Annotated in this window: 91 protein-coding genes, 1 tRNA gene and 2 pseudogenes; 46 read left to right on the top strand and 48 right to left on the bottom strand. The window is 66.7% G+C overall.

Annotated features, from left to right (window positions below; all coding sequences use genetic code 11):
* Both AC5Y46_RS20340 and AC5Y46_RS20335 read left to right on the top strand, forming a co-directional pair.
* Nucleotides 1-1,153, top strand: a pseudogene (locus tag AC5Y46_RS20340) (hypothetical protein); the annotation flags it as partial.
* Complete coding sequence (locus AC5Y46_RS20335) at nt 1,144-2,511, top strand: CHAT domain-containing protein (protein ID WP_499946192.1); 1,368 nt, start codon at nt 1,144-1,146, stop codon at nt 2,509-2,511. The pseudogene AC5Y46_RS20340 and the gene AC5Y46_RS20335, both read left to right, overlap by 10 nt.
* A gap of 3 nt (nt 2,512-2,514) precedes the next feature.
* Here AC5Y46_RS20335 and AC5Y46_RS20330 read toward each other — a convergent pair whose 3' ends face one another.
* The gene (locus AC5Y46_RS20330) at nt 2,515-2,856 is read right to left on the bottom strand and encodes a hypothetical protein (protein ID WP_499946193.1); all 342 of its coding nucleotides are present in this window, start codon (nt 2,854-2,856) and stop codon (nt 2,515-2,517) included.
* 84 nt (nt 2,857-2,940) lie between these two features.
* Here AC5Y46_RS20330 and AC5Y46_RS20325 point away from each other — a divergent pair, with 84 nt between their 5' ends.
* The 7 genes from AC5Y46_RS20325 (at nt 2,941) to AC5Y46_RS20295 (ending at nt 8,741) form a co-directional block, all read left to right on the top strand.
* Nucleotides 2,941-4,257, top strand: coding sequence for a hypothetical protein (locus AC5Y46_RS20325; protein WP_499992725.1), 1,317 nt, complete (start codon nt 2,941-2,943; stop codon nt 4,255-4,257).
* A complete protein-coding gene (locus AC5Y46_RS20320; protein WP_499992724.1) occupies nt 4,254-5,342 on the top strand; it encodes a hypothetical protein in 1,089 nt (362 codons plus the stop codon). The genes AC5Y46_RS20325 and AC5Y46_RS20320 overlap by 4 nt, the downstream gene beginning before the upstream one ends.
* Nucleotides 5,343-5,370: 28 nt before the next feature.
* Nucleotides 5,371-6,429: an NAD(P)H-dependent amine dehydrogenase family protein gene (locus AC5Y46_RS20315; RefSeq protein WP_499992723.1), complete on the top strand. Its 1,059-nt coding sequence runs from the start codon at nt 5,371-5,373 to the stop codon at nt 6,427-6,429.
* Nucleotides 6,430-6,467: 38 nt separating this feature from the next.
* The gene (locus AC5Y46_RS20310) at nt 6,468-6,683 is read left to right on the top strand and encodes a CsbD family protein (RefSeq protein WP_499946197.1); all 216 of its coding nucleotides are present in this window, start codon (nt 6,468-6,470) and stop codon (nt 6,681-6,683) included.
* 36 nt (nt 6,684-6,719) lie between these two features.
* Nucleotides 6,720-6,893 carry a CsbD family protein gene (locus tag AC5Y46_RS20305; protein WP_499946198.1) on the top strand — a complete coding sequence of 58 codons (174 nt, stop codon included), beginning with the start codon at nt 6,720-6,722 and terminating at the stop codon, nt 6,891-6,893.
* Between the two features lie 150 nt (nt 6,894-7,043).
* On the top strand, nt 7,044-7,751 hold the full coding sequence (locus AC5Y46_RS20300; protein ID WP_499992722.1) for a cutinase family protein: 708 nt from the start codon (nt 7,044-7,046) through the stop codon (nt 7,749-7,751).
* A gap of 12 nt (nt 7,752-7,763) precedes the next feature.
* Nucleotides 7,764-8,741, top strand: coding sequence for an NAD-dependent epimerase/dehydratase family protein (locus tag AC5Y46_RS20295; protein WP_499992721.1), 978 nt, complete (start codon nt 7,764-7,766; stop codon nt 8,739-8,741).
* 3 nt (nt 8,742-8,744) lie between these two features.
* Here AC5Y46_RS20295 and AC5Y46_RS20290 read toward each other — a convergent pair whose 3' ends face one another.
* The 11 genes and pseudogenes from AC5Y46_RS20290 to AC5Y46_RS20240 form a co-directional block, all read right to left on the bottom strand.
* Nucleotides 8,745-8,885, bottom strand: a complete 141-nt coding sequence (locus AC5Y46_RS20290; RefSeq protein WP_499946201.1) for a hypothetical protein — start codon at nt 8,883-8,885, stop codon at nt 8,745-8,747.
* Nucleotides 8,886-8,902: 17 nt separating this feature from the next.
* Nucleotides 8,903-9,289, bottom strand: coding sequence for a PPOX class F420-dependent oxidoreductase (locus tag AC5Y46_RS20285; RefSeq protein WP_499946202.1), 387 nt, complete (start codon nt 9,287-9,289; stop codon nt 8,903-8,905).
* Nucleotides 9,290-9,345: 56 nt separating this feature from the next.
* On the bottom strand, nt 9,346-10,185 hold the full coding sequence (locus AC5Y46_RS20280) for a TauD/TfdA dioxygenase family protein (protein WP_499992720.1): 840 nt from the start codon (nt 10,183-10,185) through the stop codon (nt 9,346-9,348).
* Between the two features lie 12 nt (nt 10,186-10,197).
* Complete coding sequence (locus AC5Y46_RS20275) at nt 10,198-10,533, bottom strand: hypothetical protein (RefSeq protein WP_499992719.1); 336 nt, start codon at nt 10,531-10,533, stop codon at nt 10,198-10,200.
* A 2-nt stretch (nt 10,534-10,535) separates the two neighbouring features.
* Nucleotides 10,536-11,804, bottom strand: a complete 1,269-nt coding sequence (locus tag AC5Y46_RS20270) for an aromatic ring-hydroxylating oxygenase subunit alpha (protein ID WP_499992718.1) — start codon at nt 11,802-11,804, stop codon at nt 10,536-10,538.
* Between the two features lie 16 nt (nt 11,805-11,820).
* On the bottom strand, nt 11,821-12,564 hold the full coding sequence (locus AC5Y46_RS20265; RefSeq protein WP_499946206.1) for an SDR family NAD(P)-dependent oxidoreductase: 744 nt from the start codon (nt 12,562-12,564) through the stop codon (nt 11,821-11,823).
* A pseudogene (locus tag AC5Y46_RS20260) lies at nt 12,561-12,851 on the bottom strand (2Fe-2S iron-sulfur cluster-binding protein); the annotation flags it as partial. The gene AC5Y46_RS20265 and the pseudogene AC5Y46_RS20260, both read right to left, overlap by 4 nt.
* Nucleotides 12,852-12,914: 63 nt before the next feature.
* Nucleotides 12,915-13,361 carry a MarR family winged helix-turn-helix transcriptional regulator gene (locus AC5Y46_RS20255; protein ID WP_499946246.1) on the bottom strand — a complete coding sequence of 149 codons (447 nt, stop codon included), beginning with the start codon at nt 13,359-13,361 and terminating at the stop codon, nt 12,915-12,917.
* A gap of 11 nt (nt 13,362-13,372) precedes the next feature.
* Nucleotides 13,373-14,617, bottom strand: coding sequence for a metal-dependent hydrolase family protein (locus AC5Y46_RS20250; protein ID WP_499992717.1), 1,245 nt, complete (start codon nt 14,615-14,617; stop codon nt 13,373-13,375).
* Nucleotides 14,614-14,949, bottom strand: a complete 336-nt coding sequence (locus tag AC5Y46_RS20245; protein WP_499992715.1) for a hypothetical protein — start codon at nt 14,947-14,949, stop codon at nt 14,614-14,616. The genes AC5Y46_RS20250 and AC5Y46_RS20245 overlap by 4 nt, the downstream gene beginning before the upstream one ends.
* Nucleotides 14,949-16,217: an aromatic ring-hydroxylating oxygenase subunit alpha gene (locus AC5Y46_RS20240; protein WP_499992711.1), complete on the bottom strand. Its 1,269-nt coding sequence runs from the start codon at nt 16,215-16,217 to the stop codon at nt 14,949-14,951. The genes AC5Y46_RS20245 and AC5Y46_RS20240 overlap by 1 nt, the downstream gene beginning before the upstream one ends.
* An 88-nt stretch (nt 16,218-16,305) precedes the next feature.
* Here AC5Y46_RS20240 and AC5Y46_RS20235 point away from each other — a divergent pair, with 88 nt between their 5' ends.
* Both AC5Y46_RS20235 and AC5Y46_RS20230 read left to right on the top strand, forming a co-directional pair.
* Nucleotides 16,306-17,691 (top strand): aldehyde dehydrogenase, encoded by a 1,386-nt coding sequence (locus AC5Y46_RS20235; protein WP_499992709.1) that lies wholly within the window; start codon nt 16,306-16,308, stop codon nt 17,689-17,691.
* 303 nt (nt 17,692-17,994) lie between these two features.
* A complete protein-coding gene (locus AC5Y46_RS20230) occupies nt 17,995-18,603 on the top strand; it encodes a cutinase family protein (protein WP_499992706.1) in 609 nt (202 codons plus the stop codon).
* Nucleotides 18,604-18,613: 10 nt separating this feature from the next.
* Here AC5Y46_RS20230 and ligD read toward each other — a convergent pair whose 3' ends face one another.
* Nucleotides 18,614-19,645 carry a non-homologous end-joining DNA ligase gene (gene ligD, locus AC5Y46_RS20225; RefSeq protein WP_499992701.1) on the bottom strand — a complete coding sequence of 344 codons (1,032 nt, stop codon included), beginning with the start codon at nt 19,643-19,645 and terminating at the stop codon, nt 18,614-18,616.
* 38 nt (nt 19,646-19,683) lie between these two features.
* Between ligD and AC5Y46_RS20220 the strand changes: the two genes are divergently transcribed.
* From AC5Y46_RS20220 to AC5Y46_RS20205, 4 genes are all read left to right on the top strand, one after another.
* Entirely contained in the window at nt 19,684-20,763 is a 1,080-nt protein-coding gene (locus AC5Y46_RS20220; RefSeq protein WP_499992699.1) for an ATP-dependent DNA ligase, read from the top strand.
* A 61-nt stretch (nt 20,764-20,824) separates the two neighbouring features.
* Nucleotides 20,825-21,415, top strand: coding sequence for a TetR-like C-terminal domain-containing protein (locus AC5Y46_RS20215; protein ID WP_499946214.1), 591 nt, complete (start codon nt 20,825-20,827; stop codon nt 21,413-21,415).
* Nucleotides 21,415-21,846 carry a hypothetical protein gene (locus AC5Y46_RS20210; RefSeq protein WP_499992697.1) on the top strand — a complete coding sequence of 144 codons (432 nt, stop codon included), beginning with the start codon at nt 21,415-21,417 and terminating at the stop codon, nt 21,844-21,846. Before AC5Y46_RS20215 ends, AC5Y46_RS20210 begins: the two co-directional genes overlap by 1 nt.
* 9 nt (nt 21,847-21,855) lie before the next feature.
* Nucleotides 21,856-22,281, top strand: a complete 426-nt coding sequence (locus tag AC5Y46_RS20205) for a hypothetical protein (RefSeq protein WP_499992695.1) — start codon at nt 21,856-21,858, stop codon at nt 22,279-22,281.
* On the opposite strand, the gene AC5Y46_RS20200 is transcribed toward AC5Y46_RS20205, so the two are convergent.
* The gene (locus AC5Y46_RS20200; protein ID WP_499992694.1) at nt 22,278-23,513 is read right to left on the bottom strand and encodes a cytochrome P450; all 1,236 of its coding nucleotides are present in this window, start codon (nt 23,511-23,513) and stop codon (nt 22,278-22,280) included. The two genes, AC5Y46_RS20205 and AC5Y46_RS20200, sit on opposite strands and share 4 nt — an antisense overlap.
* A 25-nt stretch (nt 23,514-23,538) precedes the next feature.
* Here AC5Y46_RS20200 and AC5Y46_RS20195 point away from each other — a divergent pair, with 25 nt between their 5' ends.
* A complete protein-coding gene (locus AC5Y46_RS20195) occupies nt 23,539-24,591 on the top strand; it encodes a DUF2330 domain-containing protein (RefSeq protein ID WP_499992692.1) in 1,053 nt (350 codons plus the stop codon).
* A gap of 145 nt (nt 24,592-24,736) precedes the next feature.
* Here AC5Y46_RS20195 and AC5Y46_RS20190 read toward each other — a convergent pair whose 3' ends face one another.
* Nucleotides 24,737-25,213 (bottom strand): NUDIX hydrolase, encoded by a 477-nt coding sequence (locus tag AC5Y46_RS20190; protein ID WP_499992690.1) that lies wholly within the window; start codon nt 25,211-25,213, stop codon nt 24,737-24,739.
* Nucleotides 25,214-25,301: 88 nt separating this feature from the next.
* Between AC5Y46_RS20190 and AC5Y46_RS20185 the strand changes: the two genes are divergently transcribed.
* From AC5Y46_RS20185 to AC5Y46_RS20170, 4 genes are read left to right on the top strand one after another with little or no spacing between them, the layout of a single operon-like run.
* Nucleotides 25,302-25,793: an anthrone oxygenase family protein gene (locus AC5Y46_RS20185; protein WP_499992689.1), complete on the top strand. Its 492-nt coding sequence runs from the start codon at nt 25,302-25,304 to the stop codon at nt 25,791-25,793.
* Nucleotides 25,794-25,825: 32 nt separating this feature from the next.
* Complete coding sequence (locus AC5Y46_RS20180; RefSeq protein WP_499992687.1) at nt 25,826-26,524, top strand: VC0807 family protein; 699 nt, start codon at nt 25,826-25,828, stop codon at nt 26,522-26,524.
* A gap of 33 nt (nt 26,525-26,557) precedes the next feature.
* Nucleotides 26,558-27,634: an NAD(P)H-dependent amine dehydrogenase family protein gene (locus AC5Y46_RS20175; protein WP_499992686.1), complete on the top strand. Its 1,077-nt coding sequence runs from the start codon at nt 26,558-26,560 to the stop codon at nt 27,632-27,634.
* Between the two features lie 28 nt (nt 27,635-27,662).
* Nucleotides 27,663-28,253 carry a TetR/AcrR family transcriptional regulator gene (locus AC5Y46_RS20170; RefSeq protein WP_499992684.1) on the top strand — a complete coding sequence of 197 codons (591 nt, stop codon included), beginning with the start codon at nt 27,663-27,665 and terminating at the stop codon, nt 28,251-28,253.
* On the opposite strand, the gene AC5Y46_RS20165 is transcribed toward AC5Y46_RS20170, so the two are convergent.
* Complete coding sequence (locus AC5Y46_RS20165; protein WP_499992683.1) at nt 28,231-29,226, bottom strand: D-2-hydroxyacid dehydrogenase family protein; 996 nt, start codon at nt 29,224-29,226, stop codon at nt 28,231-28,233. The two genes, AC5Y46_RS20170 and AC5Y46_RS20165, sit on opposite strands and share 23 nt — an antisense overlap.
* Complete coding sequence (locus AC5Y46_RS20160; RefSeq protein ID WP_499992682.1) at nt 29,226-30,728, bottom strand: carboxylesterase/lipase family protein; 1,503 nt, start codon at nt 30,726-30,728, stop codon at nt 29,226-29,228. Before AC5Y46_RS20160 ends, AC5Y46_RS20165 begins: the two co-directional genes overlap by 1 nt.
* A gap of 141 nt (nt 30,729-30,869) precedes the next feature.
* On the opposite strand from AC5Y46_RS20160, the gene AC5Y46_RS20155 reads away from it, so the two are divergent.
* Together AC5Y46_RS20155 and AC5Y46_RS20150 are read left to right on the top strand one after the other, a co-directional pair.
* Complete coding sequence (locus tag AC5Y46_RS20155; RefSeq protein WP_499992680.1) at nt 30,870-31,127, top strand: type II toxin-antitoxin system Phd/YefM family antitoxin; 258 nt, start codon at nt 30,870-30,872, stop codon at nt 31,125-31,127.
* The gene (locus tag AC5Y46_RS20150) at nt 31,124-31,516 is read left to right on the top strand and encodes a type II toxin-antitoxin system VapC family toxin (protein WP_499992677.1); all 393 of its coding nucleotides are present in this window, start codon (nt 31,124-31,126) and stop codon (nt 31,514-31,516) included. Before AC5Y46_RS20155 ends, AC5Y46_RS20150 begins: the two co-directional genes overlap by 4 nt.
* Here the strand turns inward: AC5Y46_RS20150 and AC5Y46_RS20145 are convergent.
* The 3 genes from AC5Y46_RS20145 to AC5Y46_RS20135 are packed head-to-tail and all read right to left on the bottom strand — an operon-like array spanning nt 31,503 to nt 34,948.
* Nucleotides 31,503-32,411 carry an HpcH/HpaI aldolase/citrate lyase family protein gene (locus tag AC5Y46_RS20145; protein WP_499992675.1) on the bottom strand — a complete coding sequence of 303 codons (909 nt, stop codon included), beginning with the start codon at nt 32,409-32,411 and terminating at the stop codon, nt 31,503-31,505. The two genes, AC5Y46_RS20150 and AC5Y46_RS20145, sit on opposite strands and share 14 nt — an antisense overlap.
* Nucleotides 32,412-32,424: 13 nt before the next feature.
* Nucleotides 32,425-33,609, bottom strand: a complete 1,185-nt coding sequence (locus AC5Y46_RS20140) for a CaiB/BaiF CoA transferase family protein (RefSeq protein ID WP_499992673.1) — start codon at nt 33,607-33,609, stop codon at nt 32,425-32,427.
* Complete coding sequence (locus AC5Y46_RS20135) at nt 33,602-34,948, bottom strand: LLM class flavin-dependent oxidoreductase (protein ID WP_499992670.1); 1,347 nt, start codon at nt 34,946-34,948, stop codon at nt 33,602-33,604. The genes AC5Y46_RS20140 and AC5Y46_RS20135 overlap by 8 nt, the downstream gene beginning before the upstream one ends.
* A gap of 62 nt (nt 34,949-35,010) precedes the next feature.
* On the opposite strand from AC5Y46_RS20135, the gene AC5Y46_RS20130 reads away from it, so the two are divergent.
* The 3 genes from AC5Y46_RS20130 to AC5Y46_RS20120 are packed head-to-tail and all read left to right on the top strand — an operon-like array spanning nt 35,011 to nt 40,877.
* Nucleotides 35,011-35,652: a GntR family transcriptional regulator gene (locus tag AC5Y46_RS20130; RefSeq protein WP_499992666.1), complete on the top strand. Its 642-nt coding sequence runs from the start codon at nt 35,011-35,013 to the stop codon at nt 35,650-35,652.
* 9 nt (nt 35,653-35,661) lie between these two features.
* Nucleotides 35,662-39,558 carry a Pls/PosA family non-ribosomal peptide synthetase gene (locus AC5Y46_RS20125; RefSeq protein WP_499992664.1) on the top strand — a complete coding sequence of 1,299 codons (3,897 nt, stop codon included), beginning with the start codon at nt 35,662-35,664 and terminating at the stop codon, nt 39,556-39,558.
* On the top strand, nt 39,558-40,877 hold the full coding sequence (locus AC5Y46_RS20120) for a M1 family metallopeptidase (protein WP_499992662.1): 1,320 nt from the start codon (nt 39,558-39,560) through the stop codon (nt 40,875-40,877). Before AC5Y46_RS20125 ends, AC5Y46_RS20120 begins: the two co-directional genes overlap by 1 nt.
* On the opposite strand, the gene AC5Y46_RS20115 is transcribed toward AC5Y46_RS20120, so the two are convergent.
* Nucleotides 40,878-41,264 carry a DUF2237 family protein gene (locus AC5Y46_RS20115; RefSeq protein WP_499946247.1) on the bottom strand — a complete coding sequence of 129 codons (387 nt, stop codon included), beginning with the start codon at nt 41,262-41,264 and terminating at the stop codon, nt 40,878-40,880.
* Nucleotides 41,265-41,344: 80 nt separating this feature from the next.
* Between AC5Y46_RS20115 and AC5Y46_RS20110 the strand changes: the two genes are divergently transcribed.
* Nucleotides 41,345-41,737: a hypothetical protein gene (locus tag AC5Y46_RS20110; RefSeq protein ID WP_499946234.1), complete on the top strand. Its 393-nt coding sequence runs from the start codon at nt 41,345-41,347 to the stop codon at nt 41,735-41,737.
* Between the two features lie 33 nt (nt 41,738-41,770).
* On the opposite strand, the gene AC5Y46_RS20105 is transcribed toward AC5Y46_RS20110, so the two are convergent.
* From AC5Y46_RS20105 to AC5Y46_RS20090, 4 genes are read right to left on the bottom strand one after another with little or no spacing between them, the layout of a single operon-like run.
* A complete protein-coding gene (locus AC5Y46_RS20105; RefSeq protein WP_499992659.1) occupies nt 41,771-42,736 on the bottom strand; it encodes an LLM class flavin-dependent oxidoreductase in 966 nt (321 codons plus the stop codon).
* Between the two features lie 2 nt (nt 42,737-42,738).
* Entirely contained in the window at nt 42,739-43,206 is a 468-nt protein-coding gene (locus AC5Y46_RS20100; RefSeq protein WP_499992658.1) for a VOC family protein, read from the bottom strand.
* Nucleotides 43,203-44,399, bottom strand: a complete 1,197-nt coding sequence (locus AC5Y46_RS20095; RefSeq protein WP_499992728.1) for an MBL fold metallo-hydrolase — start codon at nt 44,397-44,399, stop codon at nt 43,203-43,205. Before AC5Y46_RS20095 ends, AC5Y46_RS20100 begins: the two co-directional genes overlap by 4 nt.
* A 55-nt stretch (nt 44,400-44,454) precedes the next feature.
* On the bottom strand, nt 44,455-45,714 hold the full coding sequence (locus AC5Y46_RS20090) for a sulfotransferase family protein (protein ID WP_499992656.1): 1,260 nt from the start codon (nt 45,712-45,714) through the stop codon (nt 44,455-44,457).
* 63 nt (nt 45,715-45,777) lie between these two features.
* Between AC5Y46_RS20090 and AC5Y46_RS20085 the strand changes: the two genes are divergently transcribed.
* From AC5Y46_RS20085 to AC5Y46_RS20075, 3 genes are all read left to right on the top strand, one after another.
* On the top strand, nt 45,778-46,137 hold the full coding sequence (locus AC5Y46_RS20085) for a hypothetical protein (protein WP_499946238.1): 360 nt from the start codon (nt 45,778-45,780) through the stop codon (nt 46,135-46,137).
* A gap of 8 nt (nt 46,138-46,145) precedes the next feature.
* Nucleotides 46,146-46,619, top strand: coding sequence for a TM2 domain-containing protein (locus AC5Y46_RS20080; RefSeq protein WP_499992653.1), 474 nt, complete (start codon nt 46,146-46,148; stop codon nt 46,617-46,619).
* A 236-nt stretch (nt 46,620-46,855) separates the two neighbouring features.
* Entirely contained in the window at nt 46,856-47,992 is a 1,137-nt protein-coding gene (locus tag AC5Y46_RS20075; protein WP_499946240.1) for a cellulase family glycosylhydrolase, read from the top strand.
* Nucleotides 47,993-48,048: 56 nt separating this feature from the next.
* Here AC5Y46_RS20075 and AC5Y46_RS20070 read toward each other — a convergent pair whose 3' ends face one another.
* Nucleotides 48,049-49,185 (bottom strand): GGDEF domain-containing protein, encoded by a 1,137-nt coding sequence (locus AC5Y46_RS20070; protein ID WP_499992652.1) that lies wholly within the window; start codon nt 49,183-49,185, stop codon nt 48,049-48,051.
* 369 nt (nt 49,186-49,554) lie between these two features.
* Between AC5Y46_RS20070 and AC5Y46_RS20065 the strand changes: the two genes are divergently transcribed.
* From AC5Y46_RS20065 to AC5Y46_RS20045, 5 genes are all read left to right on the top strand, one after another.
* Nucleotides 49,555-49,755, top strand: a complete 201-nt coding sequence (locus AC5Y46_RS20065; RefSeq protein ID WP_499992651.1) for a hypothetical protein — start codon at nt 49,555-49,557, stop codon at nt 49,753-49,755.
* A gap of 10 nt (nt 49,756-49,765) precedes the next feature.
* Complete coding sequence (locus tag AC5Y46_RS20060; protein WP_499992649.1) at nt 49,766-50,968, top strand: cupin domain-containing protein; 1,203 nt, start codon at nt 49,766-49,768, stop codon at nt 50,966-50,968.
* Nucleotides 50,965-51,852, top strand: a complete 888-nt coding sequence (locus AC5Y46_RS20055) for a ferredoxin family protein (RefSeq protein ID WP_499992647.1) — start codon at nt 50,965-50,967, stop codon at nt 51,850-51,852. Before AC5Y46_RS20060 ends, AC5Y46_RS20055 begins: the two co-directional genes overlap by 4 nt.
* Before the next feature lie 9 nt (nt 51,853-51,861).
* Nucleotides 51,862-52,386, top strand: a complete 525-nt coding sequence (locus AC5Y46_RS20050) for a hemerythrin domain-containing protein (RefSeq protein WP_499992646.1) — start codon at nt 51,862-51,864, stop codon at nt 52,384-52,386.
* A 166-nt stretch (nt 52,387-52,552) separates the two neighbouring features.
* A complete protein-coding gene (locus AC5Y46_RS20045; protein ID WP_499992645.1) occupies nt 52,553-52,825 on the top strand; it encodes a hypothetical protein in 273 nt (90 codons plus the stop codon).
* A gap of 54 nt (nt 52,826-52,879) precedes the next feature.
* On the opposite strand, the gene AC5Y46_RS20040 is transcribed toward AC5Y46_RS20045, so the two are convergent.
* The 3 genes from AC5Y46_RS20040 to AC5Y46_RS20030 form a co-directional block, all read right to left on the bottom strand.
* A tRNA-Ser gene (locus tag AC5Y46_RS20040) sits at nt 52,880-52,969 on the bottom strand.
* 29 nt (nt 52,970-52,998) lie between these two features.
* A complete protein-coding gene (locus tag AC5Y46_RS20035) occupies nt 52,999-53,457 on the bottom strand; it encodes a nucleoside deaminase (RefSeq protein ID WP_499992643.1) in 459 nt (152 codons plus the stop codon).
* Nucleotides 53,454-53,975, bottom strand: coding sequence for a tRNA adenosine deaminase-associated protein (locus tag AC5Y46_RS20030; RefSeq protein ID WP_499943163.1), 522 nt, complete (start codon nt 53,973-53,975; stop codon nt 53,454-53,456). Before AC5Y46_RS20030 ends, AC5Y46_RS20035 begins: the two co-directional genes overlap by 4 nt.
* Nucleotides 53,976-54,068: 93 nt before the next feature.
* Here AC5Y46_RS20030 and AC5Y46_RS20025 point away from each other — a divergent pair, with 93 nt between their 5' ends.
* Complete coding sequence (locus AC5Y46_RS20025; protein ID WP_499992641.1) at nt 54,069-55,028, top strand: prephenate dehydrogenase; 960 nt, start codon at nt 54,069-54,071, stop codon at nt 55,026-55,028.
* On the opposite strand, the gene AC5Y46_RS20020 is transcribed toward AC5Y46_RS20025, so the two are convergent.
* Genes AC5Y46_RS20020 through AC5Y46_RS20000 form a run of 5 tightly spaced genes read right to left on the bottom strand, consistent with a single transcriptional unit; the run spans nt 54,991 to nt 59,013 of the window.
* Nucleotides 54,991-55,590: a putative glycolipid-binding domain-containing protein gene (locus AC5Y46_RS20020; protein ID WP_499992640.1), complete on the bottom strand. Its 600-nt coding sequence runs from the start codon at nt 55,588-55,590 to the stop codon at nt 54,991-54,993. The genes AC5Y46_RS20025 and AC5Y46_RS20020 overlap by 38 nt on opposite strands.
* 4 nt (nt 55,591-55,594) lie before the next feature.
* The gene (locus AC5Y46_RS20015) at nt 55,595-56,329 is read right to left on the bottom strand and encodes an ABC transporter permease (RefSeq protein WP_499992639.1); all 735 of its coding nucleotides are present in this window, start codon (nt 56,327-56,329) and stop codon (nt 55,595-55,597) included.
* Complete coding sequence (locus AC5Y46_RS20010) at nt 56,326-56,994, bottom strand: ABC transporter permease (RefSeq protein ID WP_499992636.1); 669 nt, start codon at nt 56,992-56,994, stop codon at nt 56,326-56,328. The genes AC5Y46_RS20015 and AC5Y46_RS20010 overlap by 4 nt, the downstream gene beginning before the upstream one ends.
* Complete coding sequence (locus AC5Y46_RS20005) at nt 56,994-58,085, bottom strand: ABC transporter ATP-binding protein (RefSeq protein ID WP_499992632.1); 1,092 nt, start codon at nt 58,083-58,085, stop codon at nt 56,994-56,996. Before AC5Y46_RS20005 ends, AC5Y46_RS20010 begins: the two co-directional genes overlap by 1 nt.
* 1 nt (nt 58,086) lies before the next feature.
* Nucleotides 58,087-59,013, bottom strand: a complete 927-nt coding sequence (locus AC5Y46_RS20000; RefSeq protein ID WP_499992631.1) for an ABC transporter substrate-binding protein — start codon at nt 59,011-59,013, stop codon at nt 58,087-58,089.
* Nucleotides 59,014-59,086: 73 nt separating this feature from the next.
* Between AC5Y46_RS20000 and AC5Y46_RS19995 the strand changes: the two genes are divergently transcribed.
* Nucleotides 59,087-59,455: a LapA family protein gene (locus tag AC5Y46_RS19995; RefSeq protein WP_499992630.1), complete on the top strand. Its 369-nt coding sequence runs from the start codon at nt 59,087-59,089 to the stop codon at nt 59,453-59,455.
* Here the strand turns inward: AC5Y46_RS19995 and AC5Y46_RS19990 are convergent.
* Nucleotides 59,452-60,498: a phosphotransferase family protein gene (locus AC5Y46_RS19990; RefSeq protein ID WP_499992628.1), complete on the bottom strand. Its 1,047-nt coding sequence runs from the start codon at nt 60,496-60,498 to the stop codon at nt 59,452-59,454. The two genes, AC5Y46_RS19995 and AC5Y46_RS19990, sit on opposite strands and share 4 nt — an antisense overlap.
* Nucleotides 60,499-60,519: 21 nt before the next feature.
* On the bottom strand, nt 60,520-61,128 hold the full coding sequence (locus AC5Y46_RS19985; protein WP_499992626.1) for a histidine phosphatase family protein: 609 nt from the start codon (nt 61,126-61,128) through the stop codon (nt 60,520-60,522).
* A gap of 66 nt (nt 61,129-61,194) precedes the next feature.
* On the opposite strand from AC5Y46_RS19985, the gene AC5Y46_RS19980 reads away from it, so the two are divergent.
* From AC5Y46_RS19980 to AC5Y46_RS19960, 5 genes are read left to right on the top strand one after another with little or no spacing between them, the layout of a single operon-like run.
* On the top strand, nt 61,195-62,226 hold the full coding sequence (locus tag AC5Y46_RS19980) for a phosphotransferase family protein (protein ID WP_499992623.1): 1,032 nt from the start codon (nt 61,195-61,197) through the stop codon (nt 62,224-62,226).
* A 1-nt stretch (nt 62,227) separates the two neighbouring features.
* Nucleotides 62,228-62,992, top strand: a complete 765-nt coding sequence (locus AC5Y46_RS19975; RefSeq protein ID WP_499992620.1) for an SDR family NAD(P)-dependent oxidoreductase — start codon at nt 62,228-62,230, stop codon at nt 62,990-62,992.
* Nucleotides 62,993-63,008: 16 nt separating this feature from the next.
* Nucleotides 63,009-64,316, top strand: a complete 1,308-nt coding sequence (locus AC5Y46_RS19970) for an acyl-CoA dehydrogenase family protein (RefSeq protein WP_499992617.1) — start codon at nt 63,009-63,011, stop codon at nt 64,314-64,316.
* Nucleotides 64,313-64,915, top strand: a complete 603-nt coding sequence (locus AC5Y46_RS19965) for a TetR/AcrR family transcriptional regulator (RefSeq protein ID WP_499992613.1) — start codon at nt 64,313-64,315, stop codon at nt 64,913-64,915. Before AC5Y46_RS19970 ends, AC5Y46_RS19965 begins: the two co-directional genes overlap by 4 nt.
* Entirely contained in the window at nt 64,915-65,883 is a 969-nt protein-coding gene (locus AC5Y46_RS19960) for an NADPH:quinone oxidoreductase family protein (RefSeq protein ID WP_499992609.1), read from the top strand. Before AC5Y46_RS19965 ends, AC5Y46_RS19960 begins: the two co-directional genes overlap by 1 nt.
* A gap of 71 nt (nt 65,884-65,954) precedes the next feature.
* Here AC5Y46_RS19960 and AC5Y46_RS19955 read toward each other — a convergent pair whose 3' ends face one another.
* The 3 genes from AC5Y46_RS19955 to AC5Y46_RS19945 are packed head-to-tail and all read right to left on the bottom strand — an operon-like array spanning nt 65,955 to nt 68,151.
* On the bottom strand, nt 65,955-66,746 hold the full coding sequence (locus tag AC5Y46_RS19955; RefSeq protein WP_499992607.1) for an SDR family NAD(P)-dependent oxidoreductase: 792 nt from the start codon (nt 66,744-66,746) through the stop codon (nt 65,955-65,957).
* Complete coding sequence (locus AC5Y46_RS19950) at nt 66,743-66,985, bottom strand: ferredoxin (RefSeq protein WP_499992727.1); 243 nt, start codon at nt 66,983-66,985, stop codon at nt 66,743-66,745. Before AC5Y46_RS19950 ends, AC5Y46_RS19955 begins: the two co-directional genes overlap by 4 nt.
* A 29-nt stretch (nt 66,986-67,014) precedes the next feature.
* Complete coding sequence (locus AC5Y46_RS19945) at nt 67,015-68,151, bottom strand: 3-ketosteroid-9-alpha-monooxygenase, oxygenase component (RefSeq protein ID WP_499992605.1); 1,137 nt, start codon at nt 68,149-68,151, stop codon at nt 67,015-67,017.
* Between the two features lie 101 nt (nt 68,152-68,252).
* Here AC5Y46_RS19945 and AC5Y46_RS19940 point away from each other — a divergent pair, with 101 nt between their 5' ends.
* Nucleotides 68,253-69,950, top strand: coding sequence for a 3-ketosteroid-delta-1-dehydrogenase (locus tag AC5Y46_RS19940; protein WP_499992603.1), 1,698 nt, complete (start codon nt 68,253-68,255; stop codon nt 69,948-69,950).
* Here AC5Y46_RS19940 and AC5Y46_RS19935 read toward each other — a convergent pair.
* Nucleotides 69,947-70,615 (bottom strand): PadR family transcriptional regulator, encoded by a 669-nt coding sequence (locus tag AC5Y46_RS19935; RefSeq protein ID WP_499992600.1) that lies wholly within the window; start codon nt 70,613-70,615, stop codon nt 69,947-69,949. The genes AC5Y46_RS19940 and AC5Y46_RS19935 overlap by 4 nt on opposite strands.
* 86 nt (nt 70,616-70,701) lie before the next feature.
* Between AC5Y46_RS19935 and AC5Y46_RS19930 the strand changes: the two genes are divergently transcribed.
* The gene (locus tag AC5Y46_RS19930; RefSeq protein WP_499992597.1) at nt 70,702-71,301 is read left to right on the top strand and encodes a PaaI family thioesterase; all 600 of its coding nucleotides are present in this window, start codon (nt 70,702-70,704) and stop codon (nt 71,299-71,301) included.
* A gap of 34 nt (nt 71,302-71,335) precedes the next feature.
* On the opposite strand, the gene AC5Y46_RS19925 is transcribed toward AC5Y46_RS19930, so the two are convergent.
* Nucleotides 71,336-72,103: an SDR family oxidoreductase gene (locus AC5Y46_RS19925; RefSeq protein WP_499992726.1), complete on the bottom strand. Its 768-nt coding sequence runs from the start codon at nt 72,101-72,103 to the stop codon at nt 71,336-71,338.
* Between the two features lie 168 nt (nt 72,104-72,271).
* On the opposite strand from AC5Y46_RS19925, the gene AC5Y46_RS19920 reads away from it, so the two are divergent.
* Entirely contained in the window at nt 72,272-72,583 is a 312-nt protein-coding gene (locus AC5Y46_RS19920; protein WP_499946529.1) for a hypothetical protein, read from the top strand.
* Here the strand turns inward: AC5Y46_RS19920 and AC5Y46_RS19915 are convergent.
* Nucleotides 72,573-73,361, bottom strand: a complete 789-nt coding sequence (locus AC5Y46_RS19915) for an MBL fold metallo-hydrolase (RefSeq protein ID WP_499992595.1) — start codon at nt 73,359-73,361, stop codon at nt 72,573-72,575. The two genes, AC5Y46_RS19920 and AC5Y46_RS19915, sit on opposite strands and share 11 nt — an antisense overlap.
* Before the next feature lie 136 nt (nt 73,362-73,497).
* Here AC5Y46_RS19915 and AC5Y46_RS19910 point away from each other — a divergent pair, with 136 nt between their 5' ends.
* A complete protein-coding gene (locus AC5Y46_RS19910) occupies nt 73,498-74,466 on the top strand; it encodes an aldo/keto reductase (protein WP_499992594.1) in 969 nt (322 codons plus the stop codon).
* 10 nt (nt 74,467-74,476) lie between these two features.
* Here the strand turns inward: AC5Y46_RS19910 and htpG are convergent, their stop codons facing one another.
* From htpG to AC5Y46_RS19880, 6 genes are all read right to left on the bottom strand, one after another.
* Nucleotides 74,477-76,432, bottom strand: a complete 1,956-nt coding sequence (gene htpG / locus AC5Y46_RS19905) for a molecular chaperone HtpG (RefSeq protein WP_499992592.1) — start codon at nt 76,430-76,432, stop codon at nt 74,477-74,479.
* 206 nt (nt 76,433-76,638) lie between these two features.
* Nucleotides 76,639-77,088 (bottom strand): anti-sigma factor antagonist, encoded by a 450-nt coding sequence (locus AC5Y46_RS19900; protein WP_499946525.1) that lies wholly within the window; start codon nt 77,086-77,088, stop codon nt 76,639-76,641.
* A gap of 56 nt (nt 77,089-77,144) precedes the next feature.
* The gene (locus AC5Y46_RS19895) at nt 77,145-77,630 is read right to left on the bottom strand and encodes an ATP-binding protein (RefSeq protein WP_499992589.1); all 486 of its coding nucleotides are present in this window, start codon (nt 77,628-77,630) and stop codon (nt 77,145-77,147) included.
* Nucleotides 77,631-77,741: 111 nt separating this feature from the next.
* Nucleotides 77,742-78,671, bottom strand: a complete 930-nt coding sequence (locus AC5Y46_RS19890; protein ID WP_499992588.1) for a class I SAM-dependent methyltransferase — start codon at nt 78,669-78,671, stop codon at nt 77,742-77,744.
* Between the two features lie 88 nt (nt 78,672-78,759).
* Nucleotides 78,760-79,026: a hypothetical protein gene (locus AC5Y46_RS19885; protein WP_499992586.1), complete on the bottom strand. Its 267-nt coding sequence runs from the start codon at nt 79,024-79,026 to the stop codon at nt 78,760-78,762.
* Nucleotides 79,027-79,131: 105 nt separating this feature from the next.
* Complete coding sequence (locus AC5Y46_RS19880) at nt 79,132-80,010, bottom strand: hypothetical protein (RefSeq protein WP_499992584.1); 879 nt, start codon at nt 80,008-80,010, stop codon at nt 79,132-79,134.
* A 301-nt stretch (nt 80,011-80,311) separates the two neighbouring features.
* On the opposite strand from AC5Y46_RS19880, the gene AC5Y46_RS19875 reads away from it, so the two are divergent.
* Nucleotides 80,312-81,040 carry a sensor domain-containing protein gene (locus AC5Y46_RS19875; RefSeq protein WP_499946521.1) on the top strand — a complete coding sequence of 243 codons (729 nt, stop codon included), beginning with the start codon at nt 80,312-80,314 and terminating at the stop codon, nt 81,038-81,040.
* Nucleotides 81,041-81,096: the final 56 nt, after the last annotated feature.

The following is an 81,096-nucleotide window of genomic DNA, read 5'->3' as shown; positions in this document are numbered from 1 at the left end:
ATATACCGATCACCTGTGGGTGCTGGCGGCCACCGGCTACGGGCGATTCTGCGTCGAGACCGGGCGGCTTTCCGAGGCGGAACCCTGGCTGCGTCGTGCCGGTGCCCGGGCGCAGGCCAACGGCTGGGAACTCGCCAGCGCCAGAACACAACTCGAGCGCGCCGCGGCGTCGTGGGCGCTCGGTGACCACCACACCACCGAACAGTTGGTGTCCGACGCCTACCCGGTGATCGCGCGTTACGCGCGGGCCCACGACGTGTCTCGCTGCTGGCTCTACTTGGGTCTGACCCGGTTGGCCGGCGGCGCACTACAGGCCGCCGACGAGTGCTGGGAGCACGCCGAACGGCACTGGCGCGAACTGGGCAAACCGTTGCATCTGCACCGGATCCTGTTGCAGCGCAGCTGGATAGCGATCTTCTGCGGGCGCTTCGACACCGCCGTCGAGCTCATCGCCCAGGCGCGGGAGTTGCTGGACTCCGCACCGCGCAGCAGCTGGCTGCAGTACGCGCTGCTCGACAACCATCTCGGAACGGTGTGGCGCGCGGATGCTTTGGCGGACCTGGGTTTCGACGGATCGGGCGATCCCGGTGAGTCGTTGCAGCAGAACGAGGCCCGTCACGCCGCATCGCTCGGTGTGCTACGCGGCGAGGTCGGCACGCCGCAGTATCAGCGGGCGATGACCAAGCTCCAACAGGCGGCCGAACTCAAGATACCGGCGGCGCTGGCCGTGGACTCGGTGCGCTATTCGATCTCCGACGCCGCCGCGAGAGCACGCTGGGCGACGCATGTTTCGGCACCCGTCCTGGCCGGTGCCTTCGCAGTCGCCTGGGAATGGGAAAACACCGAGCTGCTCAGTGAGTTGGTCGAGTATCACAGTGCGCGAGGCACTCTGAACACCGAACAACCGGTCCGGCAAGTCGTCGAATGGGAGTCGACCGCCGTCTCGCCGGCGTTCGTCGACGACGAATTGGCAACCACTGCATCGGGACCGTCGCCGCGAGAAGTCCGGTCGCTGAACAGGATCGGCCCGTTGCCTCCATTGCGGATGCACCCCGACGACGAGCCGATCATGAGTCACTATCGTGCACTGGCATTGCATCGGTACGGCCGTGAAGTCACCGCGGCCGAGCCGGCCTGGTCGACGTGGCCGTGACCGTCCCGACACTGGTCCTGCGGTATGCCGACATCGGCATCGCCACCTACGCCAGCCTGCGGGTGGTGGGCGAGCCGTCCAGAACGGTCAACTGGGTGGTCGAAGATCCAATCCTGTTGGCGGCGTTGGCGGAACTGGCCGATGCGCTTCCGGAACCGGTGGGTGCCGAGAGCCGGCGTGAGGCGATCGAGCGGGCACTGACACGCGGTCCGTTCGCGACACAAGAGGCCGAGCTGACAACCTCCTACATTCTGGGTGTGCTGCTGATCGGCGCTGCCGGCTGGCAGTTGCTCGCCGAGTGCATGGGCCAGTCTTCGGGCACGCGGCCGAGATTGTTCGTCTCGCCCAGTGCGCGGCTGGCCCGCGTCCCGTGGGGGCAACTCGCGCTGCCGAAGTCGGGTCCGAGCAACGAAGAGCTGGCTCGCGCGCGACACGACGCGATCACCGCCAGCGGCAGGCACGCCGCCCGAATCCCTTGGCAATTGGCTGATATCAGGGAACACACCGACGGTTACCGGTTGATGGAGCTGGTTGACGTGCTGCTGGCGGCGCCGCAGCACATAGTGCACGCACACCGCGCACCGGCCAGCTGGACTGCCCGGCAGGCCGGCCCGGTACTGCTGGTCCTGGACCCTCGGGTGCCGGGGCAGCGACCGGACTCGGCGCTGGGTTCGGTGCTGGGCAGACCATCCGAACAGACCCCGCTGGCTCGCCATTTCGCTGGGTTGATGCAGCGCCGCGCGGTGTTGCCGGAAGTGGACTCCGTCGTCTCGCTGTTCCGGCGGCAGGACGCCGATCGCGGATGGTTGGCCAAATTGCTTGCACGACAACCAAGCCGGTTGCTTTACCTGGGGCACGCGAGTTCGGCCGACGGCGAAGTCGGTCACGCCGACCGGGCTTCACTGCACCTCGCGTGTACCGCCCGCATCCCCGGGGACGCCGCGGCAGTCGGCGATCACCGACCGCTGACCGCGTCGGACCTGATGGCACTGCGCTTGCCGATGCCGCCCCGGGTTGCGCTGTTGGCCTGTGCATCCGGCGGTGACTACCAGTTCGACGAGGCAACGGGTCTGGTGGCAGCGATGATCCTGGGTGGCGCCCAGTTGGTGACCGCAACCCTGTGGTCATTACCCACCACGGCGGCGTACCGCCAATTCGGCCCGCCCACAGCCGGTTCCGTCGACCCGATGGCCGAGCTGGTCACGGCGGTCGACGACGCGCACGAAGAGGCCGACGTGGGATGCGCGGTGAATCGTTGGCAACGCGCCCAGATGCGGCGCTGGCGGGACGGCGATGTCACCGCCAGCCCGCTGTACTGGGGCGCGCTGGTCACCTTCGCCGTCGACGGCGCCCGATGACGTTCAGGCAAGCGCCAATCCGCCGGCGCGGACGGCCAATACGTCATCGGGCAGCGTGAGTTGCTCGCGGGCCTCGGGGTCGAAGGCCACCAGCACCAGCAATCCCGGCCGCAAACTCGGCAAGTCCCCGTCCTCGCCATGCACCAGCCGGCCGATGAAGGTGTCGCCGTGCACACTGGACACCTCGATCAGGATCTGGCGTTCCTCGGCGGCGCGCACCGTGCCCACCCCGACGGCCAGACCCCGACCGGCGTGCGGAAGCAACAGCTTGCGGAGGGCGCGGTAGATGGTGGTTGCGATCAGGGCGATCTCGGCGCCCAGGGCCGACATTTTCGTCTTGTTCATGCCAGCAGCTTCACCGGGCCGGCCGGCTACCGAACCCAACTTTGCGGGTACCGGGATTTTCGGCACTGCCCCTATCCTGTGGTCATGAGCGCCGATCCGCAGCTGCCGACTGCCTTGACCGGGCATCCGCGCCGCGCGGTCATCGACCAGGCCTGGCGCGCAATCGGTCCCGGGGTCGAGGTGCTCAGCAGCGACGACGGCGGTCCGCTCAGCAGGACGGTCAAACGCATCCTTGATCCGCTGGTGCTGCGGCTGCGCTCCAACCCGCAGTATTCGGCGCCGGTGGTGGCTGCCGACACGGCCGCCGCCATGCACGGCCTGATCGTCGACAGTGCCGACCAATTGCGTTTCGCCGCAGCCTGGTTCGAGGTACTGAAGCTGGAGCGACGCCGGTTGCGGATCCGCAGCGGCAACGCTCAGGAGCTGTACTTTCCGGTGTGCTTCGAGCTCGCGGTCACCAAAGGCGCACCCGCACCGCAAGATCGCGAAACCGCGGCCGCGGTATTGCACGACGTGCACCAGGGCCGGGACCGTACCGCGATCGAGGTGCTCAACGACTACGTTGCCGATCCGCGGGTGGTCGCCTCGTTGTCGGCGCAGTTGCAACGGAGTTGGCGTGACGTGCGGGCCGAAGCCGCCGTGCTGGAGCCGTTTCTGGCCGAGCTGGCCACCGTGCTGGGCCCGGCCAACACTCACAACGCAACCATGACGCGCCAGCGGGTGTGGTCGGCCATGATCGAGGACCCGGCCCCGTACCAGCTGGGTGCCCTGGCCCGCGTGTCGGACGTCGAGCTGCCCTGGTCCGTCGTCGAATTGGGATTGAGTTCGGTTGCGCCCCAACGGATCCCGCAAGTCGCCGGCGGGCCGGACAGCGACCGGCCGCTGGACCGCACCGTGGTGGACCGCGTTCGCGCGACGTTGCGGCGCTCGCTGGACCGCGACGCGCTGCCCGACATCCCGTTGCTGTGCGCCGAAGAAGTAGACCGGGCCAGCGCACCCTGGGGTCTGCTGTCCGAGGACAAGCAGGCCACGATGGTGGCCGGCATCGAGGTCGCCGTTGAACTGAAACCGCTGGACCGCGCGGTGACCAGCCGCTACGCGCTCGCCGCCCAGATTCAGGCCAGGTTGCGCAAGGAGGCGTACGTGTTGCACGCCCGGCGATACCTGGCCGCGGGCGGACCGATCCATCCACGGCAACGACAGGTGGTCGACGACCTGGCCGCATTCGCGCAGCCGTACCTCAGCCGCTTGTGGGCCCGGTTGCACGGCCGCGACGTGTGGCAGGAACCGTGCGATGACGTCGACGAGGTGCGTGCGTTGCTGGACGGAGTCGCCAGGTCGGTGAGCCTGGACCACCGGCAACGGATCAAGTCGATGCTGGAATTGCAGGTGGCGGGATGAGACTGGTCGCCGAGCTCGGTCAGCACCCGTCGCCGCTGCTGGCCGTGCTGGAAGTCAGCGGCGCGGTGTTGTCCTGGCTGGTGGACGAGCCGGCTGCGGACGCCGCGATCGCCGTGACCGACCCGACCCAAGCGGATTGGCTGTGGCGCATCGTAGGTCCGCACGGCCACGCCACGCTCCTCGCGACCGACGAACCTGCCGATCTCTCCGGCGTAGCCGTCGTGCCGGGTTCGCTGAAACCGTTGCGCCGACTGGCGATCGGGCACTGGCTGCGGCGGTGGTGGCCGGCCAGCCAGCGCGACGGCATCCCCCACCTCGACCAAACCCTGCTCGACGTCGAGGTCGCGCTGCTCACGGCCGCCGCGCAGGACTACTTCACCGAAGACACCCTGGACTCCGACGCCACCGGTCTGCTCGTTCCGCACGCGGCGGCGTTGACCGCCTACCTCGGTGTGGACGATCCGCGGGTACGCGAGCTGGTGCGGGCCGGGTCCGAACTCGCCGACGAGATCGGACTGGACGGCACCGGATGGTCGGAACTGGCTGCGGCACTGGATCATTCGAGTCCGGCGGCGAGCATGCCGAGCCCGCGTCAGGATGACTACGCGCTGGCGGCCGGCTCCGAAACGCCGAGCCGGACCGGCACAGCGATCGGCCGCGGAGTCGCGTCGATCAACTGGGCGGCGGTGCCGCCGGGAATCTTCGACGCGGCCGAGGACACCGTCGAGTGGAGCGTGCAGGCGAGCGGTCCGACCGTCGTCGCCGTCGTGCGTGCGGCCGTCATCGGTCCCGAACCGGCGACCGATGTCACGGTCCGCATCGAGTCGGGGGACGTCGGCGGCGCCGGCGCGCTCGATGCGGGTGGCCGGGCCACCGTGCCGCTGTCGGACGCGCAGCGGCAGGCGATGACGGAATCGGTGGCCTGGAACCACGAATGGCCGGTGACGTCGGTGGTCGTCGGTGCGCCGGTCGACGAGTCGCGCGACGTCCGGGACCGAGTCCGCCGCTGGGTGCGGGCACGACTGGACCAGCCGCCGCCCGACGCATTCCTCGCCGAGATCCTGGCGGCCGAATCCTCTTACTGAGCGCGACCCGCTTGCCTATGCTGAGCGAGTGCCCAACAAATATCGCGTCGTGCAATGGACCACCGGCAATGTCGGCAAGAGCTCGCTGCAGTCACTTGCCACCAATCCCCTGTTCGAAGTGGTGGGTTGCTACGCCTGGTCGGCGGACAAGGCCGGCCGGGACGCCGGTGAGCTGGTCGGCATCGAGCCGCTGGGGATAAGCGCCACCAACGACGTCGAGGAGTTGCTGGCCCTCAAGCCGGACTGTGTGGTCTACAACCCGATGTGGATCGACGTCGACGAGCTGGTGCGGATCCTGTCGGCGGGTGTGAACGTGGTGACGACGGCATCGTTCATCACCGGGCACAACCTGGGCGCCGGGCGCGACCGGATCCTCGAAGCGTGCGAGAAGGGCGGCTCGACGATGTTCGGGTCCGGGGTGAGCCCGGGTTTCGCCGAGCTGTTGGCCATCGTGTCGGCGATGGTGTGCAACCGGGTCGACAAGGTCACCGTCAACGAGGCTGCCGACACCACGTTCTACGACTCACCCGACACCGAGAAGCCGGTCGGGTTCGGCCAGCCGATCGAAAACCCGGACCTGCCGCAGATGGCAGAGAAGGGCACCGCGATCTTCGGGGAGGCCGTCCGGTTGGTCGCCGACGCGCTCGGTGTCGAATTGGACGAGGTGCGCTGCGTGGCCGAATTCGCCCAGACCACAGAAGATCTCGCGATGGAGTCCTGGACCATCGATGCCGGCTGCGTGGCCGGGGTCTACATCAGTTGGCAGGGGATCGTCGGCGGCAACACCGTCGTCGACCTCAACGTGCGCTGGCGCAAAGGGCAGACCCTGGAACCCGACTGGAAGATCGATCAGGATGGTTGGGTCATCCAGGTCGACGGCCAGCCCACGGTGACCACCAAGGTCGGCTTCCTGCCGCCGCCATACTTCCAGGCCACCACGCTTGCCGAGTTCATGACGCTCGGCCACATCATGACGGCCATGCCGGCGATCCACGCGATCCCCGCCGTGGTGGCTGCCGCACCCGGCATCGCGACCTACGCCGACCTGCCCCTGACGCTGCCGCGCGGCACGGTTCCCACCGGATGACCCGTATGAAGCGGTAGGCCAGCGGGTATGCCACACCCATGGCTAACAACAGGTTCAGCAACAGCGCCCAGTACTGGGGCGGCAGGGCCAAGGAAACCTTCGGCAGACTCAGCGGCAACAGACGCACCGAGTTCGAGGGAATCCTCGATCAAACGAAAGCGAACATCAAGGACACCGGGGTCCGGGTCAGGGACGCGTGGCGACAGCAACAGCGGCGAGGGTTTCGTCGGCACCCGCAGTCGGGTATTCGCTGAGGGTCCCCAACGCAAACCGACAGGAGTGAGGACGCGATGAGCGGCGAAGACAAGGTCAAGAACAAGATCGAAGACGTGGGCGGCAAGGCCAAGGAGGCCGTCGGTAGGGCTACCGGCGACCGGGACACCGAGAACGAGGGTCGATTCGACCAGGCCAAGTCGAGCCTCAAGGACGCCGGCGAGAAGATCAAGGACGCGTTCAAGAAGTAATCCTGCCGCTGAATTGTCCCGCGCGAGCGCCGGATCCGGTCCGTCTCGCGCGGGACAATTTTGTCCGAAACCCATTGCGGTGCCGAAATTCCCGCGGTTGAGTCACCGAATTCTGGTTATCCCTAGCGGATCGTCGAGAGAGGTTTGCACATGACTGTCATCGAATCAGCTCGCCGCTTCGGCTCGGGCACCGCAGTGGCCGCGTTCCTCGGCGCCGCCACGCTGCTGGGCACGCCCGCGCCTGCCGCGTCGGCGGCACCCTGCCCCGATGTCGAGGTGGTGTTCGCCCGGGGCAGCGGCGAAGCGCCCGGGGTGGGCGGTGTCGGGCAATCGTTCGTCAACGCATTGCAGTCGGCGATCGGCGCCAGGTCGCTGGCCGTGTACGCGGTCAACTACCCGGCGAGCACCGACTTCAACAGCAGCGAGTTCCCGCTCGGCGTCATCGACGGGATCCGCGACGCGGGCGGTCACATCGAGTCGATGGCATCGAATTGTCCCAACACCAGGGAAGTCCTGGGCGGATACTCTCAAGGCGCGGCCGTGGCGGGCTACGTCACCTCCCCGGCCGTGCCGGAGGGCGTGCCGGCGTCGGCGGTGCCACAGCCACTGGCGCCGGAGATCGCGAACCACGTCGCCGCGGTCACCCTGTTCGGCACGCCGTCGCCGCAATTCCTCAGTCAGTATGGGGCGCCACAGATCACGATCGGTCCGCTGTACCAGGCCAAGACCATCCAGCAGTGCGCCCAGGGCGACAACATCTGCTCGGGTCCACCCGGGGGTCCTGGGATCGAGCACATTTCGTACTCGGTGAACGGGATGACCAACCAGGCCGCGGAATTCGCCGCGAGCCGTCTGTAGCAGAATCGCAGCATGCGCGTTCTGATAACCGGTGGCACTGGATTCGTCGGCGGTTGGACCGCCAAAGCTATTGCGGACGCGGGCCATTCGGTCCGCTTCCTGGTTCGGACCCCGGCAAAGCTGGAGACCTCCGTCGGCAAGCTGGGCGTCGACATCTCCGATTACGTCCAGGGCGACATCAAGGACCGCGAATCGGTGCGCGAAGCGCTGACCGGTTGCGACGCCGTCGTGCACGGTGCGGCCCTGGTCGCCACCGACCCGCGGCAGACCCCGGAGATGCTCAGCACCAACATGGACGGCGCCCGCAATGTCCTTGGTCAGGCCGTCCAGCTCGGGCTTGACCCGGTGATTCACGTCTCGAGCTTCACCGCGCTTTTCCATCCCGGCTTGGAGACGTTGAGCGCGGACCTGCCGGTGGTCGGCGGCAGGGACGGCTACGGCACATCCAAGGCGCAGGTCGAGATCTATGCCCGCGGTCTCCAGGACGCCGGCGCCCCGGTGAACATCACCTATCCCGGCATGGTGCTCGGCCCGCCGGTCGGTGACCAATACGGCGAAGCCGGCGAGGGTGTGCGGGTGGCGCTGCAGATGCACACGATCCCGGGTCGCAGCGCGGCCTGGCTGGTGATCGATGCGCGCGATGTCGCGGCCGTGCACGCCGCGCTGCTGGAGCCGGGACGAGGGCCGCGACGGTACATGGTGGGTGGGCACCGGGTCCCGGTCGCCGATCTCGCGGGCATGCTGGGTCAGGCCGCAGATAGCCGGATGGTGACCGTCCCGGTGCCTGACACGGCGCTGCGAGTGGCAGGGACGCTGCTGGACCTGGCGGGGCCGTATCTTCCGTTCGAGAACCCGTTCACCGGGGCGGGCATGCAGTACTACACGCAGATGCCCAGGTCCGACGACTCGCCGAGCGAGCAGGAACTGGGCGTCACCTATCGGGATCCACGCACCACGATCGCCGATACGGTCGCGGCACTGCGCGGGTGACGATCAGTCGTCCTCGTCGTCCGGTTCGATCAGCGGCGGCAGGGGCGGCGAATTCTTCAGCCAATCCTTCAGCCGCAGCAGTCCGTTGATCACGATGGCGAGGCCCAGCAGCACCAGCGTCACCACGATGATGGTGGTGGTCACCGTTCTATGGTGACAGGCTACGAGGCGGGTGCGACCTCGAGCCCGACGTGCACCTTGTCGATGCCGCCCCGCACGATCGAGTGCACGTAGAACCACGGCGCGTGATACCAGTACCGCTTGAGCACGGCGTTGTACACCCGGCGCGTCTCCGACTTGGGCAGCACCCGCGCGACGCCCTCGACCGGCTCGCTCTTGGACTTGCCCAGCGACCCGCTCTTGGCGATGGTCACCCTCGGTGTGTTGCGGATGCGCTTCACCTTCCACGAATCGTCGTCGGTGATGATCAGCAGCTTGTCACCGTCGGGGACGCCCCAGATCGCGGTCGGCTTCGCGCGGCCGTCTTTGGTGAACGTCGTCAACAGCAGGTACTTGGACTTGATCACGTCCTGAAAGGTGGGAGCCACGCCCAAACCATTCCCCGTCGCGGCCGGACCCAACCGTGGTTCGGCCCACAGCGGGTCTACTGGATCGGTTCGTCGCCCAGGACGGTGGTGCGCAGCATGTGGCGTGGCGAGTCCGGGTCGTACGGGGCGGCGCGGTGCAGGACGCCGCGGTTGTCCCAGATCACCGTGTCGCCGACCGACCAGTTGTGGCTGTACACCCGCTCGGGAACGGTGGCCCGTTCCAGCAACTCCGCCAACAGGTTCCGGCCCTCGTCGAGGTCCATGCCCACCACGTAGTCCGCAGAAGCGCCGAGTACCAACGACTTTCGTCCGCTGCGATGGGTCCACACCAACGGGTGTTCGTGGGTGCGCCGCGACCGCCACCGCGCCAGTTGCTCGGGGGTGGGGTCGGGGGTGATACGGCGTTGCGAGGCCTCCAACGAGTGCACCACCCGTAACGCGCCGTAGCGCTGCTTCTCGTCGTCGGTCAAAGCGTCATATGCCGCATAGGAATTGGCGAATTCGGTCTCGCCGCCCCACTCGGCGACCTGAATGGCCGAGAGCACGGTGGCCTTCTGTGGGCACTCGTCCCCGGTGGGGGTGCAGCCGTCGATATGCCAGTCGAACGTCGCCTTGAGGTAGGCGGCCGAGGAGTTCTTGGACAGATCCAAGGTGATCGGGTAGATGCCGGCCACCGGGTGATGCCCGTCGGAGGAGTGGTCGATCTCGCCGAGCCGACGGCAGAATTCGACCTGCGCTTCAGGCTCGAGCCGCAGATCGCGGAATACCAGTACGCCGTTGTGCTCCAACGCATCCAGGATGGCGCTGCCGTCGTCGGACGCCAGCCGGCTGGGATCCAGGCCGGTGACTTCGGCGCCGACGGACTCGCTGAGTTTGGTGATGGTGAGCAGACTCATTTCGTTCCCTCGTCAGGGCACCGGCTCGCCGGTGCGGATCATCACCGCGTCGGCGGCGTCGGTCGGGGCGGGCTGGTGCATGATCTCCACCGCCATGGCCACCATGATCAGCGAATAGATCAGGTGCAGCAGGTTCAGCACGCCGTCAGGTAGGTCGTCGAGCGGGAACTTGTCGCAGTACTCGATGGCCTCTTCCAGGCGCGGGAAGAACGCGTCGTAGAACTGGCGCATCTCGGCCATGCTGCTCGCCAGCCGTTGGTTCCAGCGTTCGGTCTCGGTGGCCAGGCACCAGATCCGGGCGTGATCCTCCAGCTCGGCGAATGCGCTGGGCAGCAAGGAATCTGGCATGGTCAGGCTCCCACCGGCGTCGGATTGCGTTCACGCTGGTACGCCTCGACCCAGTCGACCACGACCTTGTGCAGGTGGCGCACCAGGATCTCCTGGTCGTTGAGCGGGAAGTCGTCGACGATGCCGTATTCCAGTGCGGCCTGGGTGCCGCCGAGCATGCCGGCGTCCTGTAGCGCGAACTCCTTGAGCACCACCGCCGCGACCTCGTGCTCGATGCGTTCCCGCACGGTGCTTGCCGGTGAGAAGTACGTATAGGCCTCGAACCGGTGGGTGTTGTAGGAGGTCGGCCAGTACCGGTAGAGCAGATACCAGCCGCCGTAGATCAAGATCTCGGTGTTGGGGAAGATCTGGAAGTTGCTGATTCCCCACGGATCGATGCCGCCGGGATTCAGACCGGCCGGCAACTCACCGATGTCCGGGGTGCGCCACGGACCGACCAGGCCGCTTCGGGTGGCCCGCTCGATCGGGTACATGTAGTCGGCCGGCAGCAGCCAGCGGCGCCGTCCCGCCGTCGACACCAACCGGTGCGGGCCGTCGAGTTGAAAATGGCCGCAAGTGAATCCGGCGTTGGGATCGCGCACCTCGGGCGGCACCTGCTGGGGGTGCAACGAGGGCACGTGGTAGTACTCCTGGAACGCGTCGGCGAAGATCTTCCAGTTGCTGTTGTTGTGCGCGACCCATTCGTAGCGTTCGGTCAGCTTCCCGAACGGATAGCCGTCCAGACCGGTGATCATCGGGCCCAGGAATTCCCGCAGGGTTTGGTGGGGCTCGGGATCGAGGTTGATGAAGATGAAGCCGTTCCACACCTCGCAGTGCACGGGGGCCAAACCGTGGTCGGCCGGGTCGAGGTCGAAGAACTCCGAGGACTGCTGCACGAAGTTCAGCGTGCCGTCCAGGCCGTAGCGCCAGCCGTGGTACTTGCAGGTGAACTGGCGGCAGGTGCCGCGGGTCTCTTCGTTGGGAAAGTCGTTCCACACCAGTTTGTTTCCGCGGTGCCGGCACACGTTGTAGAACGCGCGGATGGTTTCGTCACGGCCTTTGACCAGGATGACCGAAACCCGGGCGACCTCGATCTCCTTGGTCAGATAACTGCCGACGCGGGGCAGTTCCTCGATGCGAGCGACGTTCAGCCACGCCCGCTTGAACACGGCCTCGCGTTCGAGTTCGTAGAACTCCGGCGACGTGGAGTCGGCGAAAGAAATTGGGCCGGTGCCCAATTCGGGATAGTGCTCGGTCCAGGATCCCTCCGGGGGCCGACCGGGTCGCGTCATGACGAACCTCCTTGCCTCACATCACCGCTCCGCCGTTGACACCGAGCACCTGGCCGGTGATGAAGCCGGCGGCCTCCGAGCACAGGAAGCCGACGGCGGCGGCGATGTCGGCGCCGGTACCCAGGCGGCCCATCGGGATGTTGGCGGCGATCTCCTCGTTGGACTTCAGGTGTCCCGCCGCCTGCGCCCGATGCTGCATCGGGGTTTCGATGCCCGACGGGGGGATGTTGTTGACGGTGATGCCATGCGCCGCGTATTCGCGGGCAAGCGATTTGGTGAGCGTGATGACCGCACCTTTCGAGGCCGCGTAATGCGCGGCGAACGGCGTGCCACGCTGAGCGCTGGACGACGAGATCATCACGATGCGGCCCCAGTTGGCGGCCAGCATGTCGGGCAGCGCGACCTGGCAGCAGTGGAACGTGCCGTTCAGGTTGACGTCGACGATCCGGTTCCAGGACTCGGGGTCGATCTCGATGAACGGGGCAATGCCGAACATGCCCGCGCTGGTCACCAACACCGACACCGGGCCGAGCTCGTGGCGTACCTGGCCGAAGGCCCGTTCGACGGCGGCGCGGTCGGTGACGTCGGCTTCGACGCCGATGGCCGTGACCCCTTGTGCGCGTAGGTCTTCGGTGACCCGCTTCGCCGCCTGTTCGTCGAGGTCGAGGACCGCGACCCGGTGACCGAGCCGACCCAGCTCGTGACAGGTCGCCTCGCCCATACCGGAGGCACCGCCGGTCACCACGGCCACCCGACTCACTCGTACACCACCCGCACCGTGGCAGTGGTCGGCAACGACTGACACGTGAGCACCCAACCTTCGGCTACCTCGTCGTCGTCGAGCGCGTCGTTGTTGATCATCCGCGCGCCGCCCTCGGTCAGCCGGGCCATACACGTTCCGCAGGAACCGATTTCGCACGACGACGGCGGCTGCAGTCCGGCCATGCGGGCGGTCTGCAGCAACGTGTCGCCGGCGGTGTAGGACACGGTGGTGGTGCGGCGGTTCAGCTCGATGGTCACGTGTTCGGTGACCACGACCGGGGTGGGTTCAGGCATCGAACACCACGGTATCAAGTACTTGTTATCCTTATCAAGTACTAGAGACATGGCTTACACGTGGTCCTTGAACAACTCGTGTCCGGTGCCCTTCTCGACGACCCGGCTCAGCAGGTCACGCAGGTTTACCTGCTCCTCGGCGGTCAGCACCCCGAACACCTTCTCGTGCGCCGCCACCGCGTCGCTGATCACCGTTGTCACCACGGTCCGACCCTGCTCGGTCAGGCGGGCCCGAAGGATGCGCTTGTGCTGGGGATCCGGTGTGCGCTCCACCAGGCCGCGGCGTTCCAGGGCGGTCAGCGCGAGTTGCACCCCTTGCGGGGTGATCAACAACCGCCGGGCCAGTTCGGCGCCGGACAGGTCGGGTTCGTTCAGCAGCTGCCGCAGCACCCCGATTTGGGCGGTGCTGACGCCGTGCCCGCTGACCGCGTCGTTCACGGTGGTCAGCGAGAAGTAGAACGCCTGCTTGAGCAGCCACAGCAGATTTTCGGTGAGTTCCATTGCGGGGTCGGTCATGTCGGCACCTTGTAGATCTGGCCGTCCTTCATCACGAATGAGACCTCCAGCGTGGTGGCGATGTCGTCCGACGGATCTCCGGGCACCGCGATGATGTCGGCGAGGTAACCCGGTGCCAGCCGGCCCAATTCGTGGTCGGCTTCGATCAGTTCGGCGGCCACCACCGTGGCGGCTTTCAGCGCTTGCATGGGTGACATGCCGCGGGCGACCAGCGCCCCGAGTTCCTTGGCGTTCTGTCCGTGCGGGATCGCCGGGGCGTCGGTGCCGCAGGCGATCCGCACGCCGGCGGCGATCGCCTTGGGCAGCATGGTTTTTGCGCGGGGAAAGACCTCTTCGGCCTTCTTGCGCAACTCCGGTGCGATCCGGTCGATCGCCATCGCCTCGGTCAGATAGGTGGTCGAGACCAGGAAGGTGCCGTGGTCGGCCATCATCTGGATGGTGTCGTCGGAGGCCAGGAAGCCGTGTTCGATGCAGTCGATGCCGGCGCGGATACATGCCCGGATGGCGGTGTCGCCGACGGCGTGGGCTGCCACCCGCACCCCGGCGCGGTGCGCTTCGTCGGCGATGGCGGCGAACTCGGCATCGGAGTACTGCTGCGCGCCCGGCGCGGTGCTGTGCGACATCACCCCGCCCGAGGCCGAGACCTTGATCAGCTTGGCGCCGTGGCGGATTTGATAACGGACACAGGCGATTACGTCGGGGACGCCGTTGGCGATGCCCTCGGCGATCGACAGCGGCATGACCCCCGGCGCCAGGCGCTGGAAGACGGTCGGATCGAGGTGCCCCCCATAGGGGGTGACGGCATGTCCGGCCGGATAGATGCGCGGGCCGACGTGCCAGCCCTGCTCGATGGCGCGCTGCAACGCAACGTCGAGCAGGTAACCGCCCGTCTTGACCATCAGACCGAGATTGCGCACGGTGGTGAAACCGGCGTCCAGCGTGGTCCGGGCGTTGACCGCCGCGCGCAGCGTGCGATAGGCCGGGTCGTCCTGGACACCGTGCATCGGCGCCGGTAAACCTTCCGGGCCACCGGGACCGCCGATGAACAGGTTGAGTTCCATGTCCATCAACCCGGGCAGCAGGGTCACATCACCCAGGTCGACAATATTGGCCGAATCCGGCAGCGGCCCTTCGGGATTGACCGCGGTGATCCGATTTCCGTCGACCACCACCACGGCCGGCGAGCGCACCTGTCCGGCGTCCACGTCGGCCCAGCGGTCGGCCCGCAGGACGGTGATCACGGGAAGGGCTCGGACACGCAGTCCAGTGTGGACGCACCGGAATCGGGGACGCGGGGCTGCTTCCAGCACTCCACCGGAAACGACACCATGATCATCGAATACAGCAGATGCATCAGGTTCAGGACGTCCTCGGGCAGGTCGTCGAGCGGGAATTTGTCGCAGTAGGACAGGGCTTCCTCGGCCCGTGGGGTGATCGCGTCGTAGAACGCCTTCATCTCGGTCATCGAGCTGGCCAGTCGCTTGGCATAGCGCTGCGACTCGGTGGGCAGACACCACTCGGCGAACGGCTCGAGGTCAGCGAATTCGACTGGCAGAACCGAAGTTTCGGTCATCAGACTTTCACCCCGGCGCGTTGTTGGTAGTCCTCGATCCAGGCCGCGGTTTCGGAATGCAGATGCCGAATCAGGATCTCCTGATCGCAGAGCAGGAAGTCGTCGACCACGTTGGACTCGATCATCGACTGAGTGGCTTCCAGCGTGTTGGCGTCCTGCAGGCCGTACTCCTTGAACGACACCGCAGCCAACTCCTGGGCCACACGCTCACGGGGGGTCCGGGGCTGCGGGAAATACAGTGTGCCCTCGAAAATGTGGCTGTTGTAGGAGGTCGGCCAGTAGTGGTAGGTCAGATACCAGCCCTGGCCCCAGAACAGGATCACGAAGTTGGGGAACAGCTGGAACGAATCCAGGCCCCACGGATCGCATTTCGCGGGATTCAGCCCGGCCGGCATCTCGCCCAGATCCGGCTTGTCCCACGGTCCGAACAGCCCGCTCTGGCAGATGTCCTCCATCGGTTTGCGCATCTCCGCCGCCATCTCCCAGGCCCGCACGCCCGAGGTGCTCACCAGGCGGTGCGGGCCGTCCAAGCGGTAATGCGGCGCTTCGAATCCCGCCTCGGCGGCAGCCTTGGAATACGCCGTCGGCGACTGGTTCGCATGCAGTACCGGCGCGTGATAGAACTCCTGGAACGCGTCCATGTAGAGCTTCCAGTTCGCCTTGACCTCCGAGCGGTACTGCCAGCGCGAAGTCATCAGGTCGAACGGATAGCCCTCCAACCCCGTCACCATCGGACCCAGGAATTCGCGCAGCGATTGCTCGGGTTGCTTAGCGAAATTGACGAAGATGAAGCCTTCCCAGACTTCACAGTGCACCGGCACCAGTCCGTACCGGCTCTTGTCGAGGTCGAAGAACTCCTCTTCCTGCTGCACGAAGGTCAGGTTCCCGTCCAGGTCATATCGCCAGGCGTGGTACTTGCAGGTGAATTGCCGGCATACGCCACGGGTCTCTTCGAGCGGCATGTCGTTCCACACCAGCTTGTTGCCGCGGTGCCGGCAGACATTGTGGAAGGCGTTGATTTCGCCTGATCCGTTGCGCACCAGGATGATCGAGGTGTTGGCGACCTTCAGCTCTTTGGTGAAGTAGCTACCCTTGCGCGGAAGTTGTTGTACCCGGCCCACATTCAGCCAGGCGCGCTTGAAGATCGCCGCGCGCTCCAAGTCGTAGATCTCCGGGCTTATCGAGTCCCCGTACGACACCGGTCCGGTGCCCAACTCGGGATAGTGCTGGGTCCAGCTGCCCTCCGGCGGCTTGGGAAATCGGGGCATGACCGCTCCTGTCCGTACTGGTGGCCCGACGGTATATGCTCTACCGGGTAATCGCAAGTAGTTGATACTGCCTGGTGAAAGGGCGCGGATGGAGTCACAGGTTTTCGAGGTCATCTCACCGCACACCGAGCTACCGATCGCCGAGGTGTCTGCCGCCGGGGGGTCCGACGTCGACGCCGCCGTGCAGGCGGCACGAGCCGCCACCGACTCGTGGGGACGCACCGATCCGTCGGAACGTATCGCCGCGATCCGCCGACTCGCCGAGGTCTATCACGAGCGGCGCGCGGAGATGGCGCAGACGATCACCGCCGAGATCGGCGCCCCCATCACCTTCGCCCAGCGCGCTCAGGTCGGCCTGCCGGCGATGATGATGCGCGCGTTCTGCGACCTCGCCGAGCGACACCCCTGGGAAGAGTCCCGCTCCGGCTTCTTCGGTGCCGACGTGCAGATCCGCAGGGAACCGGTGGGAGTGGTCGCCGCGATCGTGCCGTGGAACATGCCGCAGTTCCTCACCGTCACCAAGTTGGTGCCGGCGTTGCTGGCCGGATGTGCGGTGGTGCTCAAGCCCGCCCCCGAATCTCCTTTGGACGCTTTGCTTTTGGCCGAGATGCTGAGTGCGCTGGATCTGCCGTCCGGCCTGGTCAGTGTGGTTCCCGGGGACCGTGAGGTCGGCGAAGCGCTGGTCTCGCACCCCGGCGTCGACAAGGTGTCGTTCACCGGGTCCACCGCGGCCGGTCGTGCCGTCGCGGCCGCATGCGGTGCGAACCTGACCAAGGTCAGCCTGGAACTCGGCGGCAAATCCGCGGCCGTGGTCCTCGACGACGCGGACCCAGCCAAGGTCGCCGCCGGGGTGCGGTCGGCCAGCCTGTCCAACAGCGGCCAGATCTGCAACGCGTTGACCCGGGTGCTGGTCCCCGGGCACCGTCACGACGAGTACGTCGACGCGCTCGCCTCCGAGATGGCCGGCCTGCGCGTCGGCGACCCGGACGACCCCAAGACCCAACTCGGGCCGCTGGTTTCGCAACGTCAACAGAGCCGGGTCCGCGAGTACATCGAGATCGGTCAGCACGAAGGAGCGCGACTGGTCCTCGGCGGTGCCGACATGCCCGACGGCCTCGATGCCGGCTGGTACGTCAAACCCACCCTGTTCGCCGACGCCGACAACACCATGCGCATCGCGCGCGAAGAGATCTTCGGGCCGGTCATCACCGTCATCCCTTACCGCGACGAAGACGACGCGGTGGCTATCGCCAACGACTCCGACTACGGCCTGGCCGGTTCGGTGTGGACCGGTGACACCGACCGGGCGCTGGCGATCGCTGGGCGCATCCGCACCGGGACGCTGGGCATCAACCAGGGTTACACCATGGACCCGTTCGCGCCGTTCGGCGGCGTCAAAGGCAGTGGCTATGGGCGGGAGCTGGGCCCGGAGGGCCTGGACGCGTACCTGGACATCAAGTCCATCGCGGTGTGAGGCGTTGCGCGTGAACCCTGGGCGTTGAGCGTGAAGCCTTGGCGTTGAGTGTGAAACCTGGGCTTTCAGAGTGAAACGTGGGCGGGATTTCGCCGAGATTTCCACCCTACGTTCACCGCGAAAGCCGTGGATTCACAATCAAAGCCAACGTTTCACACGCAAGCCTCTGCGCGACCGTAGTGCCAGTAAACGTCGCGGGAAAACATCGGCGTAAACGCGCAGATCGCGGCCGCTCTGGCGCGGAGGATTTCGGTTGGCTATGAGATGCGTGCGGATCAGGCCGCCCAGTCGCAGCATGGAGTTATGCGCAGCATCCTCGCAGTGGCGATCACCCTGACAGCAGCACTGATCACCCCAGCCCACGCGTCCGCTGCCGCGTGCCCGGACGTCGAGGTGACGTTCGCCCGGGGCACCAACGAGCCTCCCGGTGTCGGCGGCGTCGGGCAGGCTTTCATCGACTCGCTGCGCTCGCAGGTCGGCGGGCGGTCCGTGGGGGTCTACGCCGTGAACTATCCCGCCACCGACGCATTCGCCAGCAGCTCCGCCGCGGGCGCGGCCGGCGCCCGAGCACACGTGCAATCGACGGCCGCGAATTGCCCCAACACCCGGATGGTGCTCGGCGGCTATTCGCAGGGCGCGGGCGTCATCGACATGGCCACCAACGACCTGGCTCAGCAAGTCGACCATGTCGCCGCCGTCGCCGTCTTCGGCAATCCGCAAAGCGCCTTGTCGAGGCGGCTGGGTGGTGGACGGCTGCCGGAAATCAGTCCGCTCTACCTGCCGAAGACGATCAACCTCTGCGTTCCCGACGACCCGATCTGCTCCGAGGGCAGGAGCGGCGCGGCGCACGTCGCCTACGTACGGGCCGGGATGACCGGGCAGGCCGCGTCGTTCGTCGCCGGTCGGCTCTAGGCTCTAGGCTCTAGTCTTCCTTCTTTCGATCCGTGTCCCGGCTCGGCTGCACCCGCTTCGGTTCCCCCGGCATCTTCGGGTAGTTCGGCGGGTACGGCATGTCGCCCAGGCCGCGTTCCTCGTCGGCGTCGACCATGTCCAGCAACCCCGTCAGCGACTGGGCAACCTCGTCGATGCCGGCCCACGGATCGTCGCGGGCCGCCGCCATCTCCGGCACCGTCAACATCGTGTAGTCGTCCGGGTCGGCCGACGCCAGCTCGTCCCAGCTCAGCGGCATCGACACCGTCGCGATCGGGGTGCGCCGCACCGAATACGGCGACGCCATGGTGCGGTCGCGCGCGTTCTGGTTGAAGTCGATGAAGATGCGCTCGCCGCGTTCTTCCTTCCACCAGGACGTGGTCACCGCGTCGGGCGCGCGCCGCTCGATTTCGCGGGCCAGCGCGATGCCGGCCCGGCGCACCTGGATGAAGTCCCACTCGGTGGCGATCCGCAGGAACACGTGGACGCCGCGACCTCCCGACGTCTTCGGGTACCCCACCAGACCGAGTTCGTCGAGCAGCGGCTGCAGGACCTCGACGGCAACCGTGCGGGCCTCGACGAAGCCGGTGCCCGGCTGCGGATCGAGGTCGATGCGCAACTCGTCGGGGTGCTCGGTATCGGGGCAGCGGACCTGCCAGGGATGCAGCGTGACGGTGCCCATCTGCGCCGCCCACACGATCGCGGCGGGATGGGTCACCTTCAGTGCGTCGGCGGTACGTCCCGACGGGAACGTGATCAGGCAGGTTTCCAGGTAGTCGGGATGGTGCTGCGGCACCCGCTTCTGGTAGATCTCCTCGCCGTCGATGCCGTCGGGAAACCGTTGCAGATGGGTGGGACGGTCGCGCAATGCCGTCAGCATCGGGCCACGCGCCACCGCCTGGTAGTACTCGACCAGCCGGCCCTTGGTGCCGTCGGATCCGAGCTCGGGGAAATACACCTTGTCGCGGTTGGTCAACCGCACCGAGATGCCGTCGACGTCGAGTTCTTCAGCTGCAGCGGCCATATCTGAAGATTCCAGCACGCGCAGGCCAGAATGAAGCAATGGACTTACCCGTCATGCCGCCGGTGTCGCCGATGCTGGCCAAGTCGGTCAAGACGATCCCGCCGGACGCGTCGTACGAACCCAAGTGGGACGGCTTCCGGTCCATCTGCTTTCGGGACGGCGACGAAGTGGAGCTGGGCAGCCGCAACGAGAAGCCGATGACACGGTATTTCCCGGAACTGGTCGAGGCGGTCAAGGCCGAGTTGCCGCAACGCTGCGTGATCGACGGCGAGATGGTGATCGCCACCGAGCACGGCCTGGATTTCGAAGCGCTGCAACAGCGCATCCACCCCGCCGACTCACGCGTGCGCCTGCTGGCCCAGCAGACCCCGGCCTCGTTCATCGCGTTCGACCTGCTGGCGCTCGGCGACGACGACTACACCAGACGCCCGTTCAGCGAGCGGCGCGCGGCACTCGTCGACGCGCTGCAGAACTCGGGCCCGTCGATTCACGTCACCCCGGCCACCACCGACCAGGCCACCGCGCAGCAATGGTTCGAGGAGTTCGAGGGCGCCGGGCTGGACGGCGTCGTCGCCAAACCGCTGACCGTCACCTATCAGCCGGACAAGCGCGTCATGTTCAAGATCAAGCACGAGCGGACCGCAGAGTGCGTGGTCGCCGGCTACCGAGTGCACAAATCAGGCAGCGACGCCATCGGGTCGCTGCTGCTCGGCCTGTACCAGGACGACGGGCAGCTCGCCTCGGTCGGCGTGATCGGCGCCTTCCCGATGGCCGAACGCAAGCGGCTGTTCGCCGAATTGCAGCCCCTGGTAACCAGCTTCGATCGGCACCCCTGGAACTGGGCGGCCCACGAAGCCGGCGAACGCACCCCGCGCAAGAACGAGTACTCGCGTTGGAACGCCGGCAAGGACCTGTCGTTCGTGCCACTGCGGCCCGAGCGGGTGGTCGAAGTGCGTTACGACCACATGGAAGGCGTGCGGTTCCGGCACACCGCGCAGTTCAACCGCTGGCGGCCCGACCGAGACCCGCGGTCCTGCACCTACGAGCAGCTCGACCAACCGGTCACGTTCAGCCTCAGCGACATCGTGCCGGGCCTTGTTGCCGGAAACACCACCTGATCGACCGCAGGTGCGGTAGAAAGTCGGTTGCGGCGGCCGTGATTCGGCGAAGGGGGCATGCATGCAGCCGTCTCGAATACCCGAACCGGCCCGGCCCGCAATACCGGCCGACATCCGGTCCCGGGTGATGCCAGCCGTGCTCGACGAGCTGGCACGCTGGGGGGTCGAGCGGTTCAGTGTCGAGGCACTCGCCGAGCGGTACCGGCTGGACACGGCGATGATCTACCACTATTGGGGCAGCCGGCAGCGGCTGATCGTCGACGCCGCCCTCGGTGACCTCGAGGTACTGCGTTCGGCGACGGACACCGGCTCGCTACGCGGCGACCTGCTCGCGCTGGCCCGCAGCGTTGCCGCACAGATCAACACCCCGATCGGCCGCACCTTCCTGCGGGCACTGGTCATGGACAGTCGCGGGCATCACGATCACGAGACGCGAATGTTGTTCTGGCAGGGTCGTTTCCATGCTGTACGTCCGGTGATCGATCGGGCACGGAAGCGAGGTGAACTGCGCGACGGGGTGAACACGCTTGCCGCAGTACAGATCGTGCTGGCGCCACTGAACATTCGCGCACTGTATTCGGAGGAACCCGTCGACGACGACTACTGCGTCGTGATCGCGGAACTGGCATGGCACGCGCTTAAGATGTCGTAGTGCTGCACGTCTGTTCCCTGTTCGTCGCCCGCACGGCCGCGTTCGACGAGTACGGCGCGATCAATGCCACCTGCATTCCGATGGCGTGGTTCCAAGTCGACCAAATTCCTTTGCGGGCAAAGGTTCCGGTGGTCCTGGTGGTGCACGCACCGGCCGGTGGCGACTACGACCCTGACCTTCATGTCGTGTGCAAAGACCCTGACGGGAAGCCGCTGGGCTCCCTGCGGGCCGCGTGGCATTGGCCCGACGACGGAAAACTGCCGTCCAAGTATCGGTGCTTCACCCAGGAACTCGCGTTCGAGGTGGCGGCCGAAGGCGAGTACACCATCGGCGCCTATTACGACGCGGAAGGCAAATTCGAGTTGTCCACACCGGTGCCGGTTTCGATCGTTTTGGCCGATGCGGGTTCCGTTGACGACAACGCCGAATAAGCTGTCGCAATGCACGTAGCCGCATTGCTAGTGGCGGGCTCCGCCAACATCGACGATTCCGCGATTGATGCCACCCGCCTGCCCACGACCAGTTATGACGTCAACCAAGTTCCGTTGTGGCTGACGATCCCGTTGGTGCTGGTGGTCCACGCCGGGGCCGGCGAAGATTTCGACGCCGAACTGTTCGTCGTGTGCAAGGACCCTGCGGGGACCATCCGCGGGACCGTCCGCTCCGCCTGGCAATGGCCGGACGAACAAGACAAACGATCCAAGTACCGCTGCTTCACACCGCAGCTTTCCTTTGCGATCGAGACGACGGGCGAATACACCATCGGCGTCTACCACGACGCGGAAGCCGTTCGCCCCATTGCCACCCCGATCCCGCTGGCGATCAACCTGGCCGGTGGGCGTCCGGGTCGCAACAACGGAAACTAGACCGCCACCGTCAGCGTCGCCAGCCCCCGCAGGTTGACGTTCGATTTGTACACCGGCTCGCCGGCCAGCCTGGCGTTCGGGAACCGGGCCGTCACCGCCGACAGCGCCGCACTGGCTTCCAACCGGGCCAGCGGGGCGCCCAGGCAGTAGTGAGCCCCGCGGCCAAAACCCAGATGCCGCAACGATTTACGATCCGGGTCGAAGACGTCCGGTCGGTCGAACTCGGCGGGATCGCGATGCGCGGCGGCCAGCAACAGCAGCATCACGTCGCCCTTGGCGACTTCGGTGTCGGCAATCCGCATGTCGCCGAGCGCGATTCGGTTCAACTGTTGCACCGGGGGGTCGTAGCGCAGCGTCTCCTCGACGATCGCCGCGGCGCGCGCGGGATCGGCACCCAGCGCGGCCCACTGCCCGCCGTCGCGCAGCATCGCCAGGATCGCATTCCCGATCAGGTTCACCGTGGTCTCGTGGCCGGCGACCAGCAGCAGCAGGCACGTCGAGACGATTTCTTCCTCGGTCAGTTGATCGCCGGACTCGTTGACCGCGACCAGCGCCGACATCAGGTCGCTGCCTGGCTGCGAGCGGCGCCGGTCGATCAGACCGCGCAGGTATTCCCGGAGAGCCGCGCCGGCATCGAGCGGATCGTCCCTGTCGTCGGCCGCGTCGCCGGTCGAGAACGGGTCCAGCGCCTTTGCCAGCACCGCCGAGGCACGGCTGAACTTCGGCTCATCCTCCAGGGGCACCCCCAGCAACCGGCAGATGACCGCGACCGGCAACGGGTAGGCGAAGTCTGCGACCACGTCGAAACTGCCCTGCTCGGCGATCCGGTCGAGCAGCCCGTCCACCAACGCGCTGATCTCGGGTTGCAACTCGCTGACGACCCGAGGGGCGAACGCCTTGCTGACCAGTTTGCGCAACCGGGTGTGGTCGGGCGGGTCGAGGAAGAGGAATCCCGGCGGAGTTTCCCGGCGCATCTCCTGGTCGGTGTCGATGAGCCGCTGCGCCGCGGTCGACTTGAGTTGGTCGCTGCTCGACAGCGGGTGCCGCAGCACCTCGTCGCAATCCCGGTACCTCGAGAACAGGACGAAGTTGCCGCCGGGCAACTCGACGGGGCCCAGGTCCCGCAACTCGGCACAGATCGGATACGGGTCGGGCCGGTTTGCCTGGTCCAGCAGCCGCAACAACAACGTCTGCGAGTCGGCCTGGGTCGACGTCAAGGGCATGGTGCCCATTGTGCACGCGCGTAGCATCGGCCTGATGACGGTGCGTCGGGTATGCCGTTTGGTGATGGTCACCGTGTTCGTTGCCGCCGGCATTGCGCTGGCCGCGGCCGGCCACGCCTGCGCGTGCGGTGCCGCGGTCGCCCCGCCCGGCGCGAACGCGACGATGAATCGTGAAGTGGCGCTGATTCATTGGGACGGGACGACCGAGACGATCCTGATGCAACTCGCGATGGACGCCTCCACCGACAACGTCGCCCTGGTGGTGCCGACGCCGAGCCCGGCGACGGTCGCCGCCGCCGACAAGGCGACGTTCACCGAACTCGATCAGCTGACCGCGCCGCAGATCCGGCATCACCGGCACTGGAAACTGGGGTCGCTTGCGGGCGCCTCGCCGAGCAGCGAGGGCGCTTTGGCCGGTGCGAGGGCTCCGGACGTGCTGAGCCAGGTGCGCCTCGGCCCGCTGGAGGCCACCACGCTGGCCGGCGGCGATCTGCGCGGTTTGCGAGAGTGGTTGGACGCCAACGGATACGGGATCAAACCGGCGGTGTCGCAGGCACTGGAACCGTACGTCCGTGACGGCTGGGCGTTCGTGGCGCTGCGGCTGACCAGCAGCGCACCGATGGTGGGCGGGCTGGACCCGGTGCGATTGACCTTCCGGTCCCCGCAACTGGTCTACCCCATGCGTCTGTCGGTCGCCGCCGCGTCCCCGCAGCATGTCACCGTCTACACGTTGTCCGACCACCGCCAGCAGCGCACCGACGTCGACAAGTCCTGGCAGACCACCGAGGTCCGGTTCGCCGGAAACGTCGCCGGTGCCGTGCATGACCCGACGCTGCTCGAACTCGTCGGCAACCACGGCGCGTTCCTGACCAAGACGTCCGTGGCCATTGGTCAAACCTCGCGCATCACTTCGGATTTCGCGTTCGGCAATGCTTCGGGCGACGATCCCTACCGGCAGGTGATCGTCGTCAACGACGACGTCGCGGTGCCGGTGGAGTTCGTGGTGCTGGGGGTGCTGCTGGTGGCGGGCTTCGGGTCGGCGCTGGCGTGGGTGGTCTTGCGACGCCGGCGCTCAACTGTGCGCTGAGGGCGTTGAGCGTGAAGCTACGGCTCTGCGGGTGAACCCTGGGCGCAGATCTGCCGAAGATCCCGCCCTGAACGCACACCCAAAGCCGTCCTTTCACACTGAACGCCAACGATTCACCCGCCCACCGCCGCGCCGGAGCGCGAAGCTACGAAAGTCCCGCCACGCCGGGATGCGCAACCAGCCGATCGAGGAACTCCCGCTGCCCTTTCAACAGCTTGCCGCGCGCCTGCGTCACCGCAAACCAGCCGACCCGATCGACCTCGGGGAACTCCCGGACCTTGCCCGAACCGCGCGGCCACTCCATTTCGAAGGTGTTGCTGCGCGCGTCGGTGACGTCCAGGTCAGCCCGGACGGCGAAGGCGGTGACCACCTTCCCGCCGGGTTGTTTGACCGCGCCCAAGTCGATGCGCGGACCGTCGGGCACCTCCAGCCCGAGTTCTTCGCCGAACTCGCGCCGCGCGGCCTGCCACGGGTCGTCCCCCTGCGCGTACTCGCCTTTCGGGATCGACCAGGCGCCGTCGTCCTTGCGGGCCCAGAACGGGCCGCCCGGATGCGCGATCAGGACCTCGACCACCCCGGCCCGCACCCGGTACAGCAGCACACCAGCGCTCAGCTTCGGCATGAGTACGTGATGACCGGCGCCGGTTCCATCCGGCCATTACACCCGACACGACACGCGAACGTCACGGCGACAATGTTTGACTGCCGTCATGCATCTACGTGTCAGCCCGGTCAACGTTCTGATCACCGTCGCCGCGCTGGGCAGCGCCGCGGTGGGCGGCCTGTTCTTCGCCTTCTCCACGTTCGTGATGCGCGGCCTGGATCGCGTCAGCGCGCCCGTCGCGATCACCGCAATGCGCGGCATAAATGCTGAGGCGCAGGCGAATACACCGTTCTTGCTGTTGTTCTTCGGGACAGCTGTCGCGGCGCTGGCGGTCGGCGTCGTAGCGGTGGTACAGCTGCGCCGATCCGGCAGCGGCTACCTCCTGGCCGGGGCGATCCTGGCCGCCGCCGCGGTCGTCGTCACAGCCGCCTTCAATGTGCCACTGAACAACCAGCTGGACAGTCTCGGCCCCACCACGGATGCCGCCCCAGCCTGGCGCGACTACGCCGGTCCGTGGACGGCGTGGAACCACGTCCGCACCGTCTGCCCGTTGCTGGGCGCGGCGTTGCTGGGCGTCGGCCTCTTCCGCCGTAGTTAGGCAGACCTAACAACGTCGGCTACGCTCGCAGCGTGTCACATCAAACCGATTCTCTGACCGGCGAATCCCCGAGTGCCGGGTTCGACGCCCCGAAAAGTCTGCGCGAATACGCCTGGACCACGGTCATCAACACCGTGCCGCCGGTGTTGGCCTACTACGGACTGCGCATCTTCGGCGTCACGCCCTACCTGGCGCTGGTCGGCGCGATCGTCGTCGCCACCCTGCAGGGTCTGTACACGCTGGTACGCAAACGCAAGGTCGAATTCGTCAACATCGCCGTGCTGGTCTGCGCCGCGGTTTCCCTGGCCGTCGCGTTCACCACCAAGAACCCGCGCATTGTCCAGGTCACCGAACTCATCCCAACCACTTTCATCGTGTGGTCGGTGGTGGTCAGCGGCGTGGCCCGGAAGCCCAGCTCGAAGATGATCACCGGCGCGATCATGCCCAGCCTCGCCGACGCGGCCCTGCCGCAACGGGGCTGGACCGAGCAGGACATCCGCGACTGGCACAGCTTGCACACCCGGCTGTGCGTGCAGCTGGGTCTGGTCTGCGCCGTGTTCCCGTTCGCCGCGGTCGCGTGCATCTTCACCCTGCCCGTCGACATCTCCCAGATCCTCATCGTCACGGTGGGCTCGGCCCTGCTCGTCGCCTGCATCACGGCAGCCACCACGTTGTTCCGCAAGTTCGTCCAGCAGCGCGACGCGGCGGCCGCCGCACGCGCCACTGCTTGACAGTGACTGCCATAACGGCATAGCTTGCCGCTGGTGACCAGACCAGCTCAATTGCGCGTCATCCAATGGGCCACCGGCGGCGTCGGCAAGGCCGCCATCGAATGCGTCCTGAACCATCCGGAGCTGGAACTGGCCGGATGCAAGGTGCACAGCGCGGCGAAGAACGGCGTGGACGTCGGGCAGATCCTGGGCATCCAGGACATCGGCGTCACGGCGACAACCAGCGTCGACGAGGTGCTCGCCCTCGAGGCCGACTGCGTGATGTACAGCCCGCTGGTTCCCAACGACGACGAGGTCATCGCGATCCTGCGTTCGGGCAAGAACGTGGTGACCCCGGTCGGCTGGGTGTATCCAGACCTGACCAACCCCCGGCACAAGGCCGTCGCCGACGCCGCAACCGAGGCCGGGGTGACGCTGCACGGTTCGGGCATCCACCCCGGCGGCATCACCGAGCGATTCCCGCTGATGGTGTCGTCGCTGTCCTCGGCGGTCACCCACGTGCGGGCCGAGGAATTCTCCGACATCCGCACCTACAACGCCCCGGATGTGGTGCGGCACATCATGGGTTTCGGCGGCAGTCCCGAGGAAGCGGTGCAGGGCCCGATGGCCGGACTGCTGGAAGCCGGCTTCAAACAGTCGGTGCGAATGATCGCCGATGTCATGGGTTTTCGTATCGATCCGGCGATCAGGACGACTCAGGACATCGCCGTCGCGACCGGCGACATCGACTACGACCCGGTTCCGATCGCACCGGGCACCGTGGCGGCGCGCCGGTTCCGCTGGCAGGCCCTGGTCGACGGGGAGCCGGTGATCACCGCCGCGGTGAATTGGCTGATGGGCGAGGAGAACCTGGACCCGGCCTGGGATTTCGGCGAGCAGGGCGAGCGCTTCGAGGTCGAGATCACCGGCGACCCCGACGTGAGCCTGACGTTCAAGGGATTGCAGCCGGAGTCGATCGCCGAAGGACTGGTCCGCAACCCGGGCATCGTGGTCACCGCCAACCATTGCGTCAATGCCATCCCCTACGTCTGTGCCGCGGCACCCGGCATCAAGACCTATCTGGATCTGCCGCTGCTCGCCGGACGCGCAGCGGCGAAATTCGGCGGATGAGCGGTGTTCTCGGGATCGGCTCGTTGCGATGACCGGCGAGTCGCTGCGGGATCGCCAGCGCGCCCAGATCCGCGCCGACATCAGGCGCGCGGCGTTCCGGTTGTTCGCCGAACGCGGCTACGACGCGGTGACGACGGAGGAAATCGCTACCGCCGCAGGGGTTTCGCCGCGTACCTTCTTCCGGCACGTGCCGACGAAGGAGGAGTTGCTGCTGGCCCCGGTGCGCCACGGCGGCGCCGCGATCGTGAACCTGCTCGAACAACGACCCGCCGACGAGTCGCCGGATGTGGCCCTGGTCAACGCCATCACCATCCGGACCCGGTCGTTCGACCGGGCCGACTGCGACGAATGGCGGGCGGCGTTGCTGGTCGCCCCGGATCTGCTAGACAAGGTCACGCTGCACACACCACAGGACCGGGAGCGGGCCACCAAGCTGATCGCCGAGCGCATGCGCGCCGACCCCGATCGCGACATCCGGCCGGGGCTGTTGGTCGAACTCGCTTTCGCCGCAGGCGATTACGGGTTCCGGCAATGGGTGCGTGCGGCGTCGACTTCGCGGTCGCTCGACGAGTACGTCACCCGGTCCCTCGAAGCGGTCAAGAGCCCGCACTGGGGTTAGCGATCCGCACCGGTTTCCCGTCCAGCCACGCCACCACCGCCTCCACCGTGTCGGCGTAGAACGCGCTCAACATTTCCCGGGTGACGTACCCCAGATGCGGCGACAACGTCACGTTCGGCAGCATGCGCAGCGGATGCCCGGCCGGCAACGGCTCCACGTCGAAGACGTCCAGACCCGCCCCCGCGATGCGGTTACCGGCCAGCGCGTCGATCAGCGCGGCCTCATCGACCAGAGGTCCCCGAGAGGTGTTGACCAGAAAGGCGTCTGGTTTCATGAGGCTCAGTTCGTGCTCACCCACCACGCCCCGGGTCCGCTCCGAGAGCACCAGGTGCAGCGAGACAATGTCGGACCGCGCGAACAACGCCGCTTTCTCCACCCGGCGAACCCCGACCGCGGCAGCGGCCTCCTCGGTCAGATTCTGGCTCCACGCAATGACTTCCATTCCGAACACCTGCGCGTATTCGACCATGCGCTTGCCGACCCGCCCCAAACCCACCAAGCCAAGTGTCTTGCCGGACAGCGTCATACCGACGGTGCTCTGCCAGCCGCTGTCGCGCATGCGTCGATGCTCTTCGGCCAGATTGCGGACCGTGGCGATCAGCAACCCCCAGGCCAATTCCGGGGTCGCGTCGCGCACGGCGCGGAACCGTGGATGCGCGAAATCGGTGTGGGCCACCAGAATGCCGTGCTCGGTAGCGGCGGGCAGGTCCAGGTTGGGCAGATTGCGGCCGACGATGGTGATCAACTTCAGGTTCGGCAGTCGCTCGATCAGGGTGCGCGGCAATGCCATTCGCTCACGCAGCGTGCACAGTACCTCGAACGGCAGCAGCGCTTCGACGGCCTCGGCTTCGGAGAGGTGCCGGTCGAAAACAGTGAGCTCGGCACGGTTGCGGACCGGCGACCAATCGGCGAGATCCAGTGCAACGCCGGCGTAGTCGTCCAGGATCGCCACCCTGGGCGTGCGGTCTGCCATCAGCGTGCGGCCGCGGACGTGCGCTGGGGCCCGGCGTAATGCCGCCACGCCGCCCACGTCCGGCTGTACAGGCCGGGCACCACCTGCGGATCCGGACCGTCGATGACCACCGCGGCCCGGTCTTCGGAGTAGGCGGACCAACCCGGCGAGCCGGAGCGGGCGAACTCGACCCAATGCTGCTGCAGCCAGTCGCTGACGGCGCGGTACTCGCGGCGCCCGCCGACCGCCAGCGCCTGAGTGCCGGCGCCCCCGAAGACCAACGGCACGTCGATGGCGTGGATGGCGCCCATCCCGATCCGGCGCAGCACGGGCGGGGCGTAGTCGATGCGGTACAGATACGTCGGAGCATGGCGGGCATGGCCGTCGGCGGCCGCGATCATCGGCCGGACGAAGAAGCAGTCGGTGGCCAGCCGCGTCAGCGCCGCGGCGCTGGGATAGTCCGGGTAGTGCGCGAGCACTGTGTCACGGGCGTCGGGGTCGGTGGCGGCGAACATGCGGTCCACCCGCGCCGGTGTCGTCGGGAACAGGTCCACGAACGGGCGCACCGGTATCCAGCCGGCGTGACCCATCTCGTTGCGCATCGAACCGGTGAGCAACGGGACGCGGTGAGCGCGCCCGGCGGCGATTGCCGTCGTCGGGTCCTCGGGCAGGAAGTCGCCGTCGACGACCGGCGCCAGCGACATCTGGCACGGCACGGCGCGCGCGGTGCGCAGCATCACCCGGATCGCGGCGCTGGTGATCGCGGTGGCGGGTGCGGTGCGCAGGACGTCGGCGGTGTCGTCTCCGTCGGCGCCGAGCGCCTCGACCACCCGGCGTGCGGTCTCGGCGGCCTGGTCGGGCGTGCGCACCGCATCCGGAATCGGACTCTGCGCGATCACCCGATGGAACAGCCCGCGTGCTGCGGGCACGGCGAGGTGCGTCATCACCGCGCTGGCGCCGGCGGACTGACCGCACACCGTGATGTTGTCCGGATCCCCACCGAACGCGGCGATGTTGCGCCGTATCCAGGCCAGCGCGGCGACCTGGTCGCGCAGACCGAGGTTGGCGTCGAAGTCCGGTGAGTACCGGGAGAAGTCGACGAAGCCCAGGCCGCCCAATCGGTAGTTGACCGTGACCAGCACGATGCCGAAGCGGCGCACCAGCGGCATCGGGTCATGCACCGGCAACGCGGCACTGCCCTCGAAATAACCGCCGCCGTGGATGAACACCAGCACCGGTCGGGTCGTCGCCGCGCTGACGGGCGCGCAGACGTTGAGGGTCAGGCAGTCCTCGTGCTGAATCTGCCGCTTGATGACGCCCAGCGGCGAGCTGAACCGATGCGAGTGCGCGGCGTTGCCGAAGCGGGTCGCGTCGCGCACGCCGGTCCAGGGTGTGACAGGTTGGGGTGCTTTGAAGCGCAGCGGCCCGACCGGCGGGGCGGCGTACGGAAGGGAACGCCACACGGTGACATCGTCATACCGACGTCCACGGACAGCGCCCGTCTCGACGGAAACCTCGGTCACCGACCCAGTGTGCCGCACGATGTTGCCGCGGCTACCCGGCGTCGAGGATCTCCGCGGCGTGCGACGTCCAACTGATGGCGCCGTCCTTCCCGAGAGACGATCGGCTTGCTACAGCTGTAGCAACGGAGCTACATTCGTTGCATGTCCGCCAATGTCCCCGCTCGCGATCTGCGCAATCACACCGCCGAAATCCTGCGACGAGTCGAGGCGGGCGAGGAGATCGAAGTATTGCGAGAGAATCGGCCGGTTGCCAAGATTGTTCCGCTACCGCGGCGGCGACCGTGGCTTCCCGCAGCCGAAATCATCCGCGAGTTGCAGCGCCTCGGTCCCGACTCCACCGGTCTTCGCGACGAGTTAAGGGAAGCGCTGACGGACACGACCGACGATCTCTCGTGGTGACGGTCCGCCGCGCGCTGGCCGACACCTCGGTGTTCGTCGGCCTGGAAGCGGCGCGGTTGGATGCGGATCGATTCGCCGGGTACGAATGGGGCGTCTCGGTGATCACGCTCGGTGAGCTGCGTCTCGGCGTACTGCAAGCCACTGGTCCCGAAGCGTCAGCACGACGCCTCTCGACTTATCAACTGGCCCAGCGGTTTGAACCTTTGAATATCGATGAGCGGGTCTCTGAGGCCTGGGCGCTGCTGGTCTCGCGTCTCCGCGCGGCCAATCGCCGGGTCCCCGTCAACGACAGCTGGATCGCGGCGACCGCAATCGCACACGACATTCCGGTCGTCACCCAGGATCGCGATTACGCCGATATGCCCGATGTCGAGGTCATTGCGATCTGATCAGTGCGGCGCGCGCCAACGTCTGTTCGGCCATCTTCACGTGCGCCGCATCGACGAGCACCCCGTTGACCCCGACCGCACCGCGCCCGTTGGCCTCGGCTTCCCGGTAGGCATCGACATTCCTTTGCGCCAAGACGATTTCGTCGGCGGTCGGTGCGTACACCCGGTTGGCGACGGGCACCTGGTTCGGGTGGATCGCCCACTTCCCGGTGTAGCCCATCAGCGAGGCGCGCCGGGCGTCGCGTTCGTAGCCGTCCAGATCCTGGTAGTCCGGATAAGGCGCGTCGATCGCGTCGATACCCGCAATGCGGGCCGCCACGATCACCTTGTTGCGCGCGTAAGACCAGAAATCCCCAGGATATTCGCCGAGGGGGACGAAATTGGTGTCCACCCGGGCGCCCTGGGACAACGAGAAGTCGCCGACCCCGAAGATCAACGCGTCCAGCCGTGGGCTGGCCGCCGCGATGGCCTCGGCGTTGGCCAGTCCCTCGACCTCTTCGATGAGCACCTCGAGACGAATCCTCCTGTCCAGCTGCAGTTTTGCCTCCAGCTGAGTGAGCAGCACGTCGACCCACCACACGTCGCGGGCGGTGCGGGGCTTGGGGATGATGACGGTGTCGAGATTGTGGCCGGCTTTGGTCACCACCTCGATCAGGTCGTCGTGGCACCACGGGGTGTCCAGCCCGTTGATGCGGATCGCGCGGACGGTGCGGCCCCAGTCGATGTCGTTGAGCGCCTCGATCGCCTTGGCCCGCGCGGATTCCTTGAACGCCGCCGGTACCGCATCCTCGAGGTCGAGGAACACCAGGTCGGCACCGCAGCCGGCGGCCTTTTCGAACATGTTGTCGTTGCTCGCGGGCACCGCGAGCTCCGAACGCCGTAGCAAGCCGGTCATGAATCTGCCTCTCTCACAACACGCCTCGGGCGTGCAGTGCGTCGATGTCGTCGTTGCCCAGGCCCAGTAGTTCGCCGTAAACCTCGGCGTTGTGCTGCCCGAGGCCGGGTCCGAGATGCTCGACCGTCCCGGAGGCTGACGAGAACCGCGGCACCGGCGCCTGCACCGTCATCGGACCGAGCTGGTCGTCGGCGACGGAGACGAACACGTTGCGGTGGGCGAGCTGGGTATCGGCGACCAGATCGGTGATGTCGTAGACGGGTGCGGCGGCCACCTCGTGCGCTTCGAAAACCTGCATCGCCTCCGAAAGTGTCTTGGCGGCAACCCAATCCGCGACCACGGCATCGACCTCCCGGGCCCGGGCGAGCCGGCGTTGGGGATCGGAGAAGTCCGCGTCGTCCACCAGGTCATACCGGCCGATGGCCCGGAACACCCGCAGCGCCAACGCCGGCGAGCTGCCCGACATCGCCAGCCACCGGCCGTCGGCGGTCCGATAGGTGTTGCGCGGCGCCGAGATGTCCCACCGGTTGCCGGATCGCTGTGGCACCAGGCCGAGCTGGTCATACCCGAGCAGTGTCTGTTCGAGCAATCGGGCAAGCGGGTCAATGAGATTCACGTCGATCAGCTGACCAGGCCCGCCGTGCACGTCGCGGTGATACAGCGCCATCATGACCGCGTATACACCATTCAGCGACGCCACGCCGTCGGCCAGCATGAACGGCGGCAGCGTCGGCGGTCCGCCTTCCTGGCCGGTGAGGTGGGCGAATCCGCTCATCGCCTCACCGAGCGTGCCGAATCCGGGCCGTTCGCTTTTCGGGCCGGTCAACCCGTAGCCGGTGATGTGCAGCATGACGATGCGATCGTTGACGGCGCGCAGGCTTTCGTAGTCCAGGCCCCACTTGCGCAACGTCTGCGGCCTGGTGTTGAAGATGGCGACGTCGGCGTGCTCGACCAAGCGGCGCACCAGATCCTGTCCCTCGGCGCAGCGCAAATCCAAAGTGACGCAGCGCTTGTTGCGCGATATGGACTTCCACATCAGCCCGACACCGTCGCGCTGGTTCCCCCACGCCCGGATCGGGTCGCCCAGCCCGGGCTGCTCGACCTTGATCACCTCGGCGCCGAACTCACCCAGATAGGTCGCCACCAGTGGGGCGGCGGCCAGGGTGGCCAGGTCGAGCACCCGCAGGCCGTCAAGCATGGGCGGTGACCGGGCGTTGCAGGCCCAGATGGCCACGCAACGTCGACGACTCGTAGGCGGTGCGGAACAGCCCTCGTCGCTGCAACTGCGGCACCACCATGCGCACCACGTCCTCGAAGGCGCCCGGCAGATGCGTTGCCGCCAAGACGAATCCGTCACACGCATCGGTCTCGAACCAGTCCGCCATCTGATCGGCGACCTGCTCGCCGGTGCCCACGAACCGCGGCCCCTGCAACAACGTCGCGCGGTGGCCGGCCAGGTCGCGCACGGTCACGGTGTCCTTGCCGATATGGGTGCGCAGGTTCTGTACCAACCCGCGGATGCCCGACACCGAGGCGATGAGTTCGTCGGTGACCGGATCGTCCAGATCGTGTTGCGCGAAGTCGTAGTTCATCAGCTCCGACAACAGTGTCAGCGACGCCATGGGATGCACGAGGTCGTCGAGGAACATCGCCTCACGCTCCTTGGCATGCGACTCCGATTCGCCCACCACGGCGTAGGCCATCGGGCAGATCCGCACCGCGCCGGGATCGCGTCCGGCCTCGGCGATGCGCTCCTTCTGATCGGCATAATGGCTGCGGGCGATGTCGATTCCGGGGTCGCCGGTGAAGATCAATTCGGCCCAGCGCGAGGCGAATTCGCGCCCGCGGCCCGACGAGCCCGCCTGGATGATGACGGGTCGCCCCTGCGGAGTGCGCGGCACGGTCAGCGGCCCGCGCGCCGAGAAGTACTGCCCCACGTGACCGAGCTCGTGCACCTTGTCCGGATCGGCGTACCGGCCCGAATCGCGGTCGTGCAGGATCGCGTCGTCCTCCCAGGTATCCCACAACCCGGTGACCACGTCCATGAATTCGTCGGCCCGGTCGTAGCGTTCGTCGTGACCGAGATGTGCGTCGACACCGAAGTTGTGCGCTTCGCTGTCGTTGACCGAGGTCACCACATTCCAGGCGGCGCGACCGCCGGACAGATGGTCCAGCGAGGCGAAGGTCCGCGCGACGTGGAACGGCGGGTAGTAGGTGGTGGAGTAGGTGGCGCCGAGCCCGATGCGCGAGGTGGCCTCGGCCAGCACCCCGAGCACCACACCCAGGTCGAGCTTGACCGGACGGGCGCCGTACCTGACGGCATCTGCCACCGATCCGCCGTAGACCCCGGGCATGGCCAGCCGGTCGTCGAAGAACATCAGGTCGAAGCAGCCCTCTTCAAGCTGACGGCCGATCTTCGCGTAGTAGGCCGCGTCGAGGTAACGGTGCTCGGTGGCGGGGTGTCGCCACGATCCGGCGTACACGGAGGTGCTGCCGGCTTGCATGAAGGCAACGAGGGCGATCTTGTCTGCTCGCATGGTTGGCGAATCTAACATCTGATATATCAGATTTCAAATGTGGTGTTTGTTACGCTAGGCGCGTGGCCATCGACATCTCCGGCACCGTGCGCGAGCGGGCCGCGCGCGAACTGCGCGACCGCATCCTCACCGGCGCACTGCCCGCCGGGGCGCGTATCGACCTCGACGCGATCACCGAGGAATTCGCCACCAGCCGGACCCCGGTTCGTGAAGCGTTGTTGGAGCTGTCTTTCGAGGGCCTGGTTCGCGTCGCACCGCGCAGCGGCGTGACGGTGATCGGCATCAGCCCGGACGACGTGCTGGACAGCTTCACCATCCTGGGCGTGCTGACCGGGCAGGCGGCGGCGTGGGCCGCGCAGCGAGTGGATCCCGACGAACTCGCGATGCTGCGCGAACTGGCCGCCGACGTCGCCGCCCGCTCCGGCGAGGACAGCATCGGCGAGGCCAACTGGCACTTCCATCAGAAGATTCACCGCGCGGCGCACTCGCCACGGTTGATGGCCCAAATCAGGCAGGCCGCGCGAGTCGTGCCGACGAACTTCCTCACCCTGTTCCCAGACCACGAGAAGCATTCGCTCGACGAGCACCGGGAGCTGCTCGATGCATTGGCCGACAAGGACGTCGAGCGGGCCCGCACCATCGCCGAACGACACGTTTTGGACGCCGGACGCTCGCTGGCCGAGTGGTTGGAACGGCGCGACTAGGGTTCTAGCGTGCCCGACATTCCCCCGCAGTTTCGGCGGTCGGCTGACGCACCAAATCCGCGCACGCTCATCGACATCGTCCACGAGACCGCGGCCCGCTATCCGGACGCGGTGGCAATCGACGACGGCGAGGTGCAGCTGACCTACAGCGAGTTGCTGGAGGACATGGATGCCAGCGTCGCGTGGCTGGCCGCCCGCGGCATCGGCCGCGGCGACCGGATCGGCATCCGGATGCCGTCGGGCAGCTACTCGTTGTACGTCGCGATCCTGGCGGTGCTGGCCGCCGGTGCCGCCTACGTGCCCGTCGACGCCGACGATCCCGACGAACGGGCCGAGCTGGTCTTCGGCGAAGCCGACGTGGTTGCGGTGATCAGCGAAAAGGGCATTCAACGAACCCAGGGCGCGTCCCGCGGCTGGCGGGCACAGGCCCCGCTGGCCCGCGACGACGCATGGATCATCTTCACCTCCGGATCCACCGGTACCCCCAAGGGTGTCGCCGTGACTCATCGTAGCGCCGCGGCGTTCGTAGACGCCGAGGCGCGAATATTCGTGCAGGACAACCCGATCGGGCCGGGTGACCGGGTGCTGGCCGGACTGTCGGTGGCGTTCGACGCGTCATGCGAGGAGATGTGGCTGGCCTGGCGGCACGGCGCCTGCCTGGTTCCGGCGCCGCGGTCGCTGGTACGCAGCGGCACGGATCTGGGACCCTGGCTGGTCACCCGGGATGTGACCGTGGTGTCGACGGTGCCGTCGCTGGCCGCGCTGTGGCCGGCCGAAGCGCTGGAAGCGGTGCGGTTGTTGATCTTCGGCGGCGAAGCGTGTCCTGCCGAGCTCGCGGAGCGGTTGGCGGTGGAGGGCCGCGAGGTATGGAACACCTACGGCCCCACCGAGGCCACGGTGGTCGCTTGCGCTGCCCGACTCGACGGTTCCGGGCCGATCAGCATCGGGCTGCCGCTGGCGGGTTGGGACTTGGCCGTTGTCGGTGCCGACGGAGAACCGGTGGGCTACGGCGACACCGGCGAGCTGGTCATCGGCGGGGTCGGTCTGGCACGCTATCTGGACGAAGCCAAAGACGCCGAAAAGTATGCGGCAATACCGACATTGGGCTGGAAGCGGGCCTACCGCAGCGGCGATCTCGTCCGCCTCGAGCGCGACGGGCTGTACTTCTGCGGTCGCGGCGACGATCAGGTCAAGATCGGGGGACGGCGCATCGAGTTGGGCGAGGTGGACACCGCCCTGGTCAGCCTGCCGGGGGTAAGTGGCGGGGCGGCAGCGGTCCGTCGCACCACCGCCGGCACGACGGTGCTGGTCGGGTATGTGGTGAGCGCCGACCCCGAATTCGATGTCGGTAAAGCTCGTCTCCAACTCGCCGAGCACCTGCCCGCCGCGCTGGTGCCGCGCCTGGTGCGGATCGACGAGTTGCCCACCCGCACATCCGGCAAAGTCGATCGGGACGCCCTGCCGTGGCCGGCGAACGACGGCACCGACGTGGCGCCGGACCTGGCCGGCACGGCGGGAAGGTTGGCCGAACTATGGCGAACCCTGCTGGGCAGCAACGCCACTGACGTTCAGTCCGACTTCTTCGAGCTCGGTGGCAATTCGTTGGCCGCCGCTCAACTGATCGCGACTTTGCGACAGCAGTACCCTCAGCTCACCGTGGCCGACCTGTACGACCATCCGCGGCTGGGTTCGCTGGCCGGTTTTCTCGACGAACTCGAGGCGCCGCCGCGGCCGACCGAGCGGGTGGTTCGACCGATCCCCTTGCGTGCCCAGCTGATCCAGACGCTGGCGGCGCTCCCGCTGGCGGGACTGACTGCGCTGCAATGGGTTACCTGGCTGGGATTGGGGAACAATCTCGCCCGTGCCCTGCATGTGGTGCCGTGGACGGTCGCGGTGAACTGGTGGCTGCTCGGGATCGCGTTCGTCGTGTTCGTCACGCCGCTGGGCCGGATGGGCATCGCGGTGTTGTGCGCGCGCATCCTGTTGTGGAGCGTCAAGCCGGGAACCTACCCTCGCGGCGGCTCGGTGCACCTGCGGGTGTGGTTCGCCGAGCGGTTGGCCGCGGCCAGTGGCGCCCAAAACCTCGCCGGCGCACCCTGGCTCGTCTATTACGCTCGTGCGCTGGGTGCCGAAATCGGCAAGGGTGTCGACCTGCATTCGATGCCCCCGGTGACGGGCCTGCTCACGGTCGGTCCGCGCAGCGCGATCGAACCCGAGGTGGACCTGTGCGGGCATTGGGTCGACGGGGACGCATTTCACCTCGGCGCCATCACGATCGGCAACGACGCAACCATCGGTGCGCGAACGACGTTGCTGCCCGGCGCGGTCGTCGGCAAGAACGCCGACGTGGCACCCGGTTCGAGCGTGGTCGGCAAGATCAAGAACGGCCAGTACTGGAAAGGTTCCCCGGCGGCGAAGTCCGGCCGGGTCAAGCATCCGTGGCCGGACGAACGACCAGCCCCGCGTCCGCACTGGGTGGCCGTCTACGGGTTGACGTCGCTGCTGCTGGCCGGCCTGCCGGTGCTGGCGGTGGCCAGCGGTCTGGCGGTCATCGCGCTGGCCGTTCACCACACCAGCAGCCTGTCGGACGCGGTACTGCCGGCGTTGTTGTGGGCGCCGGCTGCGACAGTGGCCGCGGTCGCGGTCTACGCGGCGGTGACCGTGATTGCGGTGCGGGCGTTGTCAATCGGACTGCGCGAGGGCTACCATCCGGTGCGCAGCCGCGCCGGCTGGCAACTGTGGACCACCGAGCGGCTGATGGATGCGGCGCGCACCTATCTGTTCCCGGTGTACGCCAGCCTGTTGACGCCGATCTGGCTGCGGGTCCTGGGCGCCCGGGTGGGCCGGGGCACAGAGATCTCCACGGTGTTGCTGACGCCCAAGTTCGCCGTCATCGAGGACGGCGCGTTCCTGGCCGACGACACCATGGTCGCGTCGTATGAGCTGGGCGGCGGATGGATCTACGCGGCGGAGACGACCGTCGGGCGGCGCGCGTTCCTCGGCAACTCCGGTATCGCCCAGCCCGGCCGCCGGGTGCCCGAAGACGGGCTGGTCGCGGTGTTGTCCGCCGCGCCGCCGAAAGCCAAACGCGGTTCGTCCTGGCTGGGCAGCCCGCCGATGCGACTGCGCCGGCGACCCACCGAAGCCGACGAGGAGACCACCTACCATCCACCGACCCGGGTCAAGGTGATGCGGGCCGCGGTGGAGGTCTGTCGGCTGCTGCCGATGGTGGCCACCGCGACGATCGGGTTGGCAGTGCTGGGCGGGTTGCAGGCTCTGGCAACGCGATTCGGACTCTGGTGGACCGCTCTTGGTGGCGGGCTGGTGCTGCTGGCCGCCGGCGTTGTGGCCGGGGCGGTGACCGTGGTGGCGAAGTGGCTGCTGGTCGGCCGGATCAAGGCGGGTGAATATCCGTTGTGGTCGTCGTTCGTGTGGCGCAACGAGCTTGCGGATACCTTTGTCGAAACCGTTGCGGCGCCGTGGTTTGCGCGTGCGGCTACCGGGACACCGGCGCTGAACCTGTGGCTGCGGGGGCTCGGGGCGGTGGTGGGACGCGGCACCTGGTGTGAAACCTACTGGCTGCCCGAAGCCGATCTCGTCGTGCTGGGCGCGGGCAGCACGGTCAACCGCGGTTGCGTGGTGCAGACCCATCTGTTCCACGACCGGATCATGCGGATGGACAGCGTCGTGCTGGAATCCGGTGCAACTCTGGGTCCCCACTGTGTTGCCCTGCCGGCGGCACGGTTGGGTGCCGGAGCATCCGTCGGCCCAGCGTCGCTGGTGGTGCGCGGCGACGAAGTACCGGGATCGACCCGCTGGCAAGGCAATCCGGTGCGGCCCTGGAACTCCGGCCGGAAGAAAACCGGTCGTAAGAACAGGGCTCGGGTCGAAGACACGGCGGCCTGATGTCATCGGCGAAGAAGGACGCCAAGAACGGCGCGATGGATCCATACCTGCCGCAGAACGGCAACGTCGGATATTCGGTGTCGCGTTACGAGCTGGATCTGGAGTACAAGGTCGGCATCAATCGACTTTCGGGTACCGCGACCATCACCGCGGTGACCACCACCGAATTGGAGTCGTTGACTCTCGATCTGTCCAGCGCGCTGTCCGTGTCGAAGGTGTGGGTGAACGGCAAGAGCGCAGACCGCTTCAGTTGCCGCAGCGGCAAATTGCGCATCGTTTTGGCATCAAAGTTGGCCTCCGGGGCCGCGATGTCGGTCGTAGTGCGTTACGGCGGCAGCCCGAAGCCGCTCCGAACACTGTGGGGCGATGTCGGTTTCGAGGAGTTGACGGACGGTGCCCTTGTCGCCGGACAACCCAATGGCGCCGCGTCCTGGTTTCCGTGCAACGACCACCCCAGCGCCAAAGCCGCATTCCGCATCCAGGTCAGCACCGAAAGCGCTTACACCGCAGTGGCCAACGGCAAGCTGGTCTCGCAACGTGCCCGCGCGTCACAGACCGTCTGGATCTACGAACAACCCGAACCTACGTCGACCTACCTGATCACTTTGCAGATCGGTGTCTACGAACTGGCCCGGTTGGCCAGGACACCGGTACCGATCCGCGCCGCGTTGCCCGAGCGACTGCGGCGAGAATTCGACCACGATTTCGCCCGCCAACCGCAGATGATGAAGCTGTTCGTCGACCTGTTCGGCCCGTACCCGCTGGCCAATGGTTACACGGTGGTGATCACCGACGACGTCCTCGAGATTCCCCTTGAGGCGCAGGGCATTTCGATATTCGGCGCCAACCATTGCGACGGCAGCCGGGACAGCGAGCGGCTGATCGCCCACGAACTGGCGCATCAGTGGTTCGGCAACTCGGTGACCGCGCGTCGGTGGCACGACATCTGGCTGCACGAAGGCTTCGCCTGCTACGCAGAATGGTTGTGGTCGGAGCACAGCGGTGGGCCCAGCGCCGACGAGCTGGCCCGGCACTACCACGCGGAGCTGCGGCACCAACCGCAAGACCTGTTGCTGACGGATCCGGGACCGCGCGACATGTTCGACGACCGGGTGTACAAGCGTGGTGCGTTGACGTTGCACGCGTTGCGCGACCGGCTCGGTGACTCGAATTTCTTTGCACTGCTCCAGGATTGGACTGCACGATATCGGCACGCGACCGCCGCTACCGACGATTTCACCGGTTTGGCTGCCGGCTACACCGACGAGTCTCTCGAGCCGCTGTGGGAGGCCTGGTTGTATTCGACCGAGGTGCCGTGACTACAGGTTCGCCAGGTCGTCGGGAACGTCCACGGCGTGCTCTTGCAGCACCTCCAGCGGCACCACGTCGAGTGTGCGCTGGTGGGTGGACGCCAGCACCACCGGTGCGGCGCAGCCATCCTGATGGGCGCGCAGCCAGTTGCGCGCGGTGACGCACCAGCGGTCACCCGGCAGCAGGCCGGGAAACCGGTATTCGGGGATCGGTGTCGAGAGGTCGTTGCCGATGGAGCGCTGGTGCTCGAGAAACTCGGCGGTGACGACGGCGCAGATGGTGTGCAAGCCGCGGTCCTCGTCCCCGGTGGAACAGCAGCCGTCCCGGTAGAAGCCAGTCACCGGCTCGTTGCCGCACGGTTCCAACGGGCCACCCAGCACGTTGCGATCAGGCAAGCGATCAGGCATGCGCTTAGTATCGCGCTTTGCGCCGGGAAAGTAAGCCTGGACCGTGCAGATGGGCTAGGTTCAGCGGCGTGATACTTACGGGCGCTTTCCTGGCAGACGCGGCTGCCGTCGTCGACAACAAACTCAACGTCTCGGGCGGTGTGCTGTCCCGCTTCGGCCTGGGGCCGGACCGGTCGGCCCGCTTCGTGTTGGTGGTGCTGACCCAGGCCGAGCCCGGCAACACCGACCGGCAGATCAAGATCGAGATGCGCCCGCCCACCGACGAGGATCCGATCAAACTGGAATTCGAGGTGCCGGAGGCCGCGGTCGCCGAGTTCCCCGGCTTCGCGTTCTTCGAGCTGCAACTGCGCCTGCCGACCGACGGCCGCTGGGTGATGGTCGTGTCCGGCGGCACGGGGGCGATCTCGCTGCCGGTGCTGGTGATGGAGATGCCGCCGCCCACCACGTCGTTCGGTCTGTAGGGGCTTTTCTGCGCTCGCGGGCCGGATAGGACCTCAGCCCAGCGCGGGCAGCACCACGTCGGTGAGTAGTTGCACCGACTTCCACGCCTCTTCCACTGGCATGCCGCCGACCAGCGGATGCAGCACTACAGGTCCGTAATAGTCGGTACCGCGGATCTCGGCGATCAACTGCTCGGGCGTCAGGAATCGGTACCGCCCCGAAGCCTTGACCTCGTCGAGCGTCTGCACGCCGGGTAGATGCATGAGAGAGCGTTCCTCGGCCGACCAGCCGCCGTAAGTGACCGCCTCCCAAAGGATGTGGTCGCCGAGCTTGGCCCACGCCCGCTCGGGATCCTCGTGCAGATAGATCATGCCGCGGTTGACCGGTCCCGGCATGATGACGAACGGCCTGATACCGGCCGCCGTGCACAACTCGCGGTAGAGGTCCGCGACCTCCGGCAGGTGATCGGCCAGACTCAGCGGTAATCCGAACCGCGCCGCCCGCCTCGCGGTGGCACGCGATCCGCCCCCGATGTACAGCGGCGGGTGCGGCCGGGTCCACGTTCCCGTGCAGACCGCCGGTTCGGCGCCGGACCAGATGGACAGCATCCGTTCGACCAAGCCGTCCATCAACGTGCCGCGCTGACTGAAATCGACGCCGAGCGTGTCGAATTCGACCGTGCGATAGCCCAAACCCACCGTCGTGTGCAGCCTGCCGCGGCTCATGTTGTCGACCAGGGCGATGTCCTCGGCCAGTCGCACCGGATCCCACAGCGGCCCGAGTGCGCAGTCCACGCTCGCGATCAGCTTCGACGTTCGAGCCAGGAACATCGACGCGGCCATGATCGGATTGCAACTCCAACCGTGCCCGGTCACGTGATGCTCGTCGACGCTCACTGTGGTGATCCCCCGCGACTCGCCCCACTGCGCGAGTTCCAGTGCGGCGTTCAGTAATTCGCTCTGTTTGCGTGGATCTCCTTGTGGCGAGGCGAAGTTGAAGCGCAGGACGGTCAGCAGCATCGCTACTGGGCCTGCGCTTGTACGAACGCGGGAAAGTCGGGGAACAGGGCACGATCGACGACCTCGATGCGGGTGCCGTCGGCGTCGACGAAGTAGGCGAACAGCGCCAGCTCCGAACCCGGTACATCGGCGGTCATCTCGAAGGTGAGGCCGTGGTCCTGAAGCAGTTGGGCGGTCTGGGCCAGGTCGTCGGTGAAGTAGCCGAGGTGGTGAACCGCGTTGCCGGGTGCGGCCGCCCACGGCGTGCCCGGCACCTCCTGGATGAGTTCCAGGTACGGCGCCTGCACCGAGTACACGATCGTCGACGTCAGTTCCCGGGTTTCGCTGGCGGTGCGAAATGGCAGGGTGTAACTCATCGGGGTGATCCACCGGTAACCCGCCACCGCAGTCAACCGGGCCATCGCAGCGTCGAGGTCGGACACCACGACGCCGGTGTGATACAGGTCTTCGGGTCGAAGCGCGAAGGTCATGAGTTGCTCGCTATCTGTCGGGTGAGCCATGCGGTTTCCCAGAAATTCTCGCTGTCGGCCAACAGCTTTTCGTGTGCCGCTCTCAACACCTCACGCGCCCCGGGATGCGTCTCGGCGACCAACTCGGCCAGGTGGATGGCGTGCAATGGGCGCCCGTCCTGCAGATGCGCCCGAGCCCTGTCGACCAGCGCGTCGGCACCGGCGAGTTCGACGACGTCGGCGGCGACGGCATCGAACCGCACCGGATACAGCTCGGTAGTCGAGCGGTGGTGAAACCAGCCCGAGTAGTTCTCCCAGACGGCGCGCACGTCCCAGGCGACCTTCCCGTAGCCTTGCCCCACTTCGTATTCCGCCGGCAAGACGATCTCGCGCATCAACGTCTCCACGTCCTTGCCGGCGTTCATTCCGGCCACGGTCTGGTCGTGGATGTAGGCGATCGCGTCGCGCAGCCGAGTCAGTTCGGCTCGGATCCGTTCCGCACCGGCGATCGGTTCGAAGTGGCCGGTGACGAGCAGCTCGGGTTGCAGCTCGCGCACCCGCTCGACCGAGGCGATCGCCGTCAGCGCGTCGCGATACCGGTCGCCGCGCATGGTCACCAGGTTCGGTATGTGGCCGAAGATCGGACCGAAGGTGTTCCCGCACAGGCAGATCCGTTCGTCGGGCAACCACACCACCAACGAGTCGGTGGTCTCGCCGCCGGGCACCGCGATCAGCTCCAGGCGTCGGCTCCCGACCTGCAACGTGAGGCTGTCCTCGAAGTCGAGGTCAACCGTCGGCACGCTTTGGGCGGGTAGTCGCGTGGTACCCAGCCGGCGCTGGATGTCCTGGATCCCGCTTGCCAGGGTGTCTTTGAAGGCGAACGCGCTGCGACTGGCCCGGTACGGGATGAGGCGTTCGTTGTCGTTGCGCCAGAGCCGCCAGTTAGCTTGTGCGACAACAGTTGTCTGCGGATCACGCAGGCTGTCCAGTCCGCCGACGTGGTCGACGTGGCCCTGAGTGAAGATGACGTAGCGCACCGGCGCGGAGTCGACGGCGTCGAAGTTGGCGCGATGCACCGGACCCTCGAATCCCATGCCGGTGTTGACGACGACCCGGCCCTCGTCGGTGGTCAGCAGGTAGGAGTTCGACAGTCCGGGCGAGCACCACAACCCCGAGGCGATCGGCTCTGCTCGTGGCGCGCTGGCCGGGCGCATGGCATCGGCGCCGGGTCTGCTGCGATACACCGGTTCGAAGCTCACTGCGTCTCCTTCACTCGGCACGGACGTCGAACCTGTCGAAATAGAAGTCGAAGCGTGCGCGCAAGTCGTCCGCCGAGATTCCGAAGTGCCGCTGCAGGTCGTAACGGATGCGGCCGTGCTTGCCGCGCGGATTACCGTCGAGATACTTCTGGAAACGACGACGCACCTGGTCGGTCAGTTCCACACTCCCCCGGCGATAAAGCTCTTCCAGCAAAGGCATTTCGTTGCCGTTGAGCTGGTGGAAGCTGATGTCGAGGCTGCGTTCTTCGGGGACCAGACCCCGGTCCCGCACGCAGGCGCTGAGCAATCTGTGCACCCGGTCGCTCCAGTAGTCCAGGAGCCAGTCCGGGTCGATACTGTTGCGGCGCAGCCGATCCGAGTACGCCATCATGGTGACCGCGGACTGAATCACCGCGGCGGGATCTCGGTGAGTGAAGGCCACCGTCGCATCCGGAAAGGTCGCCATCAGCGGACCGAGCTGCTCGCAGTGCTGCGGGCTCTTGAGGATCCAGGTCCGCGGTCCACGAAGAAAGGTCAACGCCTGCAACACCTTACGGAGGTAGGCGTAGTGCCGGTGCTGGTCCAGCATCAGGTAGTGATCACGCCAATCCGGCACCCGGGCATGCCATTCCAGGACGTAGCTGGCCAAATCCAGGTCCAGCAGTTCGACCTCCTCCTCGATCGCCTCGGGGAAGCGGTCGTGCATGGCGGCCACCAGCGGTGCGCTGGCCATCAGGGCGTCGTGCTCGGCCTTGGTGCGCGTGTAGCGAGGATCCACACCATGCGCGTCTGGGCCTTGTCCGCGGGCTGGGATCGGATCCTGGCTTTCCCAGTAGGGCAGCGCTCGCCGGCGCGGATCGGCTGCGATCAAATTGACCAGATGCGTAGTACCCGACCGCGGCATCCCGACGACGATGAAGGGCTGCTCGATCGGAATCGACTCGATTTCCGGGTAACGCCTGAGCAGGTCGGTCAGCGACAGCCGGTTGCGCAACAGGCGAACCACCCGCTGCCGCAAGCTCGATCGGGTGAGCTGGCGCAGCCCGTCGTCGGCCTCGATCGCGGCCACATGCGCGAGCAGGCGATCGGCGAAACCGTCGGTGTCGTCGAGGTCGTCGAGGTCGGCCTGTTCCCGCGCCTCATCCAGCATCTTCTCGATGTCGAATCGGACCGGCCTGGCCTCGGTGAACTCCACGATCTGACGCTGGATATCGGTGAGCCGGGGCGACGTCAAATCGTCGAGGTCGACGTCCGGGCCCGCAACGTTCACCTTTGCCCTCCTCGGCCGGCCGGTCAGTCGAATATATCCACTGGCGGCGGTAGGTTCAGCCAGGTGATAGTGGGGTCGTTCCTGGCCGAGGCCGCTGCGGCTGTGGACAACAAACTCAACGTCTCCGGCGGAGTGTTGCTGCGCTTCGCCGTCGAGCAGGATCGGCTGGCCCAGTTCCTTCTGGTGGTGCTCACCCAAGCGGAGACCGGTAATCCGGACCGACGGGTAGAGGTCGAGATCAGGCCCCCGACCGACGACGAGCCGCTGAACATCGAATTCGAATTGCCCGAAGCCGCCACCACCGCCGAGCTCGGATTCGCCATCTTTCCCATCGAGGTGACGCTGCCCGTCAACGGCCGCTGGGTGTTGGTGGTGACGGGCGGGGCGGGAATGATCTCGCTTCCGCTGATCGTAAGTGGTTAGGTCTACCCATGGGGACGCCGTATCAGCCTGGCAATCCGGATGAGCCACGTTGGGAGCAGCCACAGAGCTACCAGCCGCCGCAATACTTCCAGCAGCCGCCGGGTTACCCGAGTCAGCCGGCGGGATATCCGGCCCAACCCGGCTACCCGGCACAGCAGGGTTATCCCGGAGGTTACGCAGTCGATCCCCAGGCGCCCTACGGCCGCGACCCGGCGACCGGGCAGCCGCTGTCGGACAAGTCAGGCACCACCGCGGGACTGTTGCAGCTGTTCTTCGGCACGTTCGGGGTCGGCCGGTTTTATCTGGAGTCGACGCAGATCGCGACCATCCAGTTGTGCCTGGGTATGGGCGGACTCGTCTTCACCATCTTCTGCTTCATCGGGTTTCCGCTCCTGCTTGCCGCCAGCATCTGGGGCCTGGTCGACGCGATCATGATCTTCACCGGAAGCGTGCCCGACCAGTACGGCCGCAAACTGCACTGATCGGGGCCGTACCGGTCCCGCGAGGGTCCGCAAAATGTACGGCGTAGCGCCAGTTTTTTGGCATTTTGGGGACCCTCGTGCGAGTCAGCCGACCAACACAGACGCCATCGTCAGCCCCGGCTCCGGCTAGAGCGACCGGCTTTCGGATGACGGCCGGATAACAGTTTCTGACCCCAAAATGTCGCGGTTCGGCAAGTCGCGGTCGGCTTTTCGCGACGGCAATTTACCGTCGCCTCGTGCACCGTCGAACCGCCCTCAAGCTGCCGCTCGCGCTGGCCCTCGGGGCGGCGCTGACCCGCGCGCCGCGCGCCGCCGGGGAGGCGGGCCGCTGGCCGGCCGACCGCGCCCACAACTGGTATCAAGCGCAGGGTTGGCTCGTCGGAGTCAACTACATCACCTCGACCGCCATCAACCAGTTCGAGATGTTCCAAGCCGGGACTTTCGACGCCAGACGCATCGACAACGAGTTGGGCGCGGCCCGATTCTTCGGGATGAACACGGTACGAGTTTTCCTGCACGACCAACTGTGGGCCCAGGACCGACAAGGCTTCCAGACCCGGCTGGCGCAGTTCGTCAGCATCGCGGCGCGCCACGGCATCAAACCGCTCTTCGTGTTCTTCGATTCCTGCTGGGACCCGTTCCCGCGGATCGGCCGCCAGCGGGCACCCACGCCCGGTGTGCACAACTCCGGTTGGGTGCAGAGCCCGGGCGCCGAGCGCCTCGACGACTCCCGCTACGCCACCGTGTTGTACGAGTACGTCACCGGAGTGTTGAGCCAGTTCCGCAACGACGACCGCGTGCTCGGGTGGGACCTGTGGAACGAGCCGGACAATCCGGCCCGCGAGTACCGCAAGGTGGAGCGCAAGGACAAAATCGAGAAGGTGGCGGCACTGCTGCCCCAGGTGTTCCGCTGGGCGCGGGCGGTGGATCCGGTCCAGCCGTTGACAAGCGGTGTGTGGCAAGGAAATTGGGGAGACGCCGGGCGTCGCAGCGCGATCGCCGATATTCAGCTGGACAACGCTGACGTGATCACGTTTCACAGCTATGCTCCGCCGGGCGAATTCGAGGGTCGCATCAACGAGCTCATGCCGTTCGGGCGGCCGATCATCTGCACCGAGTACCTGGCGCGCTCGCTGGGCAGCACGGTCGAAGGTGTGTTGCCGATCGCCCGGCGGCACAACGTCGGCGCGCTCAACTGGGGATTGGTGGCGGGCAAGACCCAGACGTACCTGCCGTGGAGCTCGTGGGACCGCCCGGTCACGACGCCGCCCAAGCAGTGGTTCGCCGACCTGCTGCAGCCGGATGGCCGGCCGTTCAAGGACGGGGAAATGCAGACGATCAAGAAGCTGGCCAGCGGGCAGGGTCAGGACTGATTCGGCCCGTCCCGGCGCTGCACGGCGGATCCGGGTGTCGCGATCAGCCGGCGGAATTAACTTGCCGCACCGGGCCTTTCGACCCACGTAGGTCCAGGTTTTGCACCCGATTCCGCCGTGCCCCAGGTCGCCCCGGTGTGATGCGTCTGGTTGCCACCGCGCCGCTTTGCGGTGTACATCGCTCTGTCGGCATCGGCGGCCATCTGGCGCAACATGTTGTCCACATTGTCACTGTCGGCACCGCGCAACGCGTTCGTGACAACCCCAACACTGGCGGTGACGGGGAAGGGGATGGCCGCTACCGACTCACAAAGGCACTGGCCCCACTTCTGTGACGTCCGAGTCTCGACGATATCGGCGAGCAGAAATTCTTCACCGCCGACACGTCCAATCAACGCTTTGTCCCCCGAAGCGGCGCGCAACGCGTTGCCCACAGCCACCAGCGCGGCGTCCCCGCTGGCATGGCCCAGGCTGTCGTTGAGGTCTTTGAAGCGATCGAGGTCGACCATCGCCACCGCGAGTACCTCCGAGTCGGGCGCGGTGAGCATCCGGCCGATCACCGCGCGGGTGAAGGCACGTCGGTTGAGCAGACCGGTCAGCGGGTCACTGTCGGAACGCAGCAGGTCGGCTCCCAGTGCGCGCACCATCATCTGGATGGCCAACGGCACGATCACATTGAGCTCGAGCACCAGAAAATATCCGGAGACCGCCAGCATGGCCTCACCGGCCGCCGCGACACGCACCGCTTCGAACGCGCCGACAGCCGACGCCAACGCGAAGTTCAACACCATGTAGGGCGCCGTATGAAAGAACGCGACGTAGCCGCCCGAGACAGCCAAGGCGGTACACGACAGGAGGCCGACCACCGCCTGGGATTGCCATAAGCAGCCACCGGCGATGGTCACACACCCGATGACGCCATACACCAACGACTGGCGCCGGGTCGGCCAACGAGTCAGCCACAACACCGCCATGCCTATCCCCGCCGCCGCGGCCAACAAAGCCGGTCCCAGGACGACGCGGCGATCGATCGGCGCCGGACCCCACAGCGCGTTGACGGGAACCAACGCAAGAGAAACCGCGAACAGGGCCAGCACACGTCGCGCGACGGTGCTCAGTTGTCGAGACTGCAAGTAGCCGCTGATCCAGTCAAAGTGGTCGGGCTGGCGCCACCACGTCCGTAGCCACCTCATCGAGAATCCCCTGATACCCCAGTCACGCGCGGCGATCGATCCGCCACAATCTCATGGATGCGCGATTAAGCGCACAGGAATACTCCTGACGCTATCGAACACCCCGTCAACCAATTAGCTTGTTAGCACATCATTGTGTCAACGGCTAATACGCGTAGGGTTTTCGCTGTTGAACGCGATGAGCATCCATTTATCGGTTTCCCGGCAGTGCAATTTCCGGTTACGTGCCTGGGCGGGGAACAAATGTCGGTACTGCGTTTGGACGACGCTTCTGGCGTGAACACCCCTTGATGCGTGGGCGCCGATACATGGCGACCGGCGCAAGCCACCACAGGTCCGGAAATCCGGAATGAACGAGAAGGGATGAACATGGCACTTGACGATGACGACATCACGACAGCTGGTGGCGGCGGAGAAGGTACGGCCGACGGCGGCTCCAATCCCGAAGGTCATGACGGCGGCGCCGACGGAACCGCCGACGAACAGGACAACGGCAGCGCGGGTGAGGGTCCGGCCGACGGCGGCTCGAACCCCGAAGGTCACGACGGCGGAGCCGACGGCACCGCCTGACCGCTGCTCAATGCTCAGCCGCTGCATAGCCACCGATGCTGGGTTGTTCGCAACCCAGCATTGGGGCCGCCGCCCCCTGCTCAGCCGTGCGCAGGAGTTGCCACGTGATTTCGGCGACCTCATGTCGCCGTCCGCGGTCGACGAACTGCTCAGCGAGCGTGGGGTCCGGGCGCCGTTCATCCGGATGGCCAAGGACGGCGCCGTGCTCGTCCGAAGCTGCTACACCGGTTCGGCCGGCTTCGGCGCGGCGATGCCGGATCAGGTCGATTCGGCAAAAGTGTTGGCGGAGTTCACATCTGGCTCGACGATCGTCCTGCAGGGATTGCACCGGCTGTGGCCGCCGCTGATCGACTTCGTGCGTTCCATGGTCGACGATCTGGGTCGTCCCGTGCAGGCGAACGCCTACGTGACCCCGCCCGGCAGTTGCGGATTCGACCCGCATTACGACGTCCACGACGTGTTCATCCTGCAGGTGTCGGGCCAGAAGCACTGGACGGTGCACGCGCCCGTCCATAGCCATCCGCTGCCGTCGCAGCCGTGGACGGAGCACCGGGACGCGATCACCACGCGAATCAGCGACGAACCGGTCATCGACACGGTCCTGACGGCAGGCGACGCGCTCTACCTTCCCCGGGGTTGGGTGCATTCCGCCCGGTCCGTTGATGCCACGTCCATCCATCTGACCATCGGGGTGTCCGCCTTGACGCATCTGGACGTGGTGCGTGCCGTCGTCGACACCCTTGCCGAGGACAGCGAGTTCAGGAGGTCGCTGCCGCTGAGTATCGACCCCACCAACCGCGACGAAATGACCGCGACGACAACAAAAGTCATGGCGCAGGTGATCGATGCCGTGCGCGAGCGCGCCGGTGAACTCAGCGGTCAGGCGGCTGCGTTACTGTCCGATCGTCACGCTTCCAGCACCAGACCGGCCGCGGTCCGGGTACTTGCCACTCAGCAGGCCGCCGAATCGGCCGGTTCGATCTCGGTCCGATGGCGCCACGGACTCATCGGCACACCGCGACGCGAAGGCGACCGCGTGGTGCTGCGACTACCGGACCGGACCATGACGTTTCCCGACTCGTGTGCCGCGGCGCTTGAGGCACTGCACCGCGGGTTGGTGGCCGATGCCGATTCCCTGCCCGGTCTCGATCGTGCGGACTCGATCGTGCTGATCCGCCGGTTGTTGCGTGAGGCTGTATTGGTGCCGGCGTGAGTGCGGCGAAGCCGACTCCGTGCAGCGACCAATCGTTGCTGCGCGATGACCCCATCTACGGCACCGCGGGGGCGGGGCACTCCTGGGTGATGCTCGAATTGTCCGGCGGTTGGGGCAAATCGGCGTTCCTGGACTCACCGGCGATCATCGATCGCGCACTCGGACGCCAGATCTGTCGTCGTATCGAGTCGGAACGCATGCGCGTCACCGCGATACGTCGGCCGGGACGTCGTTCCGAGACACCCCGCTGGCGATGGTTCATCGCCCAGTGTGACGAGGGCAGCGAGAAGCTCTACCGCGGGGAGGTGAGCGAACCTGGTGAGTATCTGGACATCGCGCTGGACGGGTCGGAGGGTACCGTGACCACCGACCCACTCGTCGCGGTGTGCGCGCACGGCAAGCACGACCAATGTTGCGCGGTGCGGGGGCGCGCCGCCGCCAAGGCCATCGCGGCGGAATATCCCGAGTTCGTCTGGGAATGTTCACATTTGGGGGGCGACCGGTTCGCGGCAACGATGCTGGTGTTGCCCGAGGGTCTGTGTTACGGCCGGGTCGATTCGACGGACTCCGCCCGTCTGGTGCGGTTGTATCTCGAGGGACGGCTGGACCACAGGTTTCTGCGCGGACGCACCTGCCTGCCGCATGTGGTGCAGGCCGCGCAGTTCTTCGCCCGGGACGCTTTCGGCGACGACCGGATCGACGCCCTGTCGCCGTTGAACATCGAACACCGGGACGACGGCATCCACGTCCGGCTCGCCGCTGATACCGGCGCGATCGAAGTCGTTGTCGCAGAACAGATGTCCGAACCGCTGCAATCCATGTGCCGCGCATCGGTGCTCGGTTCGGTACGTACCTACGTGCTGGTATCGGTGAAGTCGCACTAGGCTTTCGGCATGGCGGACATCATCGACCTCGTATACGCAGATCACGACTGGCTTCGCAGGCAATTCTTCCGGCTCGACGACGCGAAATCTCACGACGATCTCGCCGCGATCTGGAATGCCCTCGGTGCCCGCCTCGACGTCCATGCCGAAGCCGAGGAGGCGGTGTTTTACCCGGCACTGCTGAAGCACGGTGGCCGGGACCATCCCGGCAATCCCGAAGGGGATCCGGAGGACGAAACCGAAGACGCGATCACCGACCACAACGCGATTCGCGACGCGGTCCGTCGTTCGCGCCGGCACGAGCCAGGTAGCGATGAGTGGTTCGAGGCCGTCAACGAAGCCCGCGAACAGAACGGCAAACACCTCGACGAGGAAGAGCGCGAGGCGATGCCGGACTTCATCAAAAGCGCCTCTTTGGAGCTCCGGCATGAGCTGGCCATGCAGTGGGTGCAGTTCATCGCCGAACGCGAACGGATCAAAGGTGTCGACAACCGGGACAAGGACGCGGACGAGTACATCGAAAAGCATTCGTGAGTGCGCTAGAAGGGGTCTGATCGTCGGCAGTCACCCTGTGTTCATTCGCCGGTTCGATCCCTGCACCAGTCAAAGAACGTTTTATGGCTACCTCCAATGATCAAGCACCGCAACGTATTCCAACACACGAACTGTCCCCCCGCCCACACACCCTGACACTCCACAAATGAAGCGACCCACCATGACTGCAAAGCACCCCACCAAAACCAGCGCCGAGGATTGGCTGGACCAACTCGACGTCAATCCCGCTGACGCCCGCGACGCCAGCCACATGCGCCGCATCGCCGCGGCCACCAAAAACCTCCACGACGCAAGCGCCGAACTCACCGCCGCAGTCAAAGCTGCCAGAGCCGCCGGCGACTCCTGGGCCATGATCGGCACGGCCATGGGCGTCAGCCGCCAGGCCGCCTTCCAACGGTTCGGAAAAATCGCGCCATGAAAACCTACGTCGCATAGAAATGGCCCTTCCGCTGTGTAAACAACGTCGGGGCTTTGGCGGTGGCGGAGGGATTTGAACCCTCGGACGGTTTTAGCCGTCACACGCTTTCGAGGCGTGCTCCTTAGGCCGCTCGGACACGCCACCGCCGAGCAGCTTACCGAACCAACCGCGTCTCACCCCAATCGCTGCCGGGCGAAGAACTCCTCGAGCGGCGCGGCACACTCCGCGGCGAGCACTCCCCCGCGCACCTCGGGACGGTGATTGAGCCGGCGATCGCGAACCACGTCCCACAGCGAACCCACCGCGCCGGTCTTCGGTTCCCACGCGCCGAACACCAGCCGGCCCACCCGGGCCAACACCAGCGCCCCGGCGCACATCGTGCACGGCTCGACGGTCACCGCCAGCGTCGCCCCCGAAAGCCGCCAGCCGTCGCCGAGCACCGCACAAGCCGCGCGCAAGGCCAAGACTTCGGCGTGCGCGGTGGGATCGCCGAGTGCCTCGCGGGCATTGACGGCCTGCCCCAGCAAAGCCCCGTCAGAGCCGACCACGACGGCGCCGATCGGAACATCGCGGGGCCCGACCGTGCCCGCCACCGCCAGAGCGGCCCGGATCAACGACTCGTCGGAATTCACCGACCCAAGCGGTCGATCACAGCCGACAGCTGCTCGGCAAAACCCATCTCCCGCGCGATCCGCCCGAGCTGCTCGTCGGCGTACAGATCGGTCTCGTCGAGGATGACGCCCAGCACCGCCTCGGGCAGCCCGATGTCGGACAGCAAACCCAGGTCGCCCTCCTCGAACGGATCGGCGTCCTCGAGGTCCTCGGGGTCGATCTCGGCGTCCAGATTGTCCAGCACCTCGGCGGCGATGTCGTAGTCCAGCGCCGCGGTGGCATCCGAGAGCAGCAGCCGGGTGCCCGACGGCGCCGGCCGCACGATGACGAAGAACTCGTCGTCGACATCCAACAGCCCAAAGACGGCACCCGCGCTGCGCAACTCACGCAGCTCGGTCTCGGCTGCCGACAAACTGCTCAGCGACTTAGTACCCATCGCCGAACAGCGCCACCGTCCTTCTTCGCGCACGACCGCGACGCCGAAGCCGTCCGGAACGTCCGAGGACGGGCCTGCTGCTGAAGCCCGTTGTGCTCCCATGGCCGCCTACGCTAGTCCCTGACCTGGCCCGTGGCCAGACGAAGCCCGGTCCAGGCGCCCACTCACGCAACGGTCTGTGCCAACCTTGGACTTGTGACTAAGACACCGGTTTGTGTACTCGGCCTGGGTCTGATCGGGGGATCGATCGTGCGGGCCGCCGCCGGAGCCGGCCGCGAGGTTTTCGGTTACAACCGGTCGGTGGAAGGTGCCGCGGGTGCTCGCGCAGACGGGTTCGACGCCACCACCGACCTGCACGAGACCTTGACCCGTGCCGCGGCCAGCAACGCCTTGATCGTGCTCGCCGTGCCGATGCCGGCCCTGCCGATCATGCTCGCCCGCATCCGCGAATCGGCGCCCGACTGTCCGCTGACCGACGTCACCAGCGTCAAGACCGCCGTCCTGGAGGAGGTGGACAAAGCCGGGCTGCTGCGCAAGTTCGTGGGCGGTCACCCGATGACCGGCACCGCGCACTCGGGGTGGACGGCCGGGCACGGCGGGCTGTTCAACCGGGCACCCTGGGTGGTCAGCGTGGACGATCACGTCGACCCGGAAATCTGGTCGATGGTGACGACGTTGGCCCTGGACTGCGGCGCGGTCGTGGTGCCGGCCAAGTCCGACGAGCACGACGCCGCCGCGTCGGCCATCTCCCATCTGCCGCACCTGCTCGCCGAGGCGCTGGCCGTCACCGCCGCCGAAGTGCCGCTGGCCTTCGCGCTGGCAGCGGGTTCCTTCCGGGACGCCACCCGGGTCGCGGGCACCGCCCCGGACCTGGTGCGCGCGATGTGCGAGGCCAACACCAGCCAATTGGTGCCCGCCACCACTCGGATCATCGATTTGCTCAGCCGGGCCCGGGACTCGCTGGCGTCCAACGGATCGGTCGCCGACCTGGTCGACGAGGGGCACGCCGCCCGCACCCGCTACGAGAGCTTCCCGCGCTACGACATCGTCTCCGTCGTCGTCGGTGCGGAGAACTGGCGCCAGCAACTGGCTGCGGCCGGTCGGGCCGGCGGGGTGATCAGATCCGCTCTGCCAACCCTGGATAGTCCACGATGAACCCGTCGGCATCGACCGTCACCGTGGTGTCGGCCACCGGCGACCGCAGCTTGATACCGTCCAGCCGGCCCTCACTGGTGTAGCTCACGGTCGCCGCGTCGACCGACATCTCCGGCACGTTGACGTAGACCATCGGCAGCGCGACCATGTCCGCCTTCTGATGGATGCCGAGGCGACGGATCGGCAGCGCGTTGAAGAACGGGCTGAACACCAGGTCGACGTCGAAGGCACCGTTGTAACTCGCGCGCCGCTCGCCCTGGTGGTCGGTCACCAGCCACATGTTCTCCTCGTCGCGGGCGATGGCGAGCTGACGTTCCCGCTCGGCCAACGTGACGGTCAGCCCGAATCGCTTAGTGGCCCCGGACTCGTCGGTCTGCAGTTCGTAAAACGCGCCGAAGGCCGGGTTGGCCTCGCTGGCCGCGGCCACGATACGGCCGTTTGCCTTGATTCGCTTGCCGGAGAACTGAACTCGCACCGACTCCATGCGCGAGCAATCCTGGGCACGCCACGTCAGCATCGCCGGCGAGACACGCTGAGATGGGTCAGAGGGGGCTGCGTTCACACGTCTACCGTAGGACCTCTCGGGTGACCGCGACACGTTTGTCGGTAACTGCAAGGTCAATTCCGTGGCCAGGCCTGCTCAACCGACCGGACCCGGGCGCCGAAGCCCACACCGCCGATGCCAGCAGTCCGTCCAGCAGCAGGGCCAACCCGGCCACCATCACCGCACCGACCAGCGCGATGTGGAATTGCCGTTCCTTGATCCCGTCGATGAGGTAGCGACCCAATCCGCCCAGGCTTGCGTAGGCGGCCACCGTCGCCGTGGCCACCACCTGCAACGTGGCACTGCGCAGCCCACCGAGCATCAGCGGCAGCGCGTTGGGCACCTCCACCCGCAGCAGCACCTGCCGCTCGGTCATGCCCATCGCGCGCGCGGCGTCGACCACGAGCGGGTCCACGTTCGCAACACCGGCATAGGTGCCGGCCAGCAGCGACGGAACTCCCAGCAGCATCAGCGCCACGATCGGCGGGCCCAGACCCAGACCGAACATCAGCACCCCGAGCAGCAGTACGCCCAGGGTCGGCAACGCTCGTAGCCCGTTGACCGCGCCTACCACCAGCACCTGGCCGCGCCCGGTGTGCCCGATGACCAGCCCCAGCGGGATGGCGATGACCGCTGCCGCCGCCACCGCCAATGCGGTGTATTCCAGGTGCTCAAAGGTGCGGGCGGTCAGCCCGGTGGGTCCGGTCCAGTTGCTCGCCGTGGTCAGGAACGACAGCGCTTGTGCGACGAAGTTCATCGGGCGCCGCCCACGATCGGTGCCGGAATGCGCCGGCGGCGTTCCCACGGGGTCAGCACCCGCCCGACCACGCTGATCAGCGTGTCGATGGCCACCGCCAGCACGAACAAGGCGATGATTCCGGCCACGATCTGCTCGCTCTTGTTGGTCTGGAATCCCGTCGTGAACCAGGCGCCCAATCCACCGATGCCGATCACCGCGCCCACCGACACCATCGCGATGTTCGTCGCCACCACCACCCGCAGCCCGGCGACCAGGACCGGGATCGACAGCGGCAATTCGACTTTGAGCATCCGGGCGATCGGCGAATAACCGACCGCGATGGCCGCGTCCCGAACCGGCACCGGCACCGCGTCCAGCGCCTCCAGTACCGCCCGCACCAGCAATGCGGTGGTGTAGGCGCTCAGCGCGACGACGACGTTGGCCTCGTCGAGGATCCGGGTGCCGATGATCATCGGCAGCACCACGAACAGCGCCAGCGACGGGATGGTGAAGATGACGCTGGCGGTCGCGGTGGTTATCCGGCGCGGCAGCGGGGCGCGCTGCACCGCCAGGCCGAGCGGGATGGCGATCACCAGTCCGATCAGCACCGGGATCAGCGACAGCCGCAGATGGATCACGGTCAGCGCCCACGCGGTGTCCAGGTGTGTCAACAGGTAGTGCATCAGGGCCGCCTGCGGGATTCCACTTCGGCCAGTACATCGGCGGCCAGGATGCCGCCGACCGCCCGGTGCGCCGCGTCCACGGCGACACCCATCGACGACGGCGACGACAGGGCCGCATCCAGCGCCTGGCTGAGGTTGCCGCCGAGGTGGAACACCGAACCGACCGCCGTCATGGTCTCCGAGAGCGGTCGCCCGTCGCGATGCCGGCGCAGTCCGTCGCCGTCGATCCAACCTTGCGGCACCCCGTCGTCGACCACCAATGCCCAGCCGTCCCGAAGCTCGGCGTCGGGCAGGGCATGCAACGGAATCTGTGCGATGTCGTGCAGCGCCAGCCCGCCGGCGTCCAGAAGCTGCAACCAGCGGTAGCCGCGGCCCAGTCCGATGAACCTGCCGACGAATTCGTTCGCCGGGCGTGACAGCAGCCGCGCGGGCTCGTCGTACTGCTGCAGTACTCCGCCCGGGCCGAAGACCGCGACCCGGTCGGCGAGGCGCAGCGCCTCGTCGATGTCGTGGGTGACGAAGACGATGGTTTTGTGCAATTCGCTTTGCAGACGCAGCATTTCGTTCTGCAGTGTGTGCCGCACGACGGGGTCGACGGCGGAGAACGGCTCGTCCATCAGCAGGATCGGCGGGTCGGCGGCCAGGGCGCGGGCCACCCCGACGCGCTGCTGCTCCCCGCCGGATAGTTGCCCGGGGTAGCGGGTGGCGAGCTCGGGGTTCAGGCCGACGCGTTCGAGCACCTGGTAGGCGGCGGTGCGGGCGGCGCGCCGGGACTGGCCGTTGAGCACCGGCACGGTGGCGACGTTGTCGATCACCCGTTGGTGGGGCAACAATCCCGCGTTCTGGATGACGTAGCCGATGCCGCGGCGCAGGCGCACCGGGTCGACGGTCGACACGTCGGCACCGTCGACGGTGATGGTTCCCGACGTCGGGTCGATCATCCGGTTGATCATGCGCAGCGCCGTGGTCTTGCCACAGCCGGACGAGCCGACGAACACCGTGAGCTTGCCGACGGGGATTTCGATACTCAACCGGTCCACGGCCGTCGCGCCATCGCCGAACACCTTGCTGACGTTGTCGAAGGTGATCACGTCAGTGTCCGATCGGGTGATCGAAGCCGTTGTCCTGCAGCCATTTCCGGGCGGCTTGGTCGGGATCGACGCCGCCGTTGCCGGATACCGCGGCGTTGAGTTCGGCGACGCCCTGCGTGGTCAGCTTCGCCGACACCGCGTCCAACACGTCTTTGAGTCGATCGGACTTCTTCTGCGAATTCACCAGCGGCACAATGTTGCCGGCCAGGAAGTTGTGCTCCGGATCCTCGAGCACCACCAGACGGTTCTGCAGCACGGCCGGTGAGGTGCTGAAGACGTTGGCCGCATCGACCCTTCCCTCCACCAGAGCCCGCACGGTCACCGGGCCCCCGCCGTCGTCGATGGGCACGAAATTTCCCGGACTGATATCGAGCCCGTATTTCTGCTTGAGTCCGGGCAATCCGGCGGGGCGGGTGGCGAACGCCGACGGCGCCGCGAAGCGCACCTCGGCGGAGTGGGCGGCCAGGTCGGCGATGGTCTTGAGGTTCCAGTTCGCCGCTGTCGCAGCGGTGACGGTGACGGTGTCGGTGTCCGAGGCCGGTGACGGCGTCAGGATGGACAAATCGCCGGGCAACCGCCGGTAAAGCTGCAACTCGACAGCGTCCAGCACCGTCGCCGTGGCATGGGGCTCGAAGTAGAGCAACAGATTGCCGATGTACTCCGGCACCAAGTCGACGGAATGATCCTTGAGCGCCGGGATGTAGGTCTCGCGGCTGCCGATCCCCAGCCGCCGCCCGACGACGAAGCCGTTGGCCTGCAAGGCTTGTGCGTAGATTTCGGCGACTATCATCGACTCGGGGAAATCGCCGGACCCCACCACGATCGACCGTGGGCCCCCAGCCCCGGACCCGAACGGATCGGGATTGCTGCACGCCGCGGCCAGGCAGACGGCTGCCACGGTGAGCGTCAGGCGCCGCAGCAGTCTCACACGGCCGACACTATCTCCAGTTTTCCCGCGTGGTTTGGTTTCAATCGGTGCAGGAAGGGAGAAAGATATAACTATGAGCAGCAATCCCTCTGGCTCGCCGTCAACCGACAAGCCGTCGTCCGGCAAGACCCCGGCGCTGACCCCGGAAGAGCGGTCGCGTCCGCTCCCCAAGGACAGGGCGTCCACCTTCACCCGCGCCGGTGCGCTCTGGGGAGCGCTCACCGGTGGTTTCCTGGTCTTGATCCTGCTGTTGATCTTCATCACCCAGAACACCGACTCGGCCTCGTTCGCGTTTCTCGGGTGGCGTTGGACCTTGCCGCTGGGGGTGGCCATGCTGGTCGCGGCCATCGGCGGCGGCCTGATCACCGTTGCGGTGGGCACCGCGCGCATGGTGCAGCTGCGCCGCGCGGCCAAAAAGAATCTGACGGCCGGGATCCGCTAGCTCAACCGCGCGATCTCCGCCAGCCCGCGGGAGATCAACGGCGCCACCACCTCGGGTGCGTCGTCGGAGGTGTCCTTGCCGTCGGCCTGCTCGGACATCCGCCGCCGGAAGTCGATACCCGCCGCGATGATGGCCAGCTTGAAGTACGCCAGCGCCATGTAGAACTCCCACTGGCCGAGCGGCTGACCGGAGACCAGTGAGTAGCGGTCGGCCAGTTCGTCGGCCGACGGCAGCAGCGGCGACGTCCAGGCGGCCTGGGTGTCGATGATCAGGTCCAGCGCCGGGTCGCGGTAGACACACATCAGGGCGGCGTCGCTGATCGGATCACCCAACGTGGAGAGCTCCCAGTCCACCACCGCGCGCACTTTCGTCGGGTCCTCGACGTCCAGGATGGTGTTGTCGATCCGGTAGTCGCCGTGCACGATCGAGGTGCGGCTCTGCTGCGGAATGGCTTGTTGCAGAGCCGAATGCAAGCGCTTGACGTCGTCGTCGCGGCGGTCGTCGGACAGCCGCACCAGGTCCCACTGCGAGCCCCACCGGCGCACCTGACGCTCCAAGTAGCCGCTGGGTTTCCCGAAATCGCCCAGTCCCACGGATTCCGGGTCGATGCTGTGCAGATCGACCAGCACCCGGATCAGCGCGTCCACGCAGCCGTCGATGGCGCGCCGGCCCAGCGACTCGAGCTGCGCTCTCCGGCGGACCACCTGACCGTCGATGAATTCGACGATCTGAAACGGACCGCCCAGCACCGAGTCGTCCTCACACAGGGCGATGGTGCGTGCCACCGGCACCGCGGTGTCCTGCAGCGCGGCCACCACTTTGTACTCGCGGCCCATGTCGTGCGCGGACGGCGTGAGTCCGTGCAGCGGCGGACGCCGGACCAGCCAGCTCGTCTCGTCGTCGTAGACCCGAAAGGTCAGATTGGAGCGGCCACCGGAGATGAACTCGCCGCGCAGTTCGCCCTCGCGCGCGACGCCGAGTGAACGCAGATAACCGTCCAATGCGGCCAGGTCCAGGCCGTCGAGTCGGTCCACCGAAGTCACCGGACTTGTTTACCACGCACGCTAGAACCGTTGGTTTCGCGGCAGCAGGTCCCAGACGTGCTCGGTCGCGTTGACCGTCGCGACCGTCGCCTGGCCGGTCCGGGAGAACAGCAACCGCGTCACCGACGCATAGTCGATCGGGAACGACAACAGCCGGGCCGTGCCCAGGATCTCGTGCAGGACGACGTTGATCACGCCGCCGTGACTGAAGGCGGCGATGGTCTCGTCGGGATCGGCCGCGCTCACCAGATCGTCGACCGCGGCGCGCACCCGCGCCCGAAACGCGTCCTCGTCCACCGCGCTGGGCAGATGCCCCTGCGACATCCGCGCCCACTCCTCGGGGAACTCGTTGCGGATCTGCTCGACCGGAATGTAGGAATGCAGGTCGCGGTCGTACTCGGCCAACCGGTCGTCGATCTCGACCGCCAGCCCGCGGGCCTGGGCGACGGGCTCGCCGGTTTGAACGGCCCGGCGTTGCGGGCTGCTGACCACCCGGGAGATCGGGAACCGGGCGAGCGCCTCGGGCAGCCGCGCGACCTGCGCAAATCCGGTCTCCGAGAGGTGGGGGTCGGAACCCTGGCCGTGTTCGCTGCGCAGCGGTAACGCATGCCGAACCAGGAGCAGTTGCATGGCTCAACCCTTACACGACAGCGGGTGGAGAATGCTATTCTCCGTCCAGAGATTGGAGTGTGCGGGATGGTGGCTGTGAGCGGAACCGGGCTGGACACCGCGCTGCTGGGCCGATGGCTGGACACCGCTGGGGCCCCCGGCCACGGCGCCGAGCCGGTGCTCGAGCAACTCGGCGGCGGCTCGCAGAACACGCTGTACCTGGTGCAGCGCGGACCGGAGCGCATGGTGCTGCGGATGCCCGGTCCACGCGCCGACGCGTCCCGCATCGACGGGCTGCTGCGCGAGATCCGGTTGGTGCGCGCGTTGTCCGGCACCGACGTGCCACACGCGGAGCTGATCGCCGCCGACGAGACCGGAGCGGTGCTGGGCATGCCGTTCTACGTGATGCGCGCGATCGACGGCTGGAGCCCGATGGACGGCGGATGGCGGCCCCCGTTCGACACCGACCTGACGGCGCGGCGCGAACTGGCGTTCCAGCTCGTCGAGGGCGCCGCGCGGCTGGGCCGGGTGGACTGGCGCGCGCAGGGTCTGGACGGATTCGGCCGACCGGACGGCTTTCACGAGCGCCAGGTGGACCGGTGGCTGACGTTTCTCGACGCGTACAAGGTGCGGGAGCTGCCCGGCCTGGACGAGGCCTCGAACTGGTTGCGCCGCAATCGGCCTGCGCATTACACGCCGGGCATCATGCACGGCGACTACCAGTTCGCCAACGTGATGTTCGCGCACGGGGCGCCGGCCCGGCTGGCTGCGATCGTGGACTGGGAGATGACGACGGTCGGTGACCCCTTGCTGGACCTGGCGTGGGCGCTGCTGGGTTACGACGGGGACGAACCGCGGGTCGACGGGTTCTATCTGGACATGCGGGAGATGCCGTCGCGCAGTGAACTGCTGGAGCATTACGAGACGATCAGCGGGCTGTCCACCGAGAACATCGACTACTACCTGGTGCTGGCCAACTGGAAACTGGGCATCGTGCTGGAGAAGACATACGCAACTGGGGTACGGACCGGGAAAGTGGACCAGAAGATCCAGGACGCGTTCGGGGCGATGATCCCCCAGTTGATCGCCACTGCCGCCGAGCTGTCCCGGGGGCGATGAAATGGGTTACGCACAAGAACTTTTCGATCTCACCGACCGGGTGGTGCTGATCACCGGCGGCAGCCGCGGCCTGGGCCGGGAGATGGCGTTCGGCGCGGCCCGCTGCGGCGCCGACGTGGTGATCGCCAGCCGCAACATGGACACCTGCGTGGCCGTCGCCAAGGACATCGAGTCCGAAACCGGCCGCACCGCTTTGCCCTATCAGGTGCACGTGGGCCGCTGGGATCAGCTCGACGGATTGGTCGAGGCGACGTACGACGCGTTCGGCAAGGTCGACACGCTGATCAACAACGCCGGCATGTCGCCGCTGTACGACAAGCTGACCGACGTCACCGAAAAGCTGTTCGACTCGGTGCTCAACCTCAATCTCAAAGGGCCGTTCCGGCTTTCGGCTTTAGTCGGCGAGCGGATGGTGGCCGCGGGCAGCGGTTCGATCATCAACGTCAGCACCGCCGGCTCGCTGCGACCCACCCCAGACATCGTTCCCTACGCCTGCGCCAAGGCCGGACTCAACGCGATGACCGAGGCGCTCGCCAAAGCGTTCGGGCCGACCGTGCGGGTCAACACGCTGATGGCCGGGCCGTTCCTGACCGACGTCAGCAAGGCCTGGAACCTCGACCAGGCCACCCGCAACCCGTTCGAGCATCTCTCACTCAAGCGCGCCGGCGATCCTGCCGAAATCGTTGGTGCCGCTTTATTTCTGGCCTCGGACGCGTCCAGCTTCACCACTGGCTCGATCGTGCGGGCCGACGGCGGTATCCCCTAACCCGAGGAGCATTCGTATGGCATGGGACTTTTCCACCGAACCAGAGTTCGAACAGAAACTGCAGTGGGTCCGTGACTTCGTCCGCAACGAGGTCGAACCACTCGAAGTGCTGTTCCCCGGCTGCGAATTCCTGCCGCTGAACGACGAGCGTCGCCGCATCGTCGACCCGCTCAAACAACAGGTGCGCGACCAGGGTTTGTGGGCACCGCATCTGGGTCCTGAACTTGGCGGGCAGGGTTTCGGTGCGGTCAAACTCACGCTGATCAACGAGATCCTGGGCCGCAGCCCTTGGGCGCCGATCATTTTCGGCACCCAGGCTCCCGACACCGGCAACGCCGAGATCATCGCCCGCTTCGGCACCCAGGAGCAGAAGGACCGTTACCTGCAGGGCCTGCTCTCCGGGGAGATCTTCTCCTGCTTCTCCATGACCGAGCCGCAGGGCGGCGCCGACCCGCGGGTGTTCACCACCCGAGCGGTCCGGGACGGTGACGAGTGGGTGATCACTGGCCGGAAGTTCTTCTCCTCCAACGCATCCGTCGCCTCGTTCTTCATCGTGGTCGCGATCTCCGACCCCGACGTGCCCGTCCACTTCGGCGCGTCGACCTTCCTGATCCCGGCGGGCACACCGGGCCTGACCATCGAGGCCAACCACCGCCTCGTCGGCTCGGACCCGCACGAGCCGGGACACTCCCTGGTCCGCTACGACGACGTGCGGGTCGGCGCCGACGCGTTGCTCGGTGAGGCGGGACAGGGCTTTTTGATCCTGCAGACGCGGCTGGCCGGCGGCCGGTTGCACCACGCGATGCGCTCGCTCGGGGTGGCCCACCGTGCCGTCGAGATGATGTCGCGCCGCGCGAAAAGCCGCTTCACGCAAGGCAGTTCGCTGGCCGACAAGCAGCTGGTGCAGGAGTTCATCGCCGACTCCTACACCGAGCTGACGCCGTTCCGGTTGACTGTGCTGCACGCGGCGTGGCTGATCGACAACGGCGACGAGCGCGCCGCCCGCGCCGAGATCGCCACCTGCAAGATCTTGGCGTCCCAGGTACTCAAATCGATCGGGATGCGCGCGATCCAGGTGCACGGCGCACTCGGGCTCAGTGACCAGTTGCCGTTGGTGAACGTGTTGCTCGGCGGCATCGCCCTGGGGCTGGCCGACGGTCCGACCGAGGCGCACAAGGTGAACCTGGCCCGGATGCTGCTCAAGGGTTACGACGCCGAGGAAGGCGAGTGGCCCAGCGAGATGCTCGACGTACGCCGCGAGGCGGCGCTGAAGAAGTACGCCGGATTGGTCGATCGCGTTCCTGCCCTGCCTGATTCGCCATGACCAACCGGGTTGCCGCGGCAGTCGAGCGCGCGCTCGACGACCGGCAGCGCGGCGCCACCGAGGAAGTGGAGCGCATCCTGGCCGCGGCGGTGCGGGTGATGGAACGGGTGGCCCCCGAGCCGCCGCGGGTCACCGACATCGTCGCCGAGGCCGGTTCGTCGAACAAGGCGTTCTACCGGTACTTCGCCGGCAAGGACGACCTGATCCTGGCCGTGCTGGAACGCGGCGTCGGAATCGTCGTGTCCTACCTGGAGCACCAGATGGCCAAGGAGTCCGATCCGCAGGACAGGGTGGCCCGCTGGATCGAGGGCACCTTGGCGCAGGTCGCTGATCCGCACCTGATCAGCATGAGCCGCGCGGCCGCCGGACAGATGTCGAATTGGCTTGTCACCGACCGGGAGATGATGCGGCCGTTACGGGATCTGCTCGTCGAGCCGGTCGCCGCACTGGGCAGCTCCGACGTCGATCGGGATGTCGAGGCCGTTTACGGTGGCACGGTGGCGATGATGCGGCGGTACGTGGGATCGTCCGACGGGCCGGGCCCGCTGGACATCGAACATCTGGTGCGGTTCTGCTTGCGCGGGCTGGGAGTCAGTTGATGCGGGCGATTGTCTGCACTGCCTACGGCCCTCCGGAGGACCTGGTACTCGTCGATGCCGACGACCCGGTGCCGGCGCCGGGTCAGGTGCTGGTGCGGGTACACGCTGCGGCGGTGAATTTTCCGGATGTGTTGTTCGTCGCGGGTAAGTACCAGGTGAAGATCCCGCCGCCGTTCACACCGGGCAACGAGATCGCCGGCGAAGTCGTGGCCGTCGGTGACGGCGCCGCCTTCCAGTTGGGCCAGCGCGTCTTCGGCACCACCTTCGGAGCCTTCGCCGAGCTGGCACTGCTGGACAGCGCACTGGCCGAACCCGTTCCCGACGACATCGATTTCGCGTCCGCCGCCGCGTTCGGCGTCACCTATCGGACCGCCTATCACGCGCTGCGGTCGGTAGCCCAAGTGGCAGAGGGTGATTGGGTTGTGGTGCTCGGTGCGGCCGGTGGCGTGGGACTGGCCGCCGTCGACTTGGGGGTGAGCATGGGCGCGCGGGTGCTAGCCGCGGCGTCCAGCCCGGAAAAGCTCGACCTGTGCCGCCAACGCGGTGCCGAAGCCGCCATCGACTACGACAACGAGGACCTCAAGCTACGCATCCGCGAACTCACCGGCGACAGCGCGCGCGTGGTGCTCGACCCGGTGGGCGGGCCCTACGCGGAGCCGGCGCTGCGCGGTCTGGCCCGCGGCGGGATCTTCGTCACCCTGGGCTACGCCGCCGGTTCCATTCCCGCCATTCCGCTGAATCTGGTTATGTTGAAGGACATCACGATCCGCGGCATGGAAATTCGCACCTTCATGAGCGACTATCCGCAGCAGTGCACGCGGGACATCGCCGAGTTGTCGAAGTTGTTCGCCGACGGCAGGATTCGGCCTCATATCGGCGCCCGCTTCCCGTTGGCCCAAACCGCCGCAGCCCTGCGCTATGTCGCCGACCGCAAAGTGCTCGGCAAGGTGATCATCGACGTCCCGTAACCCCCGCGAGCAGACGCAAAAGCCCCTCAATTCGGCACGAATTGGGGGCTTTTGCGTCTGCTCGCGCTGGGTTACCGGACCACCACGCTGCTGGGCGTACGCGGCTCACCGAGGTGACGGTGTGACGGCGGCCGGCGGCCGCCCTCGTCGGTGATGCCGTAGCGCTGGGCCAGTTCCGCGCCGATGAGAGTGTGTCCACTCAGCTCGGCCAGCTGCGGGTCGGCATGAAGCGCGTCGATCAAATAGCCGGTGAATTCCGGTGTTTCGGCGTGCTCGGCGGTCTTGGCCAAGGCGTCGGGATGCCCGTCGAACGCGCCGCGCAGCTTCTCGGTGAGCAGAATCCCCATCCAGATCGACACCGTCGCAACACCGGTGCCGCGCAGGTCGACCGCCATATCGGCGGCCATCTTGTCCACGCCCGCCTTCTGCGCCCCGTATGCCGGACCATGCATATAGCAGGCCGACCCCGGGGAGGAGGTGAACGCGATCAAACCGTGCCCACCGGCGACGAGCAGCGGTGCGGCATACCAGGACGCGACATAAGACGAGCGCAATCCGACGTCCAGTACGTCGGCCAGATCAAGCGGCTTCTCCCAGAACGGCTTTGGGCTGACCAGGTCGTCGGAGATGACGGCGGCGTTGTTCACCAACAGGTGCAGCCCACCCTGCTCGACGCGCACCCGCTCGAAGAGGGCGGCCACCGCGTCGTCGTCGGCGTGGTCGAGCCGGACCGCGAACCCGCCGGGCGGGGCGTCGGTGATGGTGCGGCCGGTGGCATACACCCGCCAACCCTTGGCGGCCAGTGCGGCCGCGATGCCGCGCCCGGCGCCGCGGCTGGCCCCGGTCACCACCGCAACTTTCACGAGGCGCCGTCGACGACGGTCAGTTCGCCTGCGGCGACGGCGGTCTCGATCGAATCCCGCAACGCCGAGCAAACCAGAAACGGACGGCGGTGATGGCCGGCGATCCGGTCGGCCGCCCGGCGTTCGGTGCACGACGCGGACGCCTCGGCATTCCATTGCACGCTGGTCTGATTCCAGCTGCTCTTGCGGGCCAGCACCTGCGCGCCACAGTTGCGGCACGCGACGGGCGCCATCGGCATGTCGTCGAGACGGTTGTCGGCGCGTACCTTCACGACACCGAGCCCGCCCGGGCCGCCATGTTCTCCTCGATCTGTTTCATCCAGGCTTCGTAGGGCCGGGTGGTGTCCAACTCGAACTCGAAGCGGTCCACCATGTCTGGCTGCACCTCGGCGGCATCGACGTAGAACTGCTCATACCAGCGCCGCAGTTGATAGACCGGACCGTCCTCCTCGACCAGCAGCGGGTTGTCGATGCGCGCCTTGTGCCGCCAGATCTCGACGTCCTGCTCGAAACCCATCTTGACGTAGTCGCCGAGGCTGATCGCGGTCTGCATCGCGACGTCGGCGGGCAGGGTTTCGGACTTCTTGACGATGATGCCGTATTGCAGCACAAAGGAATTGGCGTCGATCGGATAGTGGCAGTTGATCAAGATGGTCTGCTGATCGCCGTCTTCGTAGTGGTAGGTCAGGTCGTCGATCATGAACGACGGCCCGAAATAGGAGGCGACCGATGTGGTGCCAAGCATCCGGGCGCCCTCCGTGCCACCCATGTCGGGCCGGCCTTCGCCGTTCATGTACTGCGTGGCGACGTGTCCTTCGAAGATGTTCTTGAAGTAGGTCGGCAGCGACCCGTGGATGTAGAAGAAGTGCGCCATGTCCACGACATTGTCGATGATTTCCCGGCAGTTGCTGCCGACGATCGTGGTGTACCAATGCCAGTCGGTCCACTCATCGCTGGTGGCACCTTCGATGCGCGGGATCGTCACCTCCGGCGCGGGCGGGTTGCCTTCGGGGTCGTTCCACACGAACAACATGCCGTCCTGTTCCAGCGTGGTCCAGGTCGCGGTGCGGGCCAGGCGTGGGGTGCGCTTGGCGTACGGCACCTGTTTGCATCTGCCGTCGCCGCCCCAGCGCCAGTCGTGAAACGGGCAGGCGATCTCGTTGCCCTTGACTTCCCCTTCGGACAAATTGCCGCCCATGTGGCGGCAGTAGCCGTCGAGCACGTTGATCTTGCCGTCCCCGCTGCGGAACACGACGAGCATCTGGCCGAAGGCGTTGACCGCATGCGGCTTGCCGTCCGCGAAATCCCGAACCAGACCCAGGCAGTGCCAGCCGCGGGCGAACCGCGTCGGCGCGGCCTGCGCTTCGATGAGCCGAATCTCGTCGGCGTCGATTTGCGAGCTCATGACGATCATTCAACGCCTCCCGGCCCGGCTTTGGGGACCACTTGTTCCACTGATCAGGAAAAGCTTTCACGGCGGCGTCCGGCGCGCCTAACGTCGCTGTGGTGAGCGCAGACAGTACGACGATCCCCACCGGGCTTCCCGTCGCCGACACCGAGGTCGACCTGCTGGTGGTCGGTTCCGGGACGGGAATGGCGGCGGCGCTGGCCGCTGGCGAGTTGGGGCTGTCGGTGCTGATCGTGGAGAAGTCGCGCTACGTGGGCGGGTCGACCGCCCGTTCGGGTGGTGCGCTGTGGTTGCCGGGTGGGCCGGTGCTGGAAGACGCCGGCGCCGGCGACTCGGCGGGCAAGGCCGGCACCTACTTGGACGCCGTGGTCGCCGGCTCGGCGCCACCGCAGCGGTCGGACGGATTCGTGCAGAATGTGTCGGCAACGGTCGAGATGCTGCGCCGCACAACGCCGTTGCGGTTCTTCTGGGCGCGCGACTATTCCGACTACCATCCGGAGCAGCCCGGGGGCAGCGCGGCCGGCCGCACTTGCGAATGTCACCCGTTCGACACCGCACAACTGGGTGCATACCGGCGCCGGCTGCGGCCGGGCGTGTTGGAAGCGGGCTTCGCCATCCCGACGACGGGGGCCGATTACCGCTGGATGAACCTCGTGGCCCGGGTGCCGCGGCGCGGGATACCGACGTTCGGCAAGCGAATCGCGCAGGGCATGGGCGGTCTGCTGATCGGCAGGCGGTACGCGGCGGGAGGCCAGGGCTTGGCCGCCGGCCTGTTGGCCGGAGTGCTGCGTGCCGGGATCCCGGTGTGGACCGAGACCACGCTGCAGCGGCTCACCGGTGACGGCGACCGGGTGACCGGCGCGGTGGTCGAACATCGCGGCCGTGCGGTCACCATCACCGCGCGGCGCGGGGTGGTGCTGGCCACCGGCGGATTCGACCACAACATGGAGATGCGCAGGAAGTTTCAGTCCGCCTCGCTCGGCACGAACTACAGTCTGGGCGCCGACACCAACAGCGGCGATGGGATCCAGGCAGCGCAGGATCTCGGCGCCGGCATCGGTTTGATGGACCAGGCGTGGTGGTTTCCCGCCATCGCGCCGCTGCCCGGCAAGGCGCCGACGGTGATGCTGGCCGAACGGTCCCTACCGGGATGCCTGATCGTGAACCAGCACGGCCGCCGATTCACCAATGAGGCTTCGGATTACATGTCCTTCGGTCAGCGCCTGCTGGAGTTGGAACGCGCCGGCAGCCCGGTGGAAGCGATGTGGATCATTTTCGATCAGCCGTATCGCAACAGTTATGTCTTCGGCGCGGAGCTGTTTCCGCGGATGCGCGTGCCGCAGGCCTGGTTCGACGCCGGAATCGCCGCCCGCGCAAGCAGTCTGACGGAGCTGGCCGAACACATCGGCGTCCCGGCTTCGGAGTTCCACCAGACCATGACCCGCTTCAACCACAATGCTTGTGCCGGTGACGATCCCGACTTCGGCCGCGGCCGCAGCGCGTACGACCGTTACTACGGCGATCCGACGGTCAAGCCGAACCCGAACCTGCGCCCGCTGCTCAAAGGTCCCTTCTATGCGGTGCGCATGGTCCTGTCCGACCTCGGTACGTGCGGCGGGCTGACGGCCGACCAGCGGGGCCGGGTGCTGCGCGAGGACGGCGCGGTCATCGAAGGCCTCTACGCCATAGGCAACAACGCCGCCAACGCCTTTGGCGCCAGCTACCCCGGCGCGGGTGCCACCATCGCGCAGGGCCTGGTGTACGGCTACACCGCCGCCCGCGACGCGGCTCGCTAGTCGGCTTCGCGTTTGGCCACGACCTGCTTCTCCACCTCACGCCAATAGCCCGGGGTGGGACGCGGCTTGCCGAAGCCACCCCTGCTGGCCTTTTCGATGACCGCGTCCGCTTCGTCGATCTCCTTCATCAACTCCAGCGCGAACTCCCGCTCTGCGGCGTAATACTTTGCCGCCCAACGCAAAGCGATGACCGAGTAAGCCCACGCCGGCTCGACCTCGGCGCCCTCGGAGTCCTCGACGGCCTTGCGGTGCCGGGCGTCGGCGTAAGCCACATACTCCTGCAGCTGCTCCTTGAGCCGGCCCGGGCTGCTGAGATGACCGAAGGTGACCCGCAGCAGCATGCTGTGCTTGAGGACCGGCGGGTCCAGCGGGGCGTTGTTGGTCCAGTCGGTGATCGCGGCCATCCCGGCCGGCGTGATTTTGTAGAGCCGGCGGCTGCGGGTGCCTTCGTCCCGCTCGACGCGGGAGGTTACCAGTCCGAGGCTTTCCAGCTTCTTCAGCTCGGTGTAGATCTGGCTGTAGGAAGGGCTCCAGTAGTAGAGGTCGACGCTCCAGTCGATCCACTTTTTGAGGTCGTAGCCGGAGACTTCCTCTTCGTAGGACATCATGCCCAGCAGCGCCCAGCTGGTGGCCGCCAGTGCCGCATTCGCCTTTTCGCCGGGCATCCGGTCAGATTAACAACCCGCGTCGTCGACTTGCCCAGACGCGGACCGCTGACCGGGACGAATATGGCTGCTCTAGGGTGGCGGACATGGTGGATTCGTTTGCGTCGTTGACTGATTCGTTGCCCGTGTACGAGACGCTGGCGGCATCGGTGCGGCGCTTGATCGACGCGACCATCCGCACCGAGGTGGGACACGACGTCATCGCCGCCGCTACCGCCAAGATCGACAGCGTCACAAGCGAACTGAACGCCGAGCTGATGCCAGGCACCTTCGGCGAACGAGAGGTCAACGACGGTCAGGGCATCGCGTCAGGCAATGTCGTTATCGGAGTTCGCAATCCGTCGGCCCCGCCGCTGGTGGTTCACCACGAGAGCGACGGATCGGTGTGGACGGAATTCGTCCTGGGCGCCGCGTTCGAGGGTCCGATGGGGCACGTTCACGGTGGTATCTCGGCGATGATCCTGGATCACATTCTCGGGGCCACCGCGCACCAACCGGGCCGGCCGGCCTACACCGGAACGCTGACCCTGCGCTACCACCAGCGGACCCCGTTGAATCAGCCCCTGCGCGCCGACGCGTGGGTGGACCGGACCGAAGGCGTGAAGACTTTCGCGGTCGGACAGATCAGCGGCGCCGACGGCGTGCTGGTCTCAGCCGAAGGCATCTTCATCCACCCACGGACTTGAACCCCTCGGGCGCAGTTCCGAGAACGCCGCGCCCTCAGCGCTGCCCGTACTCCAGCACCGCCCCCGTGGCCGTCGGAGCCCCCCGGGCGACCACGACAGGCATCGACGTCGACGCGTTGGTGCGCAGGATCGTGTGCACCACGTCGACGAGGTCTTCGACGGGCATCAGCTTGCCCGGCATGCAGCCGCGGGAGACCCACAGCGGGTAGGCCTGCATGGCCAGCTCCCGGTCCCAGCCGACGTTCATCCCGGTCTGCGCATCGCCCTCCCCGCCCGCGCACTCACCGACGATGAGGTTGGTGAAGCCGATGTCGGGGTGCTCGGCGCGGTAGGCCTCGACGAGGCGCTCTAGCGCCGCCTTGCTGACGCCGTAGGCGCCCAACCCCGGCCAGGGCGGTCCGAACGTGCCGGCATCCGACGACAGGAACACCACTTTGCCCGCCGTTGCCGACAGATGCGGAATCGCCGCCGCGGTCGCCAGCGCCGCGCCGATCACGTTGGTGTCGAAGACCCGACGCCACGTTGCGGCGTCGGTGCCGGCCAACGGGACCAGCGGACTGATCGCGGGCGCGTAGACCACGTTGTCGATACCGCCCAGGGCGTCGGCGGCGGCGTCGACGCCCGACCGTGCGGAGGCTTCGTCGGTCACGTCGCATTCGACGGCGATGGCGGCCGAGCCCGCTTCCTGTGCCGCCGCCTCGATGCGTTCGCGTCGCCGAGCGAGCAGCGCAACCTGGTCTCCGCGCTGTGCCAAACCGATACCGATGCAGCGCCCCAGCCCGCTCGAGGCGCCGATCACCACTGTTTTCGCCATATCGACCTCCGTAGCCGAGCATGTCATACCGTCGGTAGCTGACGAGAACGGGGTTACCGGTTTGGCAGCATGACGTTGCCGGATCACGTGGGCGCGGTCACCGTTTAGCACCCAGATATCCGGGAAAACCTCAGCACGTATGTCCAAGGAGCAGAAGTGACCAACCCCGAGATCGACCCGGTCGACCACGATCGGACCACCCGACAGCACGCCGGCGAGACCATGAAGAACGGCAAGAACGCCGTAGGCATCGTCGGCGTCGCGTTCGGCGTCATCGCGCTGGTCATCGGCCTGGCCGGGCTGGCTGCCGGTCACACGACGGCGGGCGTGGTGGGAATCGTCGTCGCGGTGGTGGTCGGCGCTGCCGGCCTGGTCTGGTTACGCCAAGCCCATCGACGGGTTCGCGAGGCGGAATTGCAGTGGCACGACGCCCGTTCCGACGAACCGGCACCGCCGCCTACCAGTTGAGATTCGCCTGGGCCGACGCCAGCAGTGTCGAGTCATGGGCGCAGACGATGGTCAGATCCGGTTCCTGACGCGCGAACAACTCGGCGAGCCGCATCTGATTGTCGCGCAGTTGCTTACGGTCGAACGCGAACATCGTTTCTTGCGCCCGCAGGACGAAGGGCACCCGCGACTTCGACAGCGTGCCGTGGTGGTAGAAAGCGTCACCGCAGTGCAGAATCCACTCGCGCCCGGACTCGACAGCGACCGCGGCGTGGCCCCGGGTGTGGCCGGGCATCGGCACCAGGACGACGCCGTCACCGATCATGTCCAGCGGCTTGGCTGACGGGAATCCGCGCCACGACTCCCCGTCCGGGCCGTGCTCGACCAGCCTGGGCCCGTGTGCCCACTGAGCGGCGCGGTACCGAACCCGCTCCCGCGTTGACGGCGCGTGCACGGCACCGCGCGCCTCGGCCGCAGTGACGTGCACGAATGCGTCTGGGAAATCAGCGATTCCGCCGATGTGGTCGAGATCGAAGTGCGTCACCACGATGTGGCGCACGTCCGAGAGTCGGAACCCGAGCCTTTCGATCTGGTACGCCGCCGTTTCCGCACGCCGTAAGGCCGGTCGGAGTACATGACGGAACGGACCGACCCGCGCCGGGTCGGCACAGTCCTGTAAGCCAAAACCGGTATCCATCAACACCAAACCGTCACCGGTCTCGACGAGCAGGACGTGACAGACCATCGGGGCACCCGGCATGTTCATCGTGCCGCAGTTGAGGTGATGCACCCTGTTCATCCGCACTCCCGAATTGGGTTGAGCCTGGCTGGTATTCGGCCCATCCTGATGCAGACTCCGAACATCCCGCAACTGCGGCGGCGCAACGACAATGCCTCGGATGTGGCGGACCGGTTGACCGGTATACGGTGGATTCATGAAATACGTTGACGTCGAAGGCGTCGGGCAGGTCAGTCGGATCGGTTTGGGCACGTGGCAGTTCGGCTCGCGTGAGTGGGGCTACGGCGACAGCTACGCCTCCGGAGCTGCCCGCGACATCGTGCAACGCGCGCTGGCTTTGGGCGTCACGCTGTTCGACACCGCCGAGGTGTACGGACTCGGCAAGAGCGAACGGATCCTCGGCGAGGCGCTGGGCGACGAGCGCACCAAAGTCGCGGTGGCCAGCAAGATCTTTCCGGTCGCGCCGTTCCCGGCGGTGATCAAGCAGCGCGAGCGCGGCAGCGCGCGCCGACTGCAGTTGGAGCGGATCCCGCTCTATCAGATCCATCAGTCCAACCCGCTGGTCCCGGACACGGTCATCATGCCGGGCATGCGGGAGCTGCTCGACGAGGGCAAGATCGGCGCCGCGGGCGTCTCGAACTATTCGCTGTCGCGCTGGCAGCAGGCCGACGCCGCGCTGGGTAGACCGGTGATCAGCAATCAGGTGGAATTCTCGCTGGCCCGGCCCCGCGTGCTGGACCACATGGTTCCGTTCGCGGAGCGGGAGAACCGCATCATCATCGCCTACAGCCCGCTGGCGCAAGGACTGCTGGGCGGCAAGTACGGGGTGGACAACCGTCCGGGCGGTGTTCGTGCGGTCAACCCGCTGTTCGGCACCGAGAACCTGCGCCGGATCGAACCGCTGCTGCAGACGCTGCGCGATGTTGCGGCCGAGGTCGACGCCAAGCCGGCCCAGGTAGCGCTGGCCTGGTTGATCCACCTGCCCGGTGTGGTCGCCATCCCGGGCGCGTCCAGCGTGGAGCAACTGGAGTTCAACGTCGCCGCCGCCGACATCGAGCTGAGCAAGGAATCGCACGACGCGCTGACCGCCGCGGCCCGCGCCTTCCGGCCGGAATCGGTTGGCCGCTTCCTGACCAGCCTGGTGCGGGAGAAGCTCGGCCGCTAGCGGCCGGCTGTCACACCGTGCGGGCGAGTCGCTCGGTGAGCAACTCGGCAAACCGCGCCGGGTCCTCCAGCGCACCACCCTCAGCGAGAAGTGCTGTGCCGTAAAGCAGTTCGGCGGTCTCGGCGACCGAGGCGTCGTCCGGGCGGTCGGTGCGGGCTTGGCGCAGCCCGACGACGAGCGGATGGTTCGGATTGAGTTCCAGAATCCGCTTGCCGACCGGAACCTCTTGTCCGGACGCGCGGTACAACCGGGCCAATGCCGGGGTGATGCCGAAGGCGTCGGTGATCAGGCAGGCCGGCGACTCGGTCAGGCGGGTGGACAACCGCACTTCCTTGACGTGGTCGCTCAGTGTCTCCTTCAACCAACTGAGCAACTCGGCGAAGTCTTTGGCCTGCTCCTCACGCTCGGCGGCCGACGATTCCTCGTCGGAATCCAGATCGACCTCACCCTTGGCCACCGACTGCAGCGGCTTGCCGTCGAATTCGGTGACGGTGCCGACCCACACCTCGTCGACCGGGTCGGTCAGCAACAGCACCTCGTATCCCTTGGCTTTGAACGCCTCGAGATGCGGCGACTTCAGCAGTTGCTGGCGGGATTCGCCGGTGGCATAGAAGATCTGGGTCTGACCCTCCTTCATTCGCTCGACGTATTCGGCCAGCGTGGTGGGTTCTTCCTCGCTGTGCGTCGAGGCGAACGACGAGACCCCCAGCAGCGTCTCCTGGTTGTCGAAGTCCGACAGCAGGCCCTCCTTGAGGACCTTGCCGAACTGGGTCCAGAAGGTGCGGTAATCCTCGGGCCGACTCGACTGGATGTCCTTGATGGTGGACAGCACCTTCTTGGTCAGCCGGCGCCGGATCGCGTTGATCTGCCGATCCTTTTGCAAGATTTCGCGAGAAACGTTGAGAGACAAGTCTTGTGCGTCGACGACACCCTTGACGAAACGCAGATATTCGGGCATCAGCTCATCGCAGTCGCCCATGATGAAGACGCGCTTGACGTACAGCTGCACCCCGGTCTTGGCGTCCCGGTTGAACAGGTCGAACGGCGCCTGGGACGGGATGAACAGCAGCGCCTGGTATTCGAAGGTGCCTTCGGCCTTCATCGCGATGACTTCCAGCGGGTCATCCCAGGCATGCGCGATGTGCTTGTAGAACTCCTTGTACTCCTCCTCGGACACCTCGTCCTTGGGCCGCGCCCACAGCGCTTTCATCGAGTTGAGGGTCTCGGTGTCGATCACGGTCTCTTCGCGGGTCTCCTCGGAGCGCTCTTCGGAGTCCGCGTCGGAGTCCACCGGCACCTGGATGGTGCGCTCGACTTCCATCCGGATCGGCCACGCGATGAAGTCGGAGTACTGCTTGACCAGGCTCTTGATCTTCCACTCCGAGGTGTAGTCGTGCAGCTCGTCCTCGGCATCCTCGGGCTTCAGATGCAGGGTCACCGACGTACCCTGCGGCGCGCCCTCGACGGCTTCGATGGTGTAGGTGCCTTCCCCGCTGGATTCCCAGCGGGTGGCCTCGCTCTCGCCGGCTTTGCGGGTGAGCAGTTCGACTTTGTCGGCAACCATGAACGACGAGTAGAAGCCGATGCCGAATTGCCCGATCAACTCCTCGGAGGCATTCGCATCCTTGGCCTCCCGCAGCTGCTGTCGCAGTTCGGCGGTGCCCGACTTGGCGAGTGTCCCGATCAGATCCACTACCTCGGCGCGGGTCATGCCGATGCCGTTGTCGCGGATGGTGAGTGTCCGCGCGTCCTTGTCTACGTCGATCTCGATGTGCAGATCCGAGGTGTCGACGTCGAGATCCTTGTTCCGCAGCGCCTCGAGCCGCACCTTGTCCAGGGCATCGGAGGCGTTGGAGACCAACTCCCGTAGGAACGAGTCCTTGTTGGAGTAGACCGAATGGACCATCAAATCCAGCAGTTGCCGGGCTTCTGCCTGGAATTCCAGCTGCTCGACTTGCGCGTTCATGAGCTTCCTTCCGACGAAATCGATCGCGTCCGAATTTAGCGAGATGCGATTCGCCGGTCCGCCGCGGGTCGGCGGCTAGCAGTCGGTGCCGGCCTCGACACCGACCTGCGCATCACCGGGGACGGATGGCCCGTCGATCGCTACCGCGCATGGTGCCGCGCATGTTGAGCGAGAACGTCTTTCGCTGATTCGCCTGAACCGGGAGATCAGCAGGCTTGTTCGTGCGGCTGTTCGACGAGCTGCAGACTCCGGGGCGCGCTGCTGTGTACGGTCAGCACGTCACTGAGGCCGCACGTTGCGACGACGCGGGCCACCGCCGGCTGGCGACTGACCAGACAGAGCTTGATTTCGCGCTCACGACACCAAACGGCCTGCTCGGCCAGGGCCAGATAGGACGAGCAAGACATGAAATCCACGCTGTTCACGTCGACGATGAACAGTTGAGGTGCGGACGCGAACGCTGCAGCCTCGGCCAGCAGCAACCGCCAGGTGGCCTCGTTGCAGGCGTCGATCTCACCGCCGACGTAGACGATGACCGCCGCGTCGAAGCTCTGCACGGCCGCGCGCAGCGTGCTGGCCTCGGCGCCCAACTCGGCGACGAGGCGCGGCGTCAGGCGCAACGGAACGGCGAACACTTCGGTGGCGGCCAAACTCATGCTGCGCTCCTCATCGTCGGTCGGTACAGACCTGGTCTGGCCGGAACAGACTCATGTCAGCTGGCTTGGCTGAGCACGTAGCTGTTAGGCGGGCAACTATCGAAGCGCAAACACACCGTTGTGCCGTCGTTCCGTCCATCGATGAAGCACTCGTCAGCGAGAGTGCGCATCAGCAATATCCCGCGACCGCGACCGCGCACCGCGTTGATCGCAGCGGGATTGGGTTCGATCCAGCGACCGTAGTCGCTGACGCACACCTTGAGTTCGGTGGTGCTCGGGACGTAGCTGATCTGCAACGTCATGATGCCCACGCGCCCGAGAACCTGGTAGGCATGGTCGGCGCAGTTGGACAGAGCCTCGTCCACCGCGAGCACGATGTCGGCGGCGCGATCTTCGTCGAGCTCCAGATTGCAACTGAGCCAATTGCCCAAGTCCCGGCGGAACATCGCGACCGTCAGCGCATCAGCCCGCCCGGTATGGGTGAGGCCGAACTGGTCGACTTCACCGAAGCCGACCTGATCGCTTGACGTCTTACTGCTCACGGGATCTCGGCTACCCGAATGCAGGGCCGGATACACCTGATGTGACCAGTCCCCTAGCGACAAGGGCCCTTTACCGGCTCCGCCCTTTCGCGGCGCCGGGCTGAGCGGGCGTCAGCTCAGGACCGAGGTGTAGTAAATCGTGTCGGCCATCGACACCGAGTCATGTGTCTGCGGGACCGCGTCCAGACCGTGCTCGGCCAGCAACTGACTCATCTGGACTCCGCTTGACTGCCAGCCCAGGTTGGTCAGGTAGTCGGCCACGTCCTTGCGCTCGCCTTCGAATCCGAGGTGCTCCCAATCCAGTTCGAAGCCGTACTCCCGCCACTTGGCGGTGGACCGCCGCATCATCTCGCGCGCTTGCTCGGTGTCCCGTTCGGGCCGGTCCGGGATGGCTTCGACCGCCAGCCGGCTACCCGGCGCGCTGAGCGCGGTGACGTTGTCCATCAACCGGTCTTGAGCCTCCGGCGGCAGGTATCCCAGCAATCCCTCCGCGATCCAGGCCGTGGGCCGCTCGGTGTCCAGGCCGGCAGCTCGCAACGCGTTCGGCCAATCCTGTCGCAGGTCGATGGGCACCGTACGCAGGTCGGCTTTCGGGGCCGCACCCAGGGATTTCAGCGTGGTGGTCTTGAACTCGATCACCTCGGGCTGGTCGATTTCGAACACGGTCATGCCGGCGGGCCAGCTCAGCCGGTAGGCGCGGGCGTCCAGGCCGGAGGCGAGAATGACCGCCTGTCGGATGCCGGCCCGCGCTGCGTCCTGGAAGAACCCGTCGAAAAAGCGGGTGCGAGCGGCCATGGCGTCGGGCATGTGCTCGAGCTTCCAGCTGGACTCGTCGTCGTCGACGTCGGCGGCGGCGAGTTCCCCCGACACCCAACGGGTGAAGAAGTCCACGCCCACGGCGCGTACCAATGGCTCGGCGAACTGGTCGTCGATCACCGGGTTCTCGGCGTTCGTCGCGATCGCGCGAGCGGCGGCCACCATGGTCGCCGTCGCGCCCACACTGGTAGCCAGGTCCCAGGTGTCGTTCTCGGTGCGTGGCACGGGCAATTCCCCTCGTCGAGCGGCAGATACTTAGCCAGTTTAACACTTAGCTACGGTAATAACCGCCCGCAACGTGGGAACGGCAAGGTCAGCGGCGGCCGGGGCCCCCCGGACCGCCGGGGCCGCCGGGGCCACCGGGACCGCCGGGTCCCCCTGGCCCTCCCGGTCCACCCGGTCCGCCGGGGCCGTTCGCGGCGGGAAGGACGAACACGCATTCGTTGAGTTCCACGCTCCAGGCCCACCCGGGGGCGCAGTCGTCGTCGGCGCGACTTGTCGCGGGGGTGATGACGGCCGGAACCATCGTTGCTGCGAGAGCGAACGCGCCGATTGCGCACCGGCGGAGAATGCGGTTCATGTGCCCACCTCTTGCTGTCGTCGTCCAGCACGTGCCGGGCGGTCCCGTCGATTGTCCTCCTACCGAGGGCCGGCGGGGAAGATTTCGTTTCGGTTGGCCGACTGCTCAGGCGAACCGCAGGCCTCGGCGCCGCGCCCAGAACACCGCCACCGACGTTCCGAGGATCCACACGATCAGCGCGATGCCCAGGTGCACCAGGCTCTTGGTGTCGCGCCCGAAAACCGGGCCGATAGCCGCGGGAATCCGCGTCCACAGAAAGCGGTGCTCGACGCCGTCCATCGGATCGGCGACGTAATAGACCGCGTACGGCAGTGCGATGGCCAGCAGCCACATAGCGGTGCGGCGTAGATCGTGGCGATGGCGCCAACGCCGCATCAGCGGCTGCACCGACACCGGGTGGATTACCGAGATGACGTTGCCGACTCCGAGCCAGGACACGATTGGCACCGCCACGTTCGGGATGTTGATCGCCAGTTGCGGTATCCCTTCGTTGGCCACCGTCAGCGCCGCCGCCACCGCGAGGGTGGGTAGGCCGACGATTACCACCAGCGCCAAATTCTTGATCACCAGGATCCGCCGCAACCGCACCCCTTCGGACAATCCTCTGGCGACCCGAATATGGTCGCCGCCAAGCAGATTCGTGGTCGTGACGTCGGCGAGAATGAACGACGAGAAGTAGGTGCTGACCAGGACCACCCAGTCGAGCTGATGGTGATGGAAGTGCCGGGTGGGATGGTGGTGGTAGGCAGCGGTCAGCGGTTGCACCGACAACCAGGCGGCCGCCAGGAAGAGATTGGCCAGCACGCCCGACAACCAGGTGCGCGGCCGGTGAAACGCCCACCGGATCTCCGCCCAGACGGCCAGCGCCAGCGGTTTGCCGAAATCCCGGGCGGCGCGTTCGGCCGCGGCGGGGCGAGGCGCCGAGGCACGCGCCAAGCCGCGCAACGCGCCGCGTACGTAGCGGTGCCTCGTGGTTTGGGTCACTGTGCGCTCGGAGCTCCCAGTTGAAGCGGTGCAGATCCCGACAATTGAAGCAAGTCGGGGTCGGGTTGCCTTCGGCGAGCCGGGCGGCAGGTGGCCACGCCGGTCCAGCCGGGTCTGGGATACGCGAATTGCTTTGCGGCACAAAATATTCGCAGTTACCGCGCCGAGGCGGACCCGATGCCAGACGGCGGCTCGCGCACCGCTGGTAGGCAGGGGTGACTGGTTTCGCCGAGCATCAGCGGAAATCCTGGTGGATGCTAGGAAGCAAACACGAAGCCGATTTTGACCAAGGAGACCGATCGTGGCTGGCGCCGATGACGACGGCCGCAGCGTTCCGGGGCACGCCGCGCTGGCGTTCGGGCTCGTACTGTTGCTCTGCGTCGCGGTCTGTGGGTGCGACCGTGTTGTTGCCGGTACCCCTGTAAATGCGCAACGAGGCGCCGCCGCATCGAGTGGACCCATCCATCCGTCGCAACTGGACGATCTGCTGACAGCTTCGGGCTCGCTCACAGTGGTCGACAACAGCCCGCTGAGCGAAGACGACATGCAGTCCGCACTTTTCATCGGCGCCGACCCGGCGGAGTGCCACGGCGTCGTGGCGTTCGGCCGCTATCCGTTGTTCCCGTCGACCTACACCGGGCGCGAGGCCCGCACGCAGCAGGACCGCCTTCTCAACCAGCATCAACTCTTGGAAGTGTCGGCCAGCTATCCGGCCGACTTCGACGCAGCCGGCTTCCTGGACTCGGTCCGCAAGACCGTGACCGGATGCCAGCACCCGGTCACGGCATGGGGCGACGGTGGTCACAAGTCGACGGTGAACCCGGCGACCTTGAGTCAGAGCCCGCCCGAGGTAGCCCAGTGGTTGACCAATCTCGCGGGACAACGGTGGGTATGCGAATTCGCGGTCATCGCCAAAGCCAACGTCGTTTCCGAGATCGTCACCTGCTCGCCGGACCGTGCCATCGACATCGGCGCGTTGGTGACCAAACGGCTCAAGAAAATCGACGAACTGCTGAGATCCACTTCGTGACGACTCAATCCGGAGCCTTGACCTTCTCCCGCGACTGAAGATCGCGGGATTCCCTA

The sequence above is a fragment of the Mycobacterium sp. NGS59 genome, from assembly GCF_059812345.1.
The sequence above is the reverse complement of the archived record's forward strand: the minus strand, read 5'-3'. Positions and strand labels throughout refer to the sequence as shown.

Excerpts from the sequence above, each read along its gene's own strand:
- AC5Y46_RS19910 (WP_499992594.1), top strand. The coding sequence starts at position 73,498 with ATGAAATACGTTGACGTCGAAGGCGTCGGGCAGGTCAGTCGGATCGGT.
- AC5Y46_RS20215 (WP_499946214.1), top strand. The coding sequence starts at position 20,825 with ATGCAGCCGTCTCGAATACCCGAACCGGCCCGGCCCGCAATACCGGCC.
- AC5Y46_RS20145 (WP_499992675.1), bottom strand. The coding sequence starts at position 32,411 with ATGACCGGCTTGCTACGGCGTTCGGAGCTCGCGGTGCCCGCGAGCAAC.
- AC5Y46_RS20030 (WP_499943163.1), bottom strand. The coding sequence starts at position 53,975 with ATGGGAGCACAACGGGCTTCAGCAGCAGGCCCGTCCTCGGACGTTCCG.
- AC5Y46_RS20280 (WP_499992720.1), bottom strand. The coding sequence starts at position 10,185 with ATGAGTCTGCTCACCATCACCAAACTCAGCGAGTCCGTCGGCGCCGAA.
- AC5Y46_RS20050 (WP_499992646.1), top strand. The coding sequence starts at position 51,862 with ATGGCGGACATCATCGACCTCGTATACGCAGATCACGACTGGCTTCGC.
- AC5Y46_RS20220 (WP_499992699.1), top strand. The coding sequence starts at position 19,684 with ATGGACTTACCCGTCATGCCGCCGGTGTCGCCGATGCTGGCCAAGTCG.
- AC5Y46_RS20095 (WP_499992728.1), bottom strand. The coding sequence starts at position 44,399 with ATGCGCCCGGCCAGCGCGCCACGAGCAGAGCCGATCGCCTCGGGGTTG.
- AC5Y46_RS20295 (WP_499992721.1), top strand. The coding sequence starts at position 7,764 with ATGCGCGTTCTGATAACCGGTGGCACTGGATTCGTCGGCGGTTGGACC.
- AC5Y46_RS20185 (WP_499992689.1), top strand. The coding sequence starts at position 25,302 with ATGCATCTACGTGTCAGCCCGGTCAACGTTCTGATCACCGTCGCCGCG.
- AC5Y46_RS19995 (WP_499992630.1), top strand. The coding sequence starts at position 59,087 with ATGAGCAGCAATCCCTCTGGCTCGCCGTCAACCGACAAGCCGTCGTCC.
- AC5Y46_RS20240 (WP_499992711.1), bottom strand. The coding sequence starts at position 16,217 with ATGCCCCGATTTCCCAAGCCGCCGGAGGGCAGCTGGACCCAGCACTAT.
- AC5Y46_RS20245 (WP_499992715.1), bottom strand. The coding sequence starts at position 14,949 with ATGACCGAAACTTCGGTTCTGCCAGTCGAATTCGCTGACCTCGAGCCG.
- ligD (WP_499992701.1), bottom strand. The coding sequence starts at position 19,645 with ATGGCCGCTGCAGCTGAAGAACTCGACGTCGACGGCATCTCGGTGCGG.
- AC5Y46_RS20255 (WP_499946246.1), bottom strand. The coding sequence starts at position 13,361 with ATGGAACTCACCGAAAATCTGCTGTGGCTGCTCAAGCAGGCGTTCTAC.
- AC5Y46_RS19950 (WP_499992727.1), bottom strand. The coding sequence starts at position 66,985 with ATGCCGATGGCGCCCGTCGCGTGCCGCAACTGTGGCGCGCAGGTGCTG.
- AC5Y46_RS20275 (WP_499992719.1), bottom strand. The coding sequence starts at position 10,533 with ATGCCAGATTCCTTGCTGCCCAGCGCATTCGCCGAGCTGGAGGATCAC.
- AC5Y46_RS20010 (WP_499992636.1), bottom strand. The coding sequence starts at position 56,994 with ATGCACTACCTGTTGACACACCTGGACACCGCGTGGGCGCTGACCGTG.
- AC5Y46_RS20190 (WP_499992690.1), bottom strand. The coding sequence starts at position 25,213 with ATGCCGAAGCTGAGCGCTGGTGTGCTGCTGTACCGGGTGCGGGCCGGG.
- AC5Y46_RS20230 (WP_499992706.1), top strand. The coding sequence starts at position 17,995 with ATGCGCAGCATCCTCGCAGTGGCGATCACCCTGACAGCAGCACTGATC.
- AC5Y46_RS19900 (WP_499946525.1), bottom strand. The coding sequence starts at position 77,088 with ATGAGTTTGGCCGCCACCGAAGTGTTCGCCGTTCCGTTGCGCCTGACG.
- AC5Y46_RS19980 (WP_499992623.1), top strand. The coding sequence starts at position 61,195 with ATGGTGGCTGTGAGCGGAACCGGGCTGGACACCGCGCTGCTGGGCCGA.
- AC5Y46_RS20165 (WP_499992683.1), bottom strand. The coding sequence starts at position 29,226 with ATGGCAGACCGCACGCCCAGGGTGGCGATCCTGGACGACTACGCCGGC.
- AC5Y46_RS20015 (WP_499992639.1), bottom strand. The coding sequence starts at position 56,329 with ATGAACTTCGTCGCACAAGCGCTGTCGTTCCTGACCACGGCGAGCAAC.
- AC5Y46_RS20080 (WP_499992653.1), top strand. The coding sequence starts at position 46,146 with ATGGGGACGCCGTATCAGCCTGGCAATCCGGATGAGCCACGTTGGGAG.
- AC5Y46_RS19985 (WP_499992626.1), bottom strand. The coding sequence starts at position 61,128 with ATGCAACTGCTCCTGGTTCGGCATGCGTTACCGCTGCGCAGCGAACAC.
- AC5Y46_RS19915 (WP_499992595.1), bottom strand. The coding sequence starts at position 73,361 with ATGAACAGGGTGCATCACCTCAACTGCGGCACGATGAACATGCCGGGT.
- AC5Y46_RS20060 (WP_499992649.1), top strand. The coding sequence starts at position 49,766 with ATGCTCAGCCGCTGCATAGCCACCGATGCTGGGTTGTTCGCAACCCAG.
- AC5Y46_RS20120 (WP_499992662.1), top strand. The coding sequence starts at position 39,558 with ATGTCATCGGCGAAGAAGGACGCCAAGAACGGCGCGATGGATCCATAC.
- AC5Y46_RS20205 (WP_499992695.1), top strand. The coding sequence starts at position 21,856 with ATGCACGTAGCCGCATTGCTAGTGGCGGGCTCCGCCAACATCGACGAT.
- AC5Y46_RS20070 (WP_499992652.1), bottom strand. The coding sequence starts at position 49,185 with ATGAGGTGGCTACGGACGTGGTGGCGCCAGCCCGACCACTTTGACTGG.
- AC5Y46_RS20200 (WP_499992694.1), bottom strand. The coding sequence starts at position 23,513 with ATGGGCACCATGCCCTTGACGTCGACCCAGGCCGACTCGCAGACGTTG.
- htpG (WP_499992592.1), bottom strand. The coding sequence starts at position 76,432 with ATGAACGCGCAAGTCGAGCAGCTGGAATTCCAGGCAGAAGCCCGGCAA.
- AC5Y46_RS19970 (WP_499992617.1), top strand. The coding sequence starts at position 63,009 with ATGGCATGGGACTTTTCCACCGAACCAGAGTTCGAACAGAAACTGCAG.
- AC5Y46_RS20155 (WP_499992680.1), top strand. The coding sequence starts at position 30,870 with ATGTCCGCCAATGTCCCCGCTCGCGATCTGCGCAATCACACCGCCGAA.
- AC5Y46_RS20235 (WP_499992709.1), top strand. The coding sequence starts at position 16,306 with ATGGAGTCACAGGTTTTCGAGGTCATCTCACCGCACACCGAGCTACCG.
- AC5Y46_RS20170 (WP_499992684.1), top strand. The coding sequence starts at position 27,663 with ATGACCGGCGAGTCGCTGCGGGATCGCCAGCGCGCCCAGATCCGCGCC.
- AC5Y46_RS20065 (WP_499992651.1), top strand. The coding sequence starts at position 49,555 with ATGGCACTTGACGATGACGACATCACGACAGCTGGTGGCGGCGGAGAA.
- AC5Y46_RS20320 (WP_499992724.1), top strand. The coding sequence starts at position 4,254 with ATGAGACTGGTCGCCGAGCTCGGTCAGCACCCGTCGCCGCTGCTGGCC.
- AC5Y46_RS20135 (WP_499992670.1), bottom strand. The coding sequence starts at position 34,948 with ATGCGAGCAGACAAGATCGCCCTCGTTGCCTTCATGCAAGCCGGCAGC.
- AC5Y46_RS20330 (WP_499946193.1), bottom strand. The coding sequence starts at position 2,856 with ATGAACAAGACGAAAATGTCGGCCCTGGGCGCCGAGATCGCCCTGATC.
- AC5Y46_RS20270 (WP_499992718.1), bottom strand. The coding sequence starts at position 11,804 with ATGACGCGACCCGGTCGGCCCCCGGAGGGATCCTGGACCGAGCACTAT.
- AC5Y46_RS19930 (WP_499992597.1), top strand. The coding sequence starts at position 70,702 with ATGGTGGATTCGTTTGCGTCGTTGACTGATTCGTTGCCCGTGTACGAG.
- AC5Y46_RS20195 (WP_499992692.1), top strand. The coding sequence starts at position 23,539 with ATGACGGTGCGTCGGGTATGCCGTTTGGTGATGGTCACCGTGTTCGTT.
- AC5Y46_RS19975 (WP_499992620.1), top strand. The coding sequence starts at position 62,228 with ATGGGTTACGCACAAGAACTTTTCGATCTCACCGACCGGGTGGTGCTG.
- AC5Y46_RS19965 (WP_499992613.1), top strand. The coding sequence starts at position 64,313 with ATGACCAACCGGGTTGCCGCGGCAGTCGAGCGCGCGCTCGACGACCGG.
- AC5Y46_RS20310 (WP_499946197.1), top strand. The coding sequence starts at position 6,468 with ATGGCTAACAACAGGTTCAGCAACAGCGCCCAGTACTGGGGCGGCAGG.
- AC5Y46_RS19960 (WP_499992609.1), top strand. The coding sequence starts at position 64,915 with ATGCGGGCGATTGTCTGCACTGCCTACGGCCCTCCGGAGGACCTGGTA.
- AC5Y46_RS20140 (WP_499992673.1), bottom strand. The coding sequence starts at position 33,609 with ATGCTTGACGGCCTGCGGGTGCTCGACCTGGCCACCCTGGCCGCCGCC.
- AC5Y46_RS20305 (WP_499946198.1), top strand. The coding sequence starts at position 6,720 with ATGAGCGGCGAAGACAAGGTCAAGAACAAGATCGAAGACGTGGGCGGC.
- AC5Y46_RS20300 (WP_499992722.1), top strand. The coding sequence starts at position 7,044 with ATGACTGTCATCGAATCAGCTCGCCGCTTCGGCTCGGGCACCGCAGTG.
- AC5Y46_RS20045 (WP_499992645.1), top strand. The coding sequence starts at position 52,553 with ATGAAGCGACCCACCATGACTGCAAAGCACCCCACCAAAACCAGCGCC.
- AC5Y46_RS19885 (WP_499992586.1), bottom strand. The coding sequence starts at position 79,026 with ATGAACCGCATTCTCCGCCGGTGCGCAATCGGCGCGTTCGCTCTCGCA.
- AC5Y46_RS19935 (WP_499992600.1), bottom strand. The coding sequence starts at position 70,615 with ATGCCCGGCGAAAAGGCGAATGCGGCACTGGCGGCCACCAGCTGGGCG.
- AC5Y46_RS19945 (WP_499992605.1), bottom strand. The coding sequence starts at position 68,151 with ATGAGCTCGCAAATCGACGCCGACGAGATTCGGCTCATCGAAGCGCAG.
- AC5Y46_RS20105 (WP_499992659.1), bottom strand. The coding sequence starts at position 42,736 with ATGCTGCTGACCGTCCTGCGCTTCAACTTCGCCTCGCCACAAGGAGAT.
- AC5Y46_RS20325 (WP_499992725.1), top strand. The coding sequence starts at position 2,941 with ATGAGCGCCGATCCGCAGCTGCCGACTGCCTTGACCGGGCATCCGCGC.
- AC5Y46_RS20100 (WP_499992658.1), bottom strand. The coding sequence starts at position 43,206 with ATGACCTTCGCGCTTCGACCCGAAGACCTGTATCACACCGGCGTCGTG.